Source organism: Seongchinamella unica, from assembly GCF_004354085.1.
GTDB lineage: Bacteria > Pseudomonadota > Gammaproteobacteria > Pseudomonadales > Halieaceae > Halioglobus > Halioglobus unicus.
The window spans coordinates 1-115,343 of the sequence record NZ_SMSE01000004.1 but is presented as its reverse complement, the minus strand read 5'-3'; the positions used below and the strand labels follow the sequence as shown (position 1 = coordinate 115,343).

Genomic DNA, 115,343 nt, shown 5'->3' with positions numbered 1-115,343 from the left:
CCCCATCCAGCGATTTTTCAGCAGGGACGTGCAGCCCCGATTCATGCGGTCCAGCTTCACCGGGCCCGGCGAGAAATTCGAGTTTCGCAGCGGCATGCTCTCCAGAGCCTCCAACGCCACAATGCTGAAGAAGCTGGATCGCCTGCTGGCCGAATTCAATGAATTACACCAGGAGGACAGCGGACTGCCTCTCGAGGAACGCTTCGGCTCAAGCCTGCTGATTGCTTTCAGGCCGTGGGAATTCAGCGTTTTCCGCGACCTGCGCCGGGATCCACAGGAAAAGATTTTCTGACACTGACGAAACCGTCGCTGGGCGCATGCTAGACAGCAGCGGCAGGTATTCTGCTCCGTCGGCGCATCGCTACGGGTGCTGGCGACCAGAGACGACCTGTTTACAAGTGTCGTCATCGCGTGGAGTATGGCTTTTATGGATATTGATACCGGGACGATCCAGCGCGTGCGTGACGCGCTGTTACAGCAGGGCCGTGCAGCCCCTGAAGCAGGTGACGAATCCGCTGATCATGGCGAGCTGCCTTTTAGACAGGATCTGCTGGAGAGGTTTACGCCCTTTGCGGAAACCATGTTTCTTGTCGCCATCGTTGACGGGCATGAGGACCCCGCCGAACTGGACGCCTTGCGCGGCGCGATGCACATGCTCACGGCCAACCAGCTCCCCGCCGATGCGCTGGTCGATGTTTACCAGCGCTGCAAGCACGATCTGGCCCAAATAGGATTGCAGCAGTACCTGGAGCGTATCGGCTCGCAACTGGCAGGCGACAGAATGGATCGGGAAACGGCGTTCACACTGGCCGCAGCGGTCGCTCTGGCCGACGAGCAGGTACACGGGGCTGAACTGGAGTTGATGTCCGAAATTGCCGGGTACTTCGGAATTTCCAGCAAGGCGGCGAAAACCTTGCTAGCGGAAATCTGAGCCGCCGTTATTCCTCCTCGGCCAGCAACACTTCCTCGATATCCAGGGTATCCGGCGTCAGGGTGAGTAACACATGGTGCCTGAATACCTCCCGGTCGCGGCTGAATATCCGCGGCACCCTCGCTGCATTGACATGCACGGTGCCGCCCTGCGCCACACGCCAGGGGCGCTCATTGCCCTGCTTGGTGCGCAGGTGCATATGCCCGGCAACAACGGCCAGTACACGTTTGCCGATGGAACTCGCATACTGGATGACGGCTGCCAGGTCCGGGTCGCCCCAGTCACCGCCATCAGGCATGAAATCGCAGCCCCAGATATCTTCCGGTTTCTCTCCCAGTCCGTGGGGGCCATTGTGTGCGAGAAAAATGATCTCCGGGTCAGCCTGGTCGACCAGCGCTTTCATCCGCGCCACCGAGTCCTCCAGGGTATGGATCGCGTAGGTCTGGGACATGTACTCGGGAAAGGTCAGTTCGGGGCCACCCATACTGTGAGGGCGCGCAGCAATCAGGCTGATCCGACGTCCACCCACATTTAGGCGATGGAGGCTGTAGCCACACAGGGCGATGTCGCCGTCATGTTGCCACTGCCGGGCGATTGCCATGATGGCGTTCTGGCCACTGCGATGGGTCAGTTCTGCCGCGAGCTGGCGAATATCGACGGTGTCATTGTTGCCGGGCATGACCAGCACCTTACCCCGCAGGGCGGATAGCAATCGCGCCATTTCCAGGCTGCTCTCCCGGCTGCCGCTGCCCAGGTCGCCGGTGAAGAACAGCAAGTCGAAAGACCGCTGATTCAGGGTGTGAACATCCAGTGCATCGAAGTGTGTGTGCAAATCGCCCACAATCCCGATGCGCAGGACACCGCTTGCGCTTGCTATCGCTTCAGTCATCGCCTTCCCCGGAATCAATCAGGCCCATACGTGATCTCCCAAATGGTACTGGTAGCAGGTCACGCCGTTCTGCACATACTAACGGATTACCGGGGTGGTGAGGTGGAACCGGGTCTCAATCTGGAGCTGTGGCTTGGTCTGGCCTGGTTTGCAGTCCATTTTTTTACAGGCTGGTTCCCGTGGTTCAGGTCTAGTAAGGTTGTGAGCGTGATGACTGATCCGCGTCGGCGCAAGATGGTCACCGGGTCGTGTCGCGATCATCACTGACCTTACTGCCTTACAGGATTAATTTATGAACCCACGTTTTACCCTGGCACTGGCCCTGCTATTTCCACTCATGGCCCAGGCTGATACCTCCCAACTGGAAGCGGCCGTGGCCGGAGAACACCGGACCGAAGCCTATGTGGCCAGGGATGTATACCGCCATCCGGTCAAGACCCTGTCGCTGTTCGACGTTCAGCCGTACCACTCGGTGGTGGAGGTGTGGCCGGGCGGGGGCTGGTATACGGAAATCCTGGCGCCCTATCTGAAGCACAACGGCCAGCTGATCGCGGCCCACTATGACAGCAGCGATGACCAGGCCAGCTATCGTCCCGGTTCGCGGCAGAGTTTTGACAGGAAGATGGCTGGCAATCCCGCCGTCTACGGCAAGGTGAAGGTGACCTCGCTGATGTTCGACGAGACCCGCGGCGACCTGGTGATGGGCGCGGCGCCCAGTGGCTCGGTGGATCGGGTAATCACCTTCCGCAATGCTCATGGCTGGTTTGCCCGGGGGACCATGGACGCGGCAATGGCCCATTTCTTCGATGTGTTAAAGCCCGGGGGCAAACTGGGCCTGGTGCAGCACCTGGCGGATCCCGAGCAGGACTGGATGTCGCGCAACATCGGTTACGTGGGCCGGGACTACATCATCGGCGCGGCGGTGAAGGCGGGTTTCGAGTTGGAAGCCGAGGGCTTCTTCAACCGCAATCCACTGGATCACAAGCGCTATGACATCGGCGTGTGGAAGCTGCCCCCCTCATTGAGGAAGCTCGAAACGGATGAAGAAAAAGCGCCTTACCTGGCTATCGGTGAAAGTGACCGGATGACCCTGGTCTTCAGCAAGCCGATGGAATCACATGAGTAACACGATGGGTGCCGCTGTGCTGCTGGCAGTGGCAGTGCTGGTCAGCGGCTGTGCCCAATACGAGAACAAGCGCGGGGTGCTGGCCCGGTGGCAGGATGTATCTGGTCATAACCTGGTCGCCGGGAAGACCACCCGGCAGGACGTGCTGGACGCCCTGGGCCCGCCCTCGCAGTTGATTGCGCTAGGGGAAGAGACCGTGCTCTATTACCTGTTCGAGCGCTCCAGGGGCGAGGGCCTGGTGCTTATTGTGTACAACCAGTTCAAGGTTGATACGCGCTACGACAGGGCGATCTTTTTCTTTGATGCCAACGACAGGCTCACGGATTTCGCTTCTGACTTTGCCGCCGCAGATGATCCCTGATGCGGTGGCAGCGCCTGCTGATTCTGCTCTGTTGCCTGCTGACTGGCTGCAGCCGACTGCACTACCAGCTCGGTCTGCCGCTGGCTGGCGACAGCGATGAGACGGCTGCTGCCGTCACCCATGTGTCCCAGGCGCTGGCAGCGTTCGGGCCTCCCCAGCGGGTGGCCACAATCGCGGACGGTTATGTGCTGGCCTGGGAGCACTGGCGGATATCGGAAACTGCCCTGGGTGTGAGTCTGGGCCCGCTGGGGGTGGACGCTTTTTCCCTTGACTGGGGCAGGGCACGGTTGGCGGGTGATTTCCTGGTCATGCGCTTCAACCGCTCCCATCGGGCCAGCAATCACAGTTTTTCCCGATGGGATGAACACGCCGGCGGCGGTACCGCGCTGCAGCCGTCTATCGGGCTGGTGGATATTGTCGACGTCGATGACCTGCTGACCCCGATGCCCCAGCATCGCTGGGGGAGTACCTGGCTGCAGGCGCTGCCGCGGCTGCTCAACACGGCCAGCAGTCCCGACTCGGGCGCAGCCGCCCTCGAGCAGCGGGGCACGCCTGCAGCCGCTGGCCAGCGCAGCCTGGAGCAGTAATTCGTTGTCAGGGCGCTTGCATAGATGAGGCAGACATGACCGAAAAAGCACGTGAATACGAAGTCGTCCTCTGGGGCGCCACCGGTTTTACCGGATCGCTGGTGGCACGCCATCTCGCCGAGAACTACGGCGAGGGCCTGGCCTGGGCCCTGGCCGGCCGCAACAGGGAAAAATTAGAGGCGCTGCGAGACACCCTCGGCCTGCCGGATCTGCCCATTATCCAGGCGGACAGCGGCGACCGCGCTTCCCTGGACGCGATGGTCGCCCGCACCCGGGTTGTCTGCACCACGGTCGGACCCTATGCCCGCTACGGCGATGCCTTGCTTGCCGCCTGCGCCGCGGCGGGAACCCACTACTGCGATCTCACCGGTGAAGTGCAGTGGATGGCCCGAACGATCGACCGCTACCTGGCGACGGCCCGGGACAGCGGCGCGCGTATTGTCCACACCTGCGGGTTTGATTCCATCCCCAGCGACCTTGGAACCTGGTATCTGCAGGAGCAGATGTTTGAGCGCTACGGTGAATATGCCGATGAGGTTAAATCCCGGGTAGGCAAGTTCAGCGGCGGTGCCAGTGGCGGCACCATTGCCAGCATGATGCTGATGCTGGAGGAGGCGGTTGACGACCCGGCGGTTCGCGAGGCCCTGGCCAATCCGTACTCTCTCAACCCTGAAGGAGAACAGTGGGGCCCCGATGAACTCGACAGCAACCAGCCTCAATACGATGCGGATTTTGCCCAGTGGACCGCACCTTTTGTGATGGCCGCCATCAATGCCCGGGTGGTGCGGCGCAGTAACGCGCTTGCCGGTTATCCGTGGGGTGTTGATTTTCGTTTCGATGAACGACTGCTCACCGGCGCTGGCGCGCGCGGCAAAGCCCGCGCCGCCGGTATCGGCATGGGCAGCCAGCTCACCCCACTGGTGATGGGCCTGAAACCCTTGCGGTGGATGGCCGGCCGGTTGCTGCCGGCCCCGGGGGAGGGGCCGAGCCCCCGGGAGCAACGTCGGGGGCATTTCGAGCTGTTCTTCCATGGCCGAAACTTCGCCAGCGGGAATGCGCTAAAGCTTCGGGTGTCCGGCGATCGCGATCCCGGGTACGGTGCGACCTCGCGCATGCTGGGGGAGGCGGCGGTGTGTCTGGCGCGTGACAACCTGGACTGTGACGGCGGCGTTTGGACGCCGGCGACCGCCATGGACGGTCTGCTACTGGCACGCCTGCAGGCAAGTGCCGGGATTCAGTTTGACATACTGGACGACTGAGCAGGCCAGCCGCCCTGTGGGGCCCGCCGCTGTCCCTGTCTCAGGCCAGGCCGCGATTTTTCAGCAGTGCCTTCACCTCGGGGTCACGCCCGCGGAAGCGTCGGTATAGCGTCATGGGATCCTCCGAGCCGCCGCGCTCGAGGATATTGCTGCGAAACGCCCGGGCCGTTTCCTGGTCAAACAGGCCGTTTTCCTTGAAGGCCTCAAACCCGTCGGCATCCAGTACTTCAGCCCAGATATATACGTAGTAGCCAGCCGAGTAGTAGTCGTCGGAGAAAATGTGCTGGAAGTAGGAGGACCTGTAGCGCGGGTCAACGACCGTCCGGTTGCCGGTTTTTTCAGCCACCTTCAATTCAAAGGCAGCCACATCCTCTGCCTGTTCACCCTCCTTGCCGTGCCAGGCCATATCGAGGAAGCAGGCCGCCAGGTACTCGGTGGCGGCAAAGCCGGTGTTGAATTTGGCCGCGGCGCGCAGGCGATCAATCAGCGCGTCCGGAATCGGTTCGCCGGTATCAACGTGCCGGGCGTAGTCTTTAAGCACTTCCGGCTCCATCGCCCAATGTTCCATGATCTGCGAGGGCAACTCCACAAAGTCCTGTTTGACGTGGGTGCCACTGAGGCTGCGGTAGCGGACCTTTGACAGTAGTCCATGCAGGCCGTGGCCAAATTCGTGGAACAGGGTGCGTACCTCGTCCATGCCCAGCAGGCAGGGATCCCCGTGGGGGAAGTTGCAGCAGTTGACAATCACCGGCTCCACGTGGCCATCGAGTGCCGACTGGTCGCGGAACGTGGACATCCAGGCGCCGCTGCGTTTCGAGGGACGCATGTAAAAGTCGAACAGGAACAGCCCGATACGACTCCCGTCCGCCTCGCGAACTTCAAAGGCCTGCACGTCGGGATGATAAAGCGGTACATCCCTGCGTGGGTGGAAACTGATGCCATACAGTTTGCGGGCCACCTCAAAGGCGCCATCGCGCACCTGTGCCAGGGAGAAATAGGGCATCACCTCGCTTTCGTCCAGCTGGTAACGCTGCTGGCGCAGTTTCTCGGTGTAGTAGAACCAGTCCCAGGGCGCAAGGTCGAAGTCGCCACCCTCGGCATCAATCAGTGCCTGCAGGTCACGCGCTTCGCTTGCCACCTTGTCCCGGCAGGGTGCCCATACCTGCTCCAGCAGTTCGATGACACGGTCCGGGGTTTTTGCCATGCGCTGTTCAAGCATGTAATCGGCGTGTGTTTCATAGCCCAGCAGTCGCGCCCGTTCTGCCCGTAGGGCAATGATCTGGCGGATCACCGTGTGGTTGTCAACACGGTTTTCACCGCAGCGGGTATAGGCGCGGTAGATGTCCTCGCGCAAGTCCCGGTGATCGGAGTATTGCAGGAAGGGGGTGATAGAGGAGCGGGACAGGGTGAACAGAAAACCGTCCCTGCCGCGGGATCTCGCCTCTGTTGCCGCAGCCTCGCGCACAAATTTGGGCAGGCCGCCAAGCTGGCTCTCGTCCAACAGCAACTGGTAGGCGTTGCTGTCAGCCAGCACGTTCTGGCTGAACTGGGTGGTCAGCCGGGCCAGGCTGCCGTTGATCTCCTCCATTCGCTGGCGGCCCTGCGGGTCCAGTTGTGCACCTGCGCGCACAAAATGGCGGTAGGTGTTATCCAGTAGCTGTCCCTGCTCCTCTTCCAGTTCAGCGGCCGAACCGCGGACTGCACGGATCCGCTCGAAGAGCGTCGTGTTGGTGTAGATGTGGCTTTCGTGCAGCGCTGCCCTCGGCGAAAACTCCAGCTCAAGGGCCTGCAATTCCTCGTTGGTGTCTGAGCTCACCAGGTTGGAGAACACCGACATCACCCGGTCCAGCAATGCGCCGGATCGTTCCAGTGCCTCTACCGTGTTGGCGAAGTCTGGTTCGCTGTCATCACCCGCTATAGCGGCGATCTCCGCTTCGTGTTCGGCAAAACCCCGGTCTATGGCCTGGCGGAAATCATCCGGGGTGATGGCGGCGAAATCGGGCAGCCCGTGCTCAGGCATGCCCTGGAGTAGGGGATTGCTCATTTTGTCCCTCGATGTCTGGTGCTTGCAGGTTCACTGCCCCAGAATGGCAGTTGCAGAACAACAATCATAGCGGAGGGAGCATGAATGCGCATTGAAGACTGGCACGCTCGCGGGACTACCGGCTCATTGCTGGGGTACGACATATTCTATATTGACGAACCGGCCACCGCTGAACCGCTGGGCACCGTGTTACTGATTCACGGCTTTCCCACCGCAAGCTGGGACTGGTGGAAAATCTGGCCGGCACTCAATCAACACTATCGCCTGGTGGCCATGGATTTGCTTGGCTTCGGCTTCAGTGCCAAGCCCAGTCCTCACGACTACCGGATCACGGAACAGGCGGACATCTGCGAGGCCCTGGTGCGTCATCTGGGACTGGAACAGTTTCATGTGCTCGCCCACGACTATGGCGATACGGTCGCCCAGGAGATGCTGGCCAGACAGAATGAGGGCTCAGGTGCCGGTCGGTGGCATTCCTGTCTGTTTTTGAACGGCGGGCTTTTTCCGGAAACCCACCAGGCTCTGCTGGTCCAGCGACTGTTGCAGGGGCCGCTGGGCTTCCTGGTGAGGCACGCTTTCAGCAGGGCCAGTATGCGCAAGTCATTCGACCGTATTTTTGGAGCGGATACCCGGGCAAGTGACGAGGAACTGGAGGCCTTCTGGCAACTGTTCACCCGGGACCGGGGCCAGCGCAACCTGCACCGCCTGATCCAGTACATGGCCGACCGCAGGCAGTACCGGGAACGCTGGCTGCAGGCGCTGCAACAGGCCTGCTGTCCCATCGGCCTGGTTAACGGCAGTGTCGACCCGGTGTCCGGGGAGCATATGGTGCTGCGCTTTGAGGAACTGGTGGGTACCGACTATTTTATCCGGCGCCTGCCGACCATTGGGCACTACCCCCAGGTGGAGGCGCCCGACGCCGTGGCATCGGCGTATCTGGAGTTTATCCAGCACCCGCAGTGAAACACTTCCGGGGTACCTGCCCGCTGCCATTTAAGGCTTCAGGTCCCCGGAACGCAGCACAAAGTGATTGTTGGGCGCGCCACGCTGCGCGTACAACGCCGGCAGAAAATGTGGTAACACACCCACTTCCTCCACCTGGTGGCGCATCCACTGGGGAATCATTTGCGGGGTGAACACCCGGTTCCTGAGGTAGCTGTTCAGCAGCGCACCCAGTACCGGCAACTCGGAGCCGAGGGTAGCGGTCACCACATATCGGGTCTCGCTATCGATCACGCTGTAACGGTGTTCCACCACGCCAATCTGTAGCCCGGCAGCGCGGGCGATAGCGGTCATGCCCTGGTCCGAGAACTCGCTGATCAGGGCCCTGCCCTTGCTGTCGAAGGGACCAAACCATTCGTGGCGTTCGATGACCGCGCCCCTGGCCATTCCCGGGGTGCCGTCCGGGGCAGGCTGTACCACCCACAGCTGGCCGTGCTCGGTGGCGTGGAACAGGTGGTAGAGGGGATAGCTGATGCCGTCCAGTTCTACCGTTGCAACCGGCAGTTGCTGGTAAAACCAGGCCAGCATGTCGGGCGTTACTCCCGGCAGTGGCAGATGACGGGTAATCACGCGGATACGACCATCCGCGAGATAGGTGTAGCTTTTCTCCGCCAGACGGTGATCCGGCACCGGCCACGGCAGGCTGCGGGGCGGGTCGTGGTAAACCCGCGATTGCGGTAAGAACCAGGCAATGGCGACCATTGCAGAGATGATCAGGCAGGATGCCAGCAGGGAAGCACAAACTACTTTCAGCATGGGCGGATTATACTAGCCCGGGACTATGGCCGGGCAAGCCTTCACGACTGGTTTTCCAGTGCCAGGGTGCGTATGTCGTTGAGCACGGTATCCACGTGCAGAAAGTCGGCACTGTAGATGTTGCGGATCTGTCGCTGTTTGTCGATCAGGAATACCCGCAGTATATGTGACATGGTGCCAGTATATTCGCCATCCGCGGAGTAAACCGGCCGGCGGTACTGATTGAAACTCGTCAGCAGCGGTTGTAAGTCTCCCTCCGAGGCGGTGGTCAGGAACTGCCAGTCGAATTTGTGGCGGCGAAAGTGCCGGGAGTAGTCAGACATCGCTTGGGGCGAGTCATTCGCCGGGTCGAAGCTCAGGCTGATCAGTCTGACTCTGCTTCCCAAGGCGGCGTCCTGTTGCAGTGCATGCTGTACCTGACGCATGACGTAACTTGCCAATGGACAGCCGTTGACGTCCGGGCAACGGGTATAGATGAAGCCCAATAATGCGAATTTGTCACCCAGCAAGCTCCCCAGTGGCATCGCTTTACCGGTTTCATCCAATACCTTGCCGTCTCCAGCCGGGCCAAGCGGCGGCAGCTGATAGCTGCCCGCCGCAGGTGGCGTGAACTGCAGCTCGGAGTACCCCGGGGCCAGCACCGGGCTTTCGGCCCGTGGCATTGCTGCAAACAGCAGCAGTAGCGCGGTCAGGGGCCACCTCATATGCCGGCGACTTTCCCTTGATAGAGTGAGTAGGCGCCGAAACGCATCTGGTGAGGGGCACCCAGTTTTTCCGCGACAAAATCAATACTGAAGCTGGGCTCGAGTTTGTCGCCATCGTAGCTGTACAGCTTCAGGTACTGCAGGTCAGGGCCCTTGGGTTCCTGTTTGTCCCAGTTGGCCAGGAGCGAGGAGGTGTAATAAACCCGCTTGCCGTCCCAGCTCTGGGAAACCATATTGACCTGCTCGCCAATCTTTTTGCTATACACCTGGCGCGCATTGAAAGGGTCGCTGATGTCGTACAGGCGAGTGAGTCCATCGTTCCAGGTGTTTACCCAGAGCTGTTGGTCGTCGTTGGAAATCGAGATATCAACCGGCAATGGGACCTTGCTGGCTTCGCCGATGTCACCTACATCCTTCGCCTGCCACTCGCCTTCATCATCCTCGTAAATCAGCCAGATCTTGGAGGTCAGGGCAGTCGTCGTGAAGCAGTAGTTATTCTCCTTGTTCCAGGCGCAGCGAATCTCCAGCGGTGAACCCGGCACGTCGAGGATCTTCCGCGGTTGGCGAGCGTGAAGATCCCAGATCACCACCGTGTTGCCAAAGGCTTTCATGGCCTCGGCGTCACCCATCAGCGTACCCAGGTTCATCATGTAATTGTTCCAGCCGGTGAAGGATGAACTTACCATGACATTGCGCCGGGGCAGCGCACGCACATCGTATCCAAAGCCATCGGCAAATTTGCCGGATTGCACTGCCCCCTGGAGTTTGTCCGCAGTTGGCATCCAGTAAGTGGCGACGTAATCGCCGGCGTTGGTGTATTCCACCATTGCCGTTCTGCCACCGTGGTCGCGATTATTGGACAATCCGGTCACCATCATCCGCCCGGGAAGGGCATAATTGGTGTGGGGGCCGACAACGCCACCGCTCTTCGCCACGAAATCTGAAATGGTACGGCTAAGCGTGGGCTTGGCGGGATTGGTATGGACGTCGAAGATAAATATTTTGCTGGTGTCCAGGCCGGAAGCCCACAGGTAGCGCCGGTCATCGGTGAGTCCGGTATGATGTGCTTCGTTGCGCCCGCCGACCGACAGGCTGTTGACGACCTTGCCAAAGTTCTCCGAGGCAGGGTTGACATCCACGGTAACCAGCTTGTCCTGTTCGTCACCCACCCCTGGCATTCCCAGCGTCCACACGTAGACGAAGTCTTCCTGCCCCTTGATTTTCGCCATGTAGGGCGACATACAGGTTTCGTCTGCGAAAGTGGTACTGGACAAAATGAATAGTAGTGCGAGTATTAGTCTCATGGCTCTCTCCGCAATCGGTTGAACCCAACAGCATGAGACTAGTCCAGAAACCAGCGTTTTCAAGTCGAGCTCGTCGTTCCCGGACAGCAGTAATTCCGGCTCTGTTGCTGGTTTTTTTGGCGTGGTCGGCGGCCGCGGCTGCGCCCCTCTCGGCGGTGGCTACATCCGTCCCGCTGGGATTGCCCGCGCTGGCAGCGCCGGAGGACAATCTCCCCACCGAGGCTCGAATTTCCCTGGGCCGCAAACTCTTCTTCGACCGCCGGCTGTCATTTAACGGCACGTTGTCCTGTGGCATGTGTCACGTGCCGGAGCAGGCTTTCACCCAGAATGAACTGCGCACGCCGGTAGGCATAGAGGGGCGTTTTGTGAAGCGTAATGCGCCTTCGTTGTTGAATGTGGCGTACCGCTCGAGGCTGTTCCACGACGGCCGCGAATCGACCCTGGAGCACCAGGTGTGGCAGCCACTGCTGAAATCCAACGAGATGGCCAATCCTTCCATCGGCTACGTACTGGATACAATCCGCTCCGCCGCCGATTATGACGGACTGTTTGAAATTGCCTACGGATCAGCGGTGAGCATGGAGGCGGTTGGCATGGCACTGGCCAGCTACCAGCGCAGCCTGCTGTTGGCGGACTCGGCATTTGATCGCTGGCGCTATGGGGGAGATGACAATGCGCTTGATCCTGCCGCCCGGCGCGGTTGGACCTTGTTCCAGGCGTCTGGCTGTCGCGCTTGTCACCGGGTAGATGAGGGTTCAGCGCTGTTTGCAGACGGGCAGTTTCACGATACGGGTATTGGTTACGCCCGCACCATGGGGCTGGAAATTGGCAAGCAGAAGGTCATGTTGGCGCCAGGGCTTGAAATGGCCCCTGGCCCTGGTTTTGATACCCCCACCTTCAGTGACCTGGGGCGTTACGAGGCCACGGGGCGCAGCGAGGATCGCTGGCGCTACCTGACGCCTTCGCTGCGTAATGTTGCCCTCACCAGCCCCTACATGCACGATGGCTCCCTGCCAGACCTGCGGGCGGTGATCGACTACTACCGCAGGGGAGGCGTTGGCTCGCCCCACCAGGATCCGCGTATACGGCCACTGTCGTTGAGTGATGAGGATGTGAAAGCGCTTGAAGCCTTTCTGCGCTCGCTGACGGGTAACGGGCTGGAAACCTTGCTGCGTGATGCGCGCTCAGTGCCGATAGGTGATAAGCACTGAGCGTGGGGTTGGCTCGTCAGCGTATTGCTCTGCGCAGGGCGCTGATGCTTAGCACAGCGCCCGACAAGGCGAACACGATCGCCAATAGCGAAAACAGGCGCAGGAACCAGTTGTTGAAATCTTCTCCTTCGGAATAGTCCATGATGTGCAGTCGCCAGAGGGCGTCAAATACCACCCAGTAATCGTTGCGTACGGTCAGGTAGCGCCCGGTGGGGCCATCAAAGTACAAGCGGGTACCGGCACCGTCGGCATAGCTGACCTGCCATACGTCGGTTCGCCCATACAGTTCCTTGACCAGGCCGAGGACCGTTGCATCCGGCTCCTGCAGGCGCCGGGTTGTCAGGTGCTCACCGGGGCCGGTGTAGATCGATGCTGCGTAGTCGGTGATATCTGCAGCCGAGGGTGTTTCGATCGGGCTGCCGTCTGCCAGGCGCAGCCAGTGGGTCCCGGTTTCTCCCTGTACTTCCAGCAGTAAGCCCTGGCTGCTGTTGTGGCTTGTTATCGCGCTGATATTGCCGAGGTTGGACAGGGAACCATCGGTGGCGGCCATCCAGTTGGCGGGAAAGACTGGATTGGCGGGCGGTGACGTCACCGCCCCGCCTTTGACCAGGGCGTCGAACGGTACCAGGGAAAAGACCACGCCTCCGGCGATCCACAGGATGACCTGTATGAATACCAGGTAACCGGTCACGCGATGGATCTTGCGAGCAGTGCGAATCATGAATTGCCATTCCTCAGGCTTTGCTGTTTCCACAGCAGGTAAATCGCCGGTAGTACCAGCAGGGTGAGCAGGACAGCGCTGATCATGCCACCGACCATGGGCGCCGCCAAGCGGCTCATGATTTCCGCTCCGGTGCCTTCGGCAAACAAGATCGGGAGCAGGCCGACAATGGTAGCGCTGGCAGTCATGAGCACTGGCCTCACCCGCAGCCCTGCGCCCTCCAGGACAGCCTGCTGCAGCTGTGAGGCGTCTATGTTGCCTGCGTCCCCCGCTCGCTGCTGCAACAGGCGCTCCCAGGCCTGGTCCAGATATACCAGCATGATCACCCCGGTTTCTACCGCCACCCCCGCCAGGGCGATCAGGCCCACACCCACGGCGATGGAAAAATTGTAGTCCAACAGGTACATCAGCCAGACACTGCCCACCAGTGCCAGCGGCAGCGATAGCATCAGTATCAGCACCGGCGTGACGGCCCGGAAATTGACGTAGAGCAGCAGCACGATAATGGCCAGGGTCAGCGGTACGACATAACTCAAGCGCTGCTTCGCTCTCTCCATGTATTCGTATTGTCCGGACCAGCTGATGGAGTACCCTGGCGGCAGTTGCAATTGCTCGGACACAACCTGCCGCGCGCGCTCCACGTAGCCGCCAATATCACCGGTATCGATATCGACAAAGGTCCAGCCATTGAGCCTGGCGTTTTCACTCTTGATACCGGGCGGGCCATCCTCGATATAGATACGGGCGACGTCCCCCAGGGCCATGCGCTGGCCAGTGGGGGTCACCACCGGCAGTCGGGCGAGGTCCTCCGGCGATTGCCGGTAGTCCTGGGGATAGCGTACGTTGACCGGGTAGCGTTCCAGTCCTTCCACCGTGGTGGTGATATTGACGCCACCGATGGCAGTGGCGATGACCTGCTGGATATCGGTGATGCTCATACCGTAGCGGGCTGCCCTGCTGCGGTCTATATCGACTTTGATATAGCGGCCTCCGGCAACCCGTTCCGAGTAGACAGAAGCCGTACCCGGCACGGGGGCGATAATGTCCTCCAGCTGCTCGCCGATATCCTGAATGATATCCAGGTCGGGCCCGGCGACCTTGATCCCCACCGGCGTCTTGATCCCGGTAGCGAGCATATCGATGCGGGTCTTGATCGGCATCACCCAGGCATTAGTCAGGCCCGGCACCTGAACCAGGGCATCCAACTCCCGGCGGATATCATCGCTAGTGATACCCGCTCGCCACTGGTCCTCTGGCTTGAGCTGGATAAACGTCTCGATCATCGTCAGTGGCGCCGGGTCGGTAGCCGTTTCCGCACGACCGATTTTTCCAAACACCGTTGCCACCTCGGGAACGGTGCTGATCAACTTGTCGGTTTGCTGCAGGATTTCCCGCGCCTTGCCGATTGAGATCCCCGGATAGGTGGTGGGCATGTACATGATGTCGCCTTCGTCCAGCGGTGGCATGAATTCGCTGCCAATCTGCTGCATGGGCCACCAGCCACTGATAACCAGCAACAGTGCTGTTGCCAGCACCGCTTTTGGATGCTCAAGAACCCGCTTGAGTAATGGTTTGTAGGCATTGATCAGTATCCGGTTGACGGGGTTTTTGCTTTCGGCAACGATCCGGCCGCGGACAAAATAGCCCATCAGCACAGGCACGAGGGTAACCGCAAGTGCGGCAGCGGCGGCCATGGCGTAGGTCTTGGTAAACGCCAGCGGTGAAAACATACGCCCCTCCTGCGCCTCCAGGGTAAATACCGGCACAAAACTGACCGTAATAATCAGCAGGCTGAAAAATAGTGCCGGGCCGACTTCCGCCGCCGAGTCGGCAACCACCTGCCAGCGGTTTTCTGCCGTCAGTGGCGTTCGTTCAATATGCTTGTGCATGTTTTCTATCAGCACAATCGCACCATCGACCATCGTGCCAATGGCAATCGCGATACCACCCAGCGACATGATGTTGGCGTTCAGGCCCTGCAGGTACATCACGATAAATGCCGTCAGTATGCCGATGGGCAGGCTGATCACCGCCACCAGGGAAGAGCGCAGATGGAACAGGAAAACCAGGCACACGATGGCGACCATCAGCAGCTCTTCGCCCAGCTTTTGCCACAGGTTATCCACTGCCCGCTGGATCAATCCGGAGCGATCGTACACGGTGACAATCTCCACCCCGGGGGGCAGGCTGGCCTTTAACACCTCCAGCTTCGACTTGACCCGCTCGATGGTGGCCTGGGCATTTTCCCCGTAGCGCATCACGATGATGCCGCCGACCACTTCACCCAGACCATTGAGTTCCGCGATGCCGCGGCGCATTTGCGGGCCGGTGCGGATGTCGGCGACGTCACCCAGCAGCAGGGGTGTGCCCTTGTCATTGACCGCAAGCGGTATGTCTCTCAGGTCGTCAACGCCGCCGAGGTAGCCGGAAGCCCGCACCATGTATTCAGCTTCCGCCATCTCCACCACAGAGGCGCCCACTTCCTGGTTGGCCTGCTTGATCGCGTTCTGGATGTGGGCTAGCGGGATATCGTAGGCGCGCAAGCGATATGGGTCGACAGTCACCTGGTACTGCTTGACCATGCCGCCTACCGTGGCGACCTCGGAAACCCCGGGCACGCCCTGTAACTCGTATTTCAGGAACCAGTCCTGAATACTGCGCAATTCACTGATATCGTGCCGGCCGGTGGTGTCGGTCAATGCGTAGAGATACACCCAGCCGACACCGGTGGCGTCGGGACCCAGTTGCGGATTGGCGGCATCCGGCAGTGAAGGGGCGACCTGGCTCAGGTATTCAAGGACGCGACTGCGAGCCCAGTAGAGGTCCGTGTTTTCGTCGAAAATCACGTAAACGTAGGAGTCACCGAAAAACGAGAAACCCCTGACTTTCACTGCGCCGGGTACCGCCAGCATGGCCGTGGTGAGTGGGTAGGTGACCTGGTCCTCCACCACCTGCGGCGCCTGTCCCGGGTAATTGGTCTTGATAATTACCTGGACATCGGACAGGTCCGGAATGGCATCTATCGGTGTGTTGCGCAGGGCAAATACGCCGCTGCCGACAAGAATAGCAGTGGCCAGCAACACCAGTATCCGGTGCTGCACCGACCAGCGGATGGTTGCTTCAATCATGGGCATGGCCCTCGCCGTGCCCCGAGTGGACCTCCATGGTCTCTGGTGCCATGGGTTCCATGCGCTTGAAGTCCGAGCTTTTGCTGGACTCGGAATCGAGCAGGAACTGGGCAGAGGCGACGATTTCTTCGCCTGCCTGCAGGCCGGAGAGGATTTCCACCCTGTCTCCGGCGAAACGACCGGCGCTCACCGCGATGGACTTAAAGCGGCCGCTACCCAGTGCCAGCACCACACGGTCCTGATTGCCGGTGCGGATCAGGGCATCTCGCGGGATCACGATGGTGGGGCTATCATCCCCGGTTTCGATGCTGATTCGGGCGAACATGTTGGGTCGTAGCTGGCCTTCTGCGTTATCGAACCGCAACCTCACCCGCAGGGTGCGGGTGCTGGCTTCCAGCGAGGGATAGATATAATCCACCTGACCCCGCCAGAGTCGGCCTGGCAGGTAGTCCAGTTGCATCTGAACCGGCTGACCGACACGAACAAGCCCTGCCTGACTCTCGAAAATCTCCGCCTCCACCCAGACGTCATCCAGGGCCCCGATCGACATCAGGGTGGTATTGGGACCGACGAAAAATCCCTCGCGGATGTTGAGATTGTCCACGACACCCTGTTGCGGCGATCTGAAGGTCACGGTTTGCTGGATATTCCCGTCTCTTTTCAGCGCGGAAATGAACTCATCGTCCAGCTGCAGGGCCCGCAGGCGGTCCTCCGCGGCCTGCAGCAGGCGTTCGTTGTTGCGGCGCAGGGCGAGCACAAATTCTTCCTGGGCGTTGACCAGTTCGGGGGAGTAAAGCTCGTAAATAGCCTGGCCGCGGGCAACCGGGTCGCCTGACGCTTTGACATGAAGTTTCTCGACCCAGCCCTCGACCCGGGGGTGAATGTGAATGAGTCGGTCCTCGTTGTATTTCACGTAGCCGACCGTGCGAATAACCTGCTTCAGGGAATCGCGCCTGGCCAGCGTTGTTCTCACTCCCAGGTTGTTGACCACTTCAGGTGCAATCTCGACCACACCCGCCTGCTGCTGCGTGGCGTACACGGGTACCAGATCCATGCCCATGGGAGACTTGCCCGGTCCGTCACGGCGATAGTTACTGTCCATAGGGGCAACCCAGTACAGGGGTTTTTCTTCCTGCTGCGCGGTTGGCGTTCCGGTGCCGGATTGGCCCGCCAGGAACAGACCTCCGAGGATGCCCGCTGCGCCGATCAACACGCCCATGACCAGGGGAATTTTGTTACTACTCATAGCGGTTGCTCCTCGCTGCTGTCTGCCGTGGCAAAAAAGTAATTGAGCCTGGCAAGCGTGATTTGTCGGTCGACCTGAATATTCTGTGCGTCGATGCGCGCATTGAGCTCGGCGATCTTCGCCCTGACCACTTCTGCGAAGTCGCCGTCATCGTTGGTATAGGCGCTAAGCGATGCTGCCGCCTGGTCGCGCATTTCTACCAGCAATCGGGACCGGTACAGCGCCCCGCGTTGTTCCAGTCGCTTCAGCCTTGCCAGCTGGCTCTGGAAGTCTGCGACCAGCTTGCGCAGGAGCAGGGCACGCTCGGTTCTCACCGCTTCGGTCTGGGCAGCGGCGGACTGCACCTGCTGATCCTGCGCCGTCGAGCTGAACAGAGGCATGTCGAAGGAGACCCCAAGGGAGAAGAAGTCAGCGCGTTTGGGTCCCAGTGGATCGTCCTCCCGGTAGCCGTAACTGGCGTTCACCTGCCACTGTGGTTTGTACTGCTGCTCCGCCAGCGAGATACCGGTGCGGCTTGCTTCCAGTTCCCTGTCCACGCTCAGAATGGCCGGGTGCTGGCTGAGCCGGAGCGCGATATCCTGCGCTGAGGGCGGGGTCGGCCGCATCAGCCAGTCGTGCTCCGGGAGCGCAATTTCCGGTAGTGTACCGCCGACGGGGGTTGTGGCATGCGTGGTTTGCAGCCATTGGGACAAACTGGACAGTGCCATTGCCATCGCTTCATCCAGCTGTACCAGGCGGTCATCGAGGCGGGTCAGTTCCAGTTGGGCCCTGATCAGGTCCTGTTGCCGGGTCTGGCCCAGGGCGCTGGCATAGTTTGAGTGGGCGACGTCGACCAGTTGCTCAAACAGGTCCCGGTCTTCTTCTATCAGTCGAATCGACTCCCGGGCTCGCCAGGCCTCCAACCAGGCGATGGATACTTCCGTGGCCACCCTGGCCCGGCGGTCGGCGCGGCGCAGCGGGTGTTGGGCTTCCAGCGAGTACAACTCCTGCTGGCGCAGTTCCCTGCTGTCGCCGCGCGGAATTCGCTGGCTGATGCCGAGCTTGAACTGGGTCATCGGTTCCTGATCAAACTCAAAGCTATCGGTGGGCAGGTTGGCGAAGCCGGCGCTGATCATCGGATCGGGCAGCGCGCCTGCTGCAATACGCTGTGCCGCCAGCGCAGACTGTCGATGCAGGCTGCCCGTTATCCAGGGATCGCTATCCTGGGCGACCGCGACGGCTTGCTCCAGGGTTAAGCCCGCTGACGGGCCGGCGAAGCTCAATCCGGTGCAGAACAACATTGCCCGCAACAGGCGTCGGTAACACGACCTTCCCCGTGGGGTGGACGCAACATCAAGGATTCCTGCAGATTTCATAGTCTGTCCATTGGCTCACTGGGCTGTAGCCGGCAGCCGGCCACAGCGTGGTTTGTGGATTTTCCCCAGCGGGAACTGGATTAAAACAGTGCGCGCGCAAATTACGGGCGTACCGGTGCCGGGAAATCAGGCGGAGGGGGGACGAAACAGCGTGTTGGGACAGCGCAGGGGTGCGCTGCGCGGCAGGGAGAGAGCCGGCGGGTGCGCCAACTCGACCGCAGCGGGAATCAAGTCACTGGCCGCCGCCGCGATGGACAGGCAGCCGCCCTGGGAACAGTAACCGGCGTCGCAACAGGCGTTGCTATCAGCTTCCGCGGCGGCGTCTGCGGCATGATGGGCGTGATGGGTGGAATCCTCCATTGAAGTCATCGCACTGGCGCTACCTGCCCCGGGCCCGGAGCAGGGCATAGCCACGGCAGCCAGCGACTGTAGTGTGACCAGTGCTGACAGCCAGACGGCCAGAATGTATCGATGCTTGTGCAATAGTTTACCCGTCCGGGACGCTTCACCTGTTATCCGGCCCAAGTGTAGACCTTACCCCCGGGGGAAGGTCAAGGGGTCACTGGGATCCGGCTTGCCGCCGGCAGGGAGCATTACCGGCCCCCGGGCGGAGAAAAAGCGTCGGCATGAGGCCAGCATCTTGTCCACCCCATGGGCGTCGATGTCCAGGTGGGTGACCAGCCGCATCATCTGTCCTCCCAGCACGGCAATGCCCTGTTCTGCCAGGTAAGCCCGGAGCCTGTCCGCGGTTTCAGCACTGTCCAGGGTGATGAACACCATATTGGTTTGTACGCTGGCCGGATCACACTGGATGCCGGATATGGTACTAAGCCCGCGAGCCAGCAACTGGGCATTGGCGTGATCTTCTGCCAGGCGTTGCACATTGTTTTCCAGTGCATACTGGCAGGCAGCGGCGATGTAGCCCGCCTGGCGCATGCCGCCTCCCAGCATTTTCCGCCACTTGCGGGCTTCCGTGATCAGTGCCTCAGTGCCGACCAGCAGCGACCCGGCTGGTGCCCCCAGCCCCTTGGAAATACACAAAGAAACCGAGTCGTAGTGCTGGCTGATCTCCGCTACGTCGACATTCTGCTTGACGCAGGCGTTGAACAGGCGGGCCCCGTCCAGGTGCAGGGCCAGGCCCGTCTCTTCGCAGAAGCTGGCGGCACGGTCGTGGTAGTCCAGTGGCAGGACATCGCCATAGCGGGTGTTCTCCAGACACAGCAGGCGCGATCTGGCGAAGTGGTAGTCATCCGCCTTTATTTTGTCGCGCACCTTTTCCAGGTCCAGGGTCGAATCAGCCTCGAACTCGATGGGCTGGGGCTGGATACTGCCGAGCACCGCGGCGCCGCCGCCCTCGTATTTGTAGGTGTGGGCTTCCTGGCCAACGATGTATTCGTCGCCGCGCTGGCAGTGCGCCAGCAGGGCCACCAGGTTGCTCTGGGTGCCGGAGGTACACAGCAGGGCGGCCTGCTTGCCGGTTATTCGGGCGGCATAGGCCTCCAGGGCGTTTACCGAGGGATCATCCTGGAAGACGTCGTCGCCGACCTCGGCGGCCATCATTGCCTGGAGCATTGCCGGGGAGGGCCTGGTAACGGTGTCGCTGCGAAAATCGATGTCGATGCGTTGATTCATGGCAAGTCTTTGTGTCGGGGGTGCGCTATTCTACCCTTGTATAGCGCGTTCTGAGGAGCTTTGTAGTGAGGTTGTTCCTGATTTTGATCATCCAGTTGTTGTTGGCGGGTGTGGCGCTTGCTGACCAGCGGACACTGTTGCGGAACGAGGCCAGCGCCCTGGCCAGTGAGTTTGTTGGCCAGTTGAAACCGCAGCTCAAACAGGCGATGACCGAGGGCGGTCCGGTGAGGGCGATCGAAGTCTGTGCCGCGGTTGCCCCCGGTATCGCCGATGGCCTCAGTGCGAGGTCCGGCTGGCAGATCAGGCGGGTCAGTCTGCGCCAGCGCAACGCCTCTCGCGCGGTGCCAGACCCCTGGGAACGGCAGGTGTTGGAGGAATTTGACCGGCGGCAGGCCGCCGCTGAAGCGGAAGGCGAATTGTACCGAGACGAACTGCAACCGGCGCGCTACCGTTACCTGCGCGCTCAGATAACCGAGGCGCTCTGCCTGGCCTGCCATGGCGAGGACCTGTCCCCGGCAGTGATCGATGCCCTGGAACAGTACTACCCCGACGACCTGGCCCGTGGGTATGCGCTGGGAGACGTGCGGGGGGCAATCAGCCTGATCAAACCACTGCAGGATAATTGCGGGCCCGAAATCGAGTGCTGAATCGCGGGGCTCATCAGCGCCCCGGTAGTCAATAGTCGTGCAATAGGGGGGAATTATGAATAGCAACCGTAAATACAGAAAGAGCGCCGCCCGGCCTGGCCTGCTCGCGGCGATGCTCGTCGTGCTGCAGCTGGTCAGCGGCTGCACCGGCCTGCCCGAGGGGATTGAGCCGGTCACCGGGTTTGACGCGTCCTCGTATATGGGGCGATGGTATGAGATTGCCAGGCTGGACCATTCTTTTGAGCGGGGTCAGTCCAATGTCACCGCCGACTACGCCCTGCGGGACGACGGAACGGTAAACGTGCGCAATCGCGGTTTTGATGACGCCGAGGGGCAATGGCGAGAGGCCAGTGCCGTCGCCCGCTACGCCGGTGAACCCGATGTCGGCCACCTCGAAGTGTCATTTTTCCAGCCCATCTACGCCTCTTACGTGATTTTTGAACTCGCTGATGATGGTAGCTATGCCTATGTCACCGGGTATAACCGGGACTACCTCTGGTTGCTGGCGAGAACGCCGCGGGTTGGCGACGACATCAAGAGAAATTTCCTGCAACGGATCAGCGCCCTGGGCTTCGATGCCGATCAGCTGATCTGGGTCGACCAGGACAAACACTGATATTTGGGGTCAGAGTAAAAACTCCCGGCCTACAGCCAGCCGGAACTCAGCCTCCCGGCCTTTGCCAACGGCGCGTTGCAGGAAGCATGGGTAAAAACCAATCCACTCCAGTCACCTGTACGTAAGCTGTACAACTGTCACAAACGGAGCTGCAATGACCCGCTTTTTATCCTTTTTGTGCTGCGCCCTTGCCCTGGCTGGAGGCGGCGTGCAAGCCGATGAATCCAGCAAAGCCAACCGGGGGCCCTGGGTGTGGGGTGTGTCTGGCGGCACGCTGCATCAATTCGATACCGACCTCAAGCAAGCTGAGGGCAGTTTCAGCGTCAACCGCGGTTTCCTGCAGCTCAGCGCAGGATACGCCTGGGACCAGCGAAACAGTGCATCGTTGTCATTGGGATGGGGTACTTCCAACTACGTGTTCGATGACGGGGCGCGCATTGAAGGCCTTCGCCCCTGGAAACGGATTGAGGATTACCGGATATCGCTGCCCGTGAGGTTCAACATCGGCGAGCGGGCTGACTTTATCGCCATTCCCAGTATCCGCAGCTACGCCGAGGCTGGAGCCAGCCTCCGCGATGGCCGGACCGAGGGCCTGATCGCAGGGATGGGATGGCGTTTTTCCGATACCCTCACCATCGGCCCCGGGTTTGGCTGGTACAGTGAATTGGGTGGGGGCAGTAATGCCTTTCCCATTGTCGTGGTGGATTGGAGGATCACCGAGCGCCTGTCACTGCAGACGGGGCGGGGGTTGGCCGCATCCCAGGGGCCAGGATTTACTCTTGCCTACCAGCTGAACAAGCGCTGGAACCTGTCGGCGCTGGCCCGCTATGAAAAGATTCGCTTTGCCCTGGATGAAGGCGAGAGCGGCGCTGCCATCGGCGAGGACCGCAGTGCGCCGCTGTTGCTGTCGCTGGACTACTCGCCCTGGTCGATGACCCGAGCCAGTCTCTTTGTCGGCGCCGAGCTCAATGGTGAACTGAATCTGGAAACAGGGCGGGGCAGGGAGATCGCCAGCAGCGACTATGAAACAGCGCCTTTGATCGGCTTTTCATTCCGCAGTCGGTTTTAGCCGAAAATCAGGCAAATTTGGGGTCAGAGTAAAAACTCCTGATATCTGGTTTGATGTAGACTGCAGTGGGTCTTCGGAGTTTTTACTCTGACCCCAAATGTCGACCAGGATTTATACGGGAGCAGGGCATGCAGGAAACCAAACGGATCGCGCTATTGATAGACTGCGACAACGTCACTCACAACGCGATTGAAGGGGTGTTGGAGGAACTGGCCAAGCACGGCACTGTCAATGTGCGTCACGCCCATGGTGACTGGAATAACCCCGGTCTCTCGGGATGGGCAGAAAAGCTGCATCCCCATGCCATCAGGCCGATGCAGCAGTTTGCCTACACCAAAGGCAAGAACGCAACCGACTCAGCCATGATTATTGACGCCATGGACCTGCTCTATAGCGGTAATGTCGATGCCTTTGCACTGATGACCAGTGACAGCGACTTCACCCCGCTGGTACTGCGCATTCTCGAAAGTGGGTTTCCCGTGTATGGCTTTGGCCAGAAAAAGACTCCCAAGCCTTTCGTCGACTCCTGTTCGCCATTTATCTACATAGAAAACCTGGCAAGTCATGGCGACAACGAATCTGACAGCGGTTCGGCGCCGCCGCGCAAGAGCAAGTCCAAACTGCGGCAGGACAGTGCACTGGTCAGGCTTCTGCGAACCGCGGTTGACCAGACCGCCGATGATGACGGCTGGGCCAACATGGGCCAGGTGGCCAGCTATATTGCCAATAACAACAGTTCGTTCTCGTCGATCAACTATGGCTACCGGCGTATCAGTGACCTGATCAAGGCGTCAGAACTCTTCAAGATAGAAATGCGCAATGGCACCGCCATGTACGTTCGCGACCCAAAGGCCTGATAGTGTTGTAGATTTGGGGTCAGAGTAAAAACTCCCTCGGGCATCGCCCACCGGTGCTCAAGACGGAGCGAGGCGAGTTTTTACTCTGACCCCAAATCTAACCCCAAGTCTACGGCGCTAGGGTGCCAGCAGCAATTCGGTGTCGGTGTTTTCCTCAATCGCCTGGTCGCTGAACCACCAGTAGCGTTTTTCCCGGTTTAGCCAGGCGTCGACAAAGTTGGCGTTCCACTTGTCGAACCAGCGCTCGCTGACGCCGCCGGGAAAATGGGCGAGTACCTTGTCGCTGTCCGAAAGGTCCACGATCATGCGTATCGAGTCGACGATCCGCGACTTGTAGGGATCACTGAACCGGTACATTCCGCGATTGAGGGTTTCCGATGATCCGTCCATCGGCCTGACTCCGCCACCCAGCCAGCGAGCCGCCCGTTCACCCGGTATGAAAGGATGAAAGAAGGTGATGGTGTGTTCGTCGCCCCAGCGCCAGGCGGTGGGGTCCGGACCCCAGGCGTCACTCAGCTCGGCAAGCGCCAGGCGTCCCGCCCGCAGGATTAGTTCGTCGCTGGATTCGACTTGTGGAGTGCGGCTGTCGTCCACCCAGCGACTGTCGTCGGTTTCCAGCAGGAACAGGAAACGCTCTCCCCAGTAGTACTGCTGGTCCAGGTAGTCGGTCAGCAGCTCTTCACTCATATCATCGGCAAACATTTCGGTTGCCAGGTGGCGAAACACTGACTGGAAGATCAGCGGGCCAGGCTGGTCGATGCTGTCTTCAAGTTTCCAGTCAGCAAGCACCTCGGCGACTGGCGTCAGCGCAGGATCTTCACGGAACAGTTGTACCAGCCAGGGGCGCAAACGTTGGGCCAGGGTGTTAAATACATCCTGGTTGGCCGCCCAGTGATCATGGGCAGTCAGTGTCGGGCTTTGCATCAACTGTTGCAGCCTGAGGTAGCGCCAGCGCGGTGAAAAATGGGTGGAGTACGGATAGGGATAATCCGCCGGGGTGACGCGGTGATTGGTGGAACCTACCCACTGGCGCTGTGGATTTCGCTGGAGCGGCATTTCGGCGTGGGGGATGCGCCTGACCCAGTTGTCCTCGCCGGTCACCTGCAGCGGCAGCAGGCCATCGCCGCGTGACCTTTGCGGTACCAGACCTGAAGGGACCATGGCGATGTTGCCCTGCACATCCGCTACCACGTGGTTCAGCGGTGTGGCCATCTTGCTGATGGCTATGATGGCGTCGTCAACTGACGTTGCCAGCAACAGCTCCCGGTTGCCGCTATCGGCTCCGGCATACAGTGGCACTGACCAGCGCAGCGACAGTACCCGTCCTTCGGCCATACTCATACCATGGTCGGATATGACCGGACCGCGGCTGGTTTCCCTGATGGTCATCGTCTGGGTGCGATAACCGTCTTCCGCGTCTCCATCCCTGATACGCAGTACTTCCTCACGCACGGTAAAGGGAATGGAGGTCTCTCCCTCCAGGTAGTTGGCTGGATTGTCTGGATCCACAAGTTCCAGGTAGAGGTCAACCACATCGGCATAGCCGTTGGTGCCGGTCCAGGCAATGTGCTCGTTACGCCCGATGCCCCAGCCCGGGTTGCCTGGCGTGGAACCACCCACCACGCGCAGTTCGGGCGTAACCGCACCCATGGGATACCAGAAACCGGGCAGGTTGCGGGCGTCGAGGTGAGGATCACCGGAGAGCACAGGCGCATCGCCCGCGGATTTCTCCGGGCTGGTCGCCCAACCGTCACTGCCAATGGCGTAGCGGGGTTCGAACTCACTGAACAGGCTGTCGTCGTAGTGCAGATCCAGTTTGAGGTCGAGCGCCGCCTGGGCCTCGGTGGCTACCGTATCCGGCAGGGTGCGCGGATCATCTGGATTGACGGTGATCGGAGCGAGTTGTGCAGCGCGGTCTGCGCCCAGCTCGTCATGCAGTTTCAGGGTCAGCAATTCCTGGCGCCAGTTCACACTGCTGCTCCAGATGCGAAACTGGATAATGGCCAGGACGTCTTCGGCCGTCCAGGGTTTTACCTGATGGCCCATGATCCCCAGCATCAGCGGAAATTCCTGCTGGCGGCTGTCGACATAGCTGTTGATGCCGTCGACATAGCGCTGCAGGTATTCACGCTCTTGTTCACTGATGCGCTGCAGGTACTGCCGGGTAAATCCGGGAATGTTGACCAGGCGCACAATACGGTCATTGCGCAGGCCTTTTTCACCAATGAATTCCGCCAGCCGGCCGTGGGCCAGATGGCGGTGCAGTTCAAGCTGGAACAGCCGGTCCTGGGCGTGGAGGAAGCCCTGGGCGGTGAGGGCGTCCGCCAGGGATTCGGCATAGAGATACGGTATGCCATCGCTGCCACGCAGCACCCTGACCGGGGCTGCCAGTGATGCAACATCAATCCTGCCCTCTCGCTGGGGCGCATCCAGTCGCGGCAGGAACCAGTAGGTCGCTGCAGCCAGGACCAGCAATATCAGCAGGAATTTTTTCATCGAGCCTCTGCTCAGTACTCGTAGGTAATGTCGATCCCGTAGGTGCGCGGGGTACCGAAGGAGTTGCCGGCATAACCAAGTCCCTGGTTGGAACCCAGGTCCTGGCCGTATTCCTTGTACTCCTCGTCGGTCAGGTTGCGACCCCAGATGGCTGCGCGTAATTGGCCGTAGTCGCCCAGCTGGATCTCCGACAGTCCTACCCGGGCACCGATCAGGGTCCGGTCTTCGGAATTGCCATAGGGGCTGGAGGAGAAGTTCTGGGCGTCGGTGTAGGTGGTGTCGATGCGGGCATCGACGTAGCCAAGGCCGGTGTCGGTGCCCCAGGCCACGCTCAGTCGGCCGCTGTGTTTGCCGTCGGAACGGCCGAAGTCATCGCCCTCGTCGAAGTCGGTTTTGCGATAACCATAGGCGCCCTCGAGGGTAAAGCCGGCACCGATCAGGCTGACGAAGTCAACTTCAAGGCCGTAGCTTTCGTTCTCGCCGGAGTTGCGGACGGTGCGCACACCGTTGACCACCTCTGTGACTTGCAGGTTCTCATTGTCATTGAAGTAGGCTGCCACGTTCAGGCGCAGGCTGCGATCCAGCCACTCGGACTTCATGCCGACTTCCCAGGAGGTGATTTCCTCCGGATCGGCCGGCGTATCAAATACTTCAAAGTCGGTGTAGTCCAGGTGATTGAGGGCGCCCAGGCTGAACACACCGGCATTATAGCCTTCGGCGCGCTTGCCGTAGAAACGGATGTCATCGCTGTACTGCCAGCCAACCACCAGGTCGGTGGTGAATTTGTTCCAGTCGTCTGAGGCTGTGTGGGGACCATCGATGCGTGGGTCCTCATCCAGCAGGGTGATTTTCTTTTCGTCCTCGGTGTAGCGCAGGCCCAGGGTGATATCCCAACTGTCGTTGAAGTAGTACTTCAGTTGGCCGTAGGCGGCGATGGACTCGTTGTCTATCGCGTACCAGGAACCGGCGGCGGCCCCAAGTCCCCGCAGCAACACTGGCCGGCTCGGGTCGTTGAGGTAGAACATGGCATCCCATGGATTGAGCTCCTGGCCTTCTTCCTCGAAGTAGAACAGGCCCGCCACATAGTCCAGGCGCGCATCCAGGGCGCTGCCGATAAATTGGAACTCCTGGGAGAACTGGTCCTGCTCCTTTTCGTTCTCGGCATGGAACATCGGAATGGATTCGCCGTTAAAGGTCCAGGAACCGCCGTCAAGGTCGTTACCCGGCAATTCGGACTCGTAGTCGCGGTAGGCTGTGATCGATTTGATCGTTATCGCATCACCTTCCCAGACCAGGGTCAGGTTGTGCCCGCTGATTTCAGTGTGCTCCACCGTGTTGCCGTCAAGGTTGAACCTTTCCACCCTGTCGTCCGGTTCGAGAACAGAGAGCATCTCGTTCAGTGGGTTATAGCCGGGGTAGAACGTGCTGTCGGGCAAATTGAACGCGCCGAGGATTCCGGGGTCAGTCGCACCGGGGCCCAGGTGGGTGATCTGCAGCGGGATGGGCACGGCGTCAAATTCATTGTAATCGTAGGCGTAGTCGACAGAAAACTGCTCGTTGATATCCCAGCGCAGGGCAATGCGGAAAGCGTCTGTGTCGATGCTGCCGAGGTCGGATTCGCCCTCAGGGTTGCTGTTCTTCGCCCAGCCATCGTTGTCGTTCAGGTAGTAGGACAGCTTGGCGCTCAAGCCCGCGTATTCATTCGTATCGACGGAGGTAAGGGAGCGGAACTCGCCGAAATTGCCAAAGGTTAAAGCCTGCTTGAAGCCAAATTCGCCTGTGGGCTTTTTGGTAATGATATTGATAGCGCCACCGGTGGTGTTTTTACCCCAGAGGGTGCCCTGCGGACCGCGCAGGATTTCAATGCGCTCGAGGTCGACGATATCGAATACTGCACCGGCATTGCGGGCGATATAGGCGCCATCGACGTACAGGCCCACCTTGGGATCGACCGCAAGCGATGGGTCTCCCGTGCTGACACCGCGAATATTGGTCCGGATATTGCCGGCGCTGCCAAAGGTTTTGACGATGCTCACGTTGGGCGAGAAGTCGCCGATGTCCGTGGCATTGACCGCCCCAAGTGCTTCCAGCGTGTCGCTGGTAAAGGCGGTAATCGCGATGGGCGTATCCTGTAGCGAGGATTCAACCTTCTGGGCCGTTACCACGACTTCTTCCAGTTGGGCGTTCGCGGTGGCAGTCAGGCCGGCCAGTGTCAGGGCAAGTGCGGTTCGTGAATAGTGCATATCCGGTTCCTGGTAATTATATACGCCTAATAGGAGTATTAGTTGTGAGACTTCGGCATAGTACTCCAGAAAGGAGTATAGTCAACGACATGACGTCGCTACCCAGGCTCAGTCCAACTTCTTATGCTCTGCTGGGCTTGCTGGCCAGGCAGCCGGCGTCTGCCTATGAGTTGAATAACATCATGCAGACTAGCATGTTGCGGGTATTCTGGCCCAGGGCCGCAAGCCATATCTATTCTGAGCCGAAGAAACTGCTCGCCCACAACTACGTCAGTGAGCGCAGGGAGACGTCGAAGGGTCGCCAGCGAAGGGTCTTTACCATTACCGCCAGTGGCCGCAGGGCGCTGGCAGCCTGGCTGGCCCGCGTAGATGATGCAGAACACCGCAACCAGGCGGAGTTCATGCTCAAGATCATCCTCGCTGAGGGCGGGGAACTGGCAGATGCTGCCGCCACGGCAGAACGTGCCCTGGTCACCAGCAAGACCGAGATTGAAATGGCCATCGCGGGCATTGAAGCTGTGCTGGCCAGCCCGGAAGCGGGGGCGTTATCGGGCATGCCCTGGAACGGTATTGCCAGCGGCCTGATGGCCGATATTCTTATCGCTCGCTATCGTTGGGGGCGCTACGCCATGGCGTCCATCGCCACCGTGCCCGAGGACTGCAGCACGGAACAGAAAGCGCATCTCGGCCGGGCCGCCTATCGACAATCCCTGGAGAAACTCCGCACCGCCCTGGCCGAAGATTTGGGGTCAGAAGAAGATTTGGAAGATTTGGGGTCAGTGTAAAAACTTCCAGTGCGGTTAACCGGCACTTGGATAGAGCGGCCGGCGGGAGAGTTTTTACTCTGACCCCAAATTTAACCCCAAATTTACCAAAGCCGGTTTCCGGTCAGCACCTGGGGCCGCGTTTCAGGAAATGCTGCCGCCTCCCTCCCAGTGTTTCTATTTCGCGCCTGAACTTTTCCGACCCAAGCGCCAGCCCCTGGTTGATCGACTGTCGAAGGTCTGCGACCAGGTCATCGCTCAACCCGCTGGTGACAAGCGCTCGGTACCTTTGCTGGCGTTCGCTGTTGGAAGACCCCAGTCCCAGATAGCGTGGATGCGGCTGCCACAGCGTTGGATGCTTGCCAAGTGCGTGGGCCTGGTAACTGGACCAGGCATAGTCTGCGGGATCATTCACCATGCCCGCTCGTACTGGGTTTAGCTCGATGTAGCGTAGGCAAGCCATCAGGTAGCGACTTTCCTCAATGATGCACGACTTGAAGCGACCTTCGAAGAGGCTGCCTGTCCGCCGGTACTTATAGTTGAAATATCGCACATAGCGACGCCCCAAGGACTGAATCGTTTTTGACAGGGAGTCGTCGGCCTGCGGTGTTACCAACAGGTGGACGTGGTTGGTCATGAACACCCAGCCGTGAATTGCAACCCCGTGTGCCAGGGCAGCTTCATCAAGGTAGTGGGCGTAGGTTGTCAAATCGTCCCGCGCTGCAAAGCAGGCGGTGCGGTTGTTGCCTCGTTGGATCACGTGCTGGGGGACGCCACCCGGGCAGTATCGCCTTAGCCTGGCCACCTTGTTCATCCTTGAACCGTGTCTGGGTTGGTGGCTGAAAGTATAGCTTCAGCTGCGGTGTTTTTGCGGACCAAGGGCAGATTTGGTGAGTTATTACTCTGACCCCAAATCTGAGTTTTTACTCTGACCCCAAATCTGCTCCGATCAGCCGTGTTAGCTGCCGTTTTCGACGGCGCTGGTGACTGCCTCGTGCAGCAGGTGCTCTTCCTCCGCAGCCCTCACGGCTTTTTCCACGGCTTTCTCGACATAAATTTCTTCCGCCATGCCAACGTAGAGCGAGTAGATGCCGACCAGCAGGATGAGGGCAAAGGGTAGCCCGGTGGTTATCGACGCTGTCTGCAGGGTGGCCAGGCCACCGCCGATCAGCAGTACCGCTGCAATGGCTCCCTCCATCACGGCCCAGAACACCCGTTGGGTGGTCGGAGAATCCAGCTTGCCCCCGGAGGTGAGATGATCCACTACCAGGGAACCGGAGTCAGAAGAGGTTACGAAAAAGACCGTGACAAGCACGACGGCAACGAGGGACAGCACGGCTTCAAAGGGGAATTGATGCAGCATGACAAACATGGCCGTGGCAACGTCGTCATTGACCGCTGCCACGATGTCAGCCACACCGGCGCTTTGCAGATACAGGGCGGAACCGCCGAATATCGACATCCAGACAAAGCTCAGCAGGGTGGGGATGACGATCACCCCCACAATAAATTCCCGGACCGTCCGACCCTTGGAAATTCTCGCAATGAACATGCCCACAAAAGGTGACCAGGAAATCCACCAGGCCCAGTAAAAGATCGTCCAGCTACCCTGCCAGTTGGTTTCCCTGAAGGTCTCGGTCCACAGGCTCAACTCAGGGAAGATGGTCAGGTAATAGCCCAGGTTCTGGACCATGCCGTTAAGCAGGAAAACCGTAGGTCCGGCGATCAGCAAAAACAGCATAAATATGCCGGCAAGTACCATATTCGCCTGGCTTAAAAACTTGACGCCCTTGTCCAGACCGGCCATTACCGACAGGGTCGCGATCCCGGTAATGATTGCAATCAGGGTGACTTCAGTCGCGACGGAGACCTGGATATCGAACAGGTAATTCAGGCCGGCGTTGATCTGTTTCACACCCAGTCCCAAAGAGGTCGCCAGACCCACCAGGGTTGCCAGCACCGACATGATGTCGATCAGGTTTCCCCAGAAGCCGTAGATCCGGTCGCCCAGCAAGGGATAGAACATGGAGCGAATGGTCAGTGGAAGGCCGCGGTTGTAGGCAAAAAATGCCAGCCCCAGTCCTACCATCGCGTATATAGACCAGGGGTGCACACCCCAGTGAAAGTAGGTTACCCCCATGGATGCCTGGGCAGCTTCTGGCGTGCCGCCCTCGATATTGCCGAACATCGGCGAGGGCGACGCATAATGAAATATGGGTTCGCCGACACTCCAGAACATAAGTCCAATACCCATGCCCGCACTGAGTAGCATGGCGTACCAGGATAAGGTGCTGAATTCCGGTTTAGCGTCATCACCACCGATGGTGATGTCGCCAAATTTGCCAAAGGCAAAGTACGCCGCAGCGATAACGAAAACATTACTGGCCAGGACCAGGAACCAACCACTGCTGTTGGTGATAAATGCGAGCAGGGCCTGGAAAAACTGGCTGGCATTCTCCTTGAACATCAGGGTGAGGAGGATGAAAATCACCAGGATGGCGGAGGAAACGAGGGTAACCTGGGGCTGCACGTCAAACCCCAGCCCCGTCCAGTTATCTTCCCCCGGGGTCCTGCCTTCAGCGTCATCCTCGACCGACGCTGTGGGTCGGATTTGCAGGCCGACAAATTCTTCCCTTTCACGTATGGCACGTGTGCGCGCGGCTTCCTCTACACGCTTGAGTTTGCGCGCGAGGGTCTGGCGCTCGCGCGCGTCTTGCTCATTGGTATAGTGCGTTTCAGTCATGTGAAAGTTGCCCCCAGTTTGCCCTAGAAGTAATAGCCGAAGTTGATATTCAGCCGGTAATTCCAGGCGTCGTTGCCATTGGCGCCGAAGTCGCCGACACCGTTATAAATATTTGAGTAGTCGTCACCTTCGTTGCCGATGAACAGGTTGCCGTTGGACCAGACGTAATCGGTATAGATGTACCAGCCGCCGCTGGCCCAGGCCGCCCCGACTGTGATCATTTCGCTGTCGTTGGCTTCGTCGGAGTCCTTGAGAATCCCGCTGTACTCGGCGTAAGGAAGTATGTAGTCCAGCCAGGGAATCTCCGCAGTAGCATAACGGTAGCTCAGGGAGACGGCAGGCAACCACGCTTCGGTTGCTACTGGCCAGGCGAAGTCATAGGCGCCCATGGGCACCAGTTCATCCGTGCCCAGGGCGTTATCGGCATCGATATCGATCTCGTATCGAGTCAACTGGGAGGCGAGGACAAAATTGCCCATGGTGTTCTTCATATGGACGCTGGCGGCGAAATGGTGGCCATCATCCGTGCGTTTGCCGTTCAGTTTGCCAGCCTGTAATGACACCCCCAGGTCTGTGGGAACAGATTCGAAGCCGAAGTGGTAAATTGCCCGGGCGTTCAGCTGCCTGCTTTCCTCGTAGCCGTTGGCCGGCGCACTGACCACAGCGCCATCCTCTTCGATTGCAGATTCCCACTGCACAATGTCATACCCGTAGCGTGCGCTGTCCTTGCTCGCACCATTCCAGTTGCGCTCGCTGCCGGTGAAGAACGCCAGGGCCAGGTCCCAATTGTCCTGCTGCAGCAGGTATTTGACCCCCACGTCCATGTCATCTGCCAGTCCCACATAGTAGTGCTGGTCAAAGAACCAGCTCTGGGAAACACCGTAGGGTCCGGGACCAAAGGGGACTCGGGTGAGCCCGGCCTGAACCTGGCTGCCGTTAGCAAACTCGTAGCCTAACCAGCCGGTGTGGAGGAAGTTGTAGCCGTTGTACCAGCGATACTCCAGCTTGCCGATCAGTTGTTCGTGGCGCAGAGCCAGGTTGATTCGGAAGGTGTCGAGTTCCATGTCGCCGCCATTGCCGCCGCGCTGGGGCGCATCGCCCAGCCTGGTGTAATCACCGATTACATAGTTCACCCGCACCGCACCACCGATGGTCAGGGGACCAATAGTGATATCGCTTTGCTGCTGCTCCAGGGTTTCCAGGCGTTGCCGGGCATTTTTTTCGCTCGTCCGTGCTTCGTCCAGCGCCGCATTGGCTTCCTTCAGCTCGGCCGTCAGCCGGGCAACCCGTGCTTCCAGTTGCGCCACGTCGTGATTCCCGGCGCTGGCAGGTGTCGCCAGTAATGTCATTAGCAAAAGCGATACAGGAACAGCCAGGTATGCCATCGAATTAGCTCCTGTGGTCGGATGAAGGGAGTCTGTAGCGGAAGTGCCGGCGGCTGATCGATTGGCAGACAGCGTGTGCTACCGACCGACAGCGGGTAGCGTGAGGGATTAATGTTTTTTTTATATCCCGCCCCGGGGCGGTGCGTAAACGCAAACCATAACCTTTGTAGGCACAGGGTCCAACCACCGTAACAATCTCACACGCACTGTGCAACTGACCCCGGCCACCGCAAATCCCCGGAACGAGCATATTTGGGGTCAGAGTAAAAACTCCCCGCCAGCGGGCAGCCACGTGACTGCGGCGGCAGCGGGGGAGTTTTTACTCTGACCCCAAATATGACCCCAAATATGCCAACTGGGTGGTTTTACATAAGTTTTTGTTAAGAAACGGTCTGTATCGTGGGCTGCATCATCGGAATATTGCCCGTCTGCCGGGAGTTGTACAGGAGAGCAGGACATGAGAGCAGGTACGATCAGGAGCGCGCTAATGGCCGGGGTTGTGGCGCTTTGCGGCACAGCTGCGCGGGCGGACATCAGCCCTGAGGCAGCCAGTGTGCAGGCCTCCTGGGACCAGATCAACTTTGGCACCGGCGGCGATGCAAAGCAGGAGGCCATGTTGGGCCTGGTGAAGGAATGCGAAATGCTGACCTCCGCACACGGTGATGATCCCGAGTTGCTGACCTGGTGCGGGATCGCCAATTCCAGCTATGCCGGCATGGCCAGCGCCCTGTCGGCGATGAAGTATGCCAAGGCTGCCAGGGCAGACCTGGAGAAGGCCATAGCGCTGAATCCAACTGTCCTCTCGGGTTCTGCCCAGACCAGCCTCGGTACGCTGTACGCCAGGGTGCCGGGATGGCCCATCGGGTTCGGCGATGACGACAAGGCGGAGAAGCTGCTGCTGCAGGGACTGGAGGCCAATCCCGACGGCATGCCCAGCAATTTCTTCTACGCCGACTTTCTGCTCGAAAAAGACCAGTATGCCGAGGCCAGGAAGCATCTTGATAAAGCGTTATCGGCCCCGCCGCGGCCCGACCGACCACTGGCTGACCAGGGCCGTAAGGCGGAGATCCAGGCTCTGATGGCGAAGCTTGACCAAACCACCGGGGGTAAGTAGAGAATGGACATTACGGTCAGCTCAACCCCCTTCCAGCAGCCACTCGCGCCGGGTGCGGCGCCAGACGGGACACCACCTTTCACCGTTAACAGCCTGTTGGCTGATGATCCCGGTCGGGAGAAGCTGGAGCAGTATGTAGCGGGTGTCTTTTACGCCGCCTATGGCGCGACCGTCCTGGAATATCTGCCGCTGCTGTTTTCGCTGCAGCAGGCTGGCGGTATCCAGGCGGCACTGGGTCTGCGCAGTGCACGTCGAGAACCGCTGTTCTGCGAGCAGTACCTGGACGCGCCGCTGGAACGTCATGTGCAGCAGGAATTTGGCGCCACGGTTAACCGCGGGCAACTGATGGAGCTCGGCAATCTTGCGGGCTCAATGCCCGGTCAGTCTGTCGCACTCTACCTGATGGTGGTGGCGGCACTGGAACAGGCGGGAATTACCCATCTGGTGTTCGCCGCCAATCGTAGCGTCAGGCGCTCCATTCGTCGTTGCGGTTTCCCCACCCGGGAACTGGCTGACGCCGACCCGCAGCGTCTGGGCGACAGAGCCAGCCAGTGGGGCTCCTATTATCGAGGCTGCCCCAAAGTGATGCTGGCCGACGTTCGTCGCGGCGTTGAATACGGTATGAGCCACCCGGTGATCGGGGAACTCTGGTGTCGTGAACAGCCCATGATTGCGACCCTGGCAGACGCTATCAGGTGCCAGCGGTTTTGAGCGAGTTGCTGGAACACCTCCGGCACCGCCCGGGTGACCAGATCGTGCTGGAAAGCGAGCACGGGTCAACCAGTGCGGCGGAGCTGGTGGAGCGGATAGCGTTCCTGGCTGCACTGTTACAGGCCCGGGGCGCGGGGACCGTCGGCCTGCTCTGTGAAAATTCCGTGGAGTGGGTGGTGGCTGACCTGGCTTGCCAGTTCCTGCGCCTGCGCCTGGTGCCACTGCCAACGTTTTTCAGTGATGGACAGATTCAGTATGTGCTGGATGCGGCGATGGTGGACACGCTGCTATACGACTCCGCATCTGGGCGACGGGTTGCAGGCTTGCCCGGGATCGCAAAGGGGGCAACCGGAAACGCACAGGGGCTTTGCTTACGCTCACTGGAGGTCGGCCGCGAAGCGGCCATGCCCGCACAGACGACCAAGCTGACCTTTACCTCGGGCTCCACGGGAACACCCAAGGGGGTATGCCTGTCCACAAGCCAGTGCCTGCGGGTTGCAACCTCCCTGGGACAGGCGATCGATATCCAGTCACCGCGACACCTCTGCGCGCTGCCGCTGAGTACCCTGCTTGAGAATATCGCCGGTGTCTACCTGCCGCTGCTGTGGGGCGGCTGTTCAATGGTGTATTCCGCCGCCAACATCGGGATGGCGGGCAGTTCTGGCATACAGCCGGAGAAATTCCTGCAGGCCATCGAGCGTCTGCAACCCGAGACCATGATTTTGGTGCCACAGCTGTTGTCGATCATTGATGAGGCGGTAGCCAGGGGCTGGCGGGCGCCGGATTCGCTGAAATTCGTTGCCGTCGGTGGCGGTCGGGTAGCGCCAGCGGTGGTAGCCCGGTCTCGCGCAGCGGGCCTGCCGGTCTACGAAGGCTATGGCCTGTCCGAATGTGCTTCGGTGGTCAGTCTCAATACCCCGCAAGCAGAGCGACCGGCCAGCAGTGGCCGGGTCCTGCCTCACGTCGAGGTGGAAGTCGATAACGGCGAATTGCTGGTGTCAGGAAATACCTTTCTGGGCTACCTCAATCAGCCCGATTCCTGGGGCGCGAAACAGGTCAGAACAGGCGACCTGGGCAGCCTCGATGACGAAGGCTTCCTCACGGTCGACGGCCGTAGCAAAAACGTACTGGTGAGCAGTTTTGGCCGCAATATCAGCCCGGAGTGGGTCGAGAGCGAGCTCGAGGCCGCCGGCCCGATACATCAGGCGGTGGTGGTCGGAGACGGCATGTCCTATTGCAGTGCCTTGCTCTGGACTTCCCCGGATTGTGGTGAGGCGACCCTTCAGGCGGTGATAGATGAAGTTAACCGGAGGCTTCCCGATTACGCCCGGGTAAGCCGCTGGCAACGTCTTCCGGAACCGCTGTCAGTGGCCAATGGCCTGCTCACCGAAAACGGCAGGCCGCGTCGTGCGGCCATCGCTACCGCCTGCGGCGACCTCATCGCCCGCCTTTATTCAGAACATCAGGAGAGCATTCCATCATGAGTTTTTTTTCTACCCTGCAGGACAGTACCTGTTCAGAGCGTGAGCAGCTGTTGCAGAATCCGCTGATTGCCAAAGCACTGGGCGGCGATGTCGATCGTGACCTGTACGTGGCTTTTCTGAGCCAGGCCTACCACCATGTAAAACACACCACGCCGCTGCTGATGGCCGCCGGTTCCCGTATCTCGGGCAACAGGGAGTGGTTGCGTAACGCGCTGGCGGAATACATAGAAGAAGAGCTGGGTCACCAGGAGTGGGTACTGAATGACATTCGTGCCTGTGGCTATGACGCAGAAGAAGTCCGCCGCAGCAGGCCGAATCCCGAGACCGAGCTGATGGTGGCCTACGCCTACCACGTGATTGATCGGGTAAACCCGGTGGGATTTTTTGGCATGGTCCACGTACTGGAAGGAACCAGCGTTGCCATGGCTGACGAGGCGGCGAAATGTATTGCCAGATCCACAGGCCTCGGCAGCGACGCATTCAGTTACCTGACCTCACACGGCGCCCTGGATGTTCAACACGTACAGTTCTTTGAAAACCTGATGAACCGGATCGATGATCCCGCCGACCAGGAAGATATTATTCACTGCGCAAAAATGTTCTACCGTCTCTATGGCGATGTTTACAGCGGTGTTGATCCCCGCGACGCCAGACCACTGGCGGCTTAGGAGTGCACCATGAATCTTGACGGTAAATGGGCTGTTGTCACCGGTGCCGGCGGTGGTATTGGCGGGGCAATGGCCTTCAGTCTCGCCAGCGCGGGAGCCCGACTTGTACTGGTGGGTCGCAACAGTTCGCGACTGGAAGCGTTGTGTGCGTCGCTACCGGGCACCGGACATCGTACTGTCGTCGCGGATCTGGTCACCGACGCTGGGCGTGACAGTGTGGTTGCCGCCTGCGGCACGGGGCCTGACCTGCTGGTGAACAATGCCGGAGTCAATCATTTTGGCCTGCTGGAACAGCAAAGCGAGCAGCAATTACGGCAAATGATCGATGTCAACCTGATGGCGCCGATACTGTTGACCCAGGCACTGTTGCCGCAACTGCGAGCCAGCAAGGGTTGCGTAGTGAATGTGGGCTCCGGGTTCGGCAGTATCGGTTTTGCCGGTTATTGCGGTTACAGCGCCAGCAAATTTGCCCTGCGGGGTTTTACCGAAGCTCTCAGGCGAGAGCTGGCGGACAGCGGCATTCGCGTCCAGTATCTGGCCCCGAGGGCCGTGGCGACGGACATGAACCCTCCTGAAGTGGTTGCGATGAACAAGGAACTCGGTAACACCACGGACTCACCGGAGCTGGTTGCCAGCGAGCTGATGGCCTTATTGGCATCCGGCAAGCCCGTCCGCCAGATCGGTGCACCGGAGCGTTTTTTCGCCAGGCTTAACAGTCTGTTCCCGGGAATAGTGGACTCGGCGCTCGGCAGGAATTTGCCAATTATCAAGCGTCGGGCAATGGCCGCCGCTGGCCGGGCAGGCTAGAATTGGCCCATGCGTATACTGCTGGTAGAAGATGACGACTCGCTCGCGGTCGGCCTGGTAAAAGGGCTTGGCAAGGAGGGGTTCACGGTCGACCATGTCGCCAGCGGAAAGATGGCATTGGCCGCGCTACGGGCGGAGCCGCCGGACATGGTTGTGCTCGATCTGGGGCTGCCCGATATGGACGGTCTGGATGTGCTTTCCCGCTTGCGGGAAGACGGCCTGCGCACGCCGGTACTGGTGTTGACGGCGCGCGACCAGCTGGACGACCGTATCGCCGGCCTCGACAGCGGCGCCGATGACTACCTGGCAAAACCTTTTGACATGCAGGAGCTTGCCGCCCGCTTGCGGGTTTTCGAGCGCAGGCTGTCCACCGCTTCTGCCACCAGTGTTATTCGCATCGGTGATGTTGAACTCGATACTGCCGCACATTCGGTCAAGGTGACCGGCCAGGTCGTGGAGATACCGCGACGCGAATATATGCTGCTCAAGACGCTGATGGAAAGTTCCGGAAAAGTGCTGACCCGCGAGGCCCTCGAGACGCGTCTTTACAGTTGGGGGGAGGAGGTTGCCAGTAACGCGCTGGAGGTCCATATCCACCACCTGCGTAAAAAACTGCCGGATAAAATGATCAAAACCGTGAGGGGTATTGGCTACACTGTGCCATCGGCATGAACTCAATTCGCACCTATCTGGTCATCATGTTGATGGCCGCCTTCTCCCTGGTTTCGTTCCTGGCAGCACTTAATGGTTACCTCTCCAGTATGGCCGAGGCTGAAAAGATGCTGGACACCCAGCTGGCCGAGGCCAGTGACCTGCTCATGCTGAGTTGGTCTGGCGAAGCGGCGGAGCCGTCCCCCAACTCGTCTTCCGATATTCTGGTTTTCCAGGTCTGGCGCGATGGTGATCTCTTGTCGGCATCACCCGGTGCGCCGGTGGCGCCCATCGGTGACTTCAGTGAAGGCTATCGCTACGGCAATTTTTCCGGCTATCGCTGGCTGAGCTATACCCGCCTGGCGGGCGATGGCACCGCTTACATGGTGGCGGAGCGTGCCGATCTGCGGCACACCGTCGCCGAAAAGGTGGTTCTGGAGTCGGTTGTCCCCCTGCTGCTGTGGTTGCCCGTATCGGCGGTGCTGGTGTGGTTGCTGGTCGGTTGGGGGTTGCGGCCCTTGCACGAGCTCAGCAGGCAGATTAACACCCGGCGTAGTGATGATCTGGCTCCGGTGACTCTGGACAACCCCCCGGTAGAACTGCTGCGACTGATCGACTCGACCAATTCCCTGCTGGCGCGCTTGTCTGCCGCCTTCGAACGGGAAAAACACTTCGCCGCCCATGCCGCGCATGAACTGCGAACCCCTCTGAGCGTGCTGAAAGTCCACCTGCATAACCTCGCCGAGGAATTGCCCGCCGACGAGCCGGCGTTGATCCACGCCAACGCCGGCGTCGAGCGGATGCACCATCTGGTCGAGCAGGTACTTGACCTCAGCCGTACCAACCCGGAGTTGATTGTTGCCAATTTCCAGGATGTGGACCTGCACTCACTTGCCCAGCGCATTACCGCCGAAGCCTGGCCGCAGTTTGCAGAGAAAAACCTGGGCCTGTCACTGGAGGGCGACGAGGCCATACTCAGGGGAGACCCGGCATTGCTGGAAACCCTGCTCGGCAATCTCCTCGACAACGCCAGAAAATATACGCCCGCTGGCGGTGAGGTTAGGGTGGTAGTAGAACGGCGCCCCAACGCTGTGCGCTTGCTGGTTGAGGACTCGGGTCCCGGAATACCCACTGGCGCCCGGGAGCGGGTCTTTGAGCGTTTTTACCGCTCGGTGAGCGAGGAGGGCAATGGCGTTGTGGGAGCCGGCCTCGGTCTGGCGATCGTCAGGCACATAGTAGAGGTGCACAAGGCACGCATCGAACTGGGGGAGAGTGATCTCGGAGGGCTGGCCGTGCGCATAGACCTGCCCCTGGCGGATAACCGCGGATGAAGGGTAAACAGTACGCCCTGCTGGGTTTGTTCCTGGTATCGACCCTGGCGGCCGCGAAAACACCGGTAGTCGAACTGGAAATCCGTAACCACCTTTTTCACCCGGAGGAAGTTCGGATACCGGCCAATACCAAGGTCAAGCTGATTGTCTACAACCGGGACGCAACGCCCGAGGAGTTCGAGAGCTACGAGCTCAATCGCGAAAAGGTGATTATGGGTGGCCGTAAGGCCAATATTTTCATCGGCCCCCTGAAGCCCGGGGTTTATCCGTTTTTTGGTGAATTCAATCCCAAAACCGCCCAGGGCAGGGTGGTGGCAGAGTGAGAACCGAGCGTGCTGATTAATTCCGTGATCCTGGTCCTGCGGGAGGTGCTGGAAGCCGCCATCGTGGTCAGCGTGCTGTTGGCTGTGTCGCGCAATCTGCGCCTGTCGACCCGGTGGCTTCTGGCATCCCTGCCGGTTACCGCGATCTTCATCCTGTTATTCTCATCCAACCTCGATGCGATCACTGATGCATTTGACGGCGCCGGCCAGGAAGTCGTCAGCGCCGGGCTGCAGATAGCCGTCTTTGCAGGCATAGTCGGCGTGGTCTTTATCACCGAGCTACAGCGATCCGGGCACGTGGGTAGCTTGCGTCCGTTGCCACTGTTGATGGCGATCACGGTGATCTGCGCCATGATCAGGGAGGGCTCGGAGATCCTGATTTATATCACCGCATTCGCCGCCTCCGGGGAAAACGGTGCGGCAGTATTCGCCGGCAGTGCGATCGGTGGGGGTATCGGCATCAGCCTAGGGGTATTGATGTTCGCCGCCTTGCGGGCCGTTTCCGCCGAGCTTTCCGCCAGGCTTTGTGTTTTCCTCATGGCGCTGATTGGGGCGGGTATGGTGATGCAGTCTACCATGCTGCTCGAACAGGTAGACTGGCTCCAGCCGGGACGGGAATTGTGGGATAGCTCTGCCCTGATCAGTGAGCAGTCCATATCCGGACAGTTGCTCTACGCCGTGTTTGGCTACGAGGCATCGCCCGGACTCGTCCAGGTACTGCTCTATGCCATCAGTGTCGTCCTGGTGGCATTGGCCTGGGTCCTGCCGCACCATTTTGCGGGAGTGCGCGATGCACATTGAATACGGCCGATTCCTGTTTATCCTCTGTTTGCTTCCGGCTGCCGCCCGCGGTGATGGCTCATCCATCGACAAGGTTTATCACCCCTATGTGGAGCAACTGGAGTGGGAGTTGGAGTGGCGGCTGACCCACGCCGACGAAAATCCCCTCACGGGCACCAAGGGTGAGCAAAAGCACCGCTTTGGCCTGGGTCGTGCGGTGTCGGAGTTTGTATTCATTGAAGGCTACCTTATCGCCGAGGATAGCGCGGGCGAAAATTTTGATCTTGCGGCCTATGAATTCGATTTTCTGTGGCAGTTGTCCGAACAGGGCGAGTACTCGCTGGACTATGGCCTGCTGCTTGAACTCGAAAAAACCCACAACGAGGATGTGTGGGAATTCTCCACCACGCTCCTGTTGGAGCGTGAGTTTGGGCGTTTCAGTGGTACCGCCAATCTGGGCGTAGAGTACGAGTGGGGTGAGGGCATTCAGGACGAAGTGGAAACCTCGCTGGCCTTGCAGACCCGCTACCGGTATTCCCCGAGGCTGGAGCCGGCAGTGGAACTCTACACCGGCGAGGACACCCTGGGCGTCGGGCCAGTCCTGCTCGGAATGGAGAGACTGGGTCCGATGAAGGCACTGCGCTGGGAAGCCGGGGCCATTTTCGGGCTGGACAGTGATACTGCAGACTATACCCTCCGGGCCGTCCTGGAATATGAATTCTAGCGCTTAAGTTTTCCCTAAGGTTACCGGGTTAGAGTTCAAGTCCGGATCGGGCTTTATCGAGGTCACCTGTTGTCTGTTCAATCAAAATCATTCTACGGCGCATTCAAATCCTGCGTGATTTTCTTTCTCGCTGTGCTGGCGGTCGCTACATGCAGCCGGCTTGTGCTTTCCGGCCTGTACTGGGACCGCTTGTCATCCACCGGCATGCCGTGGTCCGTTTTTCTACAGGGCCTGCGCTTCGACATAATCCTGGCCAGCGCACTCACCGTGGTCCCCGCGGCACTGGTACCGTGGATGTCCGGCAGTGCCCGGGCGATGCGGGTTGTCAATGTATATTTCCTGGTGTGCTTCGCCCTGGTGCTGTTTATGGAGGCGGCTTCGCCTACCTTCATTGCCGAGTATGACGCGCGCCCCAATAGGCTGTTTATTGAATACCTGCGCTATCCAAAGGAAGTGTTCAGCATGCTCTGGGTCGGGTATCGTATCCAGGTTGCGGTGGGCCTGATGGTCGTGGGACTGGCCACCGTGGTTTTCCGCCGCTTGATGCTGGCGACAGATTCCGTTGCGGTTAACCGCGGCATCCCGGTGAAACTGGCATTGTCCCTGGTGATCCTGTTGGCCGGCGTGGTCGGGATCAGGTCGAGTTTCGGGCATCGGCCGGCCAATCCCAGCGTCGTCGCTTTCTCCAATGATATGCTGGTCAATGACCTGGCGCTGAATTCCAGCTATAGCCTTGCCTATGCCGTCTATAGCAACCAACGCCATGAGCGTGGCGTTAAGGCGTATGGCAGAAAACCCTGGGACTCCGTGGTAAGGGAAGTGCGGCAGTCAATGCATCTTGACCAGCAGGCGTTCATTTCCGCCGAATTGCCGACACTGCATGTCTCGGACTGGGTCCAGCCGAGGCCACATCACCCCAATATCGTTATCATTCTCGAGGAGAGCCTGGGGGCGGAGTATGTCGGCTCCCTCGGTGGAATCGGGGTAACTCCCCGACTCGACGCCCTGACGACAGAGGGCATCTGGTTTGAACAACTGTATGCGACCGGTACCCGCTCGGTGCGAGGCATTGAAGCAGTGATCACCGGGTTTACGCCCACCCCTGCCAGGAGCGTTGTCAAACTGCCCAAATCCCAGACCGGCTTTTTTACCCTTGCCCAGTTGCTGCATAAGTACGACTATGACACGAGCTTTATCTACGGGGGCGAGGCGCACTTCGACAATATGCGCCAGTTTTTTATGGGTAACGGCTTCGACCGGGTGGTGGAGCAGAAAGATTACCCGTCACCTGAGTTCGTCGCCTCCTGGGGAGTCAGTGACGAGGACCTGTTCAAAAGAGCCCATGCTGAATTTGCAGCCATGGCTCGGCAGGGCCAACCTTTCTTCAGCCTGGTATTTACCTCGTCCAACCATTCCCCCTTTGAATTCCCGGACGACAGGATTGAATTGCACGAACAACCGAAAGCGTCGGTGAATAACGCCGTCAAATACGCCGATTTTGCCCTGGGCCGGTATTTCGATCAGGCGAAAGCGTCCAACTACTGGGAGGACACCATTTTTCTTGTGGTTGCCGACCACAACTCAAGGGTGCGTGGCGCCGACCGGGTGCCCGTTGAGTCTTTCCATATTCCCGCCCTGATTCTGGGTGGCGCAATCGAGCCGCGGATAATCAGCCGGCAGGCCAGCCAGATCGACCTCCTGCCGACCCTGTTGCATATCGCCGGCATTGCTTCGCCTCACCCTGCCATTGGCCAGGACCTGTTGCGTCCGGATATCGACCAGATCCCCGGCAGGGCGATCATGCAGTACGGCGGTGTGCAGGCCTACATGGAGGGCGAGAGAATCGTCATTCTCGCTCCGGAACAGGCAGCGCAGATGTTCGGTTACCGCAAAGCTGATGGCTATGTAGACCCGGAATTTATCGATGAGGCCCTGATCGACCGGGTACTGGCACAATCAATCTGGAGCGTCGAAGCCTACCAGCAATCCCTGTACCGATTACCTTCCGGCTAGCCAAGCCCCGTATATTTGGCATATTTGGGGTCAGAGTAAAAACTCCTGGCCAGCGGGCAGCCACGTGACTGCGGCGGCAGCGGGAGAGTTTTTACTCTGACCCCAAATAGAGAAGATGTCTCGCCAGCGGCCTGGGTTTTCGTCGACCTGCGACTGTTCGGGGATCTGGGTCAGGTGGGCTGTCGCTGGTTATGGGCATTGATCGGGTTGAAGGTCCGCTGCGTATGATTGCTTGAACACCGGTTGGGCAGTACAAACTTCCAACTCTCGGCAAACGCCGACATCGCCGCCCTGGTGGCAGCACGTGAGGAATGCGTCAGCCGTGTCGTGGCCGCCATGTAGCGGGGAAGACCGCTGCTGCCTAGTGAGGGCGGTGCCCGGGTCATTCCATCGTGTTAGTCTGCCTTCGCTGCGAGGCTGCTGCTATGTTCCACCAGTAAGGTATAGAATCGACAGATGATCGCTCTCGTTCCCATTGCTGCCGCCATTGCCGCATTTCTCGCCTACCTGGGCTTCAGGCGTTGGCACGACTGGCATGTGCATATGCGCCCGTTCCCCGCGCCCTGGCTGTCGGTGCTGGAGTCGGGGCTCCCTGTGTATTCCTCGCTAACGCTAGAGCAGCAGTCCCGGCTGCAGGACATGGTGAAGTTTTTTATCGATCGCAAAAAATACTACGGCTGCGGCGGCCTGGTCGTGACCGACGAAATGCGGGTGATGATCGCCGCTGAAGCGTGCCTGCTGGTGCTCAACCAGGGCGGAGCGCTGTACCCGAGGCTCAGGTCGATACTGGTTTATCCCACCGCTTTTCGGGTCGATCGGGAGCAGCGTCAGGCGGATGGCACCGTGGCAGAGGGCGGGCACAACCTCCTCGGGGAGTCATGGAACGATGGTCGGGTGATTCTCTCCTGGGACGACGTCACCCGGGGGGTGGCAGACTTCTCGGATGGGCACAACGTGGTCCTGCATGAATTTGCCCACCAGCTTGACGCCGAGTCCGGCTCGACCAATGGCGCTCCGCCACTGCGCCGCAACAGTTATCGCGCCTGGGCGAGGATCTTCAGCGAGAATTATGAGGACCTGGAACTCCGCAGCCTGCGGGGTCTGGACACCGTTATGGACGAGTACGGTGCCACCAACCCCGCTGAATTCTTTGCCGTGGCGACGGAGACATTTTTCGAAAAACCCCGCCAGCTGCACAAAAAACGACCAGAATTGTACGCCGAGCTGCAGCAATACTACCAGTTGGACCCCAGGGAATGGATTTGATGACCTGATCGGCAAATTTGGGGTCAGAGTAAAAACTCCAGTTGGGACCTGGCTCGGCTATCAGGGGGCGCGAGGTTTTTACTCTGACCCCAAATCTGCGTAGCTGCCAACGCCCGGATCTGGCTCCAGTCTATCCACAATCATCGAACATGTTTACAATGCCAGCCGCTTGATCCCGGAACGACCGATTTTTACCCGGGAACCAGGCCGGCCGGCGGCCGATATTTGCAGAGTACCAGAAACAACGGGAAGTCCATCATGAGTGAAGTCAGTACCAGTGCCAGCAATTCGATCATCCTCAGGCTGCGTATCCAGAACCTGCCGGGTATTCTGGCGCGGGTTGTCGCCGAGATCGGCAAGGCCGGTGGCAATATCGGCGCGATCGACATTGTTCACTACGAACAGGACCGTATCGTCCGTGACGTCACCGTGGAGACTACGGGCGCTGAGCATGTGGAACAGATTGCAGCCAGCCTGGAGAACCTCGACGGTATCGAAGTGATGCACGTGTCCGACCGGGTTTTCGTCATGCACCTGGGCGGCAAGATTGAGGTGACCAGCAAAGCCCCGCTCAAATCCCGGGATGATCTTTCCATGGCCTATACGCCGGGTGTGGCGCGGGTCTGCCAGGCTATCCATGAAGACCCCTCCAAGGCCCACAACCTGACCATCAAGAAAAACACAGTTGCCATCGTCAGCGACGGCACAGCCGTTCTGGGGCTGGGCGACATCGGGCCGGAAGCGGCCATGCCGGTCATGGAAGGCAAAGCCATGCTGTTCAAGGAGTTTGGCGAGGTGGACGGCTTTCCGATCTGCCTGGACACCACCGATCCGGAAGAAATCATCCGCACCGTGAAGGCCATCGCTCCCGGCTTTGGCGGCATTAATCTTGAAGACATTTCCGCTCCCCGCTGTTTTGAGATTGAACAGCGACTGATCAAGGAATTGGATATCCCCGTGTTCCATGACGACCAGCATGGTACTGCGGTGGTGATGATCGCCGGGCTGATCAACGCCCTGAAAGTGGTCAACAAGGCGCCGGAGGACATTAAGGCCGTGGTGGCGGGTGTTGGCGCTGCCGGCACCGCCTGCTCCCGGATGATGCTGGACCTGGGGATTAAAAACATTATCGGCCTGGACCGGGCCGGGATAATCCACAGTGGTCGTAGCGACCTGAACTCGGCCAAGCAGGCCTATTGCGAGATAACCAACCCGGACAATATTTCCGGGGGTATGGACGAGGCCATCGCCGGTGCCGACCTGTTTGTGGGACTGTCCGGTCCCGGTATCCTCTCGGTCGAACAGGTGCAGACCATGGCGGACAATGCGATTGTATTTGCCATGAGCAACCCGGTCCCCGAGATCCTGCCGGAACTGGCCTGGCCCCACGTGGCGGTCATGGCCACTGGCAGAAGTGATTACCCCAACCAGCTTAACAATGTACTGTGTTTCCCCGGCCTGTTCCGTGGCGCACTGGATGCCCGCGCCACCGATATCACCGAGGAAATGAAGATGGCTGCTGCCCGGGCGATCGCCGAAACCATCCCCGAGGATCAGGTATCGGCTGATTACATCATTCCCAGTGTATTCGACAAAAGCGTTGCCCCCAACGTAGCGGAAGCCGTGAAAAAGGCGTTTTACGACGCCCTCTAGAAAAATTTGGGGTCAGAGTAAAAACTCCTCTGCTAATCGCCCCTTGCCGCAGGACGAGTTTTTACTCTGACCCCAAATTTCAAGCCCAACTGTTGCAGATTCGAGGGAGAGAATAATGACACTGAAAGTCACCCCGACGGATTCACCCTGTGGCGCGGTTGTGACCGGCATCGACATTGCCCGGTCACTGACTGCTGACCTTGTTGCTGAACTGCGCGCCCACTGGCTGGAGCACAAGGTTCTGGTTTTTCCAGACCAGAAGATGAGTAACACCGATCTGGAACGATTCTCCCGCTACTTTGGCGAACCGGGCGAAGATCCGTTTTTTGGCCACATCGACGGGCATGAACACATCTGTGCGATCCAGCGGCTGGCGGACGAGACCGCGCCGGTCTTTGCCGAGATTTTTCATTCCGATTGGAGCTTTATGGATGTGCCGCCTGCAGGCACGGTCCTGTATGGGATTACCATCCCCCCGGTCGGCGGGGATACCCTGTTCGCCGACCAGGTCGCCGCCTATGAGCAATTGCCCGAGCAGTTGCGGGAGAGGGTCGAGGGACTCACCGCCATACATTCGGCGGAACTGGGCTACGCCCCTGACGGGGTCTATGGCTTCAGCGAAGAGAACAAAACCCGCAGCATGAAGATTCTGCCCAGCGAGAAAGCCCGTGAGAAGCGGCAGCATCCCCTGGTCATCACCCACCGCGAGACCGGAAAGAAGGCACTGTTTTCCTCCCTGGCCTACATCCAGGGTTTTGTGGGCATGAATCGGGAGGAGGCCGGGGAACTGCTGGTTGAACTGTATGCACACCAATCACGGGATGAGTTTGTTTACCGCCACAAGTGGCAGCAAGACATGCTCGTGATGTGGGACAACCGCTCATTGCTGCATTCTGCCACCGGGGGCTATGACGGCTACGACCGGCTCCTGCACCGCATGACTATTGCAGATACCCACGGCAGGTGAACACTCCGCGTTACTGACAGGACCAGCCCACCGGCTGCCGGGGAAGTCCGGTAGCTTTTAGCGACCGAGGTTACGGTCGCGCGGTATACACCGTTCCCTAATCACTCGATCGTCTCGAAGTAGCCCAGAATGCGCAGGGCGGAAAGCTTGCTCCCTTCAATATCCATCGCGTCACCGGCCAACGCAGTGGCGGGATTCTGCATGCCGGCGGCGATGGCCTTCCAGGTCGCCTCGCTGGTGTTGATGGTGGCGACCACATCCTCGTCGATGCCGGCGTCGACCCTGGCGACGCCGCGCCGCACCCGCAGGGTGAACTGCTTGCCGCTGTCGCGGAAGTTGTAGCCCAGGGCCACATCCTGCTGCAGCGTTTCTTCAGCTTGCAGCAGGGTGGGCATGGCGTGGAGGAAGTTTTCTATCGGCAGGGTGGCGAGGAAGCCCTCGCTGATCTGGGGCCTGAATGCCGGATTCAAGCCATCCGCGACTTCGCGGGCGACCGTGAAGTAGTAGTTGCGCGCGTTGGGATTCGCCTCGCTTTCCCCCAATTCGCGCAGGGCGCTGACGCGCAGGTCGCGAACGGCAGTATCGTTCGCTGACAACGCCATCAGGTGGTCGCTCAGCGTCAGTGCCCACTGGGCATCACCCGAATCCAGCGCGGATTGTGCCTGCTCCAGCAGGGCGCCGGTGCCACCGGCCAGTGCCGCCATTCGCTCGGCCTGTTTGCCCCGGGGCAAGGGCTGCAACTCGCTGGGGTTGCCACTGAACCAGCCGAGATACCCGTCGAATATCGAGCGTACCGACCAGCTGACCTTGCCGTAGAATTCCTGCAGCCACGGATGCGCGGCGAGGTGATCGGGTAGCTGTACTCTTTCCACTATCTGGTCGGGTGTGAGTCCCTGGTTCATATAGCGCAGGGTCTGGTCGTGAACGAAGTTGATGGCATCGCTGTAATCGGCCAGCAGCTCACTGATGCTGTCCCGACCCTGTAACGGGCGGCCATGGCTAGGCACCAGGTACTCGGCACCCAGGGCGCTAATTCTGTCCAGTGTTCTGGCCCACTGCTTGACGTCACGGTAGGCGGTGCCGCGGATGGTATAGAGGTTGGGGAAGGCCTGGTAGATATTGTCACCGGAGAGTACGACCTTCTGGTCGGGCAGCCACACAAACAGCTGGTCCGAGGTCTCACCCGGGGCGTGTACCAGTTCGATCCGCAGGCCCGCAATGTTGGTCGACAGGCGGTCTTTAAAAGTGTGTGTTGGCGCCAGGGCAAACACCTCGCTGTCCGGCCCGAGACCCAGGCCCGGGCCAATACCGTCGTTGATGAACTCGCCCGGGGGGAGGTGATTGCCGAACATGCGCATGGAGCGCAGGGAAATGATTGGCCCAATCTGGTTTACCACTCGATTGATGTAGTAGCTGGTTGTTTCATGAGCGTAAACCGGTATATCACGGCCACCGGCAAAAGTAGCTGCCCCGAACACATGGTCGGTATGGTTGTGGGTGTAGACGATGGCCTTTACCGGCTTGTCGGTGAGTTGCCGGAATGCCGCCAACACCGAGCGCGCTTCCTCGGTTGTTTCCATGGTGTCGACAATCACTATGCCGTCGTCCCCTTCGAGCATAATGGCGTTGGCGAGGCCAAAGCCGATGGCAACATAAACACCATCGGTCACTTTTACCACGCCCTTACGGAAGAGTTCTCCGTGCGCCCTGAGCGCTTCCGGCGCCAACTGCGTTGCCGGTGGACTGGCCTGTTCCGCGCCACAGGCAGTCAATAGTGCGACGATCAGTAACAGTGGGTAGCGCATGGGTTTTCCTGGTCTTTTCCCGGGTTTGTCCCGGACATTGAGCCATATCCAGAGGTGATTTTCATGCTTATACGACCTGCCCCCGTGTCGCTGAGCAGGCCATCCACGCAGTGGCGACATTGTTGTTATACACTAAAGTCAGTCATCAGCGATGAAAGGACCGTGATCCATGCCCTCGCCCCTGAACCCCATGGAGTGGGCCTCCCTGGCCCTGCTGATCCTGATCTCTGCCTTTTACAAGGTGACGTGGAGCTTGAGACAGTGCGACTTTGCCGCCGTGGTCATGGGGAGCGCGCCGCAACCGACAGAGGAACTGACCCCTGGGCAGGTACAAGCCTTTACCTGGCGAACCAGGGGAAAGTGCGTTCGGGGCCTGATACGCCACTGTAATTAATACCTGGAACTGCGCTCCTCATCTGGCGGGCGCTCTCCGGGCGATTCAATCAACCATGCAAGGAACCAAAAAATGTCGACTTACCTGGAATCCCTGTTCAGCCTCTCGGGCAAAACTGCCCTGGTCACCGGCGGCGCCAAGGGCATCGGGCGGATGATGTCGGAAAGCCTGCTGCAGGCCGGTGCGCGTGTCTGTATTTCTTCGCGTTCCGTGGAAGACTGTGAAAAAGCGGCGCAGGAAATGTCGGCGCTGGGGGAGTGCAGGGCGTTTCCCCATGACCTTTCGGGGCTGCAAGGCATAGCGGCGCTGGTGGCGGATATCGAACAGGCGGGTGGGGGCCTGGATATCCTGGTCAATAACTCCGGTGCAACCTGGGGAGCACCGCTGGATGACTTTCCCGAGTCCGGCTGGGACAAGGTCATGGACCTGAACGTCAAGAGTCCCTTCTTCCTGGTACAGAAATTACTGCCCCTGCTCAGAGCGGCGGGCAGCGGGAGTGATCCTGCCCGGGTGGTAAATATCAGTTCTATCGCGGCGCTGATTTCCAACAGCCAAAGCGCCTACTCCTATATGGCCAGCAAAGCGGCGATAACGCACCTGAACAGGGGGCTGGCCATGGACCTGGCCAAAGACAATATCAGCGTCAATGCCATTGCCCCCGGTTTCTTCCCCAGCAAGATGACTCGCCATATGAGCAGCGAGGAAGGAAGGGAGATGATGTGTTCACTCACCCCGCTGGGGCGCATCGGTGAGCCCGATGATATTGGCGGGCTGATTATTTACCTCTGCAGTCGGGCGGGCGCTTTTGTGACCGGGAGCGTCATTCCCCTGGGCGGTGGCATGGATCTTGGTGGCGGCTACCAGGCCCGGGGGTGATCGATGATATTATCGGTATCCGGCCGGGGTGAAAAACGCATGGGAAGCGGAAACTTATGGCGCAACTGCTGACGGAGGGCTCTATCGGTCTCGCCATCGCACTGTTCCTGGTCGCCGGCTGCGTCATTGGCTACTTCGGTATCCGCATGACCTACCTGGCCCGGGAGTTGGCGGTGGCAACCGGTCTCGGCGAGGCCTTCATGGGGGCGGTCTTTATCGGCGCTACCACGTCCCTGTCGGGTATTATCGCCTCAGCCACGGCGGCCTGGCAGGGCCAGGCGGGCCTGGCGGTCAGCAACTCCCTCGGGGGTATCGCCGCGCAGACCCTGTTCCTGGTGCTCGCCGACCTGTTGTACCGGAAAGCCAACCTCGAATTCGCCGCCGCTTCGGTGGAAAACATGATGATGTCGGTACAGTTGATGCTGCTGCTCTGCATTCTGCTCGTTGCCTTCAATCTCCCTGACGTCAGCCTGTTTTCCGTCCACCCGGCTTCCCTTGTGCTGGTGATCGCCTACCTGTATACCCTCAAGTTGCTGGTAGACACCCACGAAAGGCCCATGTGGCTGCCGCGCATGACGCCAGGCACGGTCCGGGAACCCAAAGAGCAGGGTAGTCGCGGCCTGCACCGGGATCTGTCGCAGCTGGTGCTGCGCTTCGCCTTGTGTGCGGCTGCCGTGGGTATTGCCGGCTGGGTTATCGCCAGTTGCGGGATTGTGCTTGTTGAGCGGACCGGGCTTTCCGCCGGCATCATGGGTGGCGTATTCATCGCGGTAACCACTTCGCTGCCGGAACTGGTGGTGGCGGTCACTGCCATCCGCATGGGGGCATTAACCCTCGCCGTCGGCGATATCGTCGGTGGAAACGCCTTCGATACGCTGTTTGTAGCGGTCTCCGACTTTTTCTACCGGGAAGGTTCGATCTTCCTCGCCATCGATACCACGGAGCGTGTCTGGCTGGGCAGCGCAATGCTGATGAATACCGTATTGCTCATGGGACTGATGTACCGGGAGCGGCGGGGAATCGGCAATATCGGAATGGAGAGCGTGCTGATTCTGCTGGTTTATATCGGTACCGTGCTGTTTCTTGGCAGTCAGGCGCTGGCGGGTTAAACCAGCGGCGGCGCATGCCTTCAGCTGGGCCTGGTGGGAGGCGCCAGCATTCACACTGCATCCCGGTTGATTGGCCAGCAGCCAGGATATTGCCAGTTCCAGCAGGGTATGGCCTTGCGCGCGGGCATTAGCCTGCGAGAGCGCGTTGCTCGCAAGCAGTCGGGGTCTGCGGGAAACGGTTGTCACCGCAGACGCAGTGCGGCGTGGTGTATATTACGTTTAATCTCTGCCCTGGGTGATTATCAGTATGGAAACCGGAACACTCGTTGCCCTTGCCTTGTACTTTTTGCTGATGCTCGGCATCGGCCTGTTTACCTTCAGGGCCGCATCGGTGAATACCTCCGGGTATTTACTGGGCGGGCGGCAGCTCGGTCCGGCGGTCACCGCGCTCTCTGCCGGCGCCTCGGACATGAGTGGCTGGATGGTGATGGGGCTACCCGGCGCGCTGTACCTGACCGGCCTGGCGAATGTCTGGATTGCGGTTGGCCTGGTTGTCGGAGCCTATTGCAATTACCTTGTCGTCGCTCCTCGACTGCGCGTCTACACGGAACTGGCCGGGGATTCCATTACCCTGCCGGAATTTTTCGAAAACCGCTTCGAGGACAGAACGAGATTACTCAGGGTCGTCAGTTCACTGGTGATTATCGTCTTCTTTACGGTATACACCTCCTCCGGCGCCGTCGCTGGCGGCAAGCTGTTTGAGTCATCCTTTGGGCTTAGCTATGAGTTGGGTCTGTATGTAACCATCGGTGTGGTGGTGCTTTACACCCTGTTTGGGGGCTTCCTCGCGGTGAGCCTGACCGACTTTGTCCAGGGCTGCATCATGTTTACGGCGCTGGTAATGGTGCCAGTGGCTATCCTCTATGACTTTGGTGGCTTTCAGAACCTGGGCGAGGCTATCGACCAACTCAGTCCCTCACACCTGGACCTGTTTGCGGGTACCACGGCGCTTGGCATCGTATCCTCCCTCGCCTGGGGCCTGGGTTATTTCGGCCAGCCCCACATTATCGTTCGCTTCATGGCCATTCGGTCGATCGGGGATATCAGGATCGCCCGGCGGATAGGTATGAGCTGGATGATTGTTGCCCTCGCGGGTGCAATGGCAACCGGGTTGTTCGGTTATGCCTATGTCGCCAGAGCAGGTATCGCTATGGGTGACCCGGAGACCATTTTTATTGTGCTCTCCCAGGTACTGTTTCATCCGCTGATCGGTGGTTTTATGCTGGCGGCTATTCTGGCGGCGATAATGAGCACCGTGTCCTCACAACTGCTGGTGACATCGAGTTCCCTGACCGAGGATGTGTACAAGATCTTTGTCGATGGCGACGCCGACCAGAAGCTGATGGTGCGGGTGAGCCGCGTCTGTGTTCTGATGGTGGCGCTTATCGCCATCGCCCTGGCCAGCAACACCGACAGCTCAATCCTGACTATTGTCGCCAACGCCTGGGCCGGATTTGGCGCGGCCTTCGGCCCGCTGATCTTGCTGGCACTCCACTGGCGACGAATGACTTTCGCCGGGGCGCTCGCCGGTATTGTGGTGGGTGCTGGCACGGTTCTGATCTGGGTTTATTCGCCACTGACTATCAGCGGTGAGCCCCTTTCCAGTGTGGTTTACGAAATTGTCCCGGGCGTGCTGTTGAGCACCGTGGCGATCATTGGCGTGAGCCTGGCTGGAAAAGCCCCCCCACAATCCGTGCGGGCCACTTTTGACCAGCTGCCTGGCGCCTGAAGGCGGGACCGACTGGCGCCAGCCGGGTCAGCTCAGCCGACTCCAATGTTCGATGCGCGCAGGCCTGCGGTGCCCGGGAGTTCACGCCGGCTACCGGCTTGTTGTGAGTGGACAACGCCCGCCGCTCGCAGTAGTATCCGCTCGTACATGCCGGCTTACGGGCGAATAATAAGACTATGAGCAGTGAAGTTCATCTGGTGCGCAGCGAGGTCCTGGCGGGCTTCGATGACCTTGTGCGGGAACTGGGTGCTTCCCCGGACCCCTTTTATCGGCGGGTGGGCCTGAGCTCAAAGCTGCTGGCAAACCCGGATCACCTGGTGCCCTGCGAAAGTGCCTGCGAACTGCTGGACATCGCCGCCAGGCATCTGCGCCGCCCGGACTTCGGGCTGATGATGGGCGAAAAAAGAAAACTCTATCAAATCGGCGTGCTGTGGCCCCTGGTGGCCCATTCCCCTGATGTCGGAGAGGCGATAAAGGCGGCGGTAAAACACTTGCACCTGCATAATCGCGGCATGTCCTGGCAGCTGGATGTGGAGGGCGATAGCGCCTGGCTCACCCGGACTGACAGGGTCGCCACCGAAGTACCCACCTTCCAGTGGGGGGTCTACAGTACCTGCTCCGTGGTCGGCGTGTTGAAAGCGCTTTGTGGCAAGCACTGGCGGCCGTCATCCGTCGGGTTTATCCATCCTACGCCGGAGAGCCACCATCTCTACAATCGGTTCTTTGGGGTTGAAGTTGCCTTCAATCGGGAATTTAACTCCATCGTATTTCCTGCGTCTGACCTGTCGGGGGAAATATCGGATCACAACAGTAGCCTGTACGAACAGATAAGCAGGCAGGTGCAGGCACTGGAGGACGAGTACGAGCGCCAGGAAGATTTTTGTTCGCGAATGAAAGAGCTGATCGAGCAGCGCATGCACACCCCGGCCTGTACCCAAAGTGCGATAGCGGAGGTGTTGTCCATGCACCCGAAGGCACTGCAACGGGCGCTGAACGCCCACGGCGCTACCTTTCGCGAGTTAAAGGCAGAGGTGCGACTGGATATGGCAGAGCGCTATCTGAAGGATTCTGAAATCCCGCTGACAACGATTGCCGACATTCTGGGATTCAGTGAATTGAGCTGCTTTTCCCATGCCTTCAAGACCCGTCACCGCGTCTCGCCGGCAGTGTGGCGGGAGAGGGTGAAACCCGGAAACGCGTGAGAGCAGTCTCTCCGCGTCCCGGGTTACCGGGGTAAGCTGCTGCGGTTAGCTGGCGAGGCCGCCCTTTTCCAGGCAGTACAGGGCTTCCATCAGGTAGAAGTCGCCCCAGATCAACTCGTTTCTGTGCGCAACCTGTTTTCTGCCGTTCATGCAGCCGTCCAGGAGCATGCCTGCCGGGCGTTCATCCTGGTCATCCACGGGTGTCAGGCGCTTGCACAGGCTGTCCAGCATGGGCTCGAGGCGCTCCGTGAAGGGTTTGGCTTCCTCGGGTAAGGGGTCCAGTACCGCAAGGCGCGCCAGGGCCGAACAGACGATGGCAGAAGATGATGAATCCAGCGGCGCATCCGGGTCCGGGTCATTGAAATCCCAGGGCGGAATGTCGGCACCGACCCGGTCCCACCAGTAGTCAAACAGTTTGCCTGCCACTTCCAGGTAGTGGGTGTTGCGGGTGTGCTCGTAGCCCCACAGGTTGCCGGCGATGGCCCAGGCCTGGCCGCGGGTCCAGCAGGAGTCGTCCGCGTAACCGAGCAGGGTGGGAATCTCGGTAATCAGTTCACCGGTCTCCCAGTTGAACATGATATTCTCGATGGTAGAGCCGTCCTCGCGAATAAAGTGCTCTTCCAGCACCTTGAGCATGCGCTCGGCCCCAATCCGGAAGGTATCGTCACCGGTTTGCTTCCAGGCCCACCAGTCCAGGATAAGGGGAGGGTGAACGTTATCAACACAAATGGTGTTGCGTGACAGGGCGCCCTTGGCCACTTCATCGGAAAATTCGACGGCACCCAGTACCTGGCACTGGGTGCCTACCGGCATGGCGCCATTGCCCTTGTTGGCGCTGGAGCGCAGGGCCCAGGCCGCTGCCAGTGCCAGCGTGCGCATGTGCTCGTCGCCGGTTGCCGCGTGCAGTCGCGCGGCGGAATAGGCGAAGCGGTGACCGCGGAACATGTCATCCAGTTCCAGTTTGTAGCGAATGCTTTCGGTGCGGCTGAAGGCCTCTTCGAGCAACTCGGGGCGGTCCAGAAGCTCACCGGTCATACGCAGCATGTCAACCCAGTGACCGTCGACCCAGTCACCGGTCTCTACCGTATTCCACTTGCCCGTTTCAGGGTCTGCGTTGTGTGCCCAGGCGTCGCCTATTTGTTCGCGGGTGCTAAGAACGCGCTGGCACAGCAGCTCTAGTGCTTTTTCTCGATTGGCCATGATGCTTCTCCGTTATTAAGTTGGCAGGGCATAATCTTACCCGTCTTTGCCTGTTTCGCTTGTTTTGACAGGACAGGGTTGTAAAAAACTGTCACCATCGGCAGGTCGACCGATATCAAGCGACACCCTCGTCAATGGCTGATTATAGGCGGTTAACGATGGTAGTCTGCACCTAACCCGGGGAGGGTCCGAAAATGCCAGCATTACGTTCTTCAAAAGTCACCCAAGGCAAGTCGGCGGCAGCAGCCAGGTCGTTGTGGCAGGCCGGCGGCGTCAAACCGACAGATTTTGGCAAACCGGTGATCGCGGTGGCCAACTCGTTCACCGAATTCGTGCCGGGGCATGTGCACTTGCAGGAGGTGGGACGCCTGGTCTGCGAGGCGATCTGGGAAGCCGGTGGCATCCCGCGTGAGTTCAACACGATCGCCGTGGATGACGGGATCGCCATGGGCCACGATGGCATGTTATACAGCCTGCCCAGTCGCGAGATCATTGCCGACAGCATCGAATACATGAGCAACGCCCACTGCGTCGATGCCCTGATCTGTATTTCCAACTGCGACAAGATTACCCCCGGCATGCTGATGGCCGGCCTGCGCCTGAATATTCCGGTGGTGTATGTGTCCGGTGGACCGATGGAAGCGGGTCGGCTGGAGAAGCCTGAAGGCACCCGGCGGGTGGATCCCATCGAGACCTACGTCTCGGCATTTGATCCCAACGTGATCTCGACCGACATGGAAGAACTGGAATCCAGCGCCTGCCCGACCTGTGGTTCCTGCTCTGGCATGTTTACCGCCAACTCCATGAACTGTCTGGCGGAAGCGCTCGGCCTTGCCCTGCCGGGCAACGGCTCGCTGCTTGCCACCCACGCAGACCGCCGGGAACTTTTTGTCCGGGCCGCGCGCCAGGTGGTGGAAAATACCAGGCGTTTTTACCACGAGGATGACGACAGTGTGCTGCCGCGCAACATCGCCACGCGGGAGTCCTTTGTCAATGCGATGAAAGTGGATATCGCCATGGGCGGGTCCACCAACACGATTCTTCACCTGCTGGCCATGGCCCAGGAAGCGGAGGTCGATTTCACCATGGCGGATATCGATTCCCTGTCGCGGCAGATACCGCATTTATGCAAGGTCTCTCCCGCGACCCAGAACTATTACATGGAGGACGTGCACCGCGCCGGCGGTATCATGGCAATCCTCGGTGAACTGGAACGCGCGGGGCATATCGACACCCGTGTCAGGTCGGTAACCGGGATGCCGCTGGAGCAGGTGCTGGCAAAATGGGATTACCTGCGCAGCCGCGATCCCGAGGTCCATCATTTTTACTGTGCCGCACCTGGCGGGAAGCGGACCGTGCGGGCCTACAGCCAGGATGCGCGCTGGGAGGAGATGGACCTGGACCGGGAGCACGGGTGCATTCGCGATATTGATCATCCCTATAGCGCTGAGGGCGGCCTGGCGGTGCTGTTCGGTAACATCGCGGTAAATGGCTGTATTGTCAAAACCGGTGCGGTCAGGGAAGACATGTATCGCTGGCGCGGCACGGCCCGGGTGTTCGATCAGCAGGAGACTGCCCTGAACGCCATTGATAATGGCGAAATAGCGCCGGGTACGGCGGTCATCATTCGCTACGAGGGTCCCAGGGGCGGGCCCGGCATGCAGGAAATGCTCAAGCCCACCATGAGCCTCAAGGCCCAGGGTGTCGACGACAGCTGTGCCCTGATCACTGACGGACGCTATTCGGGTGCCACTGCGGGTCTGTCCATCGGCCATGTATCACCGGAAGCGGCCAATGGCGGTGCGCTCGCGCTGGTGCACGATGGTGACACCATTGAGATCGACATCCCCGGACGGAGCATCAATCTTGCCGTTGACGAAACGGAACTGGCAGCGAGGCGGGCGGCGATGGAAGCCCTGCCTGCCGATGAGGCTTGGCAGCCGCAGGGTGAGCGCACCCGGGTTGTCACCCGGGCGCTGAAGGCCTACGCAGCATTCGCCGCCAGCGCAGATCGCGGAGGGTTCCGCGACCTGTGAGTCTTGCGGTCAACTTTCGCACTGTGCTGTCCAGCGCATAAACTGCCTGCACATCAGGCGATGCATTTGCCACCGGGAGCTTCAGCGCTGACCAGCCCCGAGAAAAAATAACTCGACGGAGACCGTGTCATGTTTTCACATAAAGCCCTTCCGCTTGTTTTTATCCTGCTGCCACTGTTATCGGCCTGCAGCAAGCAGGGCCCGGAGCAAAACCAACCGGGGGCCACGGTAGCCCCCGGTGATGCCGTTACCGAGGTTTTCCTCAACGCCGACATTGTCACCGTGGACGAGGCTATCCCCTCGGCCACCGCCCTGGCGGTGCGCGATGGACGGATTCTCGCAGTGGGATCCGAGGACGCCGTGATAGCGGCCGCCGGCAAGCACAGCAGCATCCGCGATATGGGTGGACGGACGATCATCCCCGGCCTGATTGACGCGCATGGCCACCTCAGTATAACGGCGATGTGGCGGACCATGGCTGATTTGCAGCCGCCTCCCGCCGGTTCCATCAGCTCTATCGCCGAGTTGCAGGTAAGCCTGCGTGCCTGGCATGAGGCCAATCCGGAGGCCCCGTGGATCCTCGGATATGGCTACGACGATTCCCTGCTGGCCGAGAATCGCCATCCCGACAGGCACGACCTTGATGCAGTCTCTGGAGACAAGCCGGTGCTACTGGTTCACGTTTCCGGACATCTGGTTGCCTGTAACAGCGCCTGCCTTGCCCTGGCAGGCATCGATGCGGGCACTGAGGACCCCCCGGGCGGGCACATCCGACGCGTCGCCGGTGGTGGTGAACCCAACGGCGTGCTCGAAGAGACCGCCGCCGTATCCCTGTTGGTGGCGATTCCCCAGCCTTCGCTGGAGCAACGGCTGGTTGCGCTGCAGGCCGCGCAGGACTATATGGCCAGTCATGGCCTAACCACGGTTCAGGATGGCGCCCTGGTCAGGGAGTTGATGGGGCCGCTGCACGCTGCCGCAGAGGCAGACATGCTGTTCCTCGATGTGGTCGCCTATCCGGTATTTCGCCAGGGAGAACGTATCCCCGAAAACTTTTCATCGTCGCCCGGATACGATCGGCATTTACGCATCGGTGGTATCAAACTGAGTCTGGACGGCTCGCCGCAAGGCAAAACAGCCTGGCTGACCAGACCCTATCTGCAGCCACCCCACGGCCAGGACGCGAACTACCGCGGCTATCCGATCATGGAGGATGAAAGCGTATTGTCACTGGTGCAAGCGGCCTATGCCCGCGACATACCGGTGATCGCCCATGCCAACGGGGATGCCGCGATGGACCAGTTGATTGCGGCAGTGGCCGCTGCCCGTGAGCAATTGGGGCCCGCAGATCGCCGCACGGTGATCATCCATGCCCAGACCGCCCGTGAAGACCAGATTGAGCAGTTCGAGGCCCTGGGCATGGTGCCGTCCTATTTCTCCGCCCATACGTTTTACTGGGGCGATTGGCACCGGGATTCGGTGTTCGGCGAGGAGCGAGCTTCCAGAATCAGTCCGCTGAAGACCACGGTCGATCGTGGCATGCCATTCACCACGCACAACGACACACCCGTGGTGCCACCGGACATGATGCGTCTGCTCTGGGCCAGCGTAAATCGCGTGACTCGCAGTGGCGAGGTGCTTGGGCCGGAGCACCGGATCTCGCCCCTGGAGGCGCTCAAGTCCATGACCATCCACGCCGCCTATCAGTATTTTGAAGAGGATCGTAAAGGTTCCATCAGCCCTGGCAAACAGGCCGATCTGGCGGTGCTTTCGGCCAATCCACTCAAGGTCGCGCCCCTGTCAATTGCCGACATACAGGTGCTGGAAACCATCAAGGATGGAAAAACGGTGTTTCAACGCGGGAATAATGCGCGGTGAGGGCTGCACCGCCGGGACTACCTGGAGCGGGGGCAGCATCGTCATAACGGAAAAAGCCTGACCCACCGGAGGTGTGCCAGGCTTCCCGAATCCCGCCCTGGCCCGACAAATCAGCGTCGGGCCCGTCGGGGGAGCAGAGGTCTTATCAGAAGTTGTACTTCGCTTCGATACCGTACGTCCTGGGCATGGCGTAGCCACCCAGAATGGTGCCGAAAAAGTCGCGGAAGCTGTAGTTCTGGTAATCCTCGTCAGTCAGGTTACGCCCCCAGACGGACACTTCCCAGGTTTCAGCATCGCTCACCAGGCCAATGCGTGCACTGATGGTGCCATAGCTGTCGACTTCGCCGAAGGGAACTTGTGAACCATCAACCAGGGTGTGTCCCTCATCGTTACTGGCGGTGATGTAGTAGCCATCGGTATAGCTGTAGTCCGCACGCAGCAACAGGCTCGAACTCAGCGAAGGCAGAGGATAGTAGTACTGGGCCCCCAGTGACGCTGTCAGATCCGGTGCGTAGGGCAACTTGTTGCCTGAAGCGTCACCGCCTTCTGCATCGCCCCCAGGGAAGCTGTCAAACTCCGCATTGAGCAAGCCCAGGGCCGCGGTCAACTGCAGGTTTACCGTCGGCTGATAGGTAACATCGACCTCCAGTCCCTTGGTAATGACTTCGGCAGCGTTAGTGATAGACAGGGCTGTGCGGCCACCACCAAGATCGACGTACTGGTTGACCTGGTAGTCTTCGAATTCCGAATAGAACAGGGCCACGCCGAGGCGCAGGTTTTGCTCAGGGAACTCGCCTTTGTAACCCAGCTCGTAGCTGGTTACGGTTTCTTCATCAAATTCGATGCCGGCTTCGATCTGGTCCACGTTGATAAAGTCCAGGTTGTAGCCACCGCTCTTGGACCCGGTGGATACCCGGGCATACACATAGCTGTCTTCGAACAGGGCATAGTTGATGCTGGCAGTCGGGTCAAAGCTGGTATCGGTGCGGCTGTCCTTCACCCGTGTGGTCGCAATTCTGAACGCGCCGGAATTGGACCCGTCGATGCTCCAGTCCACATCCTTGGTTTCTTCACCGTAGCGGAAGCCCAGGCCGAGGGTGATGCGATCGGTCAGGTCATAAGTGCCGTTGGCAAAGACTGCGTAGCTCTCGGTATCGACTGCGCCGTCAATATCCACGGCCTTCATCGTCGGGTTGATGCCAAAGGCCGCGATGGGGACTTCGATGCCCAGCGGGGGATAGAGAATGGTGCCGGTGCCGGGAATGGCATCACGGTCGGTTGTGCTGTCCTGGGTGTAGTAATACACCCCGGCTACATATTTAAAGGCTGAACCGTCAGGAGAAATTATCTGGAATTCCTGGGTGGTTTGCTCATAAGCGTCGGTATAGAGAACACCCAAGAAGACGGCGCTGTCGTAATCAGGGTCGGCATCATAGGTGATTTCGCTGTCACGGCGGGCGGTGATCGACTTCAACAGGTAACCGTTGTCCATTTCATAATCGAATGTCAGCGAGGCCCCTTTCAGTTCTTTGTCTTCCAGCAGGGTCTGCTGTGATAGTTCGTACTTGGCAGCACCTTCTTCCGGTTTAAAGGCGCCAAACGTATCGGTCAGGGGTTCGCCGTTGAAACCCATGCGATCCTGTTCCAGGTAGTCTGCGCTGATATTCATCTCCAGTCCGGAGTCAAAGTCGGTGCGCAGCTGCACTCGGCCAGAGACCACGTCGCGCTCGTTCACATCGTCACCGTTAAACACGTTTTTGATGTAACCGTCGCGGGTGGTCTTGTTGCCATAGACTTTCACGCTGGTGGAATCTGTGAGGGGAACGTTTACAGAACCCTGCAGCTCAAGATTATTGTAGTTGCCCACATTGATGCCGACAGAGCCCTCGAATTCATCGCCGGGTTTTACTGATGTCAGGCTGATTGCCCCGGCCACCGTGTTTTTGCCAAACAGTGTGCCCTGTGGGCCCCGCAGCACTTCCACTTGCGCCAGATCTATCATGCCCTGGTTGGCGGCCGGAGATTGTCCGAGGTAAACGCCGTCCAGGTAGACACCCACGCGGCTGTCGAAGCCAATATTACGGCTGTTGGCGCCGACACCACGAATCACGATGTTGGTACCGAAGTCGGAGTTCTGGCTGATCATGAGGTTGGGTGTCAGATCTCCCAGTTCCTTGAGTTCTTTAACGCCGCTTTGCTCGATGGTTTCGGCGCTCAATGTGGTGATGGAAATGGGTACTTCGATCAGGCGCTCGGAGCGCTTCTGGGCAGTCACCACAACTTCTTCAAGCAGGTTACCCTGTGCGTATACGGTGGCTGTGGAAGTGAACAAGGCGCTGCTGATAGCCGCTCGCAACAGGAAGTTGGTCGTACTACTGCACTTTATTGAATTCATCAGAACTATCTCTCTAGTGTTGTTGTCTACTGGCGCCTTGCGGCACAACTATTATGTTTACCGTGACGGGTCAGGCGCTCTGCGCCGATTACCTCATCAGGTGTTATCACCCGGTGGGAGTATCGAGAGTAAGGGCGCGTTATGCTTGTTGTGAGTGGACACTGCATTTCACGCCCGAGGGGGGCAAGGTAGGGCGTCAAGGCCTCTACGTCAGGTTACCGATTACATAGTATCATCATCGAGTCATTGATCGACGGGTGTTGGTGTCTTTATTTCCATCGCCGGTGCCGGGCGTGAAATGCAGTGTCCATTCATAACAAGCGCAAAGGTCTCGCCGGAGCAATACTGTCGGCCAAATTATCTGCATATAACTATGGATTTGCTCAATGTTAATAAGAACAGTCTTTCTTTCGTTGCTGGTGTTTCTTCCTCTTACCTCTGTCGCCCTGGATGTTAAGCAATCCCGCGATGGTTTCTCACTGGAGGAGGACCGGGACTATGCAAGCAAGGCGCATTACTGGGGCTTGCTTGGCGGCGGAGAAGTCACTTCCTGGTGGAGCCAGAACATTTCCCGGGTGATGCGCACGGCGGTGATTCCCAACCGTCTTCCCGCCAACACATTCGAACGGAATGAGAGTGACTGGGCCAAAAGGCTTGCTGAAGTCACCGCAGATACCCATCTGGGAACAATGACGCTGGCAGAGGCCATTAGTGATCCCCGATCTGCGGCGAAGGCGATGATTGTGATCCACGAGGGCAAAGTGGTGTTTGAAACCTACCCGGGATTGCGTCCGGCAGACAGTCATTTTTGGGCGTCAGTTGCCAAGCCAACCGCCGCTTTGCTGATCGAGCAACTGATCGACGAAGGCAAGCTGAGCGATAGCGACAAGGTTGAAAAGTACCTGCCGGACTTTGCCGGCACCGCCCTGGGCGATACCAAAATTGTCGAACTGATGAATATGGTGCCGGGAACGGATACCCATGACAGCGCGAAAACCCGACAGGATCCCGATTCCGTCGCGACCCGCTATTATCTCGCTGAGTTTGATGAGGCCTACAAAAACGGCGAGGTGGAAACGGTCCGCGACATATTGCGAGGCGCAGCTCGAACCGGCCCCGCCGGAGAGGTATTTGAGTACAGTTCAGGGATCACCCAGATGCTGGTGTTCATTGCCGAGGCGGTAACCGGCAGGGCCTGGGCGGACGCCTTTGACGACAGGGTATGGTCCCACGTCCGTGCTGAGGGTGCCCTGCAGATGCACCTGGCGCCGGATGGCATGGCTATGGCGCATGGCGTCGTGTCCTCGCGTCTGCGCGATCTGGCCCGCTACGGCCTGTTATATACACCCTACTGGTCGCTGGTGGCAGACAGGCAGATTGTGTCTGATGCGGCGATGGCACGCATTGCCACACCGGAGTATGGTCAGGACGTGTTTATGAAAGGTGATGGCAAGCGTTTTTCTTCCTATCTTGGCGAGATCCCTGTGGGTAATTCACGCCAGTGGGATGCGGTTTACGCCGATGGCGGCATGTTCAAAGGCGGCCTGTTTGGTCAGGGGCTTTATGTCTCGCCAGAAAAAGGTATTGTTATTGCGTACTTTTCAACGGTCGCATCCTCGCCACTGGCCAGATTTCTCCGGCCTCTGGCAAAAGAACTGTCTCGCTAGGAGACCGGGCGAATGGAATACATAGGTCTGTTGGGCAGCGTCGCGCTGCTGATCTGGCTGGCGCTGCGCGGTGTCGAAATCGTATTTGCCGCCGTGCTTTGCTCGCTACTGGTTATTGTCACCAACGGCCTGCCAATTGCCCAGGGTATCACCGAGTACTACTCCTTTGGTCCGCTGGGTGCGTTCACCTTTGCCGGTAAGTTTTTCATGCTGTTCATTGCCGGCGCCATGTTCGGGCGCATCATGGGCGAGAGCCACGCGGCCGCCAGTATCGCACTGGCACTGGTTGCGCGCATGGGGGCGCACCGGGCACTGTGGATTACCACGCTGTCATGCGCGGCGCTGACCTATGGTGGTGTGGTGGTCTTCGTGGTCATCTTTGCCATGTATCCCCTGGGCCTGCGATTGTTGCAGGAGGCCGATATACCCAAACGGCTGTTTTGTGCCGCGCTGGCCCTTGGCGGTGGCACCTTCACGCTATCGGCACTGCCGGGGACCCCGTCTGTACAGAACGTGATTTCGGCGGTGGCGCTGAAGACCGACCTTTTTGCAGGCGGATTGCTCGGAATTCTGGGCGCCGTCATCATGTTTGCTGGCGGCATGTGGTATCTCGAACGCCAGCGGGTCCTGGCGGCGGAAAACGGCGAGCACTTCGTGCCCGGGCCAAAGGACCAGATTTCGAGTGTGGGCGAGGGTGATCAGGACCATCCCCCGTGGCAGCGGGCGATTCTGCCGCTTGCGCTGGTGTTGTTGACGATTGTCCTGCCCCGGGTGCTCATCCAGGCGATTGACGAAACAACCCTGGCCTCTGCTGAGTGGCCGTTCCAGTTACTCCGCTTCGCGGTTGACCAGCCCATCGTCTGGCCCAGCTTTGCCCTGCTGATGGGGACTCTGCTGGCCGTGGCTTTGTTCCGTCCGGTGCGCAGGCATGCACTGGTAGTGATGGGACAGGGCGTAAACGACGCCGTATTTCCATTAATCAATACCGCAGCCGTGATTGGCTTTGGCGGCGTGGTGACGCACACCGCCGGTTTCGAGAGCTTCACCCGGCTGATGCTGGAATCAGGTCTGCCGCCGCTGATATCCATGTTTGCCTCGGTCAGTGTGGTGTCGGCGGTTACCGGTTCCTCTTCCGGGGGGCTGCAGATTTTCATGCAGACCATGGCACCGGCTTACCTGGAGATGGGTCTTGCACCGGGAACGGTGCACCGCATTGCCGCCATGGCCAGCGGCGGTTTCGATTCGCTACCGCACTGTGGCGCGATCGTGGCCATGTTATCCATTACCGGCCTGACACACAGGGACGCCTACAAAGACGTCGGGATGGTCACCGTAGTGATTCCGGTGCTGGCCACCCTGTGTGCCATGGCGGCGGCGACATTGTTGTAGGTTGATAGTTAGAGATTGCATCCGCCGCGTCGTAAATCGCAGCGGATGATCGATTCAAACAACAGCTAGGGAGATAGAGAAGATGGCTGGAATTCTGGACGGTATAAAAGTTATTGAAGTCGCCTCCATGGCGGCAGGGCCCAATGCGACTGTCATCCTCGCCGATCTCGGCGCGGAAGTGATCAAGGTCGAGCCGCTCACCGGAGACCCCTGGCGGTACGGTCACCTGACCCCCGGTCTGCCACCGAGCGACATTCCCTGGACCACATTCATCCAGAATCGCACCAAGAAGTCCGTGGCGTTGAACCTCAAAAAGCCGGAGGCGCAGCAGGTACTGAACAAGCTGGTCGCTGACGCAGATGTCTTCCTGACCAACTCACCGCGTCCTGTCCAGCAGGCGTTGAACCACAGCTATGAGGACATCAAGGCAATCAACCCGAGGATTGTTTTTGCATCAATCAACGGCTTTGGCCTAAATGGCCCCGATAAAGACGACCCTGGCTTCGATGCAACCGCGTGGTATGCCAGGACCGGAGTGGCGGAAGAACTGCGTCCCAAGGATGGGGCTCCGGCGGCCCAGCCGGTAGGCCTGGGTGACCTGGGAACCGCCTCGACCCTGGCTGGCGCTGTCATGGGAGCGTTGTTTCACCGGGAGCGTACGGGCAAGGGGTCCGAGGTTTCTACGTCGTTGATGAACAATGGTCTCTGGGCCAACTCCTGCATGATGCAGGCGGCGCTGGTCGGCGTACCGGCCATGCCGAAGTTCCACCTTGAAGAGTGGCCGAACCCGATTGCCGGCGGCCGCTACAAGACCGCCGACGGCCGTTACATCATGGTTGTGGAAATCAATCCCAACAATGCCGGCAACCTGCTTGCAGCATTCGGCGGAGATCAGCTCAAGAATGACGAGCGCTTCTCGACCCCGCAACTACGCCTCAAGCATCAGCGTGAGCTGTTTGGCGAGATACAGAAATATGTTGCTGCAAATGACCTTGCCACGGTGAAAGCACAGCTGAAAAGTTTTGGCGTGAACTTCAGTGTGGTGCAGACCACCGAGGAATGCACGCGCGACGAACACATGATCGCCAATGGCTGCTTCCCGGAAGTTGAGGGGGCAGACGGTATCCGCACGGTCGACAGTCCAATGCAAATCCAGAGCGAAGGTACGGAAAAGATCAAGCCCCGGAAGCCGCCGGCTGTCGGGGAACACACCCTGCCTGAACTGGCAGCGCTGGGTTACAGCGAAGAAGAGATCAAGGCGATGGCAGAGACCGGCGCGGTGGGCCTGTCAGGCTGAACCTGTAACCCTGTAACCCTGTAACCCTGTAACCCTGTAACCCTGTAACCACCCGGTTTAAATGTATAAGCAGTGAGAAATGCTATGGAAGATGAACACAAGTTTTTTGAAGATTTCGAGATCGGCGATTCCTACGAGACCGGCGGCAGAACCATTACCGAAACCGATATCGTGTTTCACGCGATGCACTCTGGTGACTTTATGCCCCATCACACTGATGCGGCATGGTGCGCCACACAGCCTTTCAAGAAGCCCTTCGCACATGGAAACATGACCTTTTCAATCAGTACCGGCCTGTGCCTCCAGTCTGAGGGACTGAACCCCAACGGAATGTCCTACGGGTATAACAAGATTCGTTACCCCAATCTGGTGTTTGCCGGTGACACGATCAGGGTCAGGGTGACTGTCAAGTCCAAGGAGGATTCCCCCAAGGACCCCAGTTACGGGCTGATTATAGAGGCAAAGGAAACACTCAACCAGAACGACGAAGTGGTCTGTTATGCCGAGCACGTCCTCTACGTGAAAAAGAAGAATCCCTGAGTTAGCTACCTAGAGGAGGGACTGTAGTGACTGATTACGAGTACATGACAGTAGAGCGCAGTGGGGGCGTCGGTATCGTCACCATTAACCGTCCTGACGCACTGAACGCACTCAACGAACAGGTGGCCCATGAAGTCACCGATGCCTTGATGGCGTTCGATGCCGATCACAGCATCGGTTGCATCGTCCTCGCTGGAGGGGACAAGGCATTCTGTGCCGGAGCCGACCTCAAGTGGATAGCATCGCAGGAATTCGAAAGCGCCTACCTGACAGACCTTGGTGCCTACATGGACCAGATTGCCGCATTACGTAAACCGGTCATAGCGGCGGTGAGAGGGTTTGCGTTTGGTGGCGGCACCGAGATTTGCCTGATGTGCGACATGGTTATCGCGGACACTACCGCCACTTTCGGGCTGCCGGAAGTGACCCTGGGCGTGATCCCGGGCGCCGGTGGTCCCGCTCGCCTGGCGCGCGCCGTGGGCAAGGCCAAGGCGATGTATTACATCCTCACCGGAGCAACCATAGCTGCAGAGGAAGCCGAGCGAATCGGCATGATCACCAGTGTGGTGGAAGAGGGTGCGCAACTGGACGAAGCGATCAGGATTGCGACGGCGATCAGTAACAACCCGCGACTGGCGGTGATGGCAGGCAAGGAATCTGTTAACCAGCAGACAGAAACGCCGCTGATTCCCGGCTTGAAACTCGAGCGCCGGCTGTTCCATGGCCTGTTTGCCACACCGGACCAGAAAGAAGGGATGGCGGCCTTCGCCGAGAAGCGCAAACCGGACTACAAACAGTACTAGGCGTGCGACTCCCCACCGGCGCGTGCATCCGTACTGGTGGCCGCATTTTTGATCAATAATTAGCAGGAGGATAGGAAAATTATTCAGGTTATTACGACGGTCGATCTGCGCCCGGAGTGCGTGGACGAGTTCCTGGTCCTCCTCGGTGAGAATATTCCCAAAGTAAAAGCGGAAAGCGGGTGCCTGGCTTATGACGCCATGGTCGATGTTTCCTCGGGCTTGCCCACCCAGGGCGACCTGCGTCCCAATACGGTCACAGTGGTTGAGGCGTGGAGCGATATGGAGGCACTGCAGAAGCATCTGGGTGTGCCCCACATGACCACTTTCCGCGAAGCCGCAAAACCCTGCGTGGAGCACATCCGCCACCAGGTATTGCGCCCCGTGTAAATCCCCCGGCCTCGCGGTCACAGACAGAAGGGAGAAGCCTCAGCATGAATATAATTTCGACCGGAATTTCCCCCTACGCGCGCCTGGCGCTGCTGGCTTTCCTGATATCGATCTGCGCGATGGCCAGCAGCAGTCTCGAGCCTGCTACGCTAATTACCAATGCACGAATTTTTGACGGCGTTTCGGACCAACTGATCGAAGGCAAGGATGTACTGATACGGGATGGACTGATCGTCGCTGTTGAAGAGAATCTTGAAGTGCCGGAAGGCGCGACAGTCATCGATGCACAGGGGCGGGTGATGTCGCCGGGGCTCAGCGACATGCACGCGCACCTCATGCTCCAGTTACCCTACGGGGTGGCGTTCACCTCCGATCGCGAGTACTGGGCATACGTGGCCTCGACAATCGCCGAACAATACCTGATGCAGGGCTTCACAACTGTGCGCGAGCTATGCGGAAATTCGTTTTCGTTAAAGAAGGCGGTTGACCAGGGTATTCTGCTCGGCCCCAGGATATATCCCTCCGGCCCCATGATTTCCCAGACGTCCGGTCACTCCGACCACCGCACCGATGCACAGCAGTCCGCCACATTGGGGTTTGAGCCAAGCGTGCCGATGAAGTACTTTCACGTTGCAGTCGCCGATGGTCGTGCTGAGGTACTCAAAGTCGTGCGCGAAGTGCTGCGCCGTCGAGCTTCACAGGTCAAGATCGCGGTAGGTGGTGGCACTGGCTCCTATTCCGACCCGCTGGACACGACACAGTACACTGCGGATGAAATCAGGGCAGCCGTCGAGGCGGCCGAGGACTGGAATACCTACGTCACCGCCCACGTGTATAACTCCGAGGGAATCATTCGCGCTGTCGAGAATGGCGTCAAATCGATCGAGCACGGCAATTTGATGAGCGAGAAAGCCATGCGCCTGATGAAGGAGAAAGATGTGTGGCTCTCTCCGCAGGTTATTGTCTACACGTTCCATCCTCTGGGTTACAACGAGGAGCAGAAAGCCAGACATGACCAGGCCTTCGCCGGGATCGACCAGATGTTCACGCTGGCAAAGAAAATAGGGTTCGAGAATATCGTTTTTGGCACGGATATCATCACCTCGCCGGAAATGATCAAACGCGCCAACGAGGAATTCACCCTGCGGACCAGGTGGTTCGACAATGTCGAAATCCTGCGTCAGGCCACCTCAAAGGCGGGCAGGCTACTCGCGCTCTCCGGGAGGCGTAATCCCTATCCCGGTAAACTCGGTGTTATCGAGGCAGGGGCGCATGCGGACCTGCTGCTGATCGAGGGCAATCCGCTGGAGGATATGTCAGTCATGACCGAATACGAAGACAAATTCGACCTCATCATGAAGGGTGGCGTCATTTACAAGAACACCCTTTAACGCCGGCCAATCAGCCGGATTTCGGTCCTTTGTTTCCCCCCTTAACTGCGTTTATAATCCGCCGCTGGCGCTGAAAGCCCCGTACGGCAGCAGCCACCGACCCGCATCCCTCGTCAATTGTGCATTGTCCAGGGCGATGACATCATCGTCAGGCGTGGTCTTTTCCCGCTTTCAGCCCGTTAATTGTGTGCTCGCAAGGCGCAACAGAGAGGATAAGGAATGACAGCCACAAGCCAGCCGAAAGTTGCCTTGGTCATGGGCTCAAAAAGCGATTGGCCAACCATGAGTGAGGCCGCCGAGATCATGGATCGACTCGGTGTCGACTACCACGTGGAAGTGGTGTCGGCCCACCGCACCCCGGACAAACTGATGAGTTTTGCCGCCAGTGCCGGCGAAAACGGCTTCCAGGTCATTATCGCCGGCGCCGGCGGAGCCGCCCATTTACCGGGCATGATCGCCGCCAAGACCCCGCTGCCGGTGTTGGGCGTTCCCGTGCAGAGCAAGGCCCTGAGTGGTCAGGACAGCCTGCTGTCCATTGTGCAAATGCCGCGAGGTGTGGCCGTGGGCACGCTGGCAATTGGCGGCGCCGGCGCCTTCAACGCCGGCCTGATGGCCTGTCAGATCCTGGCCCTGCACGATGTGCAGGTGGCCGACAAGCTCCTCGCCTTCCGCGCCAGGCAAACGCAGGATGTGCTTGATAATCCCGATCCTCGCGATCAATAGGGAGCGGTGGCAAGGATGAAAGAGGTTTGGGTGATTGGCGCCGGACAATTGGGTCGCATGATGAAGTATGCCGGCACGCCGCTGGGCATCAACGTTCACCCCGTAAATGTCGATGACCCCGACCTCGCCGCGCCCAGCCCGGGCGCTGATGCGGTTATTACTGCCGAGCGCGAGCTGTGGCCGCAGACGCCTTCCGCTAAAGCCCTGCAGGCCCATGCCAATTTCAGGAACAAGTCTGTTTTCGGGCGCACGGCCGATCGCAAGACCCAGAAAGAACTGATTGATTCCCTTGGTGTCGCCACCGCGAAGTGGCTCAATGTAGAGGCCGATACTGACGCAGCCCAATGCTACGAGCAGTTGGGTGAGACGGTGCTGCTCAAGCGCCGTTCCGGTGGCTACGACGGTCGCGGTCAGTTATGGCTGAAGCAGGGCGACAATGACACACTTCCGGACGACTGGAAAAATAGCGCCATTGCGGAAGAAAAGTGCCCATTCGACGAAGAGGTGTCACTGGTGGGAGCGCGCACCGAGAGCGGTGAACTGGTGTTCTATCCGCTGACCCTTAACCTGCATGTCGATGGCATCCTGATGGCGTCGATTTCGCCGTTGCCCCGCCTCGGTCACCTGCAGGCGCAGGCCGAGGGCATGCTCGGCGCTATTCTTGAGGAGCTCGACTACGTTGGCGTCATGGCCATGGAGTGTTTCCGCATAGGCGACAGGCTGATCGTTAACGAGTTGGCACCCCGGGTTCACAATAGCGGACACTGGACCCAGGCCGGGGCCAGCATCAGCCAGTTTGAAATGCACCTGCGGGCTATCACCGGTCTACCCCTGCCCAAACCGATTGTGCGCAATACCTCGGTCATGATTAACCTGATTGGCATCGAATACGACGAGGCCTGGCTCAGTTATGCCGACACCCAGCTGCACTGGTACAACAAGGACGTGCGTCCCGGCCGCAAAGTGGGTCATATCAATATCAATGACAGCAGTATCGAATACCTGTGTCGGGCGCTGGATCACCTGCAGTCACACCTGAGTGATAACTACATCGAGGTGCTGACATGGGTGCGCGCGGAGCTGCGACGCCCGGACTGATCGACTTCAGCCAGGCGTGGAAGCGCACTCGATCGATTTGAACAGCAGGTCCACCTTACCCAGATTCAGTTTATCACCGTCATCCAGCGCGGCTTTATCGACCCGCCTGCCGTTCAATCGGGTTCCATTGGTGGAGTTTTTGTCTTCTATTGACCATCGACCTGCGTCGCGTGTGATCAGCGCGTGTACGCAAGAGATGGTGGCATCGGAGATGGCTATATCGCAATCGTCGGCACGGCCGATCACCCAGGCGGCTTTGCCGGCTCGCAGGGGAAACAGCGTATTGCGACCCCTGTCACTGACGATCATCAGGACTCCATCGGCACCCTCCTGGCCGATCGACTGACTTGCCATCTGCTCACTGACAATGTCCTGCGGGTTACGCTTCGCCGGGCCATTGTCAAACACACCGTCTGTTGTCGTCCAGCCCGGCGGCAGGGGAAAGGGCATGCGCAAGCCGGTAGCATTGGGGTCGGCCTGATCGAGCACGTAATTGTCGTCGGCACGGGCGAGCCGACCACCCAGGACCGTCATGTGACTATCGCTGCCCGGCGCCACCACCATGAAGTGCACCTGGCCAATGGAGATGATATCGCCCCCGCTCAGTGGCTCCTGCTGTCTCAGGCGCCGCCGGTTGAGCATGGTCCCGTTGGTAGAGCCCAGGTCCTCCAGGGTAAGGCGTCCGTCTTCTGCCCGGATGCGCGCATGCTCACGCGAGGCCTCGCTGGAGTCGACCACGATCTCGCAGTCCTTGCGGCGGCCCAGGATGATCGATGTCGCGACCAGCGGTATATTCTCGTTGGTGCTCATGTTTCTGAGCAAAAAATGTTCAGCCATGGCGCGGATTATTGCCGATTTCGGGCAAACTTTAAATCATCTGCACTGGTATTGATGAATCGCCACCGCAGCCGTTTATGGGCTTGTTAACAACGAATAAAGCCAAGTAACATCAGCCGATAGCCTGGAGGCGACTGAAGACGTCATGAGCACAGAGAACCACCTGATGGGTATTACGCTGCGGCCGGGGGTTGAGACTCCCGCCCGGGAGTTGGGTGCCCGATGCAGTCGCCAGCCCAGACGGCCGGTGTAACACGGTAGTGGACTACGGTTTCAGCGATCTGCTGACCCTGCTGGGTGCCCTGGGCCTGTTCCTCTACGGAATGCGTGTGATGAGCGACGCGCTTGTCGAGCTGGCTGGCGACAGGATGCGCAATGTTCTCGCCACCACGACCTCAAATCGCTTCCTGGCCGTGCTCACCGGCTTCAGCATTACCGCGATTATCCAGTCCTCTTCCGCCACCACGCTGATGGTGGTCAGTTTCACCAACGCCGGCCTGCTGACCCTGGTGGAGGCCATCGGAGTCATCATGGGGGCCAATATCGGCACTACCGTGACCGCCTGGCTTATCTCCATTGTCGGCTTCAAGCTCAGCATGAGCGCGCTGGCCCTGCCACTCGTGGGGCTGGGTTTTATCTGTACATTGCGCGAAGACCGCCAGTGGCAGCAGTGGGGTTACTTCATCATCGGTTTCGCCGTCCTCTTTATCGGGCTGCAGTTCCTCAAGGAGTCCGTGCCGGATGTCAGCGGGAGCCCGGAAGCGCTCGCTGCGCTGGCGGCCTACACCGATATGGGGTTTCTTTCGGTACTGATTTTTCTTGCCCTGGGAGCCCTGCTGACACTGGTTATGCAGTCGTCCAGTGCCGCCATGGCCCTGACTCTGCTGATGTCCTGGGAAGGCTGGATACCCTTTGATATGGCGGCAGCCATGGTGCTGGGGCAGAACATTGGCACCACGGTTACGGCAAATCTGGCCGCCCTGGTGGCGAACTACCAGGCCACTCGCGCGGCCCGGGCCCATCTCATTTTCAATGTGCTGGGTGTCATCCTGGCCCTGCTGGTATTCTATCCATCCTTGAATGCGGTTGACTGGTTTATGCAGCACACCCAGGGTGTTTCCCCCTGGGTGGAGGCCTCGGCGGTGCCGGTGGCGCTCTCCCTCTACCACACCGCCTTTAATGTCATTAACACCGCCCTGTTGCTGGGCTTTGTCGAAAAAATCGCCGCCATCGTATGCTGGCTGGTGCCGGAGGTGCCGGAGCCCGAGCCCGAGATCGATCAGCCGGTTTACCTGACCAAAGCGTCCATGGCCTACCCCCAGACAGGCATCAAGGCGCTGTTCGATGAGTCCCTGAGATTACTGCAGAACGCCGGATACAAGGCAATTACCCACGGGCTCAGCGTTCATCGGCAGGACCTCAACAGCGGCGCCCGCCTGCGCGACGTGGTAAGAAACAGCGAGGCCGTACCGGTTAATATTGACGAGCTGTACCATACCCGGATCAAGTCTGTTTATGGCGAGATACTGGACTTTGCCACGCGCCTGCAGAGTGAATTCGCACTGGATGAGGAAAGCGTTGAGGCGGTGCGCAACATCCTGATCGCCGACCGGCAGCTGGTGCGTACGGTCAAGCGTATGCAGCCGCTGCACGACAACATCGTGTTGTTCATGAGCTCGGGGAACGCGGCCATAATGAGCGAGTACAACCGGATTCGCCGGCGTATTCTCAAGATCATGCGCGAAATTCATCGCGCCAGTGAGTCGGAAAATCCGCTGCGTCATATCCGCAAGCTGGAGAAATATCGGAAAAAAGCCAGCGAGCTCGATGTACTCGTCTCGGGTCGGGTGAACGAACTGTTGCTGGGCGGCGAAATCACCCAGGTGATGGCGACATCCCTGATCAACGACAGTGAGCAGGCCGGCAAAATCGTCAACAGCCTGATCGATATCGCCACCTTGCTCTACTACCCGAAAGACCGGCTGGTTGCGCGGCTGGAGGAGCAACGCGCACCCGGCTGATGCCGGGTTCCGGGCTTTGCATGGAGCGCTGTCGACCGCCCCGTGCCGGTCTCGGGCGGCGCCGGGCTACGGATTGGCCTTCAGCTTGGTGGCGGTCCGCACCGCGGCAGCCTGGGCAATTTTACCGCGGCGCAACAGGGATTTTCTGCGGGCATGAACCGAAGCGGGCTCCCTGCTGATACGCGCATTGTGGTTTCGGGTGGCGAAATAGGCCGATAGCGCGGTTTCAAAATTGCTCACGACGACGCCTCCGCTGGATGCTCACGCGGTTGGACCCGGACCAGTTTCAGCTTCAGCTGCAGGTTGTCGAGGTCTGCTGACCCGGCCGGCTCCTGTGATGTCGATTCCTCCAGCGCCCGTTGCAGTGTAGCGACGGCTTGTTCGATGGAGTCTCGAGCACACAGCGGTTTGTGCGCGCAGACGGCGTTGGTGGCAAAGCTGCTCATGGGGCCTCCTGGCCTTTGATGGGTTTACTGTAATGCAGCAACATGTGTGCCAGCGACAGCAAGGCTCTACAGATCGGCTGTAACCTGTTGTTATTCATATAAAAAATATTGTGGTCGGGAGGGGTGGTTCAATGCTCGATATCGAGTGGGCGACCGGAAATGCAAAATGTGCATAAAAATGCACAAAAATGTATTATCCGCCCAAACAACCCGTCATGGAGAGGAAGCGTACGATGGCGTACAAGGCATTGATCCTGGGAGAGGACGCCGCAGGTCTGTTGCAGCCGCTGCAGGAAGCGGGGTTCGCCGTCGAAGCGATTGCCGGCGTGCCCGACTGCACGGCAGAGATGGCGCGATTAGAAAAAATGGGACCGGTGTTGCTGTGCGTGGCGGCTCGCCAGGTCGAACCGGCCATCGTGTCGCAACTGCATGGCACACTGGATTGTGAGCTCATCCTGGTGGGCGACCATAAGGCCCAGTCGCGTTTTGCGGGGCTCGTGGCGCGGGGTATTGGTATGTACCTCCGCCAGCCACCCGAGCTGAAGTATGTCAGCGAACTGCTTGAGGATATCCATCAGGATGCCGAGGCGGCCAGTCGAAAAGGAAAAGCCCGCCAGCAAACGGTGGCCATGGACCAGTTCGGGCCTCTTTACGGCAGCTCGGCGCCCATGCAGGACATGTATCGCTTCCTCAGGCGGGCGGCATCGAGTGACGCGGTGCTGTGCATTCACGGTGAAAGTGGCACCGGGAAAGAGCTTGTCGCACAGGCAGTGCACGCCTATTCGGCACATGGCGCTGAGCCGTTTGAAGCCATCAACTGCGCGGCGATTCCCACCGAACTGGTTGAGAGCGAATTGTTTGGCCATGAAAAAGGAAGCTTCAGTGGTGCGGTTGCAGAGCACCTGGGTATTTTCGAACGCGTGGGGCAGGGCACCTTATTGCTTGATGAAATCACCGAGATGCCCCACGGCATCCAGGTGAAACTGCTGAGGGTGCTGGAAAGCGGCCAGTTTCGCCGGGTGGGTGGCGAGGTGGATCACAGCTACCAGGCGCGCGTGATCGCCGCGACCAACCGGGATCCCCACGAGGCGGTTCGAAGTGGTCTCTTGCGGGAGGACCTCTTTTACCGCTTGAGTCAGCTCGAGGTCAGGGTGCCTCCCCTGCGCGAGCGAGGGCAGGATATCGTCGCACTGTCGCGCCTTTTCGTGGCCCGCTTCGATGAGGCAAACGACCGGCGCCTGACCCTGAAGAAAGACGCCGAAAGAGCGCTGCTGAATTACCATTGGCCCGGCAATGTCCGTCAGCTATGGAACGTTATCCAGAAAGCCTGCACCACCGCACGTCGTGATATTGGCGCCCCGGACCTGCCTCTGGAGGATGACAGTGCAGCAGCCGGTGGCGACAGTCAGGACAGCGTCTCGATTCCCGCAGGTTTTACACTGCGCCAGGCAGAAGAAGTGCTGATCAAGTCGAGTCTTGCCCGGCATGGCGGCGACAAGCAGCGCGTAGCCGATGACCTGGGGATAAGCCTGCGTACCCTGTATTCACGGCTGGAACGATATTCTGACAACGCAGCCCGCTGAATTTTCAGGGCCGCTCCCGATCGCGGTTTGGCCTACAGTACCGGCGCCGCCAGCCTGGCGAGCTTCACCCCTACCTGCCACCACAGGGGGCGCTGGTCCAGGGCGTCGGCATCAATTGGCTGTGCGTGGACGAAGTCCCTTTCGAACATGGCCTCCATCCCGGTGGCGAATTTCTCATCGGCAATCACTGCTGTCACTTCGAAATTCAGGCGGAAGGAACGGTTGTCGAAATTATGCGTGCCGACGCTGGAGATCCGGTCATCGATCAGCATGACCTTCTGGTGCAGGAAACCCGGCTGGTAGGCGTAAAAACGAATACCCAGGCCTCGCAGTTGATCGATATAGTGGAAAGCAGCGAGGTAGACCGGCAGGCTGTCGGGCTTGCCCGTGGTAATGACCCGGACATCCACCCCGCGCAGTGCGGCGAGCTGAAGGGCTTTCATCACGGCTTCATCGGGGACGAAGTAGGGGGCGGACAACCAGATCCGTTCTTGTGCGCCGTTCAGGGCGGCGACGAAAAACAGGCTGGCGCTCTCCAGTTGCCCGGTGGGTGCCGTTGGCAGAATCATGACCTGCTGGTTGTCGCTGGCGGAGCGGACAGGCGTCCAGTCCACGTCCGGAATATTGCGAGTTGCCCAGTACCAGTCAGAGAGTATCGCCAGCTGAACCTGCAATGCCGCGGGCCCGTCTATCTTCACGTGGGTGTCACGCCAGGGGCTGAAATCGGGATCCAGCCCAAGGTATTCATCACCCACATTGTGACCGCCGATCCAGGCTGTGCGCCCATCGACAACTACCATTTTCCGATGGTTGCGAAAATTCAGCTGGAAGCGGTTCTGCCAGCCCTGGGTAGGCCTGAAGGAACTGACCTCGATGCCGGCAGCGCGCATGTCCTCGACATAGGCCGTGGGTAGTCCGGAACTGCCGACCTCGTCATAGAGGACTATCACCTTGACGCCTGCGCGGGCGCGCTCCGCCAGTGCATCTTTGACCCGCCGTCCCAGACCATCATCGTGGATCATGTAAAACTGGAACAGGATGTAACGCTCCGCCGACGCAATACCCTCTAAAATGCTGTCGAAAGTCATATCGCCATCGATAAGCAACTCCACAGCATTGCCGCGGACCAGCCGGTTGTCGGACAAGCGGTACACGGCGTTGTGCCAGGACGGGGCTTCACTTTCGGGAACTTCCCAGGGGGCGAGATCCTGGCGGTACGCCGCCAGCAGGCGATCGATTTCGTCGGCCCGCTCCTCGAATGCCTCGATCATACCCTCGAACCTGTTTCTGCCGAATACCGCGTAGGCGGGAACAGACACGAACGGCATGCTGACCAGAGACACGGTCCATGCGACGGCACCCGTCGGTGTGCGGGTGGTCAGCGCAGCGTGCATGGCCATCAATATCCCCACGATATAGAACATTGTGATGACAGTTCCGATCAACCGCTGATTTCTTTTTTTCATTCTGATCGTTTCCAGGGGAGGAGTCCGCTTTGTCTACCGCCTGGCGACGTGTGCGGTTCTGCCGGATAAAGCTTTGCCCGGAGATTCTAGCCTGTATTATAGGCGAGGTTATCACAGAGTAAGCTTATGACTCATTCAGCTCCCGCAGCGTCCGTCAAACCGGTACGTGACTCGCTGCTGACCTTGGCATCCCTGGTCGTCGTGCTCGCCGGCGCCCGCTATTCAGCAAACCTGCTGGCGCCGTTCCTGCTGGCCCTGTTCATGGCCACGATTCTCAGCTCGCCCATCAACCGCTTGTGTCGGCGGGGCGTCCCGAGCTGGCTGGCGGTAACCGTCGTTGCATCTGTGACCCTGTTATTGCTTGGGCTTGTTTTCCTGTTGCTCGGGTCCTCGGTCAGTGGCTTTGTGCAAACGCTGCCGGATTATGAGGAGCAGTTCAGGGCCCTGGTGCAGGGCTGGATAAGCTGGCTGGAGGGCCACGGGGTAGAGATCAGCGGCGAGGTCATTGCCAACGCCCTTGACCCGGGCTCCGCCGTGGGCTTCTTTGCCGGCTTTCTTTCGGGGTTGGGCGATACGCTGAGCAACCTGCTACTGATTGTTCTCGCGGTAATATTTATGCTGGCCGACGCCAGTACTTTGGGGGCCAAGCTGTCGGCTGAACGCACGCCGGGCAATAGTGACTTTGTCTCCGGACTGGCCAAGCTCGCCGTTGCCATGAACAACTATGTCACCACCAAGGCGGTGCTCAGCCTGCTGACCGGAGCGCTGATCAGTTCCGGGATGTGGCTGATGGATGTCCAGTTTGCGTTATTGTGGGGATTCCTGGCGTTCCTTCTTAACTTTATTCCCAACATCGGCTCGTTCATTGCCGCCATTCCCCCGGTGTTGCTGTCACTGCTGGCGCGTGACCCGCTGTTGACCGGCCTGATGATTTCCCTTTACCTGCTGGTGAATACCCTGGTGGGGAACGTGATCGAGCCACGGGTTATGGGCCAGCGCCTGGGCCTATCGACACTCGCAGTCTTTCTCTCCCTGATTTTCTGGGGCTGGATGTTTGGTCCTGTCGGAATGCTGCTGTCGGTGCCACTGACCATGGTGGTCAAGTTTATCGCCGAGCAGCAACCAGGCAGCGCCTGGTTTGCGGTGCTCATCTCCAGTCCGCCAGCCTCGCAGCACGAGCAACCCGACACAGAATCAACTTAACGCCGGACTGCTATCCTGGGCCACGCCCCGGCCACAACAGTAACAGCGGGGACTCACCCCGGACCCTCATCCTGGGTTGGCCAACTCTTGACATGGATGTCGTGCTTGGAATACGGAATTTCGATGCCGTGATCACGGAACTGGTGATAGATCTGGCAGTTCAGGGCATCGACGACCCGGCCGCGAATCTCCGGTTCCTCTACCCAGCTCAACAGCTCGAATTCCAGGGCCGAGTTGCCAAACTGGCGAAATCTCACCCGGGGTTCAGGGTCGGCGCACACCTCTGCCTCGTCGTCGGCAATGCGCTCCAGCACGTTCCTGACCAGGTCGATATCACTGCCATAGGCCACGCCGACCGGGACCCGGATCCGGTGTTTGACATGGGGGCCCCCTGACTCGTTGATGATACTGGAATTACCGATGATGGAATTGGGTACCGTGACCTCGACGTCCTCGCGGGTCAGTATCCGGGTGGAGCGCAGGCCGATATTGGTGACCTTGCCACGCTGGTTGTTGTCCAGAACGATGTAATCGCCAATTTTATAGGGGGCGTCGGCGAGGATAAAAACCCCCGCGAATAAATTGGCCAGGGTGTCCTTGGCGGCGAAACCCACCGCTATTCCCACAATACCGGCAGAGGCCAGCCAGGCGGTCATATCGATGTTCCAGATAACGAAGAACAGGTAGCCGGCGATTGCCAGCACGACCACCAGAGCAATGTTGTTGAACAGTGGCAGGGTCTGGCTATGAATCAGTTGTCGCTTTCCGCGCACACGGCTCAAGTGCAACAGGATGCCGCGGGTGACCCGGATGGCGAAGGTGGACCAGCTGACCAGCAGCAGGCTGAATATCACTGAACCGGCTATCCCGGCGGCCTTCTGCGACAGGGGCAGTAGTCGAACGGCGGTCAACGCTCCCAGACCGAGCACCGTCCAGTATAGCGGTGAGCGGACGGTGTAGCCGACGGTTTCACTAATGCGGCCACCGGACACCTTGATCAGACCACTGATCAAGCGGCTTAAAATGTAGGCGAGAAAGCTGGCAGAAATAATCGCCAGCAGCATTGCTGTAGTCGCCTGTAGATAGGGATTGTTCCCCAACAACGCCAGCAGGGGAGTAAGGGTATCCATCTCGCAATTCCTTTTCGGTTCCGGGTGCGTCTGGGATCCCGTCTGGCGACGAGCGCGGTGAAGCGGGATAACGTGTTGCCCGGGGAGCTTGGTCCAAATTATAGGCCAGCTGATATCAGAGTGTCGCCCTGCACGCTCCAATTGTCAGTATTAGCCAGACCCGGAATCCACCGGTTTCTCGGGTGTGGCTGTTGTTGGCCGGCCTGGCGCGAAGGCAAGATCGACAGGCAGTTTTTGCGCTTTGGGTCTAGACTCAACACATGGACAGGAGCAGTGGGAGCGGGCGCCGGCCAGTGCTGGCGCTGCTCATGGTAGTGATTATGTCATTCGAGACCCACAGTGATGATATGCGGTCCAGGCGAGAGGACATGCTGGACGCCATCCGCGCATCCGTACGCAATTCCGCCGAATACACCGGTCGCAGCGAACTGAGTCCCAGGGTCATGGCTGCTGTGGGCACCGTGCCCAGGGAAAAGTTTATCCCGCCCGCCTATCGTCACCTGGCCTACCAGAATACCCCGCAACCCATTGCCGCGGGGCAGACGATTTCCCAGCCCCTGATTGTTGCTCTGATGACTGATCTGCTGGACCCGCAGCCGGACGATATCGTATTGGAAGTCGGCACTGGCTCCGGGTACCAGGCCGCGGTACTGTCGCAGCTGGTAAAGCATGTATACAGCATCGAGATTCACCGTGAACTGGCGGAAACCGCGGCAGACATTCTGCAGCAGTTGGGCCATGACAATGTGACGGTGAAGACCGGCGACGGTTACGCTGGCTGGCCGGCGCAGGCGCCCTTCGACGGAATTATCGTCACTGCTGCAGCGGAAACGATTCCGGCGCCGCTACTGGAACAGTTGAAGCCGGGCGGCAAGCTGGTCATCCCGGTCGGGGCCGAGCATGGCTTCCAGGAGTTGCTGCTGGTGGAGGTGGATGAAAGCGGCGACGTCTCGAGGCGCTCGGTATTGCCGGTTCGCTTTGTTCCGCTTACCGGGCAAGGAAAGGCCAATTGACGAGTTTTCTGTCAAGAGGCAGGTCACGGGTCCTGTCATTACTGTGACCTGCCGTTGACGCCCTGAAATACCGGGATGGAACGACTGCCGTTACTGGCGGTTGATGATTTTCGGATCCAGGTCACCACCCGAGGTTTTCAGGCAGTAATTGTATTGCGCGCCGCCGGAATCATCCTGATCGGTGATGGTTAAACTGGTTTCGCCACCAGTGGTTGGCCAGCTGAACTCCGCACCGTTGCCTCCATCGGGGAGACTGTTACCGTTGGCATCGGTCATGGTGATTGGCGGTGTGGCGAAGGTGCCACTGGCCAGGTTCCAGGTGATGCTTTGCTGCCCCGCGCCCTGTCCCTGAAAGTTGATTTCCCCGTCTGTGCCTACAGTGCCCGGACCGGACACCTTGGCGTAGCTGGCGGATGTACCATTGTTGGTGACATCAATTACAAGCGTTCCCATGCTCTATTCCTCGATTTTCCCTATCAAAGTAACTGGCGACCCGTTCCGGGTGCGCCGGTTAACAAGCGTAGACCAGTATGCTGGATAGTCCAGCAGGGCTAAGGGTAGGCCCTCAGGAGCCGGGTGGGTGAAGCGGTCATGGGCCGGTCAGCTCGGGAACTTCTAGGGTGGCAATGTGGCATAGGACCGGGTCAGTTGGTGATGCAGGTAGCCCTGGTCCATCAATTGCCGGCCAAGTTGCTTCGCCGTGGAAACATCGTCCAGCCTCACCAGGGCATCAAATCGGATGTGAGACTGGGCGTGGGTCAGCTGGGAAACTGTGTCCAGCACTGCCAGTGCGGATTGCCAGTGTGTCATCGCGCGAGACACATCACCTTCCATATTGGCGATATCCCCCTGGTATATCAGGATTTCAGCCGTCACATCGGGATACAGGCGATGGGACTGCATTGGTGCCGGGAGCTCCGCGTGCATTGCTTCAAGGGCCTTGATGGCGGCTGCCGCGTTCCGGGTGTCACGTTTTGCCAGCCAATAGCGTACCGCGGCGATCCGGCATTGCGCGTATCCTGAGAGCAGCCAGCGGCTGGAATCAGCGTTGAGAGAGCTGAGCGATGCGCCGGATTCACGGCACTTGTCCAGGTGGGCCGGAGCTTCCCCCGGGCTGCCCGTTGAGATATGCAGGAGCGCAAGCCGGGCGCTCATAAAGACATGGGATTTCCAGTAATCGGCATTCTCCGGGTCTAGCTTGGCGAGTGACGCCGCCTGCGCCTCGCCCTCTGCCAGGGTCCGTCTCGCCTGCTCAACCTCGCCCAGGATGAGTTGCAGGGTGGCGCGAATTTCAAGAGCGGTCACCCTGCGGCTCTCTACCGTCCGGTCATCCGGGGACATCAGCAGTAGCTGTTCATAAGTGTCGTATTCCCGGGCATTGAATTCGGCCGACCTGGAATACTGGTTTGATGCCAGGTAAGTGCTTGCCAGCCATGAGGCTTCCTCGGCATAAATACGCATGTACTCCGGATTGCCGGGTTGGGCCGCCAGGATGGTCTCGATAAGATTCAGGGACTCGGAAAACACCTTCTGCGCCAGATCCCATTCCCCCTGCTGGTAGTACAGCGCTCCCATACTGCTATAGGCATAATGCAGTTCCAGTTGCCAATCGACGTTGTCGGGCTCAGTGTCAACCAGCCGCTGGGCGAGATCTCGATAGGCCGACAGGTGGGTTGAGGCGTTGTCGAAGTCCAGATTCTCCCAGGCGATATAGCCCTGCCAGAAAGTGCTCTGGGCATGGTCAAAGATTCGTTTTGTATTACCGGGTTCGGCGGCCAGCAGCGCCGCGGTGTCGGCGGCGACCTGGGAAAAAATCGCTGAGGCGCCGGATAGATTGCCCTTGCCGCGCTGAATCTCACCCAGCAGCAGCAGGGCGCGTGACCTGCGCCCCAGGGAGTCTGCGTTCATGTGTTCCGAACCGAGGCCCTCGTAGTACTTCAATGCACGGGCGCCGACGGAGTCGAGAACGGCCAGGCGGCCCACGGGTTCCAGCTGGTCGCGCAAATCACTGATCATGAATTCAATCAGGCTCTCGGCAGAATTTCGCCGGGCCTCGGCGATCTGGTTGGCGCGCAGGGTCTGCAGGGTCATAAACAACAGCGCACCGGCAATAATCAGCGCAAAAATCGCCACTGCCCCCAGGATTTGCACCCGCCGTTGCGCTTCACGCTGGACGAGCTGGTCCAGGTCGACGCCCAACATCGAGGCGATCAGCTTGAGCCGGACAAGTCTCTTGCCGTCTCCACCGTCGCGAAGATCGGGGGCAAGGGGCTCGCGCCTGTTGTCAGTCAGGGACCCGTCGGCATCAAGCTCATATTTGAGCGGGTCCGGGAAACATTCCAGGTCCGGACGATGGCCTGCTTCAACCGCATTGGGCTCCCCGGCCACGATGACGGCCAGAACCCTATCGAGCGAGCGCATGCGGATGAATTCGGCAATTTCCTGGTTAACCCATTCCGAGGCGACAGCGTTCGGTGAGCAAACAACGATCAGGTATTCCGACTCGGCCAGCGCCCTGCGCAGGGAGTCACCGAGATTGGACGATGCGTGCAGGTCCTCCCGGTCCTTGAAAACCGGTCTCAGGGCGGTGGCGCGTCCCTGGTTCCGCAACGACGCGGCCAGGTGCCTGGGGAGGCGGTAGTTTTCCACCGCCCGCTGCAGCCAGCGCGCGGCTTTCTCATCCTGTCGGCTATAGGATATGAAAGCCTTGTACTTGTAGTTTTTCTCCATATCGATGTGACTCCACACCGCTCCCCCCGTGGGTCCAGTGTGCCACAGCCATCGTCGACTGCCACCGACTTGTTGCACAGGCTGGCCAACGGGGGATCAGGGTCGGAAATGTTGCCGTAAATGATCGTATTTTGTTGTGTATTTGACAGGTAAGTTCGACTTTTACTGATTGGTTGATGGAGTAGGCTGGTCCCTGCCGCGTTGAAAGGAGACCAGAAAATGTATACTGCAATTCAATCTCAAGGTTACGAAGTGACAGCCGCGATAGAGGCAAGAATACAGCAACAGGTGACTCGGGCGCTGAACCGCTTTGGAGAAGATGTCCTGGCGGTAGACATATTTCTCAGCGATGTTAATGGCCCCCGCGGCGGTGATGACAAAAAGGTGCTGATGAGGGCAAGTCTTCGAGGCCTGCCGCCGATCAGCGTGAGTACCGCGCACAGAGATATCTATGTGGCGATCGGCCGCAATGCCAAGCGCATGCAGCGAGCCGTTAGGCGCGCACTGCGTAAAAGCAAGCGTATCGAACCCCGTCGGGTGTTGGGGTTCCGCCGCCTGGTGATAGATGCCATACCCAATTGAATCGGCCAGCCTGAAGCAGGGCGGGCCTGGGTAGAATGATGGAGCCTTATTGATCAGCCAGCAGCGGATGATCCCTGGGCAGTTGCCGGCTGATCCACAGGGCGAGTTTATGCTCCATCTTGGGGATGTTGATGTCCTGCTTGGCCAGCGGCTGGATTAACTTGTCTTCGACGAGCGCCCGGTAAAGATACTCCACCTTCAGTTTGTGCGAGTCAGTGGCTTCAAATTCCCCGAAGCCGCGCTTCTTGACGTAGACAGCGCCCACTGCGAGGGCTTTTTTAACCAGCTCGGCCTCGTGCTTGTTTTTTCCCACTGTCGCCTCCGACGTGTGCCTGTTTGCGATCGATTATTTCATAAAGCGAGTGACAACACGCCGCTTTTATCGCACTACCGGTTCAGGCAAAAATTTCTTCCAGGAAATTAGCCAGTGCCCGGGCAGAGCGGCGATCGGCAGAGGCGCTGTAAACGGTGCCCATGTCGGCATTGTTGGCCGCCGGGTTGGTGAAGGCATGTTGGGTATTGCCATAGGCGTGTATCTGCCAGTCGGCACCCGCTGCGGTGAGCTCCGAGGCGAGGGCAGTCATCGCGGCGGGTTCGGCCATGGGATCGTCATAGCCGTGAAGACACAGGACTTTGGCGTTAATGCGATTGCCTGCGGTGTTCCCGGGCGGGGTGAACAGGCCGTGGAAACTCACCACCCCTTGTACATCGCTGCCGCTGCGGGCAAGGTCCAGGACACACAGCCCGCCGAAACAAAAGCCCATTGCGGCAATCGCATTCGGGTCAACCTCCGGCTGCTCCCGCAGCACTGACACCGCCAGCGCGATACGTTGCTGCAACAGGGCGCGATTTTCCATGAACGGTGCCATCAGGGCGCTGTTTTCTTCCGGGTCAGCGCCCAGCACGCCCTTGCCATACATATCCAGTGCAAAGCCCACGTATCCCTGCTCCGCCAGGGCCTGCGCCTTGCCCTCTTCAAACGCACTGCGTCCGCCCCAGGCGTGGGCGATGACCACCCCCGGCCGGGGCTCGTGCAGCGAATCTTCCCAGGCCAGCATGCCTTCGAGCAGAACGTCACCATGGGTGTACTCTATGAGTCTCGTTTGTATCGTCATGAACTTGCCTTCGTCTCCTTGGGAACTCGTTGTGTTGGCGGCGGAACCTTGCCGGGCCTGGCCAGTGTGTTCGCTGGTGGTGCTCAGTCTCCTGTGGTTAGTCTGCCCATGACCCCGTAGATACGCCGGATCAGCCACCTGGGTAGCGTGCCACTGGTCATGGTGGCGGCCTGGTTCAGGGCGCCGGGGACACAGATGACCTCGCCTTTCATGCACGCCTGATAGCCCTGGCGGGCGACATCTTCGACGTCGCCGATAAGGAAGCCGGGGATACTCAGGCTGCCATTTTTTTCCCTAACGTTACTGACCATGTTGGTCTCGGTCACCCCGGGGCACAATGCCGTGATACTGACGCCGCTGCCCCTGAGTTCCTCCGCCAGCGATTCCGTCAGTGACAGCACATACGCCTTGGTAGCAGCATAGGTGGCCAGGCTGGGAACAGGCTGGAAGGCGGCGATGGACGCCACATTGAGAACCCTGCCGTAACCCCGCTGCAACATGGGCGGCAGGAACCGGTCCAGCAGCGCGGTTAAACCGCTGATATTGAGATCAATCATGCGCTGGAGGCTGGCGCCGCCAATATCGACAAAGCGGCCCTGTTCCAGTACCCCGGCGTTGTTGACCAGGATATCGATGTCGATTCCCTGTTCCCCCAGGCTGGAGTACAGGGCTTTGGCGGCGGTGCGCCTGGTCAGGTCCGCGGGCTCCACCCTGACCTGCACGCCGTGGAGCTTCTGCAGACGGTCAGCCAGCTGATTCAGCTTTGACTCCGAGCGGGCCACCAGCACCAGATCCGTGCCGGCGCTGGCGAATTCTTTTGCCAGCGCCTCGCCGATCCCGGAGGAAGCGCCACTGATGAGGGCGGTTTGTTGTTTATTCATGACGATGAGTGTAGTCCATGTCAGGCAGCTTTGGACATGGTCGCCGGACAGCCTGCAGCCGGTGCTTCACCGGGTGCCGTGCTCAAACAGGGCGCGATCCGCCAGCACCCGCTCGGTGATGAAGTCCGATACCGCGCGGATGCGGGCGCTGTACCTGAGTTCCTCATGGGTGACCAGCCACATGTCCAGTTCATTGGCCGTGTAATCAGGCAGCACCCGGACAAACCCGCCGTGCATGGCGACCCAGCGATGCGACAGGCCGCCGATGCCGAAGCCGGCCTTAATAGCCGACATTAACGCCGCCAGGCTGTTGCTGAGAAAAACGTAATTGCCTTCCAGCAGGCTCTCCCCTTTGGAGAACGGCCCCGTGCCCTGTAGCGAGTCGAGGGCCACCAGGTTGTGGCCCTTCAGGGCTTCGATGGATTCTGGTACCCCGGCGTGCTCGAGGTAAGCCGGACTGGCGTAAAGCCCGAAGCCCACGGTGGTCAGGTGGCGGGCGATTAATGCCGGTTGTGAAGGACGACCCAAACGCAGGGCGATATCGGCCTCCCGGTGGAGCAGGTCCACCGCGCGGTTCTCGACCTGCACCTTGACCAGTATCTCCGGGTACTGCTGGTGGAAGTCAAACAATACCGGGGCGAGCCAATCAGTGCCCGTGCCCTCGGTCGCGGAGATGGTGACCTCACCGCACAGGGCGGTGGAATGGACTTCCAGGCTGCGCTCAATCGCCAGCATTTCCCGTTCCATGCGACGGGCACTGTCCAGGATGCCCGCCCCGGCGTCGGTCAACTGCATGCGCCGGCCAGATCGTACAAACAGGGGCGTGCCGAAACGCTCCTCCATGGCGGCGAGGCGCCTGCCAACCGTGGGCTGGGTTAAAGCCAGTACATCCGAGGCCGCCACCAGGCTGCCTTCGTCGTGAATCGCGAGGAAGAGGCGTATATCGGCCCAGTTTCTCAGGGGGTCTTTGCTATGCATTAATGCATACCTAATATAAATTAACTTCGTATCTATGCGTTAGTTTTATCTATATTGTCCCATTCGTAAACCCCGGAAACGGAAAAACGGAGAGTTAGCATGACGACACAACATTTACTTCCCGCCCGCCTGGCCCTGACAGCTGGCGGCCTGGTATTGGCAATCGCGTTGACGGTATGCATGAGTATGGCGGCCCACGCCGATGTCCTGAGCCACTACGAACCGAAATCACTGGCCAGGGCCGAGAAGGCACTGGAGCGGGGCAAGCCGGATCTCGCCCTGAAACTGCTGCACAGGCAGCGCGCTATCGTCCGCGATGACAAGCATTTGGCGCGCAGCCAGTCACTGACCTGCCGCGCCTATATGCAGAAGGGTGAATATGAAACCGCTGAGCCGGCCTGTAACACCGCGGTGGCGCGCGGCAACGAGGCGAACCTGTGGAGACACCTCAATAACCGGGGCGCCCTGCGCCTGGCACAGGGTCGTTACAGTGAGGCCGAGGCTGACTTCCGCAGGGCGGCGCTACTCAATCCGGCCTCGAGGGCGGCCAGGCACAATCTGCAGTTGGCAAAAAGCTTCTAGCGGGAGCCGGGCCGGGGTTGGGGTTGCATCACTGCGCAAGGCATGGCCACCTGCTGGGATCACATCACGCTCTCACAGATGGCCACGGGAGACTCAAACTCGCTTTGCGCACAATGCCCCGCCAACGCTGAACGCAATCCGGCAACCACCTCAGCGCGCGCCGGGTCCTCTTCAGACCAGGCCTGCAGCCGGCTATTGAGCCGTTCCAGCGAGTTTGCATACAGCTCGATGCCATAGGGCTGCGCCGCCAGCTCGGACAACCAGAGCGAGACCGCGCGCTCGACTTCCTGGTTCTGCTCGGGGGCCATGTCCAGCAGGCGACGGATATAGCCACCGCCCCAGCGCGCCCGGTGCATGGGTTCCCTGGCCGTCTCCCAGGCCTGGCGGGACCACGCCAGGGCGGCGTCGTCGTTACCGGCCTCGCGTTCCAGGTAGGCCATGCCGGACATGAAATAAAAGGGTGTTTTTGACTCCTCGATACCCCTGGTAAGGGCCTCGCGGGCCTCAGGCTCCAGGCCGAGGTCGTAATAGACTCCCCACAACTGATTGATCCCCGCGTGTACCTGATAGGGCGATAATTCCTGCATCATTCCGTCGGCCGCGCCTCGGCCCCAGTCGACGATATCCGCGGGCGGCGATTGGTCTTCCTCCAGCAGGGCCGTAGCCACCCCTGCCCACCCGGAGAGGATTGCCGCCCGGTGCAGCAGGTTCAGGTTTTCGTCGGCGGCAGCAGCCTGCAGCTGCGCCATCAGCTCGGTGCGCAGTTCGGCCTGTTGCTCGCCGCTGGCCAGCTTCTTCACCACGTCGCCGCCGAGGTCGGCGAGGGTGGTCATATTGGCCGTCCGTAAGGATGGATCATCCAGAATGTCTACAAAAGCCTGCAGGTTTTCTGCGCCAATGGCCGTGTCGCGGGACGCTTCGTCCGCTGACAGCCAGAACTGGGTCGCGGACAGCCGCAGGCGGCTGCAGGCAAGGTCGAGACGGGCCGGGCAGTCGGTGGCCAGTTGGGCGAGCAGCGCCGCTGGATCATCTTCCTGCAGCATTCGAGCCCGGTCACTTCGCCAGTCGTAGTTGCCGAGCAGTCGCCAGTCATCGTCAGCCAGGGTTTCGCCCGCCCTGGCCGCGGCCAGTAACTCGGTGACCGGGCGCAGGCTGTTGATCGTCAGTTCCAGTGCGGCGGCATACTGCTCCATGTCCATGCCCCCGGGGATCCTGGTCAACTCGGTCCCGTCCGGGGCAAACAGGATCACGGTGGGTAGGCCGTAAATGTCGAAGCGGTCGCTCTGGCGGATAGTCTCGGAGTCGCCATTGCTCATATCCACAGCGATAAACTGTCGGGAGATATTGATGAATTCATCGCGCACGAAAATCGTTGCCTGGAGATGTTTGCAATACGGGCACCACTCCGCGCCCCAGTAGACAAACAGGGGCTTGTCCTGGGCCTTGGCTGCTGCAAAGGCCTCCTCCAGACTGCCGTCGAACCAGGCGATTTCCCGGGCCGTGGCGGCTTGTCCGGCGGCCGGCGCCGTCGCTTCTGCGCCGGGCGCGGGTGCAGGCGCCTTGCTGCAGGCGCTCAGCAACAGGGGGAGCAGCAGTATTGTGACTGAAATGCGCGTGAACATAGGGACGTCCTTGTTGATATTATCGGTTGGGGTCTGATCAGTAATCGCTCATCGCCGGTGAGGTCTCGATCCAGTCAATAAAAGGCTGCGCCCAGCGGTTGCTCTCCGGCTGGCGAGCCAGCGACAAACTCAAGCGAGTATAGATCAGCTGACAACTGCCCGCGACTCGCCGTTGGTCTTTCACACCCTCGCAGATGATTCAGGTCAAGCGACACGCAGTTCACGCCCCCAAGCCCGGTGGAACAGGCTACATTTAGCGCAGTACGAATAACAAACCAGCCGGAGGCGGAAGCACAATGGCAGATGTCACCTACGATGAATTCGGTCCTTTCAAGATAATCGAGGTCTATGAGCCCGGCGCCGGTTTGCGCGGCACCCTGGTGGTGGATAACGTGTCCCGGGGGCCCTCCATAGGCGGCGTGCGCATGGCGCCGGACGTCAGCACCGGGGAATGCCTGCGCCTGGCCAGGGCCATGACCTTCAAGAACGCCGCCGCCGATCTTCCCCATGGCGGGGGCAAGTCGGTGTTGTACGGTGATCCGGCGATGCCCCGCAAGCAGAAAGAGGAACTGGTGCGCGCCTTTGCCTGCGCCCTGGCGGAGGTGGAGCAGTATATTTTCGGTCCCGATATGGGCACCGACGAGGAGTGCATGGCCTGGGTGCGCAATGAAATTGGCAGGGCCGTGGGACTGCCGCGGGAACTGGGCGGCATTCCCCTGGATGAGATAGGGGCCACCGCTTGGGGCTTGTTGCACGCAGCCCGGGTGGCCTGTGAATACCGCGAGCGGGAACTGGCGGGTGCCCGGGTTGCCATTCAGGGCTTCGGCGCCGTTGGCAGACATGCGGCCCGCTTTTTTACCGGTGAGGGCGCTATCGTGGTCGGGGCAGCAGATGTGCGGGGTTCGGTCTCCTGTGCCGAGGGCCTGGATGTCGCCCGGCTGCTGGCCCTGAAAGAGGAGGGCCGCAGTGTCGCAGATTACCCTGATGGGCCGGGTATTGAAAAAGGCGATGCCGAGGCCATTATCGACGTACCCTGCGACATCTGGATTCCCGCCGCCCGGCCGGACGTGATCAACGAGGCCAATGTGGTCCGCCTGCAGGCCGATATGGTGATATCCGGCGCCAACATACCAATGACGGCGGGCGCGGAAAAAATCCTTCACGACCGGGGCGTGCTCTGCATACCTGATTTCATCGCCAATGCCGGTGGCGTGATCTGCGCCGCCATGGAGTATCACGGCGCCAGTGAATCTGCCGCCATGGAGATCATCGAGGAAAAGATCACCTACAACGTGCAACGGGTGCTGGAAATTGTCCGCGAGAAAAACTGCATGCCACGGCGGGCCGCGGAGGAAATGGCGCAGCGCCGGGTGCGCAGGGCCATGGCCCTGCGTCGCTGGAGCCTGTTTTAGGGCCCTGGTTGTGTATCGCATTCGCATCCACGGTCGGGGTGGCCAGGGCATAAAGATGGCGAGCCGGGTGCTGGGCACCGCGCTGTTCCGCTCGGGATTCACGGTGCAGGACGCGCCCAAGTACGGCGCCGAGCGTCGCGGCGCCCCCATCTTCTCCACCGTTCGTGCGGCCCGGGGTACGGCGATTAACGAACGCGGGGTGATTCACAACCCCGACCTGGTGGTGGTGGCCGACGATACGCTGTTGACCGTGCCGGCGGCGGGGATATTGCAGGGTCTGGAGCAGGGTGCGGTGGTGCTGGTCAATTCCCGGGAAAGCGCAGAGACCTGGCAGCATCGCCTCAACCTGGATGTCCAGCTGGTAATACTGCCTGCAGCGGCGGAAGTAGAAGACCGTGCCGAATTACCCCACATCGGAGCCACCTGCGCCGGGGCTGCCGCCAGCCTGCTGGGGGTGATAGCGCCCGACGTGCTGGCTGCCGCCATCGGGGAGGAACTGGCGGGACTGGGTGAGCTGGTGGTCGAGCAGAATCGCCGCAATGCGCTGGCAGCCTATCGAGCGGTGCAGGATAAAAAGGGCCTGGTGCGGGAGGGTAAGGCGGTCGCCGCCGGTGATTACACCCCACCTGCATGGGTCGAACTGTCGGTGGACGACGTCGGCATAGCCGCGCCGGACGTGCGGGCGGTTGCCAACAGCGTACAGGTCAGGACCGGGTTGTGGCGTACTCTGAGGCCGACCATCGACTACGATCACTGCGTCAACTGCTGGTGGGTGTGCAGCAGCCTGTGTCCGGACAGTGCAATCAGGGTGGAAAACAATACCCCGATTATTGATTACGACCACTGCAAGGGCTGCATGATCTGCGTCGGGGTCTGTCCACCGCATGCGATACAGGGTGAACCCGAATACCTTGCCCAGCAGAGAGAGGCGCAGTCCGCTGACACAGGAGCAGGAGACAACAATGGAACCGATACTGCTGACGGGTAATGCTGCGGCCGCCTGGGGTGCGCGCCTGGCGGGGGTAGATTACGTGCCAGCGTTCCCGATCACACCGCAGACAGAAATTATCGAGACCCTGGGGGCCTGGTTGGACAGCGGCGCCATGCCCGGCCGTATGGTTACCCTGGAATCGGAGCATTCCATGTTGACCGCCGCCGGCGCGGCGGCCGCTACCGGGGTGCGGGTGTTCAGCGCCACCTCCAGCCAGGGCTTGCTGCATGCAATGGAAATGCTTTATACCGTCGCCGGCTGGCGCGCGCCTTTTGTGCTGGTCAATGTGTCCCGGGGCCTGTCGGCCCCCATTACCCTGGAGGCCGATCACAACGACGTACTGGCTGCCCGCGACAGCGGCTTTTTGCAGATTCACTGTACCGATTGCCAGGAAGTGGTGGATTCGGTGTTGCTCGCCTATCGGCTGGCGGAGGATACCGCGGTGCGCCTGCCGGTGATGGTCAACCTGGATGGTTTCTATCTGTCGTTTACCCGGGAACCGGTGCGCCTGCCGGATCTGGCAGCGGCCCGGGAATTCCTGCCGCCATTTGATCCCGGCTCGATGCGCTTTGCTGCCAGTGCGCCACAGAGCCAGGCGGTGGCGGTGTTGGGTGGCAGCCCCTATTCCTATTTCCGCTACGAAACTCACCTTGCGGCCCGCAACGCGATTTCTGTTTATCAGCGCATTGCCGCAGAGTTCGAGTCCCGTTTTGGCCGGGAGCGGGGCGCCGTCGAAGCCTATCGCTGCGATGATGCGGACATTGTGTTTTTCATGATCGGCTCCTTCGCCAGCAAGGCCCGGGAAGCGGTGGACCGCCTGCGCGAAGCGGGGCGCCGGGTCGGCCTGTTGCGGCCGCGACTGCTGCGGCCTTATCCGGCAGAAATTATCGCCTCGGCCCTGCTGGGCGTGCGTGGAGTGGCGGTGGTGGACCAGAACATCTCCATGGGGCAGGGCGGTGTATTGCACACGGAACTGGCAGCCGCCCTGTATGGGCGCGGCTCTGCGCCGGCGATCCTCACCAGTTTTATCGGCGGCCTCGGGGGCAGGGAAATTGCCCCACAGGAGTTTTTCGAAATGGCCGAAGTGACGTTCAGAGCGGTTGATGAGGGGCGGTCGCCGCCGCCGCGCCTGCTGTACACCGAGACCGAGCTGAGGGAACTGCGCAAATTGCAGTCGGTGGCGCTGGCCGAACGCGAGCAGACATCACCGGCGGGGAGGGCCACACCGTGAGCGAAATCATCAGCAGGATGAAAGACCTGCCCTCTGCCCACCTGTTGGGTGCCGGGACCCCCATGTGCTCCGGTTGCGGTGGCCTGGAGGCCCTGCATCAGATCTACGATGTACTGGGCGAGAACACCGTCTTCGTGAACGCGGCGGGGTGCATGACCCTGTTATCGGTGTATCCCTTCACCCCGTTTCGCGGCTCCTGGCTGTACACCGCCATGGCGTCCGCGCCTGCGGGCGCGCAGGGGGTTCGGGATGCCCTGGACCTGCTTATCCAGCAGGGTCGCCTGCCGCCGGAGGAGGATCTGCAGGTGGTGGTATTAACCGGTGACGGTTCGGCCTACGGCATGGGCATGTCAGCCACCTCGGGCGCCATGGACCGGGGGCTGGATTTCATCTACATCTGCTACGACAACGAGGGCTACGGCAATACCGGCCAGCAGTACTCCAGCGCCACGCCCCACGGGGCGGCCACCGCCACCAGTGGTGGCACGGGGGGCTTCCCGGGCTACAAGAAAGACCTGTTCTCGATCTGGGCAGCGCACCAGCCCAGCTACGTTGCCACGGTGATTGCCAGCGAGCCCCTGGACCTGGCGAAAAAAATTGCAAAGGCCCGGGACATGAGCGGCCCGAGAATGATCATCGCCTTGTCTCCCTGTCCCACTGGCTGGGATTACGATCCCCGGGAGTCCGTGGCAATCGGCAAGCTGGCGGTGAAAACCGGTGTGTGGCCCCTGAAGGAGTATGAAAACGGCACGGTCACCCATACACGGATACCCCGGGAGCGACCGGCGGTGGAGGAATACCTGAAAACGCAGGGCCGTTTCTCCCATCTGTTCCGGCCACAGCGAAACGAGGCACTGCTTACCGAGATCCAGCAACGGGTGGATCGCTATTGGGCGCAGGCGCAATAGTCCCGGTCTAGATTAATCTCAGCTACACTTGAACCAGACCTCCCTGGCAACAACGGACAAGGATAATGGTCCGGTGAAACGACCTTCCCATAGCCTGCAAACTCCCGAACTCAGCGCCCCCGCCCACCAGCTCGAGGGAGATCTCCTCATTGAGGAGTTGGCCAGCGATGCAGAGCGGGGCCTGGATAGCGAGGAGGCAGCGCGCCGTCTGTCGCAATACGGCCCTAACCTCCTCCGGGAGACGGGTCACCAACCCTGGTACCAGTTGCTCCTGCACCAGTTCTCGGATCTGATGATAGTGGTGCTGTTCGTCGCCGCCGCCCTGGCCTGGTATCTGGGGGACGTCAGGGGCGCAATCGTCCTTATGGCCATTATCCTGATCAACGCCGCGATAGGTTTGTACCAGGAATTTCATGCCGAGCAGCTGCTGGAACGACTCAGGTCCATGATTCGCAGCCAGGCGGTGGCATTGCGGGACGGCGAAATGCTGGAACTGGATGCCGCCGACCTCGTCCCCGGCGATATCGTGACGATCGAGGAGGGTGGGGCCGTTCCGGCCGACCTCCGCCTGCTGAGTTCAAACGAACTTGCTACCAATGACTTCATGCTCACCGGCGAGTCGCTGCCCCAGGAAAAGGACGCGGCGGCTGAACCAGCGCCCGACGCCGGGCTCGCCGAGCAGGACAATCTCGCCTTTATGGGGACCACGGTGGCGCGCGGCAGTGCCACCGGTGTCGTCATCGCCACCGGCATGGCCAGTACCATCGGAGAAATCGCCGAGATCGGTCAGGGCATCAAGCGCGACCGCTCGCCGCTGCAGCTGGAAATGAATGCCCTGGCCAGGATCCTGACGCGTATGGCGGGCTTGATCGCGCTGGCATTATTCCTGATCAACCTGCTGCTGCGCTCGGAGGATTTTGCTGACCTTCCCGCCCTGGTCAATGCCAGCCTGCTGTTCGCCATCGGTGTGGCCGCGGCCTGCGTACCCCAGGGACTGCCGGCCCAGATCACCGTCGCACTGTCGCTGGGCGTGGGGCGTCTGGCGCGGGAAAACGCCGTGGTAAAGCGCCTCTCCTCAGTGGAGACCCTGGGCTGCACCACCGTGATCTGTTCCGACAAGACCGGCACCATCACCAGTAACCAGATGACGATTGTCAGTGCCTGGGCAGACGGCATCGACTATGACATCAGCGGCCGGGGTTACGCGCCACAAGGGCAGGTTCTCAGGGAGGGCCGGGCGCTGGAGCCGGCCGAACTGGAAGGCCTGCAGCTGTTTTTCCAGCTCGGCCTGCTGGCAGGTAACGGTCGCACCCACGAACCAGATGCGGATCACCGCGACTGGTACGCGATGGGCGACCCGACCGAGGCGGCATTCATGCCACTGGCATTCAAGGCCGGTCTGCAGCCGGAACAGTGCCTCGAGGACAGTGAATTGATCGCCGAACTGGCCTTCGATAGTCAACGCAAGCGCATGGTCATGGTGCGCCGCGTTGGCGGGCGCGCGGTCGCTTACATGAAGGGAGCGACGCCCAGCGTGCTGGAAGCCTGCAGCCAGATTGTCCGGGGACAGGAAGTCGTTCCCCTGGACGACAACATGGGCGATGCGATTACCGCACGTATGCAGGATTTCAGCGCGCAGTCGCTGCGCGTGATCGCCCTGGCCTATCGGGAATTGCCTGGCGATCAGCAGGACTACACGATCGAGAAAACAGAACGGGACTTTGTCTTCGCCGGGCTGGTCGCCATGCTGGATCCACCGAGAGAGGGCGTAGAAGACGCACTCAAGGCCGTCTACCGCGCCAGAATGCGGCTATTCATGCTGACCGGTGACGACCCGGTAACGGCCGCCGCCATCGCCGAGCGGATCGGTATGCCCGATGGTCGGGTCATCACCGGAAACGAGCTGCGGGATATGCCCGATGCCGAGCTTCGCGACGCCCTGGGGGCAAGGTCGGTGATCCTGTCGCGCGTGTCGCCAAAAGAGAAGTATCGAGTGGTGGAACAGCTCAAAGCCCTGGGCGAAGTGGTCGCCGTTACCGGCGATGGGGTCAACGATACCCTGTCCCTGAAGCGGGCCGACATTGGTGTGGCCATGGGCAAGCAGGGTTCGGAAGTCGCCAAGGAGGCCGCTGAAATCGTGCTTACCGACGATGATTTCAGTACCCTGGTCATCGCGGTCCAGGAAGGCAGGACCATCTACCAGAACCTCAAAAGCGTGATTCTGTCATCCATTACCTCGAATATCGGCGAGTTATCCTGCGTGTGCACCGGCTTCGTGGGCGCGGCTGTCGGCCTGCCGATCCCGCTGACCGCGGTGCAGATTCTCTCCATCGACCTGGTTGGCGAGATGCTGCCGCTGATGGCACTCACTTTCGACCCACCAGACCGCACCCTGATGGAGCAGGCGCCTCGCAGGCAGGGTTCACACATTATCAATCGCAAATCCCTGGTCGACATCGTCGCAATGGGGGTACTCATGGGGCTCGGCGGCTATTTCAGCTTCTATATGGTGCTGCTCAGCGGTGGTTCCACCGGGAGTGCGCAGGCCGCAGCATTTCTCGGTATCGTGCTGATACAGTATGTCAATATCCTCTCGCGCCGGACGGTGGACAGCATCTTCAGCGGCTACCTTATCGCCAATGGCAAGTTGACCGGCTCTATTGCTTTTTCCTTCCTGCTGGTGGCTGCCATTACCAGCTGGCCGGGACTGAGCACCTGGTTCGGCTTTGAGGCCCTGAGACTTGCGGACTGGCTGTGGCCGGTTTCGGCGGCGCTGGTCTTCCTCGCGATCTTTGAAATTAAGAAAAGAATTCTTTGAGCAGGCTCGCAGAGCGTCATTGAAGGAGTGAAGCCACAGTTCGGCATGAGACGGCTGATTTCCCTGTTGCCGCTTTGGTATCGGCCCCGGTTGCCGACTGCTATAGTCCTGTTCATGGCCAGGCCGGGCCACCCCGGCAAGGAGTACCACCATGCCTGCAACTTTTGACACTACCCGCGGCGGCACCCGCCTGTTGTTTGACTCCATCGCGGGCATTACCACCACCGTCGAGAGCATGCACCGGAAAATCGCCCGCACCGCGGTGCCCTGGCCGGTGGCTGAGGATCGGGCCCACGGTGCCATTGCCGCAGCAGTTTACCGGCTGATTCTGGGGGTCAACGACGGGCTGCGCCAGGGCGTCGACTGGACCTTCGGCCAGACGCCGGAAGCACTGCGATCCGGGCGGGAGTCAGCGGCCGAAGTGCGTGCAATCGCCGCCCTCAACGGCGTGTGCGGAGATCACCTGGAAGCCACGGATAACCCGCTGGGCACGGACATGCAATTGCGCACTGCGCAACAACGCCTGGTTTTGGAACCTCCGTTGTTGCGTGAAGCCATCCCCGAGGCGAGTGGTCACCTGGTGGTGCTGGTGCACGGGCTCAGCATGAGTGAGCTCGGCTGGCGTCGGCGGGGTCGGCCCTGTATTGACGAACAGCTTGGCAATGACCTCGGCTACACACCGCTGTTCCTGCGCTACAACAGTGGCCGGCACATTTCTACCAACGGTCGCGAATTCGCCAGCATGCTGCAGGCATTGTGCGACAACTGGCCGGTACCCGTAGAGTCTCTCTCCCTCATCGGGCACAGCATGGGCGGCCTGGTGATTCGCAGTACCTGCCGCTACGCGCAGTTGGACGGTCGCGACTGGCTGCACCTGCTGCGGCGCGTGGTCTGCCTGGGAACACCCCACCATGGCTCCCCCCTGGAGCAGGCTGGCCACGCATTCGAGCAGGCCATGCGCCGTGTGCCTTATGCCGAGCCGATGCTGTTCGGCAAACTGCGCAGCGCGGGCATCAAGGACCTGCGTCACGGCAACCTGCTGGATGAGGACTGGCAGGGTCATGATCCCGACGCGCCCCGGCCGGATTCACGCCAGGCGGTGCCCCTGCTCAATGGCGTGGACTATTACTTCGCTGCTGCGAGCCTGGGGCGCAACCAGTTCGATCCACTCGGGCACCTGCTGGGGGACCTCCTGGTCCGTGCCGACAGCGCCGTGGGCCTGCACCGGGACGAACTGCGGCGGCTCGACATCAGGCCGGAGCACTGCCGGGTGTTTCACGGCAGAAACCATTTCGACCTGCTGGACGATCCACAGGTCCATCAGCAGGTGATCGACTGGTTTAGCCGTTGAAGCTGTCCGCGAGGCGCAACCGGAATTTTCATCTATAGTTGATCCATGTAGTCGACGAAAGGAACAAGCTTATGGCGCTCACCAGACGAGGTTTCACCGGTATGTCTGCAGGTCTGCTCTCAATGCTGGCAGCGCCGGTTGCAGTTGCCAGCCGGTGCAGGGAACCGCAGGTTCCCGACCCGCGACAGACACTGGGACCCTTTGGCCCACGGTCAACGGCCGAGGAGGTCGCTGCAGGCCTGGACCTGTCCGGGAAAAATATTGTAATTACTGGTTGCAATTCGGGGCTCGGACTGGAGTCAATGCGCGTACTCGCCGCACGCGGAGCACACGTTATCGGGACTGCCAGATCCAGTGAAAAAGCAGTCCAGGCCTGTGAATCCATAGCGGGTGAAACCACGCCAATGGTGCTGGAACTCACCGACTTCGATTCCATCCGCAGCTGTGCTGAAACCATTCGCACTCTGGATGTTCCCATCGACGTGCTGATGTGCAACGCCGGAGTAATGGCCGTCCAGGAATTACGCCTGTACAACGGCGTGGAAATGCAGTTCGCGGTGAATCATCTCGGGCACTTCCTGCTGGTGAACGAATTACTGGACAGCGTCAAGGCGGCCCAGGCAGGGCGAATTGTTATTCTCAGCAGCTGTGCGCACCACGCGGAGGTGCCGGGGGGCATCGACTTTGATAACCTTGACGGGTCAAAATCCTATTCCCCGTGGCCTGCCTACCGACGGTCCAAACTGGCCAACGGACTTCACGCGATGGAACTGGCGCGACGCCTCGAGGGCACTGGTGTCACCAGTAATGCAGTGCATCCCGGCGTGATAAAGACCAATCTCTGGCGCCAGTTGCCCGATGAGGTGTCAGACGAGGGCATGAACAAAACGGTACCCGAAGGGGCCGCTACCCAATGCTACGTGGGGGTGAACCCCATCCCCGCGGAGATCACAGGGCAGTACTTCGCCGACTGTAACCCCGTGGTTGCGAACCCGCTCATGTACGACCGCACCCTGGCGAGTCGGCTCTGGGAGGTCTCGGAACAATTGACGGCGGTATAGGTGAAAGCGGACTGGCTGACAGCAAGCCTGATCACGTGGCAATCGGCGAATCGATGAGCCTGTTTGAATACCTGAGTGTGTTTCTGTCGGTCATTATGGGCCTGGGGGTAACCCACATTCTGGCCGGGCTCAGCAAGACCATTCATTATCGACGCACGCTCAAGCTGTTCTGGGTGCATACCCTATGGGCGATCAATATTCTCATTTACATAGTGATTATCTGGTGGGGGATGTTCTGGTGGAGCAAACAGGTAGACTGGTCGTTCTTTGAATTTTTATTGCTATTACTTTACGCGATAGCGCTGTTTCTCGCCGCGTCGTTGTTGTTTCCATGGGAACTGCCCAAGGACTTCGACTTCGAGGTGCATTTCACCCAAACGCGAGTGTGGTTTTTTGCCGTGATTTTCTTCGCCTGGTGTCTCGATATACCCGAGACAGTACTTAAGGCCGAAGAAGGCGTTCGTGCCCTACCGCAAATATACCTGGTTTTAATTGCGACCCAGCTGAGCCTTGCGGCCGTAGCGATATGCTGCTCGAACCTTTCCTTCCATCGGTTCTACGCCGTGTTCTGGCCGGTATTTACCGTTGGATATCTCTCCCTGACCACGCTTGCGGTGATTGCGAGCTAGAAACGGGAGAAAGCGAAGGTCCACAAGGTACAGGCTTGCGGTGACCGGCTTACAAGCAGCGCGCATTTTTTCGCCTGGTAGCGGTCTATCAAGCCGCTACTCTTTTTACTCCAGGGTTTCATGACACGCGTCAAGGACGCAGTATGGATGCTGTTCTATACTGGAAGTGTGATCGGCCTCGACAAGAGGAAGATCACGTAACGTTTGAGTCAGTTGCTGGCATATCGATTCCAACATATTACCGGGAGTTCTCGCAGCATGAAAAAATTCGCCTTCGCCCTGCCTCTCACTGCCGTGCTGGCCGCACACACAGCCCTGCTGCAGGCCAGCGAGCCCGTTACGGTCCAGAATTTTGTACGCGCTGAGTCAGACACGATGATCCGGGCAAACATGGCCATGGTGGGTGTCGAGATCGGCAGGTTTAGCCACCTTCGTGAACCGACAACTCCGGACAACCAGCCTGTCATCCGCATGAATCAGGACACACTGTATTCCGCTACCGTGATCGACCTGAGTGCGCCGGTAGTCATCACCCTGCCTGAGGTGGATGGTCGCTACATGTCCATGCACGTGGTGAACCAGGATCACTACATGCTCTTTGAATCTGCGCCCGGCACCTACAAGCTTACCGAGGAGGCAGTGGGTACGCGCTTTGCACTGGTGACGATCCGCACCTTTGTCGATATCACCGATCCCGATGATATCTCCCGGGCACATGCCGCCCAGGATGGTATTTCCCTCTCTGGTGGTGGCAGCGGCCCCTTTGAAGCGCCAGACTGGGACGCAGATGACCTCTCGGTCGCCCGCAAGGCGCTGTCTGACCTGGGAGCATTGGGCTTTGACTCGGCCTATGCCTTCGGCCGCAAGGAAGAAGTGCGTCCTGTCGACCACCTGATAGGCGCAGGGGCGGGTTGGGGTGGGTTACCCGCTGCTGCCGCGTCCTATTCGATGGGCAAGGTGGACCAGGATGACGGAAAAACCCCTCACTCGGTAACGGTGAAAGATGTCCCGGTAGACGCCTTCTGGTCTATCACGGTCTACAACGCCAATGGCTATCTCCAGGCCAATGACCTGGGCGTCAACAACTACAACAACTACACCGCCAGCAAAAACGATGATGGCTCCTACACCATTAACTTTGGTGGGTGTGACGACGGCCGGGTGAACTGCATTCCCATCACGGCGGGCTGGAACTACGCCATCCGCTTGTACCAACCGCGCCCTGAAATCCTCGACGGCAGCTGGACTTTTCCCGCAATCGAGCCGATCAGGTGAAGAAATCGTAATGTCGCGCTGACAAGGTGGGCGGGCAGGGCTTCGGGAGTTAATGCCCAGGCCCGGTCTCGACTGAATTGCCCATCTATGCAGGCTTTAGCGAGGTTTCTGTGACACCCTGGCTACTTCAGGTTATCAGGAACGATGTCCACGACCAGTGCCGTGGCCACTTTTTTACTGTCATTACGCCACCAGTGAATAACACCGCCCTTTTCGAAAGAGGTGTCACCTTTTTTGCGTGATATCGCGCCTTCAATATCGCTCCTGACTTCCACCAGTTCGCCTTCCAGCATATATAGCACACCGGGTCTGGCGTCGTGTTGGTGAACACCCACAACACCTCCGGGGGAGATTGTCACCCGGCGAGCGCGAAGAGACCGTCCTTGCAGAGAGGGGAAATCATCCCCGAGGCCGACAGAACCCAGGATTTCAGAAGCGGCAATGCCATGCGTGTCTGTCGGACCATTGATGCCCAACTGGCTGGTGATCACTTTTTCGTGTTCGGGAACCACTTCACCGTCAGCAAGCGCGGTAGTCACAACGGCCTGCGTCATCCAAACCAGTAAGACAACAGATTTCAGTCCTCGGATACACATATTGGACCTCTTCGTGATGACGATTGCGCCAAGGGCAGTGCCAGGATCGGGGAGTCAATCAAGGCAGCCTATCAGAGTGTCGAGGAATTAGCGAAAGCAGGCCAGTTATGAATATTGATCAAAGCGCCCGGTGTCACATCCCGGTGAACTCAATCCTTTGCAGGTCCGACACGCTACTTGCATATCGGTGAGAGAGAGTTCGAGAATCACTTCGCCGGTCGAGGCAAAAACCGGGGCGGATACCACTGTCCAGGGCTGCGATTGAGTAACCCCTCGCAGGCGAGTGCAAATACCCAGTGGAGATAACTTCGCACCTTATCGCGTTCTTACTGACCGGAGTCATTGCGGTGGCTGTCTGGCAGCGAATAATAAAAGTGAAGGGAGCGGGAAGGAGGCATGGCGATGAATCATCGGATTGCCAGCATACTTGAAGAGGGTGCGGTTGTTGCCATTATTGGTGGCGGGCCGGCTGGCGCGTTCACCGCCCTGCATCTTCTACAGATGGCCCGTCGTAGAGGGTTACAGTTGAATGTCCTGATTTTCGAACGCCGACTGGCGATGCGCGAGAGCCATCTCCACTATGAGGGCTGTCCCCAGTGTGCCGGTGGCTTATCTCCCCGGCTCTGTGATGCGCTGGACGCGCTGAATATTGAATTACCGGCCGAAGTCGTCCAGTTATCCATAGACACCATTACCCTGGAGGGGCGCTGGAAGAACCTGCACCTGGCGGTGCCCCCTGATCGTAGAATGCTGACGGTTTACCGGGGGACCCTGCCACGCTGTCAGGCTTTACGACACCAGGCTTTCGACGCCCTGTTGCTGGACAAGGCTGAACTGGCGGGCGCAACAGTCATTGCCCACCAGGTCGAGGAGGTCTCCCGCGACCACCTTGGCAAACCGGTGCTGACTGTCCGCGAGCAGGGGAGCGCGCGCCCGATCACCGCCGATTTTGTCGTATTCGCGACGGGTATCAACGACAGTGCGGCGATGTATGCCAGCCACACCACCGGGCGCGAACTGTACACCCGTCTCTGTGAGGGCTATCGCCCACCACGGCTGAGAAAGGCGCTGATCTTTGAACTCGAGGGTCACTGTGCAGACGAACTACGGGAGGGAGAGCTGCACTATGTGGAGTGCAGCGAAGGCGGCCTGGATCTGGAAATGTGCTCCATACTGCCCAAGCGTGAATACCTCACGGTCAGCCTGATCGGCCACAGTGTCGACAGCGCCGACAGTCATCAGGACAACCTCGAGCTGATTCGCAGATTTCTCGCCGTGCCGCGTATCCGTCGTTCATTGCCGCAGGGTTGCTCGTTGACGACCCGTTGCGCCTGCAGCCCGCGGATCGTGGTGGGAATGGCCAGACATCCGTTTGGCGATCGGGTGGCGGCGGTGGGGGATATGGTCACCTGCCGGCAGTACAAGGACGGCATTCTGTCGGCCCATTCCATGGCCCGCAGCCTGGCCGCAACACTGTTGGACGAGGGTGTGGACAAGCGAAGCCTGCGGCGTGGCTACAGGCGAACACTGAGACGCTTCCAGCGCGACAATCACTACGCCACGGTCATCTTCGCCCTTTATCGATTGTTTTTCACCAATCGCTTTCTCAGTCGTGTGCTTTACCAGACCTATTCCAGCGAGCAGAAAAACCGGGCTGCCGGCAAGCGCCACTTCGAGCGTCTGCTGTGGGTGATTTCCAGCGGTGAAGAGAGTTACCGGCGCATACTCTGGTGGATGATCCGTCCGCGCATGCTGTGGCAGATTTTCAGTACCGGCTTTCTGGTCACGCTCAGGTCCAGTGCCTGGGAGAGGGTATTCGGCCTCAAATGGCGCGACCTGGGGCGCTTTCCGGTAGTGGTCAAGCGAGAGGATCTGCTGGAGAAACTCGCCGCTTTACCGACGATACAGTCCCGCGACAGGGTTTACCTGTATGGCATCGATGTAAAGCGGCCGCCGCTCAAGTTGCTCAAAGTGCTACATCAGTTCGGCGAACCCGGCAGGCCCTTCCTGACGCCGCGCATGGTCAATATTCGACGCCGCGAGGGATGCTTCGCCGATGAGGACGTGATTATCGATTACCGGATATTCGGGGGCCTGATTCAGTTTGAGATAGACCAGATTTCCACCGGCGACCCGCACACCATCCACTTCAGGGTCCTGGGTGGTTTCGCCCACGACGGCGACTTCATTTTCAGCGTTGAACCTGCCAGTAGCGTCTATTCACGCTTGTCTGTCCTGCTCAGTTTTAACTATCCGAAGGGCAACAACCCGCTGGGCAGTTTATTCTGGCGACTGTTTGCCCTGCTGTTTCCCCAGAGTATCCATGAGATCATCTGGAATCATGCCTTATGTGAAATCAAGCAGGCCACCGAGCAATTGGATCCGGGTATGATTGCCAGCGTACCCGAACACTTAACCGGTTAAGACGGTGCGTTAGACGACTGAGTCCAGGTGTCATCCCTTTGATGGGATGTACTTTACGGAGATTGCGTTTTAGGTGACTATGAATTTTCTATGCTTTGTAGCAACGAAGCAATACGGAGTGGTTTGCGAGTGCATTGCCCGCTGCCTGGTAGCTTCAATAAGGGTCGCTTGATGATCAATCACACAATGGGTTCCGATCGATGAATGACACAAACTCGCCGACAAGGTTGCAGCGCCTTGGACATGAACTGCGAAGTTACGGGTTTATAAGTCTCTATCTGTTCGTCTGTTTCTCGGTGTTACTGCTATACCAGGATTCCCTGCAGGGCGGCCGTGGACCGGAACCACTGCCGTGGAGTATCGCCCTCGTGAAAGCATTGGTGATGGGTAAATTTATTCTTATCGGGAACGCTCTGTCGGTCGGTTCCCGGGCGGATCCTCATCCGCTGTTACACCGGGTGATCTGGAAAAGCCTGGCCATGCTGCTGTTACTGGTGGTATTCAAGGTCATTGAGGAGGTCGTGGTCGGTTGGTTCCATGACCAGTCAGTTCATCAGGTCATTGAGGAGTTGCTGCAGCGTTCCTGGCTGCAGGACGTTGCTCCTCTACTGATGATGTTGCTGGTACTCATCCCCCTGATTACGACCACGGAAATCTTCCGGGCAATGGGTAGCGAGCGTTTTTACCAGGCGCTCATCAACAAATGACCATTAACCAGCGGGACCGCGATAGCGGTGGGGTGCATTTCCTGTCTCGCCACCAGTTGACCTGCCTCAATCAACCAGCAGCGGGTGCTGATAAGTGCTACCGATCAATCGCTGGCGCCATGCCTCCGCCTGTTCCTCATCCTCGGTAAAGATGCTGTAGATCATCAGTACCGGGTCGGGCACGACGCGCAAAGACCCGACGATATTCAGTACATGGAGGTAGTCGCGCGGCCGGTCTCCAGGCAGGTTGATACGGCTGTACATTCCCGACATGGACATTCGGTTTGCCCCCCTGATCTGCCAGTCACTGGGCACCGACGGATCCGCCAGGTAGCGTTGCAGGGTGGTGATGGAATCGGCGTCCTGGAACATGAGTACTTCCTGCTGCAGCGTCACCAACAAGGCGCAGATCACATCCTGCCAGTTCTCCATGTACAGCTTGAGGCCGTCCGGTGCAAGAAACATGTCCATGACATTGAAATGTGTCTGGCGGTGAATGGATGGCACCTGCTTGCCAATGACTTCCACCCAGGCCCGGTTAAGCATCCTGACGTTGCCGGTTCGGTCGATGATCGCGGACGGGTAGGGTTCCAGCCCGCGCAGGATGTTGGACAGCGACGCGCGCAGCATCGCGCTGTCTTCCAGGTTGAACTTTTCGATATTGACGGGCGCGTAATTCGCCGACGCGAGCAGATTGTTGGTTTCCCGCCCGCTGAGGCCGAGGTATTTCGCCAGCCGGAGGATGATGTCCCGACTTGGCAGGGACCTCCCGTTTTCCAGAAAACTGATGTGTTTGATTGAGGAGTCAATTTCCAGCGCAACGTCCTCCTGGCTGCGCTTACGCACCTGGCGCCAGTACCTGAGTAGCCGGCCAAATGCGCCCTCCGCAATTTTCTCCACCATGTTCCGGCCATCCACGAGTCTGCGATTCAGCTTAGTTGGAAACTAGCACAGCTTTACCTGTGAGGTAAAAGACTCTTGGGGAAATATGTCTAAACTGGGCACCTATGTATGGCAGCTGCCAGGAATCGAGAGTCAACCATTGAGCAATTCAAGGATATCCAGGGTAGAACGACTGCAGTTTGCGGGCAATCGGCTCATGGTCAATGCGCTGAAACTGGCGATTGGGGTGATCCCAATACGCAGACCGCAACTGCTGGTTGGGGCCGACGCCACCAGGCGCCTGGCCGAGGCCGCCGCGGAGCGCTCCCTGAAGAAAATTCTCATCATGACCACTGCGGGTATGGTCAAGCGCGGCCAGGCGGGCCCATTGGTGCGTGCGCTTGAGCTGCAACGTATCACCCCTGTGATCTACGACGGTGTGCAGCCCGATCCCACCTGGGAGGTGGTCAATGACGCACTGGAACTTTTGCAGGCGGAGGCCTGCGACGGCATTGTGGCGCTCGGCGGTGGATCCGCCATGGACTCGGCCAAGGTTGTCGCGGTTGCCGCCGCAAACGACGGCAAGCCCGAGCGACTGGTGGGGTACTTCAAGGGGCGACGCAAGCCGCTACCCCTGTTTGCGGTGCCCACGACCGCCGGCTCCGGTTCCGAAGCGACTATCGCGGCGGTGATCTCGGACGACCGGACCCATAGCAAATCATTCGTAATAGACAGTCGACTGACGCCCCTGGCTGCCGCCCTGGAGCCACGCCTGATGACCGGACTGTCGCCCGCCCTGACCGCAGCGACAGGGATGGATGCCCTGACACACGCGATTGAGGCCTACATCGGTGTTATCGGTACGACCGAAACTGACCGTTACGCCCGAGAGGCAGTCCAGCTGATATTCAGGTATCTGCAGCCGGCCTGCAGCAACGGCGCTGATCTCGAAGCTCGCGAGGCCTTGTCCATCGCCTCCTACAAGGCGGGGTGTGCCTTTACCCAGGCGTCGGTGGGCTATGTGCACGCGATTTCCCATCAATTGGGGGCGTACTACGGCCTGCCCCACGGGCTGGGCAATGCAATATTACTGCCGGAGGTGCTGGAGTTTTGCGGGCAGTCAGTGGCCGAAAAACTGGCCCAACTGGCCGTGCTGACGGGACTGGGAGAGGAGTCGGAGCCGGAGGACATTCTCGCACAGAAATTCGTGGTTCATATTCGTTACCTGAACCGTGAGTTGGGCGTGCCCGCAACGGTGGCTGAGCTGCGCGCGGAAGACATACCCGGAATCGCGCGGCGAGCCCTCAGAGAGGCGCTGCTGAACTATCCGGTGCCGCGGCAGATGGGCCGTGCGGACTGTGAAGCCCTGCTACAAGGGCTGCTGGTCGCCCGGGAGCCGGACGAGAACGACAGTATCGATGCCGCTCTCGCACGGGTGGCGTGAACCAGTAAAGACCTGCTTCGAATCGGGGCGGGACATTGATTCGGAAGTGGCCGCGGATTAACCGGGGTCATTCCCTCAACAGGAGGAAGCCATCATGGCAGCAACAAAGACACGTGCGACCCGCTCAGTTGGGTCCAGGCCGGCAGGCAAGGCAACGAAAACCACCAGCAAGCGGGCAGCTGCGAAAAAGCCAGCTGCAAGCAAGCGCAAGGCCAATCCACGCAAGACAAAGGCGAAACCCGCCCCCAGGCCGCCGGTTACCGGGCCCCGGGAGGGCCTTGATGGGCCGGATCCCGATGCCATGACGCGTCAGATGGGTATCTGGAACCGGCTCATGGATCATTACTTCAGGCTGGAGGTTGACGGCTGGGACCGTATCCCCGACGAACCGGTGCTGTTGATCGGTGTTCACTCGGGTGGTCCCCTGACCATGGACGCCTGGACCCTGGTCTTTTCCTGGTGGCGTCATTTCGGGGCGGAGCGTCCGCTGCACGGCACTGCCCACGACGTATTGATGAAGTCTCCCAAATTGGGTGACTACTTCCGTCGTATGGGGGTTATTTCCCCCCGGCGGGAGAACATCCAGGCCGCCTTCGAGAAAGGTGACGACGTGGTCCTCTGGCCGGGTGGCGAAGTGGACGCCTACCGGAGTTGGAGCAAGCGTGACACCGCAGTACTGGGTGGGCGCAAGGGTTTTATCCGCCTGGCGATACAAAGCGGTGTGCCCATCGTGCCGGTCGCCACCGTCGGTGGCCATGACACCCTGTTCGTGCTGTCGGAAGGACGGCCGCTGGCCAGGGCGCTGAAACTCAAGGAACGGATGCGTAGTGACCTGGCGCCGGTCACCCTGAGCTGGCCCTTTGGCGTCGCCCTGCACCTGACGCCGTTCCAGCACATCCCCTTGCCGGCCAAGATCCGCACGGAGTTGCTGGAGCCGGTCTACCTGAGCAGCGACAAGTCGCTGGCCGATGACGAAGCCTACGTTGACAGCGTCTATGAGGACATTGAGGCCCGGATCCAGGCCGGCATGGACAGGCTGGCCAGCAAGCGCAAGTTCCCCGTATTTTTCTAGGGCGCGCCGAGGCTGCCGTCGAACAGCCCTGATAAGGCATCAGGGCGGCAGCCTCGCACTCGCTCTCGTGACAGCGGTTATCAACGCCCGCCTGGGTCCGCGCCCAGGCGGGTGCGGTCTCGGGGTGGCGCCAGGCAGAGCGCGCCAAGTGAGCCCATAAAAACGGGGTAATACCAGGGGTCAAGCAGCTCCCCGCGTACGGAGTTCTCCGCCAGATCAGCGACTATCATGACCAACATCGCCCGCAACAGGAACTTCTCCTGCATCTCCTCGCTGTATTGATCCAGGAATTCGTAGGGGTAAATGGATACAGCCAGTAAATAATGCATCGTGCTCCAGAAAATGAGGAACAGGAATTGCGGAAACGACCACTCGGGATTATCGCTCCAGCGGAAGAACCCCCACCAGTTGGCCACGAATACCATCGCCCACGGCGAGGGACCAGGCGAGGCCAGCGCTAATGCATCCCGACAATGATCTTGCCGCGAGCGCGACCGGTTTCTGAATAGGCTATTGCCCGCGCAGTCTCTTCCAGCGAAAATCTCTGAACGATTTGCGACACCATTTTTCCTTCCGCCATTAGTGATGCCAATAGGGCGAGGTCCTCGCTGTCAAGTTGGGCCAGTATCGACACGACGTCCTGCTCCATAAAAGCGCAGTTCATGTTGATCGCGGGTCAGGTCGTTAATCTCTATGAGGGCCTCTACCTGCATCGTCAGTCAGGTGCGATAGACGATGATTTCTTCGAGAATCGCTGGAAAACCTTTCATCACATCATGCATCAGCCCGGGTTTCGCAGGATCTGGCAGCGTGCCGGCGCCTACTACGCGGTGTCGTTCACCAGCGCCGTCGACAAGCTGATGAACGAGGAGCCAGAACCGTAATTATCATTGGAACACCCGCCGCCTTTGACGATCTCAGTATCATTAGTGGTCAACCTTGATGCAGCAGTATTCCTGGCTTACCGACAGTCGCGAAGCATCCAGTCTTTCACCAGGTCGGTCAGTTCTTTCCTGCCCCAGGAAAAAGAGTGATCCCCACTGATCACGTGCGTTTCCAGCGCCAGGTTGGCGGTTCGCCGGTAGGATTCCACGATTGGACTGAACATGGTATCGGCAGGGGTCACAATATCCTTGTCACCCACGATCAGGAAGACCGACTTGGCGACCAGGCCGGGACCGTAAGTCCTAAGATCAACGTCCTGAAGATCAACCTCGACAAGCTCTCGCTTCATCTTTGCGCCGGAGTACCCGCGTAACATAAACAGACTGTCGGCGCAGTCCATGATCCAGTCACCGGTTTCGTTGCCGACTTCGATAGCCCGTTTGAAGTCACCGAGGTTGCCGGGGGCCATAGCACCGACACAGACAATCGCCGTGTCACTCGAACCTGCAGCCAATGAAGCGTAACCGCCCATGGAGTGCCCAACAGGGACAGATGCCTGGTATCCACTCTTAGCCGTTGGGCGTGATCGGGCGACCTCAGGAATTGCAGTACAGCAGCCGCGTCATCCGGTAGCGAGACGACAGAGTATTCGCCGTCCGCTCCCCAGGCGCCCCGGTAGTGAAAGAAGACAACGTTAAAGCCGATCCCGCGAAGGGACTGTGCGAGATCAAGGTTTTTTCGCTGCCTGAAAAACCGTGTAACAGGACAACTGTGGGATGCGGTCCTTTCCCGTTAGCCAGATACGCCAGAGCAGGGAGCCTGTAGCCCCCGCTGTCGATAGTCAGTTCAGTAATCGCTGGAGGGAATGCCTCGTCCGGCCCAGCAACTGCCTGATGACAAAGCAGGAATGGGGATAACACCAGGACAAGTAGCTGCTGAGCGAACCGTCGTTGGCAATGCCATCGCATCAATGTTTCTCTCCAGAGGGTATCGGGGACAATGATGACCAATTATCCGCGCTCGATCGAATGTGTAGCTTTTTCTGCCAGTAAATCCGATGCTGCTTCTCTTGTGGCTACTGGCTGTAGTCTCGATGCTGGCAGCGTCTTCGACTCGCTGGCCTTTATCCGATAGGCTGCTGTAGCGCTGTTTTAGTGGTGGAGCCAGACTGCTCACACTGGGAGTGCGCGTTCATCTGCTAAAGAGCATGTCGAAACCTGGCTTGCCTCAACGATGTAGCCCCAAACGGAAAGGTGTTTATAGGGAAACGGAAAACTGCCAAATGTGATGCGGGGGAAACCTGCACGGTGCAAGTATGCCTCCAACTCCGAGTGTCGATAACAGTTGGCGTGCCACCATTTACCGATGAGCAGTCTCGTCAGCCAGTTTCTTCGCGTGATGAAGAGCACGAGAGTACCCGTATCGCCCAGAAGTGACCTGAGACCTGACAAGGCTTCCACCAGACGCTCAGGAGATATGTATTCCATCATTGCGGCGGAGATTATCAGGTCATAGCTTCTCCAGGAGTCTGGAAGCGTGCCCAGCTCAAGCACGTCAGCTTGTACGACTTCAATCCCTCCAATGGCCTGTTTTCGCAGATTACTCCGAAAAGTGGCAAGCATTTTGGGCGTAATGTCGAAGCCGTTTATGTTCCCTGGCTGAATCCCACGAGCAAGCATAGCCTTGCGCACTGCCAGTGTGGCAATGCCTGTTCCACAGCCTGCATCAAGAACACGCATATCCTCTTCAAGATGTGGTGATTGTTGAAAATAAGCACTTATGCCTTGCGGATATGCCACGGCATTTATGAAACGAAGGTAACTTCTGCTTCTGAGCGTATAGAGTTCAACTGCCTTCGAATTTGATTCCATGCCTTGTTCAGCCAATTACTGTTTTGGGATAGTCTGGATATATCAACAGAGCTATCAGCGCAGGAAATAGAAAAGCGATGTCAATCTGCGTCAGTAGAGTTCCCTCGAGGATCCAGAGCAGTTCGGTCTCGGAGCCTTCATTTGCTGGAATTGCTGACTTGGCCAGTTCCCAGTAATCGGTGTAAGTCGTTGGTACGATGGTAACCTGTACCAGAAAAATGGCGGGCACTATCGCCATGGTGGCGAGGCCCGGTTGCGTATGCAGAGTTCGACGCGCGCTGGCCATAAGCCCCTCCGCTAGAGCCTGTCACTGAAACAGATACCAGATTTAGCGTTAATATTAGGAGTCGAAAGGGCGCTTGAAAAGCCTTAATGTTCGTTTTTCGGTATATAGCAAACTCTTGCTGAAAACGAACCGGAGAATCTCTTGCCAGCGAAGACGAATAATGAAGCGAAACCTCAGGGAGCATCCACCCGCCAGTGGGTCAAGTTGGTGCTGGCGTATCTCCTGATTCCATTGATCTTATTGGTTTGCGGCGGCGACCTCGGCTGGTGGCAGGCGTGGCTATATTCCATACTGATTCTGGGCGCTGGCATCGGGGGACGCATGTTGGCAGAACAGCGGCATCCCGGCTTAACCGCAGAACGACAAGATCGGGGAATTATCCAGAATGCCAAATCCTGGGATAAAGTACTCGCTCCCCTGATGGCTGTGAGTATTGGATACCCTATGGTCCTGGTGGCAGGCCTGGATCATCGCTTTCACTGGTCCAGTGAATTTTCGCCATGGCTCATCCTGAATGGTTTTTTCCTGGTCTCTCTCGGCTATGCCTTTGCTGCATGGGCTCTAATAGAGAATCGCTATTTCTATAGCGTCGTGTGCATTGAAGTGAATCGGGGCCATGTCGTGTGTGACAGCGGGCCGTACGCGCTTGTGAGGCATCCGGGTTATGCGGGGAATATTCTTGGACTCTTCGGTATTGTCCTTGCCCTTGGGTCTGTATGGGCGCTGGTTCCGGCGATGGTTGCGTCAGTTATCGCGGTGATTAGAACCCAACTTGAGGATCAGACTTTACAGGCTGAGTTACCTGGCTATCCAGATTATGCACAGCGCGTCCGCTATCGACTGATTCCCGGAATTTACTGATGTTAGCGGAAGCTGGATAAACACTTTGCAACCAAAATCGTTTTAATGAAGAGGTCTTTAAACATGAACGTTACGCAGATAAAAAAACAGCTGGGGTACTTATGTGCCCTGATGTTAATTGCAAGCACCACTTCTGGAGCTGATCCTGTAATTTTTCCTTCGGCAAAGTACCCGGATTATCCGTTTTCCGAGGCGGTGGCTTACGGAGGCGTTCTCTATATGTCCGGTGACCTGGGAACAGACGCAGGCGGGAAGCTGGTTGAAGGAGGAATAGAGCCCGAGTCGAAACAAACCATGGAAAATATCAAAACGACATTGAAGCGCCATGAACTGGATATGAATGACATTATTAAATGCACGGTATTCTTGGCCGACATTGCAGAGTGGCCCGTCTTCAACGAGATATACGCATCCTACTTTGAGGGAGGACGATACCCTGCTCGAAGTGCCTTTGCAGCATCTGGGCTTGCGCTTGGTGCGCGCGTCGAACTTGAGTGTATCGCGGCACTGCAATCCGGGGATGAATGATTTGGAGTATGAAAACTGGAAAACCGTGACGTGACACGAAAGGGTGCATTTGTACTGAGGTTCCGCCTGTTACTGCACGCACGTTGGCGATGGTAGTGGTTTTCGCCTGGCCTGCGGACACAGGGAAAAGACCATCGCTACTGACTGTCCACTCTGGCTCGGGATCGGCCGCTTTCGCCTACTGCAAGATATTTGGTCTACACTCTATACAAGTCTGAATTCGGCTCCAGAAATTTCATGTCCGATACATGGATATTGCATCAAGGGTAGAATTCAACGCATGCAAAAACAGGGTAGAGTAAATTATGAGTGCGAACCTTGATCAGGCAAGAGAGTTTTTTGAGGCTTGTGAAACCGGTGCCGGTTGGGAAAAATGCCAGGCGTATTGCCTTCCGCAAGCAACGTTTTCGTCACAAACCGGTGCACTCGCAGATATTGCGACGCTGCAGGATTACTGTGAGTGGATGAAAAACCTGCTCACGCCAATACCCGATGGGCATTATGAGTTGAAGTTTTTTGCAGAGGACGAGGAAAGACAGTGCGTTACCGCCTGCGCTGTCTTTCACGGCACGCAGACGGGACCGGGCGGCCCGGGCGAACCAACCGGGAATGTCATTGCCGCGGATTACGCTTATGTCATGCAATTTGAAGGTCCGCAAATTCGACATATGACGAAAATCTGGAACGACACAATAAGCCTTCAGCAACTGGGCTGGGCTTAGGCAACGGCATCTTACTGATCCAGGGTTCTCGTTGAATTGCCTCTGTTTAGGTCCTGCGTTGAGGTAAATCCATTCGTCAGTGCCATCCGCGCCTGAACCAGCTCAGAGGCCGCTTTCGACGACTAATAGAAGCTGTGGCGCAGGTTGCCTGAGGTATTTTGGTAATACTCCTGATTCCACAGGAGGAGATAACAATGAAATGGGAAGCGCTCAGTGCGCTGGCAGAGATATGCAGTGCGGTTGCCGTTGTCGTTACTCTGATATATTTGGCGATTCAAATACGTCAAAACAGCCGCCTTATTGAAGCCAGCTTGGCAGAGTCCCATGTCAGTGCGGCGAACGAAATTACCCGTATCCTTGCAGCTGAACCTGAAGCGGCACATATCTTCTGGGAGGGCCTCGAAAGCAAAAGGGAGGCATTATCGCTTGATCACCGCAGGCGATTCGATCCGATGATGTTTCTCTTTGTCATGTCCGCCTATCAAGCGTTTCGCCAACATGATCAGGACGCGCTGGCGCGAGCAGACTGGATACTGCAATTTGCTGGATTCCAGGGCTGGTGGGAGGAATATAGGAGCACCTATTCTGAGGATTTCATCGCTTATATCGAGCGTAAGCGTGGAATACCTTGAAAAAGTGATTTTTCGTATCGGTTCCGATCTCGTCCACCATCCTGGTCAAGCGGTATTTAGCCGTCTATATAAAATAGACACATTCGAGGCGGCATTGCACGCCCAACCAAAGTGCTCTTCACTCAAGTCCATGGTGCCCTCACTGGTTCGGCGGGGGCCCGGTGGCGGCAGGTCAACGATCAGCTGGCGATTCAATTGATCCAGGGAAGGGGCTTCGAGACCATAGTGAACGCGGTAACACCTTGTATAAGACGTTCGGACAAGCATGCTTTAGCACGGCTGGTGATAAGGATGATTGGTAACACGCTAAAACAGATCGGATGAAATCGGGTGGCAAAACCCTGTCAAGGGACAATGTCGCTCTGCATGACTTCCACTTTTCCTGGAGATGAGAAGCAATGAAAACATGTTTTAGTAAGCGGTTAACAGCTACGCTTGCAACCATTGCTGAATGATGAAGACAGAATTCCATTTCATGACGGATCTTTCGAACAACAAAAATTCCTGGCAATGATCGATGGCACGGAAAAGGCCTACGAACTGGCCAAAAAGTATGATCTAAAGGTCGCCTTTGGCGAGGATTTACAGAATGGTGCCGAGATTGCGGCCAAACAGGGGAAGTCACTGGCAAAACTCAAAATTTGGTATGAGCCATGGGAGTTGTTGAAAATGGCAACCAGCACCAATTACCAGCTCTTCAAGCAGTCTGGAGCCAGGGATCCCTATCCCGGTGAGAATGGCGTCATCAAGGAGGGTGCGTTGGCGGATATCCTTCTGGTGGACGGCAACCCGCTGATGGACGTCGACCTGATTGCCGACCCCGAGAATAACTTCGTCGTGATCCTGAAGGACGGCAGGATCTATAAAAACACGTTGTAGTGAATACGGCGCGTTGCATTGATTAACAGACCTCGCCCGGAATTTCGCAGCACTGAATCCTTGTCATAAAGGTTCCCAGAGAGATAACGTAAATTATCTTTCGCACTTTTGAAGAGGGGCGGTGATCCCCCGAGTTGATAAGATTGAGTTGCGAAGCTTAATCCGACAACAGAAGGAAGATCACCACCATGACTAACAATAGCGA

107 protein-coding genes (1 of these 107 running past the window's edge) are annotated in these 115,343 nt (G+C 59.1%); 68 read left to right on the top strand and 39 right to left on the bottom strand.

What is annotated here, in order from left to right; genetic code table 11:
- Window positions 1-292 carry the 3' portion of a helix-turn-helix domain-containing protein gene (locus E2F43_RS16135; RefSeq protein WP_133214582.1) on the top strand. 461 nt of this gene lie to the left of the window's left edge, so 292 of the gene's 753 nt are visible here — the last part of the coding sequence; its start codon lies beyond the left edge, outside the window; the stop codon is at window positions 290-292.
- Between the two features lie 135 nt (window positions 293-427).
- Complete coding sequence (locus E2F43_RS16130) at window positions 428-931, top strand: TerB family tellurite resistance protein (RefSeq protein ID WP_165954363.1); 504 nt, start codon at window positions 428-430, stop codon at window positions 929-931.
- Between the two features lie 7 nt (window positions 932-938).
- On the opposite strand, the gene E2F43_RS16125 is transcribed toward E2F43_RS16130, so the two are convergent.
- On the bottom strand, window positions 939-1,820 hold the full coding sequence (locus E2F43_RS16125; protein WP_133214578.1) for a metallophosphoesterase: 882 nt from the start codon (window positions 1,818-1,820) through the stop codon (window positions 939-941).
- 292 nt (window positions 1,821-2,112) lie between these two features.
- Here E2F43_RS16125 and E2F43_RS16120 point away from each other — a divergent pair, with 292 nt between their 5' ends.
- From E2F43_RS16120 to E2F43_RS16105, 4 genes are read left to right on the top strand one after another with little or no spacing between them, the layout of a single operon-like run.
- Complete coding sequence (locus tag E2F43_RS16120; RefSeq protein ID WP_133214576.1) at window positions 2,113-2,946, top strand: class I SAM-dependent methyltransferase; 834 nt, start codon at window positions 2,113-2,115, stop codon at window positions 2,944-2,946.
- A complete protein-coding gene (locus tag E2F43_RS16115) occupies window positions 2,939-3,307 on the top strand; it encodes a hypothetical protein (protein WP_133214574.1) in 369 nt (122 codons plus the stop codon). The genes E2F43_RS16120 and E2F43_RS16115 overlap by 8 nt, the downstream gene beginning before the upstream one ends.
- Window positions 3,307-3,894, top strand: a complete 588-nt coding sequence (locus tag E2F43_RS16110) for a hypothetical protein (RefSeq protein ID WP_133214572.1) — start codon at window positions 3,307-3,309, stop codon at window positions 3,892-3,894. The genes E2F43_RS16115 and E2F43_RS16110 overlap by 1 nt, the downstream gene beginning before the upstream one ends.
- Window positions 3,895-3,929: 35 nt before the next feature.
- Complete coding sequence (locus E2F43_RS16105; RefSeq protein WP_133214570.1) at window positions 3,930-5,153, top strand: saccharopine dehydrogenase family protein; 1,224 nt, start codon at window positions 3,930-3,932, stop codon at window positions 5,151-5,153.
- A gap of 40 nt (window positions 5,154-5,193) precedes the next feature.
- Here the strand turns inward: E2F43_RS16105 and E2F43_RS16100 are convergent, their stop codons facing one another.
- Window positions 5,194-7,197 carry a M3 family metallopeptidase gene (locus E2F43_RS16100; RefSeq protein WP_133214568.1) on the bottom strand — a complete coding sequence of 668 codons (2,004 nt, stop codon included), beginning with the start codon at window positions 7,195-7,197 and terminating at the stop codon, window positions 5,194-5,196.
- An 84-nt stretch (window positions 7,198-7,281) separates the two neighbouring features.
- Between E2F43_RS16100 and E2F43_RS16095 the strand changes: the two genes are divergently transcribed.
- The gene (locus tag E2F43_RS16095) at window positions 7,282-8,160 is read left to right on the top strand and encodes an alpha/beta fold hydrolase (protein ID WP_133214566.1); all 879 of its coding nucleotides are present in this window, start codon (window positions 7,282-7,284) and stop codon (window positions 8,158-8,160) included.
- Window positions 8,161-8,190: 30 nt separating this feature from the next.
- Here the strand turns inward: E2F43_RS16095 and E2F43_RS16090 are convergent, their stop codons facing one another.
- From E2F43_RS16090 to mtoX, 3 genes are read right to left on the bottom strand one after another with little or no spacing between them, the layout of a single operon-like run.
- A complete protein-coding gene (locus E2F43_RS16090) occupies window positions 8,191-8,955 on the bottom strand; it encodes a hypothetical protein (protein ID WP_133214564.1) in 765 nt (254 codons plus the stop codon).
- A gap of 41 nt (window positions 8,956-8,996) precedes the next feature.
- Window positions 8,997-9,659: an SCO family protein gene (locus E2F43_RS16085; protein ID WP_133214562.1), complete on the bottom strand. Its 663-nt coding sequence runs from the start codon at window positions 9,657-9,659 to the stop codon at window positions 8,997-8,999.
- A complete protein-coding gene (gene mtoX / locus E2F43_RS16080; protein ID WP_133214560.1) occupies window positions 9,656-10,963 on the bottom strand; it encodes a methanethiol oxidase in 1,308 nt (435 codons plus the stop codon). Before mtoX ends, E2F43_RS16085 begins: the two co-directional genes overlap by 4 nt.
- Window positions 10,964-11,118: 155 nt before the next feature.
- On the opposite strand from mtoX, the gene E2F43_RS16075 reads away from it, so the two are divergent.
- Entirely contained in the window at window positions 11,119-12,174 is a 1,056-nt protein-coding gene (locus E2F43_RS16075) for a cytochrome-c peroxidase (protein ID WP_238946978.1), read from the top strand.
- A 16-nt stretch (window positions 12,175-12,190) separates the two neighbouring features.
- Here the strand turns inward: E2F43_RS16075 and E2F43_RS16070 are convergent, their stop codons facing one another.
- The 6 genes from E2F43_RS16070 to ltaE form a co-directional block, all read right to left on the bottom strand.
- Window positions 12,191-12,895 carry a hypothetical protein gene (locus E2F43_RS16070; protein ID WP_133214556.1) on the bottom strand — a complete coding sequence of 235 codons (705 nt, stop codon included), beginning with the start codon at window positions 12,893-12,895 and terminating at the stop codon, window positions 12,191-12,193.
- On the bottom strand, window positions 12,892-16,023 hold the full coding sequence (locus E2F43_RS16065) for an efflux RND transporter permease subunit (RefSeq protein ID WP_133215178.1): 3,132 nt from the start codon (window positions 16,021-16,023) through the stop codon (window positions 12,892-12,894). Before E2F43_RS16065 ends, E2F43_RS16070 begins: the two co-directional genes overlap by 4 nt.
- The gene (locus tag E2F43_RS16060; protein WP_133214554.1) at window positions 16,016-17,269 is read right to left on the bottom strand and encodes an efflux RND transporter periplasmic adaptor subunit; all 1,254 of its coding nucleotides are present in this window, start codon (window positions 17,267-17,269) and stop codon (window positions 16,016-16,018) included. Before E2F43_RS16060 ends, E2F43_RS16065 begins: the two co-directional genes overlap by 8 nt.
- Window positions 17,266-18,624, bottom strand: a complete 1,359-nt coding sequence (locus E2F43_RS16055; protein WP_238946977.1) for a TolC family protein — start codon at window positions 18,622-18,624, stop codon at window positions 17,266-17,268. Before E2F43_RS16055 ends, E2F43_RS16060 begins: the two co-directional genes overlap by 4 nt.
- A gap of 126 nt (window positions 18,625-18,750) precedes the next feature.
- Window positions 18,751-19,107, bottom strand: a complete 357-nt coding sequence (locus E2F43_RS16050) for a hypothetical protein (protein ID WP_133214552.1) — start codon at window positions 19,105-19,107, stop codon at window positions 18,751-18,753.
- A gap of 51 nt (window positions 19,108-19,158) precedes the next feature.
- Window positions 19,159-20,256, bottom strand: a complete 1,098-nt coding sequence (gene ltaE / locus E2F43_RS16045) for a low-specificity L-threonine aldolase (RefSeq protein ID WP_133214550.1) — start codon at window positions 20,254-20,256, stop codon at window positions 19,159-19,161.
- Window positions 20,257-20,321: 65 nt separating this feature from the next.
- Between ltaE and E2F43_RS16040 the strand changes: the two genes are divergently transcribed.
- From E2F43_RS16040 to E2F43_RS16025, 4 genes are all read left to right on the top strand, one after another.
- Window positions 20,322-20,903, top strand: coding sequence for a Tll0287-like domain-containing protein (locus E2F43_RS16040; RefSeq protein WP_133214548.1), 582 nt, complete (start codon window positions 20,322-20,324; stop codon window positions 20,901-20,903).
- A 55-nt stretch (window positions 20,904-20,958) separates the two neighbouring features.
- The gene (locus tag E2F43_RS16035; protein WP_165954362.1) at window positions 20,959-21,519 is read left to right on the top strand and encodes a lipocalin family protein; all 561 of its coding nucleotides are present in this window, start codon (window positions 20,959-20,961) and stop codon (window positions 21,517-21,519) included.
- Between the two features lie 154 nt (window positions 21,520-21,673).
- Complete coding sequence (locus E2F43_RS16030) at window positions 21,674-22,588, top strand: hypothetical protein (protein WP_133214546.1); 915 nt, start codon at window positions 21,674-21,676, stop codon at window positions 22,586-22,588.
- Between the two features lie 128 nt (window positions 22,589-22,716).
- Complete coding sequence (locus E2F43_RS16025; RefSeq protein ID WP_133214544.1) at window positions 22,717-23,445, top strand: NYN domain-containing protein; 729 nt, start codon at window positions 22,717-22,719, stop codon at window positions 23,443-23,445.
- Between the two features lie 117 nt (window positions 23,446-23,562).
- On the opposite strand, the gene E2F43_RS16020 is transcribed toward E2F43_RS16025, so the two are convergent.
- Window positions 23,563-25,941 (bottom strand): penicillin acylase family protein, encoded by a 2,379-nt coding sequence (locus E2F43_RS16020; RefSeq protein ID WP_133214542.1) that lies wholly within the window; start codon window positions 25,939-25,941, stop codon window positions 23,563-23,565.
- An 11-nt stretch (window positions 25,942-25,952) separates the two neighbouring features.
- Window positions 25,953-28,184, bottom strand: a complete 2,232-nt coding sequence (locus tag E2F43_RS16015; RefSeq protein WP_133214540.1) for a TonB-dependent receptor — start codon at window positions 28,182-28,184, stop codon at window positions 25,953-25,955.
- An 89-nt stretch (window positions 28,185-28,273) separates the two neighbouring features.
- On the opposite strand from E2F43_RS16015, the gene E2F43_RS16010 reads away from it, so the two are divergent.
- Complete coding sequence (locus E2F43_RS16010; protein WP_133214538.1) at window positions 28,274-28,969, top strand: PadR family transcriptional regulator; 696 nt, start codon at window positions 28,274-28,276, stop codon at window positions 28,967-28,969.
- A gap of 103 nt (window positions 28,970-29,072) precedes the next feature.
- On the opposite strand, the gene E2F43_RS16005 is transcribed toward E2F43_RS16010, so the two are convergent.
- The 3 genes from E2F43_RS16005 to E2F43_RS15995 form a co-directional block, all read right to left on the bottom strand.
- Window positions 29,073-29,708, bottom strand: coding sequence for a transposase (locus tag E2F43_RS16005; protein ID WP_238946975.1), 636 nt, complete (start codon window positions 29,706-29,708; stop codon window positions 29,073-29,075).
- A gap of 198 nt (window positions 29,709-29,906) precedes the next feature.
- Window positions 29,907-31,691 carry a BCCT family transporter gene (locus tag E2F43_RS16000; RefSeq protein ID WP_133214534.1) on the bottom strand — a complete coding sequence of 595 codons (1,785 nt, stop codon included), beginning with the start codon at window positions 31,689-31,691 and terminating at the stop codon, window positions 29,907-29,909.
- Between the two features lie 23 nt (window positions 31,692-31,714).
- Entirely contained in the window at window positions 31,715-33,076 is a 1,362-nt protein-coding gene (locus E2F43_RS15995; RefSeq protein ID WP_133214532.1) for a hypothetical protein, read from the bottom strand.
- A 457-nt stretch (window positions 33,077-33,533) separates the two neighbouring features.
- Between E2F43_RS15995 and E2F43_RS15990 the strand changes: the two genes are divergently transcribed.
- The 14 genes from E2F43_RS15990 to E2F43_RS15925 all read left to right on the top strand — a co-directional run bounded on the left by E2F43_RS15990 (window position 33,534) and on the right by E2F43_RS15925 (window position 47,568).
- Entirely contained in the window at window positions 33,534-34,190 is a 657-nt protein-coding gene (locus tag E2F43_RS15990) for a tetratricopeptide repeat protein (RefSeq protein ID WP_133214530.1), read from the top strand.
- Between the two features lie 3 nt (window positions 34,191-34,193).
- Window positions 34,194-34,901 carry a thermostable hemolysin gene (locus E2F43_RS15985; protein ID WP_133214528.1) on the top strand — a complete coding sequence of 236 codons (708 nt, stop codon included), beginning with the start codon at window positions 34,194-34,196 and terminating at the stop codon, window positions 34,899-34,901.
- Window positions 34,898-36,385 carry an AMP-binding protein gene (locus E2F43_RS15980; protein WP_238946974.1) on the top strand — a complete coding sequence of 496 codons (1,488 nt, stop codon included), beginning with the start codon at window positions 34,898-34,900 and terminating at the stop codon, window positions 36,383-36,385. The genes E2F43_RS15985 and E2F43_RS15980 overlap by 4 nt, the downstream gene beginning before the upstream one ends.
- Complete coding sequence (locus E2F43_RS15975; protein WP_238946973.1) at window positions 36,382-37,053, top strand: iron-containing redox enzyme family protein; 672 nt, start codon at window positions 36,382-36,384, stop codon at window positions 37,051-37,053. The genes E2F43_RS15980 and E2F43_RS15975 overlap by 4 nt, the downstream gene beginning before the upstream one ends.
- A gap of 9 nt (window positions 37,054-37,062) precedes the next feature.
- Window positions 37,063-37,860 (top strand): SDR family oxidoreductase, encoded by a 798-nt coding sequence (locus E2F43_RS15970; protein WP_133214522.1) that lies wholly within the window; start codon window positions 37,063-37,065, stop codon window positions 37,858-37,860.
- A gap of 9 nt (window positions 37,861-37,869) precedes the next feature.
- Window positions 37,870-38,532: a response regulator gene (locus tag E2F43_RS15965; RefSeq protein ID WP_133214520.1), complete on the top strand. Its 663-nt coding sequence runs from the start codon at window positions 37,870-37,872 to the stop codon at window positions 38,530-38,532.
- Window positions 38,529-39,842, top strand: coding sequence for an ATP-binding protein (locus E2F43_RS15960; RefSeq protein ID WP_133214518.1), 1,314 nt, complete (start codon window positions 38,529-38,531; stop codon window positions 39,840-39,842). The genes E2F43_RS15965 and E2F43_RS15960 overlap by 4 nt, the downstream gene beginning before the upstream one ends.
- Complete coding sequence (locus E2F43_RS15955; protein WP_133214516.1) at window positions 39,839-40,165, top strand: cupredoxin domain-containing protein; 327 nt, start codon at window positions 39,839-39,841, stop codon at window positions 40,163-40,165. The genes E2F43_RS15960 and E2F43_RS15955 overlap by 4 nt, the downstream gene beginning before the upstream one ends.
- A gap of 9 nt (window positions 40,166-40,174) precedes the next feature.
- Window positions 40,175-40,966 (top strand): FTR1 family protein, encoded by a 792-nt coding sequence (locus E2F43_RS15950; RefSeq protein WP_133214514.1) that lies wholly within the window; start codon window positions 40,175-40,177, stop codon window positions 40,964-40,966.
- A complete protein-coding gene (locus E2F43_RS15945) occupies window positions 40,956-41,669 on the top strand; it encodes a hypothetical protein (protein ID WP_133214512.1) in 714 nt (237 codons plus the stop codon). The genes E2F43_RS15950 and E2F43_RS15945 overlap by 11 nt, the downstream gene beginning before the upstream one ends.
- Window positions 41,670-41,738: 69 nt before the next feature.
- Window positions 41,739-43,682 carry an LTA synthase family protein gene (locus E2F43_RS15940; RefSeq protein ID WP_133214510.1) on the top strand — a complete coding sequence of 648 codons (1,944 nt, stop codon included), beginning with the start codon at window positions 41,739-41,741 and terminating at the stop codon, window positions 43,680-43,682.
- Window positions 43,683-44,138: 456 nt separating this feature from the next.
- Entirely contained in the window at window positions 44,139-44,948 is an 810-nt protein-coding gene (locus E2F43_RS15935) for a M90 family metallopeptidase (RefSeq protein WP_133214508.1), read from the top strand.
- Window positions 44,949-45,206: 258 nt separating this feature from the next.
- Window positions 45,207-46,601, top strand: coding sequence for an NAD-dependent malic enzyme (locus E2F43_RS15930; protein WP_133214506.1), 1,395 nt, complete (start codon window positions 45,207-45,209; stop codon window positions 46,599-46,601).
- Window positions 46,602-46,716: 115 nt separating this feature from the next.
- On the top strand, window positions 46,717-47,568 hold the full coding sequence (locus tag E2F43_RS15925; protein WP_133214504.1) for a TauD/TfdA dioxygenase family protein: 852 nt from the start codon (window positions 46,717-46,719) through the stop codon (window positions 47,566-47,568).
- Window positions 47,569-47,669: 101 nt separating this feature from the next.
- Here the strand turns inward: E2F43_RS15925 and E2F43_RS15920 are convergent, their stop codons facing one another.
- A complete protein-coding gene (locus E2F43_RS15920) occupies window positions 47,670-49,373 on the bottom strand; it encodes an alkyl sulfatase dimerization domain-containing protein (protein ID WP_133214502.1) in 1,704 nt (567 codons plus the stop codon).
- A gap of 169 nt (window positions 49,374-49,542) precedes the next feature.
- On the opposite strand from E2F43_RS15920, the gene E2F43_RS15915 reads away from it, so the two are divergent.
- From E2F43_RS15915 to E2F43_RS15895, 5 genes are all read left to right on the top strand, one after another.
- A complete protein-coding gene (locus E2F43_RS15915; RefSeq protein WP_133214500.1) occupies window positions 49,543-49,767 on the top strand; it encodes a DUF599 family protein in 225 nt (74 codons plus the stop codon).
- Between the two features lie 72 nt (window positions 49,768-49,839).
- Window positions 49,840-50,643 carry an SDR family oxidoreductase gene (locus tag E2F43_RS15910; RefSeq protein ID WP_133214498.1) on the top strand — a complete coding sequence of 268 codons (804 nt, stop codon included), beginning with the start codon at window positions 49,840-49,842 and terminating at the stop codon, window positions 50,641-50,643.
- Between the two features lie 56 nt (window positions 50,644-50,699).
- On the top strand, window positions 50,700-51,752 hold the full coding sequence (locus E2F43_RS15905; RefSeq protein ID WP_133214496.1) for a sodium:calcium antiporter: 1,053 nt from the start codon (window positions 50,700-50,702) through the stop codon (window positions 51,750-51,752).
- Between the two features lie 247 nt (window positions 51,753-51,999).
- Window positions 52,000-53,481, top strand: coding sequence for a sodium/proline symporter PutP (gene putP, locus E2F43_RS15900; RefSeq protein WP_133214494.1), 1,482 nt, complete (start codon window positions 52,000-52,002; stop codon window positions 53,479-53,481).
- Between the two features lie 176 nt (window positions 53,482-53,657).
- Window positions 53,658-54,683, top strand: coding sequence for an AraC family transcriptional regulator (locus E2F43_RS15895; protein WP_133214492.1), 1,026 nt, complete (start codon window positions 53,658-53,660; stop codon window positions 54,681-54,683).
- A gap of 45 nt (window positions 54,684-54,728) precedes the next feature.
- On the opposite strand, the gene E2F43_RS15890 is transcribed toward E2F43_RS15895, so the two are convergent.
- Complete coding sequence (locus E2F43_RS15890) at window positions 54,729-55,883, bottom strand: hypothetical protein (protein ID WP_133214490.1); 1,155 nt, start codon at window positions 55,881-55,883, stop codon at window positions 54,729-54,731.
- Between the two features lie 194 nt (window positions 55,884-56,077).
- Here E2F43_RS15890 and ilvD point away from each other — a divergent pair, with 194 nt between their 5' ends.
- Window positions 56,078-57,919 (top strand): dihydroxy-acid dehydratase, encoded by a 1,842-nt coding sequence (gene ilvD / locus E2F43_RS15885; protein WP_133214488.1) that lies wholly within the window; start codon window positions 56,078-56,080, stop codon window positions 57,917-57,919.
- A gap of 129 nt (window positions 57,920-58,048) precedes the next feature.
- Window positions 58,049-59,794 carry an amidohydrolase gene (locus E2F43_RS15880; RefSeq protein WP_133214486.1) on the top strand — a complete coding sequence of 582 codons (1,746 nt, stop codon included), beginning with the start codon at window positions 58,049-58,051 and terminating at the stop codon, window positions 59,792-59,794.
- 145 nt (window positions 59,795-59,939) lie between these two features.
- On the opposite strand, the gene E2F43_RS15875 is transcribed toward E2F43_RS15880, so the two are convergent.
- The gene (locus tag E2F43_RS15875) at window positions 59,940-62,189 is read right to left on the bottom strand and encodes a TonB-dependent receptor (RefSeq protein WP_133214483.1); all 2,250 of its coding nucleotides are present in this window, start codon (window positions 62,187-62,189) and stop codon (window positions 59,940-59,942) included.
- 386 nt (window positions 62,190-62,575) lie between these two features.
- Between E2F43_RS15875 and E2F43_RS15870 the strand changes: the two genes are divergently transcribed.
- The 9 genes from E2F43_RS15870 to purK all read left to right on the top strand — a co-directional run bounded on the left by E2F43_RS15870 (window position 62,576) and on the right by purK (window position 71,484).
- On the top strand, window positions 62,576-63,856 hold the full coding sequence (locus E2F43_RS15870) for a serine hydrolase domain-containing protein (RefSeq protein WP_133214481.1): 1,281 nt from the start codon (window positions 62,576-62,578) through the stop codon (window positions 63,854-63,856).
- Between the two features lie 12 nt (window positions 63,857-63,868).
- Window positions 63,869-65,245 (top strand): GntP family permease, encoded by a 1,377-nt coding sequence (locus E2F43_RS15865; protein ID WP_133214479.1) that lies wholly within the window; start codon window positions 63,869-63,871, stop codon window positions 65,243-65,245.
- Window positions 65,246-65,327: 82 nt separating this feature from the next.
- A complete protein-coding gene (locus tag E2F43_RS15860) occupies window positions 65,328-66,542 on the top strand; it encodes a CaiB/BaiF CoA transferase family protein (protein WP_133214477.1) in 1,215 nt (404 codons plus the stop codon).
- An 84-nt stretch (window positions 66,543-66,626) separates the two neighbouring features.
- Window positions 66,627-67,082, top strand: a complete 456-nt coding sequence (locus E2F43_RS15855; protein ID WP_133214475.1) for a MaoC family dehydratase — start codon at window positions 66,627-66,629, stop codon at window positions 67,080-67,082.
- A 26-nt stretch (window positions 67,083-67,108) separates the two neighbouring features.
- Window positions 67,109-67,885 carry an enoyl-CoA hydratase-related protein gene (locus tag E2F43_RS15850; RefSeq protein ID WP_238946972.1) on the top strand — a complete coding sequence of 259 codons (777 nt, stop codon included), beginning with the start codon at window positions 67,109-67,111 and terminating at the stop codon, window positions 67,883-67,885.
- 78 nt (window positions 67,886-67,963) lie between these two features.
- On the top strand, window positions 67,964-68,272 hold the full coding sequence (locus tag E2F43_RS15845) for a putative quinol monooxygenase (RefSeq protein ID WP_133214473.1): 309 nt from the start codon (window positions 67,964-67,966) through the stop codon (window positions 68,270-68,272).
- A 44-nt stretch (window positions 68,273-68,316) separates the two neighbouring features.
- On the top strand, window positions 68,317-69,663 hold the full coding sequence (locus E2F43_RS15840) for a metal-dependent hydrolase family protein (RefSeq protein WP_133214471.1): 1,347 nt from the start codon (window positions 68,317-68,319) through the stop codon (window positions 69,661-69,663).
- A gap of 219 nt (window positions 69,664-69,882) precedes the next feature.
- Window positions 69,883-70,386 (top strand): 5-(carboxyamino)imidazole ribonucleotide mutase, encoded by a 504-nt coding sequence (purE, locus tag E2F43_RS15835; RefSeq protein WP_133214469.1) that lies wholly within the window; start codon window positions 69,883-69,885, stop codon window positions 70,384-70,386.
- Window positions 70,387-70,401: 15 nt separating this feature from the next.
- Window positions 70,402-71,484, top strand: a complete 1,083-nt coding sequence (purK, locus tag E2F43_RS15830; RefSeq protein WP_133214467.1) for a 5-(carboxyamino)imidazole ribonucleotide synthase — start codon at window positions 70,402-70,404, stop codon at window positions 71,482-71,484.
- Window positions 71,485-71,490: 6 nt separating this feature from the next.
- On the opposite strand, the gene E2F43_RS15825 is transcribed toward purK, so the two are convergent.
- Window positions 71,491-72,321, bottom strand: a complete 831-nt coding sequence (locus E2F43_RS15825; RefSeq protein WP_133214465.1) for an FHA domain-containing protein — start codon at window positions 72,319-72,321, stop codon at window positions 71,491-71,493.
- Between the two features lie 215 nt (window positions 72,322-72,536).
- On the opposite strand from E2F43_RS15825, the gene E2F43_RS15820 reads away from it, so the two are divergent.
- Window positions 72,537-74,342 (top strand): Na/Pi cotransporter family protein, encoded by a 1,806-nt coding sequence (locus E2F43_RS15820; protein ID WP_238946971.1) that lies wholly within the window; start codon window positions 72,537-72,539, stop codon window positions 74,340-74,342.
- A 66-nt stretch (window positions 74,343-74,408) separates the two neighbouring features.
- On the opposite strand, the gene E2F43_RS19110 is transcribed toward E2F43_RS15820, so the two are convergent.
- Window positions 74,409-74,582 (bottom strand): hypothetical protein, encoded by a 174-nt coding sequence (locus tag E2F43_RS19110; RefSeq protein WP_165954360.1) that lies wholly within the window; start codon window positions 74,580-74,582, stop codon window positions 74,409-74,411.
- Window positions 74,579-74,788, bottom strand: a complete 210-nt coding sequence (locus E2F43_RS15815; RefSeq protein ID WP_133214463.1) for a hypothetical protein — start codon at window positions 74,786-74,788, stop codon at window positions 74,579-74,581. Before E2F43_RS15815 ends, E2F43_RS19110 begins: the two co-directional genes overlap by 4 nt.
- 233 nt (window positions 74,789-75,021) lie before the next feature.
- Here E2F43_RS15815 and E2F43_RS15810 point away from each other — a divergent pair, with 233 nt between their 5' ends.
- A complete protein-coding gene (locus E2F43_RS15810; protein ID WP_165954359.1) occupies window positions 75,022-76,371 on the top strand; it encodes a sigma-54 interaction domain-containing protein in 1,350 nt (449 codons plus the stop codon).
- 32 nt (window positions 76,372-76,403) lie between these two features.
- Here E2F43_RS15810 and cls read toward each other — a convergent pair whose 3' ends face one another.
- Entirely contained in the window at window positions 76,404-77,837 is a 1,434-nt protein-coding gene (gene cls / locus E2F43_RS15805; RefSeq protein ID WP_133214459.1) for a cardiolipin synthase, read from the bottom strand.
- A gap of 126 nt (window positions 77,838-77,963) precedes the next feature.
- Between cls and E2F43_RS15800 the strand changes: the two genes are divergently transcribed.
- Window positions 77,964-79,040: an AI-2E family transporter gene (locus tag E2F43_RS15800; protein ID WP_133214457.1), complete on the top strand. Its 1,077-nt coding sequence runs from the start codon at window positions 77,964-77,966 to the stop codon at window positions 79,038-79,040.
- A gap of 53 nt (window positions 79,041-79,093) precedes the next feature.
- Here E2F43_RS15800 and E2F43_RS15795 read toward each other — a convergent pair whose 3' ends face one another.
- Window positions 79,094-80,170 (bottom strand): mechanosensitive ion channel family protein, encoded by a 1,077-nt coding sequence (locus E2F43_RS15795; RefSeq protein WP_133214455.1) that lies wholly within the window; start codon window positions 80,168-80,170, stop codon window positions 79,094-79,096.
- 320 nt (window positions 80,171-80,490) lie between these two features.
- Here E2F43_RS15795 and E2F43_RS15790 point away from each other — a divergent pair, with 320 nt between their 5' ends.
- Entirely contained in the window at window positions 80,491-81,183 is a 693-nt protein-coding gene (locus tag E2F43_RS15790) for a protein-L-isoaspartate(D-aspartate) O-methyltransferase (RefSeq protein ID WP_238946970.1), read from the top strand.
- Between the two features lie 90 nt (window positions 81,184-81,273).
- On the opposite strand, the gene E2F43_RS15785 is transcribed toward E2F43_RS15790, so the two are convergent.
- A complete protein-coding gene (locus E2F43_RS15785) occupies window positions 81,274-81,636 on the bottom strand; it encodes a hypothetical protein (RefSeq protein WP_133214453.1) in 363 nt (120 codons plus the stop codon).
- Window positions 81,637-81,798: 162 nt separating this feature from the next.
- Window positions 81,799-83,913, bottom strand: coding sequence for a toll/interleukin-1 receptor domain-containing protein (locus E2F43_RS15780; RefSeq protein WP_133214451.1), 2,115 nt, complete (start codon window positions 83,911-83,913; stop codon window positions 81,799-81,801).
- 219 nt (window positions 83,914-84,132) lie between these two features.
- Between E2F43_RS15780 and E2F43_RS15775 the strand changes: the two genes are divergently transcribed.
- Window positions 84,133-84,495 (top strand): HPF/RaiA family ribosome-associated protein, encoded by a 363-nt coding sequence (locus E2F43_RS15775; RefSeq protein ID WP_133214449.1) that lies wholly within the window; start codon window positions 84,133-84,135, stop codon window positions 84,493-84,495.
- A gap of 46 nt (window positions 84,496-84,541) precedes the next feature.
- On the opposite strand, the gene E2F43_RS15770 is transcribed toward E2F43_RS15775, so the two are convergent.
- The 4 genes from E2F43_RS15770 to E2F43_RS15755 all read right to left on the bottom strand — a co-directional run bounded on the left by E2F43_RS15770 (window position 84,542) and on the right by E2F43_RS15755 (window position 87,469).
- Complete coding sequence (locus E2F43_RS15770; RefSeq protein WP_133214447.1) at window positions 84,542-84,808, bottom strand: DUF5062 family protein; 267 nt, start codon at window positions 84,806-84,808, stop codon at window positions 84,542-84,544.
- A gap of 82 nt (window positions 84,809-84,890) precedes the next feature.
- A complete protein-coding gene (locus E2F43_RS15765) occupies window positions 84,891-85,610 on the bottom strand; it encodes a dienelactone hydrolase family protein (RefSeq protein WP_133214445.1) in 720 nt (239 codons plus the stop codon).
- Window positions 85,611-85,693: 83 nt separating this feature from the next.
- Window positions 85,694-86,491, bottom strand: coding sequence for an SDR family NAD(P)-dependent oxidoreductase (locus E2F43_RS15760; RefSeq protein WP_133214443.1), 798 nt, complete (start codon window positions 86,489-86,491; stop codon window positions 85,694-85,696).
- Window positions 86,492-86,557: 66 nt separating this feature from the next.
- Window positions 86,558-87,469, bottom strand: a complete 912-nt coding sequence (locus tag E2F43_RS15755) for a LysR family transcriptional regulator (protein WP_133214441.1) — start codon at window positions 87,467-87,469, stop codon at window positions 86,558-86,560.
- 99 nt (window positions 87,470-87,568) lie between these two features.
- On the opposite strand from E2F43_RS15755, the gene E2F43_RS15750 reads away from it, so the two are divergent.
- On the top strand, window positions 87,569-88,051 hold the full coding sequence (locus E2F43_RS15750) for a tetratricopeptide repeat protein (protein ID WP_133214439.1): 483 nt from the start codon (window positions 87,569-87,571) through the stop codon (window positions 88,049-88,051).
- Window positions 88,052-88,110: 59 nt separating this feature from the next.
- Here E2F43_RS15750 and E2F43_RS15745 read toward each other — a convergent pair whose 3' ends face one another.
- Window positions 88,111-89,673 (bottom strand): thioredoxin family protein, encoded by a 1,563-nt coding sequence (locus E2F43_RS15745; RefSeq protein WP_133214437.1) that lies wholly within the window; start codon window positions 89,671-89,673, stop codon window positions 88,111-88,113.
- Window positions 89,674-89,969: 296 nt separating this feature from the next.
- Between E2F43_RS15745 and E2F43_RS15740 the strand changes: the two genes are divergently transcribed.
- The 9 genes from E2F43_RS15740 (at window position 89,970) to E2F43_RS15700 (ending at window position 101,349) form a co-directional block, all read left to right on the top strand.
- Window positions 89,970-91,085, top strand: a complete 1,116-nt coding sequence (locus tag E2F43_RS15740) for a Glu/Leu/Phe/Val family dehydrogenase (RefSeq protein WP_133214435.1) — start codon at window positions 89,970-89,972, stop codon at window positions 91,083-91,085.
- Between the two features lie 10 nt (window positions 91,086-91,095).
- On the top strand, window positions 91,096-92,073 hold the full coding sequence (locus E2F43_RS15735) for a 2-oxoacid:acceptor oxidoreductase family protein (protein ID WP_133214433.1): 978 nt from the start codon (window positions 91,096-91,098) through the stop codon (window positions 92,071-92,073).
- On the top strand, window positions 92,048-93,307 hold the full coding sequence (locus E2F43_RS15730) for a pyruvate synthase (protein ID WP_133214432.1): 1,260 nt from the start codon (window positions 92,048-92,050) through the stop codon (window positions 93,305-93,307). The genes E2F43_RS15735 and E2F43_RS15730 overlap by 26 nt, the downstream gene beginning before the upstream one ends.
- The gene (locus tag E2F43_RS15725) at window positions 93,304-94,215 is read left to right on the top strand and encodes a thiamine pyrophosphate-dependent enzyme (RefSeq protein WP_238946969.1); all 912 of its coding nucleotides are present in this window, start codon (window positions 93,304-93,306) and stop codon (window positions 94,213-94,215) included. The genes E2F43_RS15730 and E2F43_RS15725 overlap by 4 nt, the downstream gene beginning before the upstream one ends.
- Before the next feature lie 73 nt (window positions 94,216-94,288).
- A complete protein-coding gene (locus E2F43_RS15720) occupies window positions 94,289-97,033 on the top strand; it encodes a cation-translocating P-type ATPase (RefSeq protein ID WP_165954358.1) in 2,745 nt (914 codons plus the stop codon).
- A gap of 151 nt (window positions 97,034-97,184) precedes the next feature.
- Window positions 97,185-98,384 carry an esterase/lipase family protein gene (locus tag E2F43_RS15715; RefSeq protein ID WP_133214430.1) on the top strand — a complete coding sequence of 400 codons (1,200 nt, stop codon included), beginning with the start codon at window positions 97,185-97,187 and terminating at the stop codon, window positions 98,382-98,384.
- 71 nt (window positions 98,385-98,455) lie between these two features.
- Window positions 98,456-99,445 carry an SDR family oxidoreductase gene (locus E2F43_RS15710; protein WP_133214429.1) on the top strand — a complete coding sequence of 330 codons (990 nt, stop codon included), beginning with the start codon at window positions 98,456-98,458 and terminating at the stop codon, window positions 99,443-99,445.
- Between the two features lie 53 nt (window positions 99,446-99,498).
- Window positions 99,499-100,074: a hypothetical protein gene (locus tag E2F43_RS15705; protein WP_133214427.1), complete on the top strand. Its 576-nt coding sequence runs from the start codon at window positions 99,499-99,501 to the stop codon at window positions 100,072-100,074.
- Window positions 100,075-100,332: 258 nt separating this feature from the next.
- Complete coding sequence (locus tag E2F43_RS15700; protein WP_133214425.1) at window positions 100,333-101,349, top strand: DUF1254 domain-containing protein; 1,017 nt, start codon at window positions 100,333-100,335, stop codon at window positions 101,347-101,349.
- A gap of 122 nt (window positions 101,350-101,471) precedes the next feature.
- Here the strand turns inward: E2F43_RS15700 and E2F43_RS15695 are convergent, their stop codons facing one another.
- Window positions 101,472-101,888 (bottom strand): cupin domain-containing protein, encoded by a 417-nt coding sequence (locus E2F43_RS15695; RefSeq protein WP_165954355.1) that lies wholly within the window; start codon window positions 101,886-101,888, stop codon window positions 101,472-101,474.
- Window positions 101,889-102,347: 459 nt separating this feature from the next.
- Here E2F43_RS15695 and E2F43_RS15690 point away from each other — a divergent pair, with 459 nt between their 5' ends.
- Complete coding sequence (locus tag E2F43_RS15690; RefSeq protein WP_238946968.1) at window positions 102,348-104,369, top strand: NAD(P)/FAD-dependent oxidoreductase; 2,022 nt, start codon at window positions 102,348-102,350, stop codon at window positions 104,367-104,369.
- A 200-nt stretch (window positions 104,370-104,569) separates the two neighbouring features.
- Window positions 104,570-105,076 carry a hypothetical protein gene (locus E2F43_RS15685; RefSeq protein WP_133214419.1) on the top strand — a complete coding sequence of 169 codons (507 nt, stop codon included), beginning with the start codon at window positions 104,570-104,572 and terminating at the stop codon, window positions 105,074-105,076.
- Window positions 105,077-105,142: 66 nt separating this feature from the next.
- Here E2F43_RS15685 and E2F43_RS15680 read toward each other — a convergent pair whose 3' ends face one another.
- Window positions 105,143-105,979, bottom strand: coding sequence for a helix-turn-helix domain-containing protein (locus E2F43_RS15680; RefSeq protein WP_133214417.1), 837 nt, complete (start codon window positions 105,977-105,979; stop codon window positions 105,143-105,145).
- Between the two features lie 139 nt (window positions 105,980-106,118).
- Here E2F43_RS15680 and E2F43_RS15675 point away from each other — a divergent pair, with 139 nt between their 5' ends.
- Window positions 106,119-107,402: an iron-containing alcohol dehydrogenase gene (locus E2F43_RS15675; RefSeq protein ID WP_165954354.1), complete on the top strand. Its 1,284-nt coding sequence runs from the start codon at window positions 106,119-106,121 to the stop codon at window positions 107,400-107,402.
- Window positions 107,403-107,496: 94 nt separating this feature from the next.
- On the top strand, window positions 107,497-108,474 hold the full coding sequence (locus E2F43_RS15670; RefSeq protein ID WP_238946967.1) for a lysophospholipid acyltransferase family protein: 978 nt from the start codon (window positions 107,497-107,499) through the stop codon (window positions 108,472-108,474).
- Between the two features lie 80 nt (window positions 108,475-108,554).
- Here E2F43_RS15670 and E2F43_RS15665 read toward each other — a convergent pair whose 3' ends face one another.
- Window positions 108,555-108,890, bottom strand: a complete 336-nt coding sequence (locus tag E2F43_RS15665; protein ID WP_133214413.1) for a hypothetical protein — start codon at window positions 108,888-108,890, stop codon at window positions 108,555-108,557.
- A 41-nt stretch (window positions 108,891-108,931) separates the two neighbouring features.
- Window positions 108,932-109,138, bottom strand: a complete 207-nt coding sequence (locus tag E2F43_RS15660) for a zinc-binding dehydrogenase (RefSeq protein WP_133214411.1) — start codon at window positions 109,136-109,138, stop codon at window positions 108,932-108,934.
- Between E2F43_RS15660 and E2F43_RS15655 the strand changes: the two genes are divergently transcribed.
- Window positions 109,137-109,358: a hypothetical protein gene (locus E2F43_RS15655; RefSeq protein ID WP_133214409.1), complete on the top strand. Its 222-nt coding sequence runs from the start codon at window positions 109,137-109,139 to the stop codon at window positions 109,356-109,358. The two genes, E2F43_RS15660 and E2F43_RS15655, sit on opposite strands and share 2 nt — an antisense overlap.
- Before the next feature lie 77 nt (window positions 109,359-109,435).
- Here E2F43_RS15655 and E2F43_RS15650 read toward each other — a convergent pair whose 3' ends face one another.
- From E2F43_RS15650 to E2F43_RS15640, 3 genes are all read right to left on the bottom strand, one after another.
- Complete coding sequence (locus E2F43_RS15650; RefSeq protein WP_133214407.1) at window positions 109,436-109,873, bottom strand: hypothetical protein; 438 nt, start codon at window positions 109,871-109,873, stop codon at window positions 109,436-109,438.
- A gap of 658 nt (window positions 109,874-110,531) precedes the next feature.
- A complete protein-coding gene (locus E2F43_RS15645) occupies window positions 110,532-111,230 on the bottom strand; it encodes a class I SAM-dependent methyltransferase (protein WP_133214405.1) in 699 nt (232 codons plus the stop codon).
- Between the two features lie 7 nt (window positions 111,231-111,237).
- Window positions 111,238-111,516 (bottom strand): hypothetical protein, encoded by a 279-nt coding sequence (locus E2F43_RS15640; RefSeq protein WP_133214403.1) that lies wholly within the window; start codon window positions 111,514-111,516, stop codon window positions 111,238-111,240.
- 141 nt (window positions 111,517-111,657) lie between these two features.
- On the opposite strand from E2F43_RS15640, the gene E2F43_RS15635 reads away from it, so the two are divergent.
- The 5 genes from E2F43_RS15635 (at window position 111,658) to E2F43_RS15615 (ending at window position 115,138) form a co-directional block, all read left to right on the top strand.
- Window positions 111,658-112,377, top strand: a complete 720-nt coding sequence (locus E2F43_RS15635; RefSeq protein ID WP_238946966.1) for a methyltransferase family protein — start codon at window positions 111,658-111,660, stop codon at window positions 112,375-112,377.
- Window positions 112,378-112,440: 63 nt separating this feature from the next.
- A complete protein-coding gene (locus E2F43_RS15630) occupies window positions 112,441-112,905 on the top strand; it encodes a RidA family protein (RefSeq protein ID WP_133214401.1) in 465 nt (154 codons plus the stop codon).
- Between the two features lie 305 nt (window positions 112,906-113,210).
- Window positions 113,211-113,627: a nuclear transport factor 2 family protein gene (locus tag E2F43_RS15625; protein ID WP_133214399.1), complete on the top strand. Its 417-nt coding sequence runs from the start codon at window positions 113,211-113,213 to the stop codon at window positions 113,625-113,627.
- A gap of 194 nt (window positions 113,628-113,821) precedes the next feature.
- Window positions 113,822-114,259 carry a hypothetical protein gene (locus tag E2F43_RS15620; RefSeq protein ID WP_133214397.1) on the top strand — a complete coding sequence of 146 codons (438 nt, stop codon included), beginning with the start codon at window positions 113,822-113,824 and terminating at the stop codon, window positions 114,257-114,259.
- 435 nt (window positions 114,260-114,694) lie between these two features.
- Window positions 114,695-115,138, top strand: coding sequence for an amidohydrolase family protein (locus E2F43_RS15615; RefSeq protein WP_238946965.1), 444 nt, complete (start codon window positions 114,695-114,697; stop codon window positions 115,136-115,138).
- Here E2F43_RS15615 and E2F43_RS19340 read toward each other — a convergent pair.
- Window positions 115,120-115,343, bottom strand: a 224-nt coding sequence (locus E2F43_RS19340) for a hypothetical protein (protein ID WP_238946964.1), incomplete at its 5' end; no start/stop codon positions are given. The two genes, E2F43_RS15615 and E2F43_RS19340, sit on opposite strands and share 19 nt — an antisense overlap.

Excerpts from the sequence above, each read along its gene's own strand:
- ilvD (WP_133214488.1), top strand. The coding sequence starts at position 56,078 with ATGCCAGCATTACGTTCTTCAAAAGTCACCCAAGGCAAGTCGGCGGCA.
- E2F43_RS15790 (WP_238946970.1), top strand. The coding sequence starts at position 80,491 with ATGTCATTCGAGACCCACAGTGATGATATGCGGTCCAGGCGAGAGGAC.
- E2F43_RS15715 (WP_133214430.1), top strand. The coding sequence starts at position 97,185 with ATGCCTGCAACTTTTGACACTACCCGCGGCGGCACCCGCCTGTTGTTT.
- E2F43_RS16130 (WP_165954363.1), top strand. The coding sequence starts at position 428 with ATGGATATTGATACCGGGACGATCCAGCGCGTGCGTGACGCGCTGTTA.
- E2F43_RS15925 (WP_133214504.1), top strand. The coding sequence starts at position 46,717 with ATGACACTGAAAGTCACCCCGACGGATTCACCCTGTGGCGCGGTTGTG.
- E2F43_RS15795 (WP_133214455.1), bottom strand. The coding sequence starts at position 80,170 with ATGGATACCCTTACTCCCCTGCTGGCGTTGTTGGGGAACAATCCCTAT.
- E2F43_RS16085 (WP_133214562.1), bottom strand. The coding sequence starts at position 9,659 with ATGAGGTGGCCCCTGACCGCGCTACTGCTGCTGTTTGCAGCAATGCCA.
- E2F43_RS15810 (WP_165954359.1), top strand. The coding sequence starts at position 75,022 with ATGGCGTACAAGGCATTGATCCTGGGAGAGGACGCCGCAGGTCTGTTG.
- E2F43_RS15815 (WP_133214463.1), bottom strand. The coding sequence starts at position 74,788 with ATGAGCAGCTTTGCCACCAACGCCGTCTGCGCGCACAAACCGCTGTGT.
- E2F43_RS15655 (WP_133214409.1), top strand. The coding sequence starts at position 109,137 with ATGTTGATCGCGGGTCAGGTCGTTAATCTCTATGAGGGCCTCTACCTG.
- E2F43_RS15620 (WP_133214397.1), top strand. The coding sequence starts at position 113,822 with ATGAAATGGGAAGCGCTCAGTGCGCTGGCAGAGATATGCAGTGCGGTT.
- E2F43_RS16060 (WP_133214554.1), bottom strand. The coding sequence starts at position 17,269 with ATGAGTAGTAACAAAATTCCCCTGGTCATGGGCGTGTTGATCGGCGCA.
- E2F43_RS15750 (WP_133214439.1), top strand. The coding sequence starts at position 87,569 with ATGACGACACAACATTTACTTCCCGCCCGCCTGGCCCTGACAGCTGGC.
- E2F43_RS15625 (WP_133214399.1), top strand. The coding sequence starts at position 113,211 with ATGAGTGCGAACCTTGATCAGGCAAGAGAGTTTTTTGAGGCTTGTGAA.
- E2F43_RS15910 (WP_133214498.1), top strand. The coding sequence starts at position 49,840 with ATGTCGACTTACCTGGAATCCCTGTTCAGCCTCTCGGGCAAAACTGCC.
- E2F43_RS16110 (WP_133214572.1), top strand. The coding sequence starts at position 3,307 with ATGCGGTGGCAGCGCCTGCTGATTCTGCTCTGTTGCCTGCTGACTGGC.
- E2F43_RS16000 (WP_133214534.1), bottom strand. The coding sequence starts at position 31,691 with ATGACTGAAACGCACTATACCAATGAGCAAGACGCGCGCGAGCGCCAG.
- purK (WP_133214467.1), top strand. The coding sequence starts at position 70,402 with ATGAAAGAGGTTTGGGTGATTGGCGCCGGACAATTGGGTCGCATGATG.
- E2F43_RS15995 (WP_133214532.1), bottom strand. The coding sequence starts at position 33,076 with ATGGCATACCTGGCTGTTCCTGTATCGCTTTTGCTAATGACATTACTG.
- E2F43_RS15740 (WP_133214435.1), top strand. The coding sequence starts at position 89,970 with ATGGCAGATGTCACCTACGATGAATTCGGTCCTTTCAAGATAATCGAG.
- purE (WP_133214469.1), top strand. The coding sequence starts at position 69,883 with ATGACAGCCACAAGCCAGCCGAAAGTTGCCTTGGTCATGGGCTCAAAA.
- E2F43_RS15880 (WP_133214486.1), top strand. The coding sequence starts at position 58,049 with ATGTTTTCACATAAAGCCCTTCCGCTTGTTTTTATCCTGCTGCCACTG.
- E2F43_RS15920 (WP_133214502.1), bottom strand. The coding sequence starts at position 49,373 with ATGCGCTACCCACTGTTACTGATCGTCGCACTATTGACTGCCTGTGGC.
- E2F43_RS15680 (WP_133214417.1), bottom strand. The coding sequence starts at position 105,979 with ATGGTGGAGAAAATTGCGGAGGGCGCATTTGGCCGGCTACTCAGGTAC.
- E2F43_RS16070 (WP_133214556.1), bottom strand. The coding sequence starts at position 12,895 with ATGATTCGCACTGCTCGCAAGATCCATCGCGTGACCGGTTACCTGGTA.
- E2F43_RS15930 (WP_133214506.1), top strand. The coding sequence starts at position 45,207 with ATGAGTGAAGTCAGTACCAGTGCCAGCAATTCGATCATCCTCAGGCTG.
- E2F43_RS15945 (WP_133214512.1), top strand. The coding sequence starts at position 40,956 with ATGCACATTGAATACGGCCGATTCCTGTTTATCCTCTGTTTGCTTCCG.
- E2F43_RS15760 (WP_133214443.1), bottom strand. The coding sequence starts at position 86,491 with ATGAATAAACAACAAACCGCCCTCATCAGTGGCGCTTCCTCCGGGATC.
- E2F43_RS16020 (WP_133214542.1), bottom strand. The coding sequence starts at position 25,941 with ATGAAAAAATTCCTGCTGATATTGCTGGTCCTGGCTGCAGCGACCTAC.
- E2F43_RS15970 (WP_133214522.1), top strand. The coding sequence starts at position 37,063 with ATGAATCTTGACGGTAAATGGGCTGTTGTCACCGGTGCCGGCGGTGGT.
- mtoX (WP_133214560.1), bottom strand. The coding sequence starts at position 10,963 with ATGAGACTAATACTCGCACTACTATTCATTTTGTCCAGTACCACTTTC.
- E2F43_RS15895 (WP_133214492.1), top strand. The coding sequence starts at position 53,658 with ATGAGCAGTGAAGTTCATCTGGTGCGCAGCGAGGTCCTGGCGGGCTTC.
- E2F43_RS15955 (WP_133214516.1), top strand. The coding sequence starts at position 39,839 with ATGAAGGGTAAACAGTACGCCCTGCTGGGTTTGTTCCTGGTATCGACC.
- E2F43_RS15870 (WP_133214481.1), top strand. The coding sequence starts at position 62,576 with ATGTTAATAAGAACAGTCTTTCTTTCGTTGCTGGTGTTTCTTCCTCTT.
- E2F43_RS15700 (WP_133214425.1), top strand. The coding sequence starts at position 100,333 with ATGAAAAAATTCGCCTTCGCCCTGCCTCTCACTGCCGTGCTGGCCGCA.
- E2F43_RS16120 (WP_133214576.1), top strand. The coding sequence starts at position 2,113 with ATGAACCCACGTTTTACCCTGGCACTGGCCCTGCTATTTCCACTCATG.
- E2F43_RS15670 (WP_238946967.1), top strand. The coding sequence starts at position 107,497 with ATGGCAGCAACAAAGACACGTGCGACCCGCTCAGTTGGGTCCAGGCCG.
- E2F43_RS15755 (WP_133214441.1), bottom strand. The coding sequence starts at position 87,469 with ATGCATAGCAAAGACCCCCTGAGAAACTGGGCCGATATACGCCTCTTC.
- E2F43_RS15875 (WP_133214483.1), bottom strand. The coding sequence starts at position 62,189 with ATGAATTCAATAAAGTGCAGTAGTACGACCAACTTCCTGTTGCGAGCG.
- E2F43_RS15965 (WP_133214520.1), top strand. The coding sequence starts at position 37,870 with ATGCGTATACTGCTGGTAGAAGATGACGACTCGCTCGCGGTCGGCCTG.
- E2F43_RS15990 (WP_133214530.1), top strand. The coding sequence starts at position 33,534 with ATGAGAGCAGGTACGATCAGGAGCGCGCTAATGGCCGGGGTTGTGGCG.
- E2F43_RS16010 (WP_133214538.1), top strand. The coding sequence starts at position 28,274 with ATGACGTCGCTACCCAGGCTCAGTCCAACTTCTTATGCTCTGCTGGGC.
- E2F43_RS15785 (WP_133214453.1), bottom strand. The coding sequence starts at position 81,636 with ATGGGAACGCTTGTAATTGATGTCACCAACAATGGTACATCCGCCAGC.
- E2F43_RS15630 (WP_133214401.1), top strand. The coding sequence starts at position 112,441 with ATGAACGTTACGCAGATAAAAAAACAGCTGGGGTACTTATGTGCCCTG.
- E2F43_RS15775 (WP_133214449.1), top strand. The coding sequence starts at position 84,133 with ATGTATACTGCAATTCAATCTCAAGGTTACGAAGTGACAGCCGCGATA.
- E2F43_RS15905 (WP_133214496.1), top strand. The coding sequence starts at position 50,700 with ATGGCGCAACTGCTGACGGAGGGCTCTATCGGTCTCGCCATCGCACTG.
- E2F43_RS16025 (WP_133214544.1), top strand. The coding sequence starts at position 22,717 with ATGCAGGAAACCAAACGGATCGCGCTATTGATAGACTGCGACAACGTC.
- E2F43_RS15710 (WP_133214429.1), top strand. The coding sequence starts at position 98,456 with ATGGCGCTCACCAGACGAGGTTTCACCGGTATGTCTGCAGGTCTGCTC.
- E2F43_RS15705 (WP_133214427.1), top strand. The coding sequence starts at position 99,499 with ATGAGCCTGTTTGAATACCTGAGTGTGTTTCTGTCGGTCATTATGGGC.
- E2F43_RS15660 (WP_133214411.1), bottom strand. The coding sequence starts at position 109,138 with ATGAACTGCGCTTTTATGGAGCAGGACGTCGTGTCGATACTGGCCCAA.
- E2F43_RS15645 (WP_133214405.1), bottom strand. The coding sequence starts at position 111,230 with ATGGAATCAAATTCGAAGGCAGTTGAACTCTATACGCTCAGAAGCAGA.
- E2F43_RS15640 (WP_133214403.1), bottom strand. The coding sequence starts at position 111,516 with ATGGCCAGCGCGCGTCGAACTCTGCATACGCAACCGGGCCTCGCCACC.
- E2F43_RS15730 (WP_133214432.1), top strand. The coding sequence starts at position 92,048 with ATGGAACCGATACTGCTGACGGGTAATGCTGCGGCCGCCTGGGGTGCG.
- E2F43_RS15855 (WP_133214475.1), top strand. The coding sequence starts at position 66,627 with ATGGAAGATGAACACAAGTTTTTTGAAGATTTCGAGATCGGCGATTCC.
- E2F43_RS15985 (WP_133214528.1), top strand. The coding sequence starts at position 34,194 with ATGGACATTACGGTCAGCTCAACCCCCTTCCAGCAGCCACTCGCGCCG.
- E2F43_RS16125 (WP_133214578.1), bottom strand. The coding sequence starts at position 1,820 with ATGACTGAAGCGATAGCAAGCGCAAGCGGTGTCCTGCGCATCGGGATT.
- E2F43_RS15840 (WP_133214471.1), top strand. The coding sequence starts at position 68,317 with ATGAATATAATTTCGACCGGAATTTCCCCCTACGCGCGCCTGGCGCTG.
- E2F43_RS16100 (WP_133214568.1), bottom strand. The coding sequence starts at position 7,197 with ATGAGCAATCCCCTACTCCAGGGCATGCCTGAGCACGGGCTGCCCGAT.
- E2F43_RS15860 (WP_133214477.1), top strand. The coding sequence starts at position 65,328 with ATGGCTGGAATTCTGGACGGTATAAAAGTTATTGAAGTCGCCTCCATG.
- E2F43_RS15935 (WP_133214508.1), top strand. The coding sequence starts at position 44,139 with ATGATCGCTCTCGTTCCCATTGCTGCCGCCATTGCCGCATTTCTCGCC.
- E2F43_RS16095 (WP_133214566.1), top strand. The coding sequence starts at position 7,282 with ATGCGCATTGAAGACTGGCACGCTCGCGGGACTACCGGCTCATTGCTG.
- E2F43_RS16030 (WP_133214546.1), top strand. The coding sequence starts at position 21,674 with ATGACCCGCTTTTTATCCTTTTTGTGCTGCGCCCTTGCCCTGGCTGGA.
- E2F43_RS16115 (WP_133214574.1), top strand. The coding sequence starts at position 2,939 with ATGAGTAACACGATGGGTGCCGCTGTGCTGCTGGCAGTGGCAGTGCTG.
- E2F43_RS15865 (WP_133214479.1), top strand. The coding sequence starts at position 63,869 with ATGGAATACATAGGTCTGTTGGGCAGCGTCGCGCTGCTGATCTGGCTG.
- E2F43_RS15780 (WP_133214451.1), bottom strand. The coding sequence starts at position 83,913 with ATGGAGAAAAACTACAAGTACAAGGCTTTCATATCCTATAGCCGACAG.
- E2F43_RS15765 (WP_133214445.1), bottom strand. The coding sequence starts at position 85,610 with ATGACGATACAAACGAGACTCATAGAGTACACCCATGGTGACGTTCTG.
- E2F43_RS15975 (WP_238946973.1), top strand. The coding sequence starts at position 36,382 with ATGAGTTTTTTTTCTACCCTGCAGGACAGTACCTGTTCAGAGCGTGAG.
- E2F43_RS16105 (WP_133214570.1), top strand. The coding sequence starts at position 3,930 with ATGACCGAAAAAGCACGTGAATACGAAGTCGTCCTCTGGGGCGCCACC.
- E2F43_RS16035 (WP_165954362.1), top strand. The coding sequence starts at position 20,959 with ATGAATAGCAACCGTAAATACAGAAAGAGCGCCGCCCGGCCTGGCCTG.
- E2F43_RS16015 (WP_133214540.1), bottom strand. The coding sequence starts at position 28,184 with ATGCACTATTCACGAACCGCACTTGCCCTGACACTGGCCGGCCTGACT.
- putP (WP_133214494.1), top strand. The coding sequence starts at position 52,000 with ATGGAAACCGGAACACTCGTTGCCCTTGCCTTGTACTTTTTGCTGATG.
- ltaE (WP_133214550.1), bottom strand. The coding sequence starts at position 20,256 with ATGAATCAACGCATCGACATCGATTTTCGCAGCGACACCGTTACCAGG.
- cls (WP_133214459.1), bottom strand. The coding sequence starts at position 77,837 with ATGAAAAAAAGAAATCAGCGGTTGATCGGAACTGTCATCACAATGTTC.
- E2F43_RS16065 (WP_133215178.1), bottom strand. The coding sequence starts at position 16,023 with ATGATTGAAGCAACCATCCGCTGGTCGGTGCAGCACCGGATACTGGTG.
- E2F43_RS15890 (WP_133214490.1), bottom strand. The coding sequence starts at position 55,883 with ATGGCCAATCGAGAAAAAGCACTAGAGCTGCTGTGCCAGCGCGTTCTT.
- E2F43_RS15800 (WP_133214457.1), top strand. The coding sequence starts at position 77,964 with ATGACTCATTCAGCTCCCGCAGCGTCCGTCAAACCGGTACGTGACTCG.
- E2F43_RS15915 (WP_133214500.1), top strand. The coding sequence starts at position 49,543 with ATGCCCTCGCCCCTGAACCCCATGGAGTGGGCCTCCCTGGCCCTGCTG.
- E2F43_RS15690 (WP_238946968.1), top strand. The coding sequence starts at position 102,348 with ATGAATCATCGGATTGCCAGCATACTTGAAGAGGGTGCGGTTGTTGCC.
- E2F43_RS15960 (WP_133214518.1), top strand. The coding sequence starts at position 38,529 with ATGAACTCAATTCGCACCTATCTGGTCATCATGTTGATGGCCGCCTTC.
- E2F43_RS16090 (WP_133214564.1), bottom strand. The coding sequence starts at position 8,955 with ATGCTGAAAGTAGTTTGTGCTTCCCTGCTGGCATCCTGCCTGATCATC.
- E2F43_RS15745 (WP_133214437.1), bottom strand. The coding sequence starts at position 89,673 with ATGTTCACGCGCATTTCAGTCACAATACTGCTGCTCCCCCTGTTGCTG.
- E2F43_RS15825 (WP_133214465.1), bottom strand. The coding sequence starts at position 72,321 with ATGGCTGAACATTTTTTGCTCAGAAACATGAGCACCAACGAGAATATA.
- E2F43_RS15685 (WP_133214419.1), top strand. The coding sequence starts at position 104,570 with ATGAATGACACAAACTCGCCGACAAGGTTGCAGCGCCTTGGACATGAA.
- E2F43_RS16055 (WP_238946977.1), bottom strand. The coding sequence starts at position 18,624 with ATGAAATCTGCAGGAATCCTTGATGTTGCGTCCACCCCACGGGGAAGG.